This is a genomic window from Tenacibaculum xiamenense, assembly GCF_964513065.1.
GTDB classification, from domain to species: Bacteria; Bacteroidota; Bacteroidia; order Flavobacteriales; family Flavobacteriaceae; genus Polaribacter; species Polaribacter xiamenense.
In genome coordinates this window covers 297370-386758 of the sequence record NZ_CAZEQU010000016.1, presented here as the reverse complement: position 1 = coordinate 386758, position 89389 = coordinate 297370, and the positions used below count along the sequence as shown (strand labels likewise).

77 protein-coding genes and 1 tRNA gene (2 of these 78 running past the window's edge) are annotated in these 89389 nt (G+C 33.3%); 24 read left to right on the top strand and 54 right to left on the bottom strand.

Annotated features, from left to right (window positions below; translation table 11 throughout):
* The 5 genes from ACKTTV_RS08440 to ACKTTV_RS08420 form a co-directional block, all read left to right on the top strand.
* On the top strand, positions 1–6454 hold the end of the coding sequence (locus ACKTTV_RS08440; protein ID WP_408030389.1) for a PKD-like domain-containing protein. It extends 33899 nt beyond the left edge of the window; the window shows 6454 of its 40353 coding nt (coding positions 33900–40353); its start codon lies off the left edge, out of view; its stop codon occupies positions 6452–6454.
* Between the two features lie 147 nt (positions 6455–6601).
* On the top strand, positions 6602–10009 hold the full coding sequence (gene ileS / locus ACKTTV_RS08435; protein WP_408030388.1) for an isoleucine--tRNA ligase: 3408 nt from the start codon (positions 6602–6604) through the stop codon (positions 10007–10009).
* 4 nt (positions 10010–10013) lie between these two features.
* Positions 10014–10391, top strand: a complete 378-nt coding sequence (locus ACKTTV_RS08430; protein WP_408030396.1) for a TraR/DksA family transcriptional regulator — start codon at positions 10014–10016, stop codon at positions 10389–10391.
* 145 nt (positions 10392–10536) lie between these two features.
* On the top strand, positions 10537–11178 hold the full coding sequence (locus tag ACKTTV_RS08425; RefSeq protein WP_408030387.1) for a hypothetical protein: 642 nt from the start codon (positions 10537–10539) through the stop codon (positions 11176–11178).
* Positions 11179–11302: 124 nt separating this feature from the next.
* Complete coding sequence (locus tag ACKTTV_RS08420) at positions 11303–13198, top strand: M61 family metallopeptidase (protein ID WP_408030386.1); 1896 nt, start codon at positions 11303–11305, stop codon at positions 13196–13198.
* Between the two features lie 267 nt (positions 13199–13465).
* Here the strand turns inward: ACKTTV_RS08420 and ACKTTV_RS08415 are convergent, their stop codons facing one another.
* The 3 genes from ACKTTV_RS08415 to ACKTTV_RS08405 all read right to left on the bottom strand — a co-directional run bounded on the left by ACKTTV_RS08415 (position 13466) and on the right by ACKTTV_RS08405 (position 16076).
* A complete protein-coding gene (locus ACKTTV_RS08415) occupies positions 13466–13885 on the bottom strand; it encodes a thiol-disulfide oxidoreductase DCC family protein (RefSeq protein WP_408030385.1) in 420 nt (139 codons plus the stop codon).
* Positions 13886–13888: 3 nt separating this feature from the next.
* Positions 13889–15184 (bottom strand): hypothetical protein, encoded by a 1296-nt coding sequence (locus tag ACKTTV_RS08410; protein WP_408030384.1) that lies wholly within the window; start codon positions 15182–15184, stop codon positions 13889–13891.
* Between the two features lie 76 nt (positions 15185–15260).
* Positions 15261–16076: a helix-turn-helix domain-containing protein gene (locus ACKTTV_RS08405; RefSeq protein ID WP_408030383.1), complete on the bottom strand. Its 816-nt coding sequence runs from the start codon at positions 16074–16076 to the stop codon at positions 15261–15263.
* Between the two features lie 187 nt (positions 16077–16263).
* Here ACKTTV_RS08405 and ACKTTV_RS08400 point away from each other — a divergent pair, with 187 nt between their 5' ends.
* Both ACKTTV_RS08400 and ACKTTV_RS08395 read left to right on the top strand, forming a co-directional pair.
* A complete protein-coding gene (locus ACKTTV_RS08400) occupies positions 16264–16842 on the top strand; it encodes a lipoprotein signal peptidase (RefSeq protein ID WP_408030382.1) in 579 nt (192 codons plus the stop codon).
* A 147-nt stretch (positions 16843–16989) separates the two neighbouring features.
* A complete protein-coding gene (locus ACKTTV_RS08395) occupies positions 16990–17601 on the top strand; it encodes a DUF4230 domain-containing protein (protein ID WP_408030381.1) in 612 nt (203 codons plus the stop codon).
* 8 nt (positions 17602–17609) lie between these two features.
* Here the strand turns inward: ACKTTV_RS08395 and ACKTTV_RS08390 are convergent, their stop codons facing one another.
* From ACKTTV_RS08390 to ACKTTV_RS08370, 5 genes are all read right to left on the bottom strand, one after another.
* Positions 17610–17825, bottom strand: a complete 216-nt coding sequence (locus ACKTTV_RS08390) for a hypothetical protein (protein ID WP_408030380.1) — start codon at positions 17823–17825, stop codon at positions 17610–17612.
* A gap of 4 nt (positions 17826–17829) precedes the next feature.
* Positions 17830–18096 carry a hypothetical protein gene (locus ACKTTV_RS08385; protein ID WP_408030379.1) on the bottom strand — a complete coding sequence of 89 codons (267 nt, stop codon included), beginning with the start codon at positions 18094–18096 and terminating at the stop codon, positions 17830–17832.
* Positions 18097–18253: 157 nt separating this feature from the next.
* The gene (locus ACKTTV_RS08380) at positions 18254–18862 is read right to left on the bottom strand and encodes a hypothetical protein (RefSeq protein ID WP_408030378.1); all 609 of its coding nucleotides are present in this window, start codon (positions 18860–18862) and stop codon (positions 18254–18256) included.
* A gap of 1521 nt (positions 18863–20383) precedes the next feature.
* Positions 20384–22684, bottom strand: a complete 2301-nt coding sequence (locus ACKTTV_RS08375) for a tetratricopeptide repeat protein (protein WP_408030377.1) — start codon at positions 22682–22684, stop codon at positions 20384–20386.
* A gap of 27 nt (positions 22685–22711) precedes the next feature.
* Entirely contained in the window at positions 22712–23449 is a 738-nt protein-coding gene (locus ACKTTV_RS08370; RefSeq protein WP_408030376.1) for a peptidase associated/transthyretin-like domain-containing protein, read from the bottom strand.
* A 297-nt stretch (positions 23450–23746) separates the two neighbouring features.
* Here ACKTTV_RS08370 and ACKTTV_RS08365 point away from each other — a divergent pair, with 297 nt between their 5' ends.
* On the top strand, positions 23747–23962 hold the full coding sequence (locus tag ACKTTV_RS08365; RefSeq protein WP_408030375.1) for a DUF6515 family protein: 216 nt from the start codon (positions 23747–23749) through the stop codon (positions 23960–23962).
* A gap of 98 nt (positions 23963–24060) precedes the next feature.
* Here ACKTTV_RS08365 and ACKTTV_RS08360 read toward each other — a convergent pair whose 3' ends face one another.
* The 9 genes from ACKTTV_RS08360 to pdxA all read right to left on the bottom strand — a co-directional run bounded on the left by ACKTTV_RS08360 (position 24061) and on the right by pdxA (position 31294).
* A complete protein-coding gene (locus ACKTTV_RS08360; protein WP_408030374.1) occupies positions 24061–24474 on the bottom strand; it encodes a DUF6691 family protein in 414 nt (137 codons plus the stop codon).
* Position 24475: 1 nt separating this feature from the next.
* The gene (locus ACKTTV_RS08355; protein ID WP_408030395.1) at positions 24476–25033 is read right to left on the bottom strand and encodes a YeeE/YedE family protein; all 558 of its coding nucleotides are present in this window, start codon (positions 25031–25033) and stop codon (positions 24476–24478) included.
* Entirely contained in the window at positions 25033–26274 is a 1242-nt protein-coding gene (locus ACKTTV_RS08350) for a 3-deoxy-D-manno-octulosonic acid transferase (RefSeq protein ID WP_408030373.1), read from the bottom strand. Before ACKTTV_RS08350 ends, ACKTTV_RS08355 begins: the two co-directional genes overlap by 1 nt.
* Before the next feature lie 78 nt (positions 26275–26352).
* Positions 26353–27693 carry an acetyl-CoA carboxylase biotin carboxylase subunit gene (gene accC / locus ACKTTV_RS08345; RefSeq protein ID WP_408030372.1) on the bottom strand — a complete coding sequence of 447 codons (1341 nt, stop codon included), beginning with the start codon at positions 27691–27693 and terminating at the stop codon, positions 26353–26355.
* Between the two features lie 84 nt (positions 27694–27777).
* Positions 27778–28266: an acetyl-CoA carboxylase biotin carboxyl carrier protein gene (gene accB / locus ACKTTV_RS08340; protein WP_408030371.1), complete on the bottom strand. Its 489-nt coding sequence runs from the start codon at positions 28264–28266 to the stop codon at positions 27778–27780.
* Between the two features lie 25 nt (positions 28267–28291).
* Positions 28292–29287, bottom strand: coding sequence for a beta-ketoacyl-ACP synthase III (locus ACKTTV_RS08335; RefSeq protein ID WP_408030370.1), 996 nt, complete (start codon positions 29285–29287; stop codon positions 28292–28294).
* 155 nt (positions 29288–29442) lie between these two features.
* Positions 29443–29637: a 50S ribosomal protein L32 gene (rpmF, locus tag ACKTTV_RS08330; protein WP_408030369.1), complete on the bottom strand. Its 195-nt coding sequence runs from the start codon at positions 29635–29637 to the stop codon at positions 29443–29445.
* Between the two features lie 8 nt (positions 29638–29645).
* Positions 29646–30185 (bottom strand): YceD family protein, encoded by a 540-nt coding sequence (locus ACKTTV_RS08325; protein ID WP_408030368.1) that lies wholly within the window; start codon positions 30183–30185, stop codon positions 29646–29648.
* Between the two features lie 77 nt (positions 30186–30262).
* Positions 30263–31294 (bottom strand): 4-hydroxythreonine-4-phosphate dehydrogenase PdxA, encoded by a 1032-nt coding sequence (gene pdxA, locus ACKTTV_RS08320; protein ID WP_408030367.1) that lies wholly within the window; start codon positions 31292–31294, stop codon positions 30263–30265.
* Positions 31295–31352: 58 nt separating this feature from the next.
* Here pdxA and ACKTTV_RS08315 point away from each other — a divergent pair, with 58 nt between their 5' ends.
* Both ACKTTV_RS08315 and ACKTTV_RS08310 read left to right on the top strand, forming a co-directional pair.
* Positions 31353–31940, top strand: a complete 588-nt coding sequence (locus ACKTTV_RS08315) for a riboflavin synthase (RefSeq protein WP_408030366.1) — start codon at positions 31353–31355, stop codon at positions 31938–31940.
* Between the two features lie 162 nt (positions 31941–32102).
* Complete coding sequence (locus ACKTTV_RS08310; RefSeq protein WP_408030365.1) at positions 32103–32702, top strand: TetR family transcriptional regulator; 600 nt, start codon at positions 32103–32105, stop codon at positions 32700–32702.
* Here the strand turns inward: ACKTTV_RS08310 and ACKTTV_RS08305 are convergent.
* The 12 genes from ACKTTV_RS08305 to ACKTTV_RS08250 all read right to left on the bottom strand — a co-directional run bounded on the left by ACKTTV_RS08305 (position 32699) and on the right by ACKTTV_RS08250 (position 46971).
* Entirely contained in the window at positions 32699–32941 is a 243-nt protein-coding gene (locus ACKTTV_RS08305) for a CBU_0592 family membrane protein (RefSeq protein WP_408030364.1), read from the bottom strand. The genes ACKTTV_RS08310 and ACKTTV_RS08305 overlap by 4 nt on opposite strands.
* Positions 32942–32993: 52 nt before the next feature.
* A complete protein-coding gene (locus ACKTTV_RS08300; protein WP_408030363.1) occupies positions 32994–33623 on the bottom strand; it encodes an HAD family hydrolase in 630 nt (209 codons plus the stop codon).
* Between the two features lie 8 nt (positions 33624–33631).
* Entirely contained in the window at positions 33632–34936 is a 1305-nt protein-coding gene (locus ACKTTV_RS08295) for an MFS transporter (protein WP_408030362.1), read from the bottom strand.
* 22 nt (positions 34937–34958) lie between these two features.
* Complete coding sequence (locus tag ACKTTV_RS08290; RefSeq protein WP_408030361.1) at positions 34959–35975, bottom strand: UDP-glucose--hexose-1-phosphate uridylyltransferase; 1017 nt, start codon at positions 35973–35975, stop codon at positions 34959–34961.
* 106 nt (positions 35976–36081) lie between these two features.
* Positions 36082–37026, bottom strand: coding sequence for a glycerophosphodiester phosphodiesterase family protein (locus ACKTTV_RS08285; protein WP_408030360.1), 945 nt, complete (start codon positions 37024–37026; stop codon positions 36082–36084).
* Positions 37027–37110: 84 nt separating this feature from the next.
* Entirely contained in the window at positions 37111–38523 is a 1413-nt protein-coding gene (locus ACKTTV_RS08280) for a RagB/SusD family nutrient uptake outer membrane protein (protein ID WP_408030359.1), read from the bottom strand.
* A 10-nt stretch (positions 38524–38533) separates the two neighbouring features.
* Positions 38534–42025, bottom strand: coding sequence for a SusC/RagA family TonB-linked outer membrane protein (locus tag ACKTTV_RS08275; RefSeq protein ID WP_408030358.1), 3492 nt, complete (start codon positions 42023–42025; stop codon positions 38534–38536).
* Positions 42026–42148: 123 nt separating this feature from the next.
* The gene (locus tag ACKTTV_RS08270) at positions 42149–43111 is read right to left on the bottom strand and encodes a FecR family protein (protein ID WP_408030357.1); all 963 of its coding nucleotides are present in this window, start codon (positions 43109–43111) and stop codon (positions 42149–42151) included.
* Positions 43112–43176: 65 nt separating this feature from the next.
* Positions 43177–43737 (bottom strand): RNA polymerase sigma factor, encoded by a 561-nt coding sequence (locus ACKTTV_RS08265; protein WP_408030356.1) that lies wholly within the window; start codon positions 43735–43737, stop codon positions 43177–43179.
* 168 nt (positions 43738–43905) lie between these two features.
* On the bottom strand, positions 43906–45069 hold the full coding sequence (locus ACKTTV_RS08260; RefSeq protein WP_408030355.1) for an FAD-dependent monooxygenase: 1164 nt from the start codon (positions 45067–45069) through the stop codon (positions 43906–43908).
* 164 nt (positions 45070–45233) lie between these two features.
* Positions 45234–45884: a DUF2459 domain-containing protein gene (locus ACKTTV_RS08255; RefSeq protein ID WP_408030354.1), complete on the bottom strand. Its 651-nt coding sequence runs from the start codon at positions 45882–45884 to the stop codon at positions 45234–45236.
* Positions 45885–45951: 67 nt separating this feature from the next.
* Positions 45952–46971 (bottom strand): metal-dependent hydrolase, encoded by a 1020-nt coding sequence (locus ACKTTV_RS08250; RefSeq protein WP_408030353.1) that lies wholly within the window; start codon positions 46969–46971, stop codon positions 45952–45954.
* 328 nt (positions 46972–47299) lie between these two features.
* Here ACKTTV_RS08250 and ACKTTV_RS08245 point away from each other — a divergent pair, with 328 nt between their 5' ends.
* Complete coding sequence (locus ACKTTV_RS08245) at positions 47300–49459, top strand: FG-GAP repeat domain-containing protein (RefSeq protein ID WP_408030352.1); 2160 nt, start codon at positions 47300–47302, stop codon at positions 49457–49459.
* A gap of 184 nt (positions 49460–49643) precedes the next feature.
* Here ACKTTV_RS08245 and ACKTTV_RS08240 read toward each other — a convergent pair whose 3' ends face one another.
* The 14 genes from ACKTTV_RS08240 to ACKTTV_RS08175 all read right to left on the bottom strand — a co-directional run bounded on the left by ACKTTV_RS08240 (position 49644) and on the right by ACKTTV_RS08175 (position 58167).
* Positions 49644–50390, bottom strand: coding sequence for a DJ-1/PfpI family protein (locus tag ACKTTV_RS08240; protein WP_408030351.1), 747 nt, complete (start codon positions 50388–50390; stop codon positions 49644–49646).
* Between the two features lie 71 nt (positions 50391–50461).
* On the bottom strand, positions 50462–51034 hold the full coding sequence (locus ACKTTV_RS08235) for a Crp/Fnr family transcriptional regulator (protein ID WP_408030350.1): 573 nt from the start codon (positions 51032–51034) through the stop codon (positions 50462–50464).
* Positions 51035–51076: 42 nt separating this feature from the next.
* Positions 51077–51451, bottom strand: a complete 375-nt coding sequence (locus ACKTTV_RS08230; RefSeq protein WP_408030349.1) for a hypothetical protein — start codon at positions 51449–51451, stop codon at positions 51077–51079.
* A 93-nt stretch (positions 51452–51544) separates the two neighbouring features.
* Positions 51545–52012, bottom strand: a complete 468-nt coding sequence (locus tag ACKTTV_RS08225; RefSeq protein WP_408030348.1) for a GNAT family N-acetyltransferase — start codon at positions 52010–52012, stop codon at positions 51545–51547.
* A 131-nt stretch (positions 52013–52143) separates the two neighbouring features.
* The gene (locus tag ACKTTV_RS08220; protein ID WP_408030347.1) at positions 52144–52728 is read right to left on the bottom strand and encodes a hypothetical protein; all 585 of its coding nucleotides are present in this window, start codon (positions 52726–52728) and stop codon (positions 52144–52146) included.
* Positions 52729–52796: 68 nt separating this feature from the next.
* The gene (locus tag ACKTTV_RS08215) at positions 52797–53345 is read right to left on the bottom strand and encodes a DUF4738 domain-containing protein (protein WP_408030346.1); all 549 of its coding nucleotides are present in this window, start codon (positions 53343–53345) and stop codon (positions 52797–52799) included.
* A gap of 47 nt (positions 53346–53392) precedes the next feature.
* Positions 53393–53899, bottom strand: a complete 507-nt coding sequence (locus ACKTTV_RS08210; protein WP_408030345.1) for a hypothetical protein — start codon at positions 53897–53899, stop codon at positions 53393–53395.
* A complete protein-coding gene (locus ACKTTV_RS08205; RefSeq protein WP_408030344.1) occupies positions 53896–54405 on the bottom strand; it encodes a TrmH family RNA methyltransferase in 510 nt (169 codons plus the stop codon). Before ACKTTV_RS08205 ends, ACKTTV_RS08210 begins: the two co-directional genes overlap by 4 nt.
* 19 nt (positions 54406–54424) lie before the next feature.
* On the bottom strand, positions 54425–54763 hold the full coding sequence (locus tag ACKTTV_RS08200) for a hypothetical protein (RefSeq protein ID WP_408030343.1): 339 nt from the start codon (positions 54761–54763) through the stop codon (positions 54425–54427).
* A 22-nt stretch (positions 54764–54785) separates the two neighbouring features.
* The gene (locus ACKTTV_RS08195) at positions 54786–55619 is read right to left on the bottom strand and encodes an alpha/beta hydrolase family protein (RefSeq protein WP_408030342.1); all 834 of its coding nucleotides are present in this window, start codon (positions 55617–55619) and stop codon (positions 54786–54788) included.
* Positions 55620–55702: 83 nt separating this feature from the next.
* Positions 55703–56284, bottom strand: a complete 582-nt coding sequence (locus ACKTTV_RS08190) for a hypothetical protein (protein ID WP_408030341.1) — start codon at positions 56282–56284, stop codon at positions 55703–55705.
* Positions 56285–56354: 70 nt separating this feature from the next.
* Positions 56355–56876 (bottom strand): hypothetical protein, encoded by a 522-nt coding sequence (locus tag ACKTTV_RS08185; RefSeq protein ID WP_408030340.1) that lies wholly within the window; start codon positions 56874–56876, stop codon positions 56355–56357.
* Positions 56877–57069: 193 nt separating this feature from the next.
* Positions 57070–57143 (bottom strand) — tRNA-Ile (locus ACKTTV_RS08180).
* Between the two features lie 52 nt (positions 57144–57195).
* Positions 57196–58167, bottom strand: coding sequence for a polyprenyl synthetase family protein (locus tag ACKTTV_RS08175; RefSeq protein WP_408030339.1), 972 nt, complete (start codon positions 58165–58167; stop codon positions 57196–57198).
* A 138-nt stretch (positions 58168–58305) separates the two neighbouring features.
* On the opposite strand from ACKTTV_RS08175, the gene ACKTTV_RS08170 reads away from it, so the two are divergent.
* From ACKTTV_RS08170 to ACKTTV_RS08150, 5 genes are all read left to right on the top strand, one after another.
* Positions 58306–58911, top strand: coding sequence for a TetR/AcrR family transcriptional regulator (locus ACKTTV_RS08170; protein ID WP_408030338.1), 606 nt, complete (start codon positions 58306–58308; stop codon positions 58909–58911).
* Positions 58912–58918: 7 nt separating this feature from the next.
* Positions 58919–60262 (top strand): TolC family protein, encoded by a 1344-nt coding sequence (locus tag ACKTTV_RS08165; protein ID WP_408030337.1) that lies wholly within the window; start codon positions 58919–58921, stop codon positions 60260–60262.
* 7 nt (positions 60263–60269) lie between these two features.
* Complete coding sequence (locus ACKTTV_RS08160; protein WP_408030336.1) at positions 60270–61442, top strand: efflux RND transporter periplasmic adaptor subunit; 1173 nt, start codon at positions 60270–60272, stop codon at positions 61440–61442.
* A gap of 18 nt (positions 61443–61460) precedes the next feature.
* The gene (locus ACKTTV_RS08155; RefSeq protein WP_408030335.1) at positions 61461–64922 is read left to right on the top strand and encodes an efflux RND transporter permease subunit; all 3462 of its coding nucleotides are present in this window, start codon (positions 61461–61463) and stop codon (positions 64920–64922) included.
* A 204-nt stretch (positions 64923–65126) separates the two neighbouring features.
* The gene (locus ACKTTV_RS08150; RefSeq protein ID WP_408030334.1) at positions 65127–66050 is read left to right on the top strand and encodes a hydroxypyruvate isomerase family protein; all 924 of its coding nucleotides are present in this window, start codon (positions 65127–65129) and stop codon (positions 66048–66050) included.
* 58 nt (positions 66051–66108) lie between these two features.
* Here the strand turns inward: ACKTTV_RS08150 and ACKTTV_RS08145 are convergent, their stop codons facing one another.
* Positions 66109–68436 (bottom strand): TonB-dependent receptor domain-containing protein, encoded by a 2328-nt coding sequence (locus ACKTTV_RS08145; RefSeq protein WP_408030333.1) that lies wholly within the window; start codon positions 68434–68436, stop codon positions 66109–66111.
* Positions 68437–68649: 213 nt separating this feature from the next.
* Between ACKTTV_RS08145 and ACKTTV_RS08140 the strand changes: the two genes are divergently transcribed.
* Genes ACKTTV_RS08140 through ACKTTV_RS08130 form a run of 3 tightly spaced genes read left to right on the top strand, consistent with a single transcriptional unit; the run spans position 68650 to position 70959 of the window.
* Positions 68650–69723, top strand: a complete 1074-nt coding sequence (locus ACKTTV_RS08140) for a sensor histidine kinase (protein ID WP_408030332.1) — start codon at positions 68650–68652, stop codon at positions 69721–69723.
* Positions 69724–69734: 11 nt separating this feature from the next.
* Entirely contained in the window at positions 69735–70451 is a 717-nt protein-coding gene (locus ACKTTV_RS08135; protein ID WP_408030331.1) for a LytR/AlgR family response regulator transcription factor, read from the top strand.
* Positions 70452–70482: 31 nt separating this feature from the next.
* Positions 70483–70959 carry a regulatory protein RecX gene (locus ACKTTV_RS08130; protein WP_408030330.1) on the top strand — a complete coding sequence of 159 codons (477 nt, stop codon included), beginning with the start codon at positions 70483–70485 and terminating at the stop codon, positions 70957–70959.
* Between the two features lie 49 nt (positions 70960–71008).
* Here the strand turns inward: ACKTTV_RS08130 and ACKTTV_RS08125 are convergent, their stop codons facing one another.
* Positions 71009–74461 carry a T9SS type A sorting domain-containing protein gene (locus ACKTTV_RS08125; RefSeq protein WP_408030329.1) on the bottom strand — a complete coding sequence of 1151 codons (3453 nt, stop codon included), beginning with the start codon at positions 74459–74461 and terminating at the stop codon, positions 71009–71011.
* Between the two features lie 111 nt (positions 74462–74572).
* Positions 74573–75076 carry a hypothetical protein gene (locus tag ACKTTV_RS08120; RefSeq protein WP_408030328.1) on the bottom strand — a complete coding sequence of 168 codons (504 nt, stop codon included), beginning with the start codon at positions 75074–75076 and terminating at the stop codon, positions 74573–74575.
* 183 nt (positions 75077–75259) lie between these two features.
* Between ACKTTV_RS08120 and ACKTTV_RS08115 the strand changes: the two genes are divergently transcribed.
* From ACKTTV_RS08115 to ACKTTV_RS08100, 4 genes are all read left to right on the top strand, one after another.
* Positions 75260–76216 (top strand): NAD-dependent epimerase/dehydratase family protein, encoded by a 957-nt coding sequence (locus ACKTTV_RS08115; RefSeq protein ID WP_408030327.1) that lies wholly within the window; start codon positions 75260–75262, stop codon positions 76214–76216.
* A 98-nt stretch (positions 76217–76314) separates the two neighbouring features.
* Positions 76315–76905 carry a thioredoxin family protein gene (locus ACKTTV_RS08110; RefSeq protein ID WP_408030326.1) on the top strand — a complete coding sequence of 197 codons (591 nt, stop codon included), beginning with the start codon at positions 76315–76317 and terminating at the stop codon, positions 76903–76905.
* A 68-nt stretch (positions 76906–76973) separates the two neighbouring features.
* Complete coding sequence (locus ACKTTV_RS08105; protein ID WP_408030325.1) at positions 76974–77453, top strand: ABC transporter ATPase; 480 nt, start codon at positions 76974–76976, stop codon at positions 77451–77453.
* 223 nt (positions 77454–77676) lie between these two features.
* Positions 77677–84189, top strand: coding sequence for an Ig-like domain-containing protein (locus tag ACKTTV_RS08100; protein ID WP_408030324.1), 6513 nt, complete (start codon positions 77677–77679; stop codon positions 84187–84189).
* A gap of 167 nt (positions 84190–84356) precedes the next feature.
* On the opposite strand, the gene ACKTTV_RS08095 is transcribed toward ACKTTV_RS08100, so the two are convergent.
* The gene (locus ACKTTV_RS08095; RefSeq protein ID WP_408030323.1) at positions 84357–84893 is read right to left on the bottom strand and encodes a hypothetical protein; all 537 of its coding nucleotides are present in this window, start codon (positions 84891–84893) and stop codon (positions 84357–84359) included.
* 91 nt (positions 84894–84984) lie between these two features.
* Between ACKTTV_RS08095 and ACKTTV_RS08090 the strand changes: the two genes are divergently transcribed.
* Positions 84985–85482: a hypothetical protein gene (locus tag ACKTTV_RS08090; protein ID WP_408030322.1), complete on the top strand. Its 498-nt coding sequence runs from the start codon at positions 84985–84987 to the stop codon at positions 85480–85482.
* A gap of 3 nt (positions 85483–85485) precedes the next feature.
* Here ACKTTV_RS08090 and truB read toward each other — a convergent pair whose 3' ends face one another.
* The 7 genes from truB to ACKTTV_RS08055 all read right to left on the bottom strand — a co-directional run.
* On the bottom strand, positions 85486–86175 hold the full coding sequence (gene truB / locus ACKTTV_RS08085) for a tRNA pseudouridine(55) synthase TruB (RefSeq protein WP_408030321.1): 690 nt from the start codon (positions 86173–86175) through the stop codon (positions 85486–85488).
* Positions 86176–86970, bottom strand: coding sequence for an undecaprenyl-diphosphate phosphatase (locus tag ACKTTV_RS08080; protein WP_408030320.1), 795 nt, complete (start codon positions 86968–86970; stop codon positions 86176–86178).
* A gap of 1 nt (position 86971) precedes the next feature.
* Positions 86972–87214, bottom strand: coding sequence for a DUF3098 domain-containing protein (locus ACKTTV_RS08075; protein ID WP_408030319.1), 243 nt, complete (start codon positions 87212–87214; stop codon positions 86972–86974).
* Positions 87215–87216: 2 nt separating this feature from the next.
* Positions 87217–88095 (bottom strand): cell division protein FtsX, encoded by an 879-nt coding sequence (locus tag ACKTTV_RS08070; RefSeq protein WP_408030318.1) that lies wholly within the window; start codon positions 88093–88095, stop codon positions 87217–87219.
* Positions 88096–88245: 150 nt separating this feature from the next.
* Positions 88246–88659, bottom strand: coding sequence for a methylmalonyl-CoA epimerase (mce, locus tag ACKTTV_RS08065; RefSeq protein WP_408030394.1), 414 nt, complete (start codon positions 88657–88659; stop codon positions 88246–88248).
* 41 nt (positions 88660–88700) lie between these two features.
* Positions 88701–89246, bottom strand: coding sequence for a hypothetical protein (locus ACKTTV_RS08060; RefSeq protein ID WP_408030317.1), 546 nt, complete (start codon positions 89244–89246; stop codon positions 88701–88703).
* Positions 89247–89248: 2 nt separating this feature from the next.
* Positions 89249–89389, bottom strand: the final stretch of a protein-coding gene (locus ACKTTV_RS08055; protein WP_408030316.1) for a hypothetical protein. 531 nt of this gene lie beyond the right edge of the window; only the last 141 of its 672 coding nucleotides appear in the window; its start codon lies off the right edge, out of view; the stop codon is at positions 89249–89251.

Here is an 89389-nt window from a genome sequence, read left to right as displayed (position 1 = left end):
TCCAACCGATCCATGTATCCCTGATGCAACGGATGCAGATAATGATGGTGTTTGTGATACAGTAGATCCAAACCCAACGGATCCATGTATTCCGAACGGGAATGATGAAGATGGCGATGGCGTTTGTGATAGTGTAGATCCAAATCCAACCGATCCATGTATTCCAAATGGAATAGACGCCGATAATGATGGTGTATGTGATAGTATAGACCCTGATCCAGCCGATCCATGTAACCCAAATAATAATGATGAAGATGGTGATGGCTATTGTGATGGAGTAGATCCAAATCCAACAGATCCATGTATTCCAGATGCAACAGATGCCGATGGTGATGGTATTTGTGATACGATTGATCCTGATCCAAACAATCCATGTAATCCAGATAGTGCTGATGAGGATGGCGATGGTTATTGTGATAGTGTAGATCCAAATCCAACGGATCCATGTATTCCAGATGCAACAGATGCTGATGGTGATGGCATTTGTGATACGATCGATCCCGATCCAAACAATCCATGTAATCCAGATAGTGCTGATGAGGATGGCGACGGTTATTGTGATGCAGTAGATCCAAATCCAACGGATCCATGTATTCCAGATGCAACTGATGCAGATGGAGATGGTATCTGTGATACAATAGACCCTGATCCAAATAGTCCATGTGATCCAAACGCTTTAGATAGTGATGGTGATGGGGTATGCGATACGGTAGATCCTGATCCAAATGACCCATGTAGTCCAAACGGATCAGATAGTGATGGCGACGGCGTGTGTGATAGTATCGATCCAAATCCAACGGATCCATGTATACCAAATGGAACAGATGTTGATGGTGATGGCATTTGTGATACGGTAGATCCAGATATTACAGATCCATGTCCGATAGGAGCACCAGATGCGGATGGCGATGGAATCTGTGATGCAGTAGATCCAGACCCAGCAGATCCATGTGTACCAAATGGAACGGATAGTGATGGTGATGGTGTTTGTGACACAGTAGATCCAGATCCAAATGATCCATGTAGTCCTGATAATACGGACGCAGATGGCGACGGCGTATGTGATACAATCGACCCAGACCCAGCGGATCCATGTAATCCAAATAGTAATGATGAAGATAATGATGGTGTTTGTGACACAGTTGATCCTGATGTAACAGACCCATGTAACCCAGATAGTGCAGATGCAGATGGAGATGGTATTTGTGATACAGTAGATCCCGATCCAGCGGATCCATGTAATCCAAATAGTAATGATGAAGATGGAGATGGCGTATGTGATAGTGTAGACCCAGATCCAACCGATCCATGTGTACCAAATAATACGGATGCTGATGGTGATGGCATTTGTGATACAGTAGATCCAGATCCAGCTGATCCATGTAATCCAAATAGTAATGATGAGGATAATGATGGGGTATGTGACACAGTAGATCCCGATCCAACCGATCCATGTATACCAAACAATACGGATGCAGATGGAGATGGAGTTTGTGATACGGTAGATCCAGACCCAGCAGATCCATGTAATCCAAATAGTAATGATGAAGATAACGATGGCGTATGTGATACAGTAGATCCTGATGTAACGGATCCATGTAGTCCAGATAGTGCAGATGCCGATGGTGATGGAATCTGTGATACGATAGATCCTGACCCAGCAGATCCATGTAATCCGAATAGTAATGATGAGGATAATGATGGCGTATGTGATACAGTAGATCCGGACCCAACGGACCCATGTGTACCAGACAATACGGATGCCGATGGTGATGGAGTTTGTGACACAGTAGATCCGGATCCAACAGACCCATGTATACCAAATGCAACAGATATAGATAATGATGGCGTATGTGATACAATTGATCCAGACCCAGCCGATCCATGTAATCCAAATGTAACCGATACTGATGGTGATGGTGTTTGTGATGTGATTGATCCAAACCCAACAGACCCATGTATCCCGAATCCATTTGCAATAGCTACAGGTGATTGTGATGGTGATGGTATTAGTAATGGTTCAGAATATGATGCAGATGGCGATGGAAATGGACCAGATGATTCAGATGGTGATGGTATTCCAGATGTATTAGATATAGATGATGATGGCGATGGTATTCCAACTAGTGAAGAGGTTGGTACTGATCCAACGAATCCAACAGATACTGATGGCGATGGAACACCAGATTATTTAGATACCGATAGTGATAATGATGGAATCTCAGACTTAGTAGAAGGCGGAGGAGATCCTAGTTTAGATGCAGATAATGACGGAGTGATCGATGATCAGACTGATACCGATGGTGATGGACTTCCAGACTCAGTAGATCCAGATAACGGAGGAACTTCATCAACAGGACCAGACAGTGATGGTGATGGACTTCCAGATTATCAAGATTTAGATAGTGATGGCGATGGTATTAATGATGTTGAAGAAGCAGGAGGAACAGATGCAGATGGCGATGGTCAAATAGATACAGGAGATTTAGTAGATGGTAACAATTTACCAGACACTGATGGCGATGGAACTCCAGATGTGGAAGAACCAAACAACCCAGACCTACCAGGAAGTTTAGATTTAGATGGCGATGGTGTGATTGATGATCAAACAGATAGTGACGGAGATGGAATTGCAGATTCAGTAGATGGTTTAGTAGGCTTTGGAGATGCAGAGCAAACCGATACTGATGGTGATGGTATTCCAGATATTCATGACTTGGATTCTGACAATGATGGAATCTTAGACAGTGTAGAACAGGATGGTGATCCAAATAGAGATACTGATGGTGATGGTATTCCAGATCATTTAGACTTAGATAGTGATGGTGACGGAATCTTAGATATTGTAGAAAGTGGACAAGATGCTGCTGCATTAGATACCGATGGAGATGGAATGTTAGATAGCACAGTAGATGCAGATAATGATGGTATTGTAGATACAGCGGATAATGATGATAATGACATCAATGCAGGAGGAAGTACTACACCAACCGATAGTGATGGCGATGGAATGCCAGACTTCCAAGATACCGATAGTGATAACGATGGAATCTCAGACTTAGTAGAAGGCGGAGGTGACCCTAGTTTAGATGCAGATAATGATGGCGTTATTGATGATCAAACTGATAGTGACGGAGATGGACTAGCAGATTCAGTAGATCCAGACAATGGAGGAACAGGATCAAGTACCCCAGATACCGATGGCGATGGACTTCCAGATTATCAAGACTTAGATAGTGATGGCGATGGTATTAATGATGTTGAAGAAGCAGGAGGAACAGATGCAGATGGCGATGGTCAAATAGATACCGGAGATTTAGTAGATGGTAACAATTTACCAGATACTGATGGTGATGGAACTCCAGATGTGGAAGAACCAAACAACCCAGACCTACCAGGAAGTTTAGATTTAGATGGCGATGGTGTGATTGATGATCAAACAGATAGTGACGGAGATGGAATTGCAGATTCAGTAGATGGCTTAGATGGCTTTGGAGATGCAGAGCAAACCGATACCGATGGTGATGGTATTCCAGATATTCATGACTTGGATTCTGACAATGATGGAATCTTAGACAGTGTAGAACAAGATGGTGATCCAAACAGAGATACCGATGGCGATGGTATTCCAGATCATTTAGACTTAGATAGTGATGGTGACGGAATCTTAGATATCGTAGAAAGTGGACAAGACGCTGCTACATTAGATACTGATGGCGATGGAATGTTAGATAGTACAGTAGATGCTGATAACGATGGTATTGTAGATACAGCGGATAATGATGATAATGATATCAATGCAGGAGGAAGTACTACACCAACCGATAGTGATGGTGATGGAATGCCAGACTTCCAAGATACAGATAGTGATAACGATGGAATCTCAGATTTAGTAGAAGGCGGAAGTGATCCAAGTTTAGATGCAGATAATGATGGAGTGATTGATGATCAAACGGATACCGATGGTGATGGACTGGCAGATTCAGTAGATCCAGATAATGGAGGAACAGGATCAAGTACCCCAGATACCGACGGAGATGGACTTCCAGATTATCAAGACTTAGATAGTGATGGCGATGGTATCAATGATGTTGAAGAAGCAGGAGGAACAGATGCAGATGGCGATGGTCAAATAGATACAGGAGATTTAGTGGATGGTAACAATTTACCAGATAGTGATGGTGATGGAACTCCAGATGTGGAAGAACCAAACAATCCAGACCTACCAGGAAGTTTAGATTTAGATGGCGATGGTGTTATTGATGATCAAACTGATAGTGACGGAGATGGTATTGCAGATTCGGTAGATGGCTTAGACGGCTTTGGAGATGCAGAGCAAACGGATACCGATGGTGATGGTATTCCAGATATTCATGACTTGGATTCTGATAATGATGGAATCTTAGATAGCGTGGAACAAGATGGTGATCCAAATAGAGATACCGATGGTGATGGAATTCCAGATCATTTAGATTTAGATAGTGATGGTGACGGAATCTTAGATATTGTAGAAAGTGGACAAGACGCTGCTACATTAGATACCGATGGCGATGGAATGTTAGATAGCACAATAGATGCTGATAACGATGGTATTGTAGATACAGCGGATAATGATGATAATGATATCAATGCAGGAGGAAGCACTACACCAACCGATAGTGATGGCGATGGAATGCCAGACTTCCAAGATACCGATAGTGATAACGATGGAATCTCAGATTTAGTAGAAGGCGGAAGTGATCCTAGTTTAGATGTAGATAATGATGGAGTGATTGATGATCAAACAGATACCGATGGTGATGGACTGGCAGATTCAGTAGATCCAGATAATGGAGGAACAGGATCAAGTACCCCAGATACAGATGGTGATGGACTTCCAGATTATCAAGACTTAGATAGTGATGGTGATGGTATCAATGATGTCGTAGAAGCAGGAGGATCTGATTCTGATTATGATGGTCAAATAGATACCGGAGATTTAGTAGATGGTAACAACTTACCAGATGAAGATGGAGACGGAACTCCAGATGTGGAAGAACCGAACAACTCAGACCTTCCTGGAGATCTTGATGCTGATGGAGATGGTGTTATTGACGATCAGACTGATAGTGATGGTGATGGTATTGCAGATTCAGTAGATGGATTAGTTGGCTTTGGAGATGCTGAGTCAACAGATACTGATGGTGATGGTATTCCTGATATTGACGACTTAGATGATGATAACGACGGAATCTTAGACAGTGTAGAACAAGATGGTGATCCAAACAGAGATACCGATGGTGATGGAATTCCAGATCATTTAGATTTAGATAGTGACGGTGATGGAATCTTAGATATTGAGGAAAGTGGTCAAGATGTAAGCGTAGTAGATGCTGATGGCGATGGAATGTTAGATAGTACGATAGATGCAGATAATGACGGTGTTATAGATACAGCTGATGCTGATGATTCGGACCCTAACTCTGGTGGAAAGACTAACCCAACAGATACTGATGGTGATGGTATTCCTGATTTCCAAGACCTAGATAGTGATAATGACGGAATGTCTGATTTATCAGAAGGAGGAACAGATGCTTCTTTAGATACCGATGGTGATGGCGTTATTGATGATCAAACAGATACTGATGGTGATGGTATTGCAGATTCAGTAGATCCAGACAATGGAGGAAGTTCTGCAACTACCCCAGACACTGACGGTGATGGTGTTTCTGATTATCAGGATTTAGATAGTGATAATGATGGAATGTCCGATTTAATAGAAGGAGGAAGTGATGCTTCTTTAGATAGTGACGGCGATGGTATGATCGATGATACAACAGATGCTGATGGAGACGGAATGATGGATGCAGTAGATCCGGATAACGGAGGAGATTTACCTGATGTGCCTGATACTGATGGCGATGGAAGCCCAGATTATCAAGATATAGATGATGATGGTGATGGTATTTTGACTGCTGAAGAGGATATTAATGGAGATGGAAATTCTGGAGATGATGATACCGATGGTGATGGTATTCCTGATTATTTAGATACTGATGATGACGGAGATGGTATTGATACTATCGATGAGAATGCCGATGGTAATGGTAATGGCGCTCCTGAAGATGCGATGGATTCTGATGGTGATGGTATTCCTGATTATTTAGATCCTGAAACTTTGGAATGTTTAACTGTATTTAATGAGTTTACACCAAATGGAGATGGAGATAACGATACATTTGTTATTGCTTGTATCACAGAAGATAAGTATAAAAATAATCGTTTAGAAATCTATAATCGCTGGGGTAACCTAGTCTATAGTAAAAATAGATACGACAATAGTTGGGATGGAACTTCCGCTGGAAGATTTAATATTCAAGCAGAAGAAAAGCTTCCATCTGGAACATATTACTATGTTCTTGATCTTGGCGATGGAACTGAACCAAAAGTGGGTTGGGTTTATATAAATAGATAATAATATTTTCAAAGAATATTAATTAACCTCTAAACTTTTTGCAGAATTAAAAAAACACCTTTAATTAAAGGTGTTTTTTTAATTGTCAATCACTACAATTACAAGAAAATACGTAATTTCGCACATTCAATAAATATAATGACAAAAATGAGTAAAAAGTTTACTGAGTACAAAGGATTGGATTTACCAAAAGTAGCGGAAGAAATATTAAACTATTGGGAAGAAAACAACATCTTTGAAAAAAGTATTACTAGCCGTGAAGGAAATGAGCCATTTGTGTTTTTTGAAGGACCTCCTTCTGCAAATGGACTACCTGGAATTCACCATGTAATGGCACGTGCCATTAAAGACATTTTTTGCCGTTATAAAACTCAAAAAGGATATCAAGTAAAGCGTAAAGCAGGATGGGATACACATGGTTTACCTGTTGAATTAGGTGTAGAAAAGGAGTTAGGTATTACGAAAGAAGATATCGGAACAAAAATTACCATAGAAGAGTATAATATTGCTTGTAAAAAAGCAGTTATGCGTTATACAGATATTTGGAATGACCTAACTCAGAAAATGGGATATTGGGTAGATATGGAGGATCCTTATATCACCTATAAATCGAAATATATGGAGTCGGTTTGGTGGTTGTTGAAGCAAATTTACGATAAGGACTTGTTGTATAAAGGATATACTATTCAACCATATTCTCCAAAAGCAGGAACGGGTTTAAGTTCTCATGAGTTGAATCAACCTGGAACTTACCAAGATGTTACTGATACAACCATAGTTGCTCAGTTTAAGACAATAAAAGAAACCTTACCTGAATTTTTACAAGTAGAAGGAGATGTTCACTTTTTAGCTTGGACAACAACTCCTTGGACATTACCAAGTAATACTGCGTTAACTGTTGGACCTAAAATTGACTATGTTTTAGTGAAAACATTCAACCAATATACATTTGAGCCAATTCAAGTAGTATTAGCTAAAAACTTAGTTGGAAAGCAATTTGCAGGAAAGAAGTTTAATGAGGTTGAAAATTCAGAGGATTTAGGAGCATATGAAGCAGGTGCAAAACAAATTCCTTATTTCATTGATAGAGAGTTTGTAGGGAAAGACTTGGTTGGAATAAAATATGAGCAACTATTAGATTATGTATTGCCGTATCAAAATCCAGAAAATGCATTTAGAGTAATCTCAGGTGATTTTGTAACTACCGAAGATGGTACAGGTATTGTACATACAGCACCAACTTTTGGGGCGGATGATGCTTTAGTTGCTAAACAAGCGACTCCAGAAATTCCACCGATGTTAGTGTTAGATGAAAACGAAAACCCAGTGCCATTAGTAAACCTCCAAGGAAAATTTAGACCTGAATTAGGTGAACTTGCAGGAAAGTACGTAAAGAATGAATACTATACAGATGGTGAGGCTCCTGAAAAATCGGTAGATGTAGAGATTGCAATTAAATTAAAAACAGAAAATAAAGCATTTAAAGTAGAAAAGTATGTTCACAGTTATCCAAACTGTTGGCGTACCGATAAACCTATTTTATACTACCCATTAGATTCATGGTTTATTAAGGTTACCGATATCAAAGATAGAATGTTCGACCTTAATGAAACAATTAACTGGAAACCGAAATCAACTGGTGAAGGACGTTTTGGAAATTGGTTGAAAAACGCTAACGATTGGAATTTATCTCGATCACGTTTTTGGGGTATTCCTTTACCAATTTGGAGAACAGAAGATGGAACAGAACAAGTTTGCATAGGATCAGTTGCCGAATTGAAAGAAGAAATGCAAAAAGCAATCGAAGCTGGAGTCATGTCTGAAGATATTTTTGCTGATTTTGAAGTTGGAAACATGTCTGAGGATAACTATGATAAAATCGATTTACACAAGAATGTAGTTGATAAGATTGTTTTAGTTTCTTCAACAGGAAAACCAATGCGTAGAGAAAGTGATTTAATTGATGTTTGGTTTGATTCAGGATCAATGCCTTATGCACAATGGCACTACCCTTTTGAAAACAAAGAGTTAATAGATAATAACAAAAGCTATCCAGCTAATTTTATTGCTGAAGGAGTTGACCAAACTCGTGGGTGGTTCTATACCTTACATGCAATTGGTACTATGGTTTTTGATTCTGTCGCTTATAAAAATGTAGTATCTAATGGACTTGTTTTAGATAAGAATGGTCAAAAAATGTCGAAGCGTTTAGGGAACGCCGTAGATCCTTTTAAAACATTAGGAGAATATGGTCCAGATGCTACACGTTGGTATATGATTTCAAATGCAAATCCATGGGATAACTTGAAATTTGATTTAGCTGGAATAGAAGAGGTAAAACGTAAGTTTTTTGGAACACTATACAATACCTACTCTTTCTTTGCTTTATATGCAAACATAGATAACTTTACCTATAGTGAAGCGGATATTCCTCTGAATGAACGTCCAGAGATTGATAGATGGATTTTATCTGAATTAAATACATTAACAAGCAAAGTAGATAAGTTCTATGCCGATTATGAGCCTACGCGTGCTACTAGAGCAATTTCAGACTTTGTACAAGATCATTTAAGTAACTGGTACGTTCGTTTATGTAGAAGAAGATTCTGGAAAGGGGAATATGCTCAAGATAAAATTTCAGCATACCAAACCTTGTACACATGTATGCTAACAGTTGCTAAATTAGGTTCTCCAGTTGCGCCATTCTTTATGGATAGACTTTACAAGGACTTAGTTGCTGCAACAAGTGTAGAAAAAGCAGAAAGTGTACATATAGCTAACTTCCCAGAGTTTAACAAAGATTATGTAAATAAATCTTTAGAACGTAAAATGGAAAACGCGCAAACAATCTCTTCTTTAGTGCTTTCTTTGAGAGCGAAAGAAAAAATCAAAGTTCGTCAACCATTACAGAAAATCATGATTCCTGTACTGGATGAAGTTCAAAAGGAAGAGATTTTGGCAGTATCTGATTTAATTAAATCGGAAGTAAATGTTAAAGAAATTGAGCTTCTGGATGATGCTTCTGGAATTTTAGTGAAGCAAATTAAACCTAATTTCAAGGCTTTAGGTCCTAAGTTTGGTAAAGATATGAAGTTGATAGCCAATGAGATACGTGATTTTTCACAAGAAGATATCGCTACTATTGAAAAAGAAGGGGAGATAAGTGTAAAAGTTAATGATAAATTGATTAAATTAGAATCCGCTGATGTAGAGATTTCATCGAAAGATATCGAAGGTTGGTTGGTTGCAAATGCTGAAGGCTTAACCGTTGCTTTAGATGTTACGATATCAGATGATTTACGTAAGGAAGGAGTTGCAAGAGAATTAATTAACCGAATTCAAAATGCACGTAAAGATTCTGGATTTGAAGTAACAGATAGAATAAAGTTAACCTTTTTAACTTTTGCCGATCTACAAGAATCAATATTAGCGAATGAAAACTATATCAAAACGGAAACTTTAACCAACGAACTCATTTTTGTTGATACGTTGGAGGATGGTGTAGAAATTGAATTCGATACCATCAAAAGTAAAATGTTAATTGAAAAAATATAACATTATGGATGATGTAAAAGTGAGATACTCAGACGGAGATCTACAAGAGTTTAGAGAAATTATTCTCGAAAAAATTAAAAGTGCTGAAAACGACCTTAATTTGTTAAGAGATTCATATAAAAATGGATCTGACAACGGAACTGATGACACGTCACCAACATTTAAGTCGTTTGAAGAAGGAAGTGACACGATGGCTAAGGAAGCTAATATGCAGTTAGCAATTAGACAAGAGAAGTTTATTCGTGATTTAAAAAATGCTTTGATAAGAATTGAAAACAAAACTTATGGTATTTGTAGAGTAACTGGAAAGTTAATCCAAAAGGAAAGACTTAAATTGGTTCCTCATGCTACTTTAAGTATTGAAGCAAAACGTAAACAATAGAATCAAACGATTCGCTGCAAGCGAACTAAATAATGATAGATAGGGCTTTGTAAAAGGAGCCCTATTTTTTTTAGCCTAAAAAATCTTAACAGTCAAGTTATTTCCTTTATTATACCTTTGAATAAGGTTGTTATATTCTATCCAAATGAAATTAATACTTAGTATAGTTAACATATTATGGTTTACGGCTTTTTTTGCCCAAGAAAAGTTGAGTAAGGTTGAAGAAATTACCTCCAAAGAGGTGGTTATTAATAGCAAAGGTTTGGATGATTTAGTAATTAAGAATTCAAAAGATAATTTTTTGAGAGTTTCTTTGGATAATAAAAATTCAGGGGATTACTATATCAGCACCAATAAAATTTCAGGTCAAATAGAAATTAGTTTTAAATCAAATGATTTTGTTAGAGAAGAAATTTTCCGGAAATTTATTACAAATAGAGTTAGTGGAGTAAATGCAGTTGTTGAAGTACCAGTAGGAAAATCTATAACTGTCTATGGAGAAGACCTTGGAGTGAAGTCTAAAAGCTATAAAGGTGATTTAAGCGTCTATATTAAAAGAGGGAATATATACCTTAATAAGATTGAAGGAACCTGTAATATGAGCTTTTTTCAAGGGAATTTGTATACTTCGAATGCTAACTTCAATATGAATATAAATTCAAATAAAGGAAAGGTTCTTCTTAATGGAGAAGAAAGGACATCACCATTTGCTAGAAATGAGATAGGTATACAGATGTTTTTAAAGGTAATTACCATTCATGGTAATATTTTTATCAATAGTAATTAATTAAAAATCAGTTTTTAACTTTTGAAGTGGTTTTCGTACTTATACAATTAACGAAATTTTATAAAAATTAAACGTAACGGATTGTATTTTGCGAGGTCAAACACCTAACAATAAAAGTTAAATAATGAAGAAAACATTACTATCAGCAGCTCTTACTGCAGTATTATTAACTAGTTGTAGTTCAACTAAAAATACTGCTGCTAATGACTTAGCTGTTAAGAACCCAATCCAAACAACCTTAGATTTAACCAAAGTAGAAAATGATAAAGTACCTGTAACTGTAAATCCTGGTCGATTTACTACTGAAAAGGTAGTTTACCGATTACCTCGTGTAGTACAAGGAACTTATTCTGTAAGTGATTTTGGTAAGTACGTTGATAATTTGAAAGCTTTAGATTACAATGGAAACGAATTACAAGTAACAAAAGTCGACACGAATACTTGGGAAATAAGCAATGCGACAAAACTAGATAAAATAACATATTTAGTTAACGATACCTTTGATTTAGAAGTTCAAGGAGGAATTGGAGGTGAGGTACCATTTTCACCAGCAGGGACAAATATTGAACCAACAAATTATGTGTTAAACTTGCACGGGTTTATTGGTTATTTTGATTCTTTAAAAGACAACCAATACAAACTGGATGTAATTTCTGATTCAAAACATAAAAGAACATCAGCATTACAAGTAGTGGATGCAAAACCAAGTGAAGATGGAAATAAAACGACATCGAGATACTTTGGGTCAAGATATTTTGATATTACCGATAATCCAATGTTTTATGGAGAGTTAGATGTAGAAGAGTTTCAAGTTGGTGATATTAAAATTGTATTGAGTGTTTACTCTCCGAATAAAGTACATTCTGCAGAAAAAATAAAGACTGTTGTGCAAAAAATGATGCAAGCACAAAAGACTTATTTAGGTAGTATTAATAGTACTGCTCGTTATGATATCTATTTATATTTATCGGAAGGAACTGAAAAGGCTCCAAAAGGATTTGGCGCGTTAGAACATCATACATCGACAGTGGTTGTATTGCCAGAAGCAATGCCTGACCAAGCTTTAGCAAAAACTATGATTGACGTTGTTTCTCATGAGTTTTTCCATATTGTAACACCTTTGAGTGTACATTCTGAAGATGTACATTATTTCGATTACAACCAACCTACATTTTCGAAGCATTTATGGATGTACGAAGGTATTACAGAGTACTTTGCTACACACTTCCAAGTAAACCAAGGTTTGGTACAAGAAGAGGAATTTTACAATAAAGTTTTAGGTAAAATAGCATCGGCATCTTCAATGAATGATACCATGAGTTTTACTAAAATGAGTGAGAATATTCTTGAAGAGCCATATGCTTCTCAATACATAAATGTGTATCAAAAAGGAGCTTTAATTGGTATGTGTCTTGATATTCTTTTGAGAGAAGAAAGCAATGGTACAAGAGGAATTTTATCTTTAATGAAAGAACTATCATTAAAATATGGGAAAAACAAACCTTTTGAAGATGAAAATCTAATTAGCGAGATTACTAAAATGACCTATCCTTCAGTAGGAGAGTTCTTAAATACACATGTTGTAGGAACAACACCTATTGATTATAACAAGTTCTTCGAGAAAGTTGGTTTACAAGAAAAGGAGACGAAAGTAGAGACCAACTATATTCAAAATAACGGAACTATGATATTGAATCCTGATAAGGCAACTCAAACAGTTAGGTTTACAAATGCTGTAAAAAACAACGGTTTCTGGGCAGATAATGGAGCTTTACCGAATGATGCTATTAAAGAAGTTGACGGAGTAAAGGTTACTAAGGAAACTGCTCAACAAGTATTCATGAAAATGTACATGTGGAAACCAGGAATCGATATAGAAGTTAAGTTAGATAGAGAAGGAAAAGAAGTGGTTATTAAAACAACATTAACTCAGTCATATACTAAAGGAGGAGGATTACAAGAAAATCCAAATGCTTCTGAAAAGCAAAAGCAGTTAAGACAGGCTTGGTTAAAAGGATAAGAAACCAAGTTACAACGTAAGTTCGATGTAAGGAATCTTAAAATTTAAAAAGTGTCAATTCGAGTGAAAATTACTGGATTTTTGTATCGAGAATAGCTTTTTAATGGCGGAAATCAATAGTTCTCGATATAATTTTCACTTCGTTAAAAACCACTTGAACTGACATTGATTTTCTTATTTCGAACTCATATAAGTTATAGTAAAAAGTAAAAGACCAATACGATAGTATTGGTCTTTTTTAGTAGTAGGAAAAAGTTTGGTAAAACATTAGTCTAAAAACCTTGTTTTCAACTCAGGAGTTGGTAAATAGCAGGCTTCCTTTTTGCCAAACCATTTGTAACGATTTTTGGCTATATAGTTATAAACGGTATCTCTAATAAATGACGGAATTACCAAAAAAATAGCTAATAAATTTATAGGGAATTTGAGATTTGAAGCAATCAATAATGCAGCCTTCGATCGAGAGTATATTTTTTTCTCTTTAGTGAATAGCAGAATTGAATCTGTCTTCTCTCTGTCTATATTAAAATGATTAATAATTTTTGTTCCTGTATTCCCTTGTAACGATGTAAATAAAAACTGATTCTTTTTGTCATGTTTAATAACAAACTGGACACTGCTGTTGCATAAGTTGCAAACACCATCAAATAGAATCAATTTTTTATTTTCAGGAATATCTGGTAACATAAACTATCTGTTATAAGGTCTTTCATTTATCCAATGAAAACCTCTATTGGTCAATAAGAATTTTTTCCTGTAGTCTTCATACCTTTTTGCTTTTACAAAAATAGTATCTTTTGTGAAGGTTCCATCAAATTGATAGTTTATAGAATCGAGTTTCGAAAATTTTAAATCAAAAATTTTCGTGCTATCTCTGTAATCTGTTAATGAAATTTTATTCTCAAGAGAATCAACATTTAATTTATACCATTTCCCACGGCCACCTTCAGCATATTTGACTTGAGCGTATTGTTTGCTACTAATCATAAGGTATTTCCATGGTTTAACTTTTAAACTATCTGGAGTGATAGAATCATTCTTCACAGAAAAATCATCTATTTCAAACAATCCTTGCATACGACTTTTCGAGGCTTCACCATAATATTTTTCTTTAGATTCGAGTGTTGAATACGCTCCATAACCTAAAGCATAAATAAGTAAAAAGGCTTTAATTCCGAAGAATATTTTAGAAGTTATATTACCAAATTTGGGTTTAAATATATCCTTTAACACAACCGGCTTTCTAAAGAAGAAGAATTGGAATAATGCTCCAAAGCTATGCGCTAGTAAAAAAGCTGACATTAAAAACAAATGTGTTGAAAGTATTTTTACTGGAACATCGTAAAAATAGTTTACGGCCATAACGTTGGCTGTTGTCATTAATGTTATAATAAGTCCGAAAACTAATGTTCTTCTAAATAAAAGAAGGACAGCAGCAATTTCGGCAATTCCCATAAACATATTATATCCTTTTGAGAAACCTAAAAATGTCCAGGCTAATCCCATAGGTGATGAATCACCATAGTTTTGAGTTAGCCTGTACATTGATGGCTGGGAAAATTGAAGTTGGATTACTTTAACCATACCGTAATTAATGAGCATGAGACCAACATAAAAACGAATGGCTAGTGTAATCCAGTAATATAACTTATCATAGTTTTTCCTTTTTGTATCTAAGATTGACCAAACGATACATGAGACGATAGCTATACAGAATATGGTAAATAGCAGCACATAATCGTACGTTGTATCTCCACTTCCGTTTGGACCTGTTTTAATTTCGTAGCTAATTCCTAAAATTGATTTTCCAACCCAAGGAATAAAATCATAAAGAACTTTCTGAAAAAAGTTTTGAATATATCCATAAAAGGGATAAGCACCGTTATTTTTAAATAGTATAAAAAGTGCGAAGTATGAAAAGAAAAACCTAAAAAGTACTTTTTGGGGTAAAGACCATAAGTTTTCAATGTTTAGTTTGCTTTCCATGGTAGTTAATTGCTTTAGATTCCCCCAAATCTAATCCAAGAAAACTACCTAAAATTGTATATTTCGGACATTAACGTTATTTTAAAGGTTTGAAATACATATCTTTTTCGGTATGTATACTAACATTTTTAAGGAAGGATTTTGGGTTTTCACCAGTAAGTTGCTTAAAGGCTTTGTTGAAAAGAGCTTGGTCGTAAAATCCAAAATCTAAGGCAATATCCGAAAGTTTTGATTTATCTCCATCGTCTTTAATTTTCTTTAAAACATTTCTAAAACGTATGTTTTTTTTTAAGGTCATAGGAGTAACTCCACAATGTAACTTAAACAAACGATACAATTTTTTATAACTACAATTGCATGCTGAAGCTACTTCTTCAATGGATAAATCCTTTTCAGAAATTAGTTGAATGGCTTTACTTATTAAATCTACGTTCTGTTTTTCTTTGAGGAATTGAAGAATAAATTCTTCAAAGATTTCAATCTTATGATTTGTTGAAGAATCAAAAAAATCAGGGAGCTGATTTAGCAGCTGATTAAATTCATGAATTTCAAAAAATTCTTTATTAAAAACTTGAGAAGTTATAAACTGAGCAAGCCCATGAGGTTTAAAAATAATTACAAATTCTCTAATTTTCCCTCTAGTTTTTATAAGCAACGGGGAAGTAAATTTATTTAATCCATAAAACTTATTTGAGCTATCTGAATTTTCAGCAAGGTATAATTGATTATTTACATAGTTTGGAGTAGCTTTTTCAGAGGCAATAACAACATTGTTCTCAGAAGGAAAAGCAAAGTATTCCTCATCTATTAAAGTATAGTCATAATAGAAATGAATATATTTTGCTAAAAGCTCATTTTTAGGTTGGTATATTTCAATTGAAGGATTTTTCATAGCTCAACTGTACTTTTAAGTAATCAACTAATATTGCTAATATAAGAATTGTGCTCTTTTAGAAGAAGTGAAGTAGAATAAGAATTGTTAAAGAACTTGTAATTCTATGTATATAAACAAGATTAAATAAGTTGACCTAAAGTCATTTCATTTCTTTTCTTATTTTTGTTTTCATTAATTCAGAAAAATGACAAAAAAGAATATAGCAATCCTAACGGTTATAGTAGCAATACTTATTGACCAAATTAGTAAGATTTATGTAAAAACACATTTCACTCTTGGAGAAGAAGTAGTTGTTTTTGCTGATTGGTTTAAAATTCATTTTACTGAAAACAATGGAATGGCTTGGGGATTTGAATTTGGTGGAAGAGGAGGTAAGTTGTTTTTAACGCTGTTCCGTTTAATTGCTGTTTCTGGAATTGTCTATTGGTTAACACAAAGTATTAAGAAAAACATTCACTCAGGAGTTATTATAGCAATTTCTCTAATACTGGCAGGAGCTGTTGGTAATATTATCGATTCGGTTTTTTATGGAATCATTTTCGATTCTTCACATGGACAAATAGCAACACTTTTTGCAGACAAGCCTTATGGTGAAATATTCTATGGTAAAGTGGTTGATATGTTGTACTTCCCAATTTACGAAGGAGAAAGTTTTACTTTTTTTAACGCGATTTTTAATGGTGCCGATTCTTGGATAACAATTGGAGTAGCCTTATTGTTTATCTATAACAAATATGCTTTTCCTAAAGAAAGTGAAGCTTAAACAATAGAAGAATTTTATTCTTTTTTATTTCAATGAGCCGAATGTCTTAGTAAGAACATCTTTCCAGTGTATTTACTAAAAGTCTAGTTATGTACGCATAAGTTTTGTAAATTGGTTTCAAAATAATTGTGTTTAACTTATTTGTAAATGAAATTCATAAAATATCTAGCCGTTTTTTTATTGGGCTTTTTGATTGCCAAATTTTGGTATGAGAAAAAAGAAAATCACTACCAAGAAGAGGAAGTCAAAGTCTTTTTAGATGGGATACAAAATATGAGCAAGTTAGTGGTGTCACAAGGGAGCTTCTCGGAGGTATTTAGCTTTTCTGATACCAAAAAGTATTTTTATGATTATTTGTCTTTTGAAAAAAAAGCAATACTTTCTGTGAATGCGAAAGTGGAAGTGGGCTATGATTTATCACAATTAGAGATCCAAATCGATTCCATTGAAAAAAGTATTATCATTAATAAAATTCCGAAAGAAGAACTCGTTATTTCTCCAGATATTAAGTATTTCGATTTACAACAGAGTCAGTTTAATACTTTTTCTAAGCAAGAACTCAATAAGCTTAATGATAAAGCCATTGAAAAGATAAAAACAACAGTTACTGTGTCTGATTTACAAAAAGACGCTAAAAACCGCTTATTTATAGAGTTGTCTAAAATTTATCAATTGTCAATATTGTATGGATGGAAAGTAGTTGATAACACCGATACGAAGTTGATTAGCTCTTTTGATGAAATACTTATTGTGGATTAACTACTCAATTAGCAAATTAAATACGGTTTTGTATCTTGTTTTTTCTTCCAAATCTTTTTGTCTGCCTCATCTTTTTCAAAATTCTTTTTGTACTTTGAATATAAACTACATAAGCTACTATTTTTTGGGTTAATGAGAATGATTTGAATATCTATATGTTCATGTTTATTAGAATTTACTTTTGCCAACTCAGGAATCGTTGTAGACCTTGTAAATCGTCCCATTCCTCTAGAAAATTTCCATGTTGTAGTATTGATTCTTGACCTTGAGAAATAATCCAATTGCGATTGTAACTAAAGCTGAGGTAACAATTCCATCTAGTATCGTTAGAAGATAGATAATAGCGGTTGCTTGTTGTGAAGAATCAGTTGTGTTAGATGTATTGGAAGGTTCTGGTGTGACTAGATACCTTATTGTAATTGATAATAACAATACCGCTCCAATAATTAGTAAAAAATGCTTTCGAGAAGATTTATTTGTTAAAAGTGTTTTCATATCTTGTTATTGAGTCTAACGGTTTGGTTTGTGTAAGAATAGTTGCGTTTTATACGCGACAGATTTTCCGTAGGAAAATCCGAGTATGCAAAATTGTGACTACTTTGATTTAGGCTAAAAACAGCAATTATTTTTACATATTGTGTAACACGTTTTTTTATTTCAATACTCCAAGCTTTACTAAAATAACCATTATAAGAACAAAGATTCCAGCTCCTACAAAAATTAAATATTTTTGGATAAACTTCTTTTTCTTTAATTTTTTTAACTCTGCCTGTAAATACATAGCGTCTGAACTAGCACTTATAGATTGTAGTTTCATTTCACACTGTTCGAGTTTTGTTAAACAAGCATCAGATAATGAGTTTATGTGTTTATCTTTTTCTCCAGTTTTCCAACCATTAGTTTTAATAATTAATAAAAGATAGTTAGAAAAATTTAAAACTTCAATTTTGTCTTCTGGGATTATTGTTTGTATAATTTCGTTTAGTTGATTATTTGTTTTGATAACCTCCTCTTTATTGTCGTCAATGTCAGATAATAACTCTTTCCCTTTTGAGAATAATTCTTTCCTATTTTCAGCTCTTCTTTGTTTAGCTTCTGCTTTTAGTTCAGCTTTTCGTAAGTCATTTTCAAGTTTTTGTTGTTGAACTTTTACACTTACTCTATTAGGTGTTGAATGTCCATCACCAAAAATTTTATTACTGACCCATTTACCAGTATTTTTTCCTAATTCTCTTTTAAAAGCATCTGTTCCTTTTCCCATATTCGATATTTATTTTAGTTAGTGTATAATGTGTTGCAACTATTTATATCCACCCCAATACAACAGTTATCCATATTATGATTCCAGATAACTCAACCGTTTAGGTTTTGTTATCCATTTAATTAATTATTCAAAAAGCCTTGCTAAAAAGTAAAATTGTAACAATAAGAAAAGAGATATTGAAGTATGCGGTTAAAGCATGTATCTCTAAATTTGTAGTATTTGGTTAATTTTTAGTATTGCTTTTTCTTTCTGTAGTAAACTTAATAAAATGAATTGAAATGGTTTTACGGTTTCCCTCAATCGCTATAGTTTAATTTTTGGTTTTGAATTTTAAATGATGAGTTTTTTTTAATTATAAATTTTAAGTGTTGAATTTTAAATTTTGAGTATTAGTGATTGGTTAATTGATAATCGCTCAGTTTGATGACGCAATTATTACGATTGTAATCAGTAAATAGATTTCTCAGTCACTATCGTTTCTTCGATGACACAGTTGGAATTTTCAATTATCTGTGTATTGATATCAATGACTCTATTTAACGTGATTTCGATGTAAGGATTATTAAACTTAAAAAGTGTCAATTCGAGTGAAAATCGTAGGATTTTTGTATCGAGAATAGCTTTTTAATGTCGAAAATCAATTGTTTTCGATACATTTTTCTTGGAAAAACACTCAAACTGACATTGATTTTCTTATATCGAACTCACGTTATTTATTCTTTCATCACCGATCATTAGTAACTTTTCATTGTTTCTATTCCCGAAGTCGTCCTGACGTGGGCAGGAAGCTCTCGACAGTTCTCGAAGTCGTCCTGATGTGGGCAGGAAGGTTTCGGCAGTTCCCGAAGTCGTCCTGACGTGGGCAGGAAGGTTCCGGCAGTTCCCGAAGTCGTCCTGACGTGGGCAGGAAGGTTCCGGCAGTTCCCGAAGTCGTCCTGACATGGGTAGGAAGCTTTCGGCAGTTCTCGAAGTCGGTCCTGACGTGAGCAGGAAGCTCTCGGCAGTTCCCGAAGTTGTCCTGACCTGGTCAGGAGGCTTTTGACAGTTCCCGAAGTCATGCTAGTGAGGCTGGGAAGGGGGGATTCTTTTCAGTTATCAGTGATACGTTTAAATCTTGAGTTTTTAGTGCTGTTGGATTCAGGTCTCGATGTGTTTTTTACTTCGTTAACCTTTACAGAGCCGACATTTTTTTTCTGAACCACTTTTCTTTTTCCATTGATGAAAAAGAAAGAAAAAATCTAGTCTTAACCAGCCTGCACTCAAAACTAATCATCCTCGAACCTAAATTAAAATAACTCGCTATCGCTCAAACAGATTTTAATTTTAACGGTTCTTGCGGTGTTATTTTTGGCTTGCCTGCTTATGACGAGGTATCTTTGATTGCTTTTTGCTAATCAACAAAATTTATCTTTCAAAAATATTTCATATTTCTATCATTATTACCGCGTGGTAAAAATTTTAGTCTTACGCCTCGACCTGACATTAGAAATAATAGAGGAAAAACTTATTGTAGAGGAATTACTCCATTAGCGATTTAAATTCAGGGTTTGTTTTTAGTTCTTCAAAAACAGGTTCGTTTTTGAATATGTTCTTGTTATTGAAACCATGTTTCATGGCTTTTTTAATTTCTACTAAAGCCTGATCTTTCTTATTTTTTAATAAGAGATTAGCTGCAGTTAAAATTAGATAATCAGGATTGTGCTTTTCCTTACTATAATACTTCTGTAAAAGAGCATCTACTTCTTCTGCTTTTTCTCTTCTAATCAAGGACCAAACTTTTAGGTTTTTCTTTTTAAAAAAGTCGAATTTATAATTTGGAACTCCTACAGTATTTACTGGATCGAAATCAATAACTTTATTCATACTATCTTCAAAAGCATCCCAATTAGCATTGTTATAATGGGTTTTTGATAAGGTTAGAAATAAGCCGTAACTCGCTCTTTTTCGATTCCAATCAGATTTTACTTGGGCTAGCAATGGTATTGCTGATGTAAGAGTAGAGGAGGCCATTTCGTTGTTTCCATATTCCATTAAAGAGCTCGCTGTACGAATCTTCATTTGAACACTGGTAAAAAAAAGATCTTGTGATGTTTCTTGTTGAAACATTCCAGTTGCATTGTATTTGTATATTGGTGTTGTTCTAAAAGCCGTTATGGCTTCTCTGTACCCACTAGCATTCGTTTGCATGGTAGCATTAGCCAATCGTATATAAGGAATTTTTTTTGCTTCTGGATCTTTATGATAAAGACTCACAGTATATAACGATTTGTAGATTGAGTAGAGTCGTGAAGAATATTTGTTTTCCCATTTAACCAACTCTTCAAAAGCAAAATTTAGATATTCGTAGGCAGCTTTATAATCAGTTTCTTGTTGTTCAAGTAATATTCCATATTTTCCAAAAACCACAGCTTTTTGAATAGGAGAGAAAGAGTCCGCTTTTTTCGAATGTAGCACCGCTTTTTCGTAATAGTTTTGAGCTTCATCAAGAGAATCAATTTCAAAGAAGTAATCACCGATTGACTCGTATAGATTTATTTTTTGTTCCGAAGTAAAATTTGCATCATCCAATTCAGTCAGCGTCTTGGTAAAGATACTCTCGTAAAAATCTCTTTTTTGATCTAAATGTCTTATTGCAAGAATTTTTAGCATTTTGGCGAGGTTCTGAAGAGTCAAATAATTATGTTCTTGATTGTTCTCAATAAGAATATTAAATGAAGTTTCATGAAATTCAAATACCTCCATCTTATCAGAAACTCTGATGTCATTTAAATATTGAGCTAAATTATGGTAGCATTGTGCCAATTGATATGGGAAACGACCAGCTTCTTTTTTTACCATTTCAATTAAACTGCATTGAATTAAAATAGCCGATCTGAAGTCACCATATAACCAATACGCTCTTGCTAATTCTAGATTAGCGTCAATAAGTTGAAGTTTTAATCCTGTTTGATCTTTTAACAAGTCAATAATCGAATTTAATGCAATAATAGCTTCTTCGAATTGTCCGTTTGACATGAGCAAGTTATAACGGAGGTATGAGGTGTTTAAATTCTGTTGAATTTGAAGTTTTAACTCAGTGTTATTTTTTGTGTCAGTTAGTTCCTGAAGGTTTTTAGCTAAGTTTTCGGAAGCTTTTTTTGAGTTGAGTAATTCTATGGCTTTTTCTATATCTCCATTTTTTACACCTTTTTCATAAGCTTTTACATAGGATTTATCTTGAAAATCAAGATTGTTTTGAATAATATATTTGATTAGTGAGGGAAGCTGGCTTTTGATTTTTGCGTATCGCTTTTTCCAGAAAAGAACTCCCTCTTGAGTATTCTTAAGATGTTTATGATATTTGGATTCCAATCGGAGAAGTTCTTTTCTACTCTCTTCTCCTTTTTTTTGTAACATGCCAAGAACACGTTCGTTTTCTTCACTCAGCGCTTGAAAATTTATGGTTTCTAATTCTGATTTCCAATTTTCTATTTGATTGGAAGTTGCCATGACAACGCGCAAATCTTTTTGTTCTTCAGGAAGTAAATTCTGCAATTCATCCTGATTCACTAATAATAGATTTGGTTTTCGTACTGAAATAGAAGCTCTATTTCCATCCAAATGAGAAAAAATTAGTTTAAACCTTCCTTTACTATCGGTTTGAGTGGGTACAGCTTTTCCTTTCGTTGCTTTAACTTCTGCAAATTTTACATATTCAGTTTTGCCTTTGTTGTAATCACTATTTAAAATGGAAGCTATCCCTTTAATATTGGTTTGCGCATTCACATTGATTAGTGAGAAAAACAAATAGGTGAAGATGAGCAATTCATTAGTTTTCATAGTCGTTTTGAGTTAATAAATAACCAATTATTGCTTAATTTTCTGAAGCATAACAATCATTTCTTGATTGGTTTGTAAAGGAACTTCGTTTTGAGTATAAGGTTCATATCCTTCTTTTAGAGCTCTTACATTTTTATATGGTTCTTGGTGTTCTTCAGGAATGGTTAATACAAACTCGCCAAATTCGTTGGTGATTGCGTTTGCTCCTCGAACTCTAATGGCAACATTATCTATTGGTTTTCCCGTCTCAAAATCTTTTACAATTCCTTCTAGGGTATCAAGTCCTTTTAACTCTACAACAAGAGGTATGTATTTATTTCTTTGTATTGTATAAACAGAATCTGGGTAAACAGCTGCATAAGGTTCTCCTTTAGGATCTTCAAATCTGATTTCAACTTTAGCTTCATTCTTAAAAAAATCAGCTGGAATTTGTTTGAAAATAGCTTCACCTTTAGAGTTGATGGTTTCGTTAATAAGAACATCTCTATAAACTAAAGTAACAATTCCACGGTTTGGAAGCACCTTTTGATTTTTACTTTTTTTTCCATGAACAACTACCGTAATATCTCCAGGGCTATCATCTGTATTGTTAATGGAGTACATAACAATACTAAAAATAGAAATAGTAAAAATCATACTTGTAATAAGAACTATTAATCTAAATGATTGCTTAGTATTTAGTTTGGAGAAGATTTTTAATTGAATAATGCTACGAAACAAAATAAGGAAAACAGTCATTCCTATTCCCGCAAGTCCGGCAATCATGCCCCAATTATTTAGAAAATCCATGTAGTAGTTAAATAAATGTTTAAAGTGAAAATTAACAGCCTTAACATATGAGGTATGAGTTAAATGAATAAAATACCTTGTTTTTATTAAGAGCTCTTAAGTTTTCTTGGTTGTTAATTTTTTACGCAATATATAATTTTAAGGATGGTTTTGAAAAAGAAATTTTAAGGATAAAACCCCTTTTTTGAAGGGGCATTAATGTTTTTAAAAATAGAATAAAACTTTTTGACAAGATCGAGGTCTAAGGAGAAGAAACAAATAAAGAAAGTTAATATGAGAGTTTTACTAATGGTTTTGATGATGTCATTTTGTTTAATATCAACTTCATGTGCAAGAAGAGTTGTGGTAAAGCAACCCAATAAAAAAGTTGTGATAGTAAAAAGACCTGCTAAGTATAAAGTAGTTAGAGTGAATGGAAGGAAGTATTACGTGTGGAATGGACGTTACCATAGAAAAACGTCACGAGGATACGTTGTTGTGAGAGTTTAATTTTGGAAAAGGTTGAAACAAAAATTAGCAATACTTGAAAGGAAGTTGTGATGATTCCAATTGAGTATTGCTAATATAAAACTGAATTTCTTGTATTTTTAACGAGGTAGTTTTTTACTTAAAACTCCATAAAGGAATGCGCCTAATAAGGCTCCTACCAGAACAACAATGATTGGTAATATTCCTTGACCAATAAGAACAAATATTGGAGCTGGACAAGCTCCTGCTAAAGCCCATCCCAGACCAAATATAGTTCCTCCGACTAAAGTTCTGACAAATCCTTTTTGTTTATCTTTTATGATGATTTTTTCACCTACATAATTCTTAATGGTTCCTTTTTTAAATAGAAAGACAAAAATCATAGATGTTATTACTGCTGTTCCGATAATTCCATACATATGAAATGATTGAAACTTAAACATTTCAAATATTCTGTACCATGAAACTGCTTCCGATTTGGTTAATACAATTCCGAAAAATATACCAATCAATAAAAATCTAAATAACTTCATACTAACCAAAAATTAAAGGGAATAAAACCCAAGTCATTAAAAGTCCACCAATGAAAAAGCCAATAACAGCAATTAAGGAAGGTAATTGTAAATTACTTAATCCTGTAATTGCATGGCCTGAAGTACAACCACCTGCATATCTTGTTCCGAACCCAATACATATTCCAGCAATAAGTAATAAGGCAAATCCTTTAAGAGTGAATAAACTTTCAATACTAAATAGCTCGTTAGGAACATAGGTTGCTCCAGCATTGAAGAAACCAAGAGACTCTAATTCTTGTACGGTTGTAGGATTTAAATCAATAGAAGATGCGGACATCCAAGTCTTTGCAATGAATCCACCCATCATTAACCCTAAAAGAAATACGAGAGACCATTTTTTAGATTTCCAATCTTTCTTAAAATAATCACTCACTTTATCAGCACCGGCTATAGTGCATAACGTTTCAAGGTTTGAAGAAACTCCAAAGTTTTCTCCAAAATAAAAAAAGAGAAATAAGACTACAGCAATCAAAACCCCTGATACATACCAAGGCCAAGGCTGAAATAAAAAATCTATCATAAACTATTTTTTATGTATTCTAAAATCTTCTGAGTAGCACCTGTATTGTTCTTTACATAATCCATATTGGTTTTACCCATAGTGCTTCTTAAGTTTTCATTAGTTTTTAAAGAAACAAAATTATTACTTAATTCTTTTTTATCTGTAACAATTGTTACTCCCTTCAATTTTATAAGGTCAATAGCTTCTTGAAACTTATGATATTTATAACCTCCAAAAACAATAGGAATACCATAAGTGGCAGGTTCTAGTATATTATGTAATCCTGTAGCAAGTCCACCACCAACATAGGCTACATCTGCATAGGAATATATTTTGGTTAATATTCCAATAGTATCAACAATAAGAACTTGGAACTCCTTTAATTCAAGGTTGTCCTTTTCTGAAAATAGAACGGTACTTTTTGAAATAGAAGATTTGAGTTCTTGTATTTTATTTGATTGAATGGTATGAGGAGCCAAAATAAACTTTTCGTCACCAGAAGCATGATTATTTATGTAGTTAACAATTAACTCCTCATCTTCTGGCCAGGTACTACCCGCTATGACTGTGTAGGTGTTGTTTTTAAATTCTTCTACAAAATCCAGTTTGTTGTCTTGCTTTAAAATATCATAAACTCGATCAAATCTAGTATCTCCACTTTTAACAACATTGTTAAAACCAATAGAGTGTAATAGATTTTTAGAAGTGTCGTTTTGAACGAAAAAATAATCAAAGGCATATAACTTTTTACGCATATAAGATCCGTACCATTTGAAAAAGGACTGTTTTTCTCTGAAAATACCTGAAATTAAAATGGTTTTAATTTGATGTTTATGTAATTGATCTAAAAGGTTAGGCCAAAATTCATATTTAACAATAAAAGCAATTTCGGGTTTTATTAAAGAAACGAATTTCTTCATGTTTCTATTAGTATCAAAAGGGAGATAGCAGACAACATCAGCATGAGGATAATTCTTCCTGATTTCATATCCAGATGGAGAGAAAAAGGTGACAACAATCTTATAGTTTGAATAATCCTTTTTCAAATTTTCAATAATGGGGCGTGCTTGTTCAAATTCACCTAAAGAAGCAGCATGGAACCATAAAACTTTATCAGAAGAGTTGATAGCACTTAATTTATCAAAGCTTTCTTTCCTACCTGTTACAAATAGTTTTAGCTTTTTGTTAAATAGAGCGATTATGTTGATAACACCATAAACTAATGAAATAATAATATTATAAATAAATCCGGTCATAGCGCGAAGGTAGAGAATAATAAAAAAACCAGTGCTATTGCACTGGTTTTTGTTAAGTATATTTTGTGAAACCTCTAATTAAGACTTCATATCAAAATCTTCCATGAATTTAGTTGTATAGTTTCCTGCAACATAATCAGGATGATCCATTAACTGTCTGTGGAAAGGAATTGTAGTTTTTACACCTTCAATTACATACTCATCTAAAGCTCTTTTCATTTTATTAATTGCTTCTTCTCTTGTTTGAGCAGTAACAATTAACTTCGAGATCATAGAATCGTAGTTAGGTGGAATCATGTATCCTGAATACACGTGTGTATCTATTCTTACACCATGACCTCCTGGAGCATGATAAGAGGTGATTTTTCCTGGAGCAGGTCTAAATCCATTGTGAGGATCTTCTGCATTAATTCTACACTCAATTGAATGTAATTGAGGAGTATAGTTTTTACCAGAAATAGGCACACCTGCAGCTACTAAAATTTGCTCACGGATTAAATCGTAATCAACAACTTCCTCAGTAATTGGATGTTCTACCTGAATACGAGTATTCATTTCCATGAAATAGAAGTTACGGTGTTTGTCTACTAAAAATTCAACAGTACCTGCACCTTCGTATTTAATAAACTCAGCAGCTTTTACAGCAGCTTCTCCCATTTTCTCACGTAATTCGTCAGTCATGAATGGAGAAGGAGTTTCTTCTGTTAATTTTTGGTGACGACGTTGTACAGAACAATCTCTTTCAGATAAGTGACATGCTTTACCAAAAGCATCACCAACAACTTGAATTTCGATATGGCGAGGCTCTTCAATAAGCTTCTCCATGTACATTCCGTCATTTCCGAAAGAAGCTTTCGCTTCCATACGAGCAGAATCCCAAGCGTCGCGTAAATCTTCTTTTTTCCAAACAGCACGCATCCCTTTTCCACCACCACCAGCGGTAGCTTTAAGCATTACAGGGAATCCCATTTCAACTGCGAGCTCTTCAGTTTCTTCGTAAGTATCTAAAATACCTTCTGAACCAGGAATACAAGGAACACCAGCAGCAATCATTGTTGCTTTTGCTGTAGCCTTATCTCCCATTTTTTCTATCATTTCTGAAGTAGCACCGATAAATTTAATATCGTGCTCCTCACATAATTTTGAAAACTTAGCATTTTCAGATAGGAAACCGTATCCTGGATGAATTCCGTCTGCATTTGTAATTTCAGCAGCAGCGATAATTCTGTCCATTTTTAAATAAGACTCACTACTTGGAGCAGGACCGATACATACAGCTTCATCAGCAAAACGTACGTGTAAACTCTCAGCATCAGCTTTAGAGTAAACAGCTACGGTTTTTATTCCCATCTCCTTACAGGTTCTGATTACGCGTAATGCAATCTCACCTCTATTGGCAATTAATATTTTTTTAAACATAATGTAAAGGTTTAGAGTTAGAATGATGAATTTAGAAAGGAGTTTACTCGCAATTCTAAATATTCGTTAATCTAAGATCTATAATTATGATGGGTCAACTAAGAAAAGAGGTTGATCAAACTCTACTGGAGTAGAATCGTCTACCAATACTTTTACAATTTTACCTGATACTTCAGATTCGATTTCATTGAATAATTTCATTGCTTCAATAACACATACAGTGTCACCAGCTTTGATATCGCTACCTACTTCTACGAAAGAAGGCTTATCAGGTGAAGGTTTTCTATAAAAAGTTCCGATAATTGGAGACTTTACAGTTACATATTTTGAGTCATCGTTTGCAGGAGTCTCTTTAGCTGGAGCAGCTGGAGCAGCCTCAGGTTGAGCAGCAACCGGAGCCGCAGCAACAACTTGTGGAGCAGCAACTTGTGGAGCTGCCTGAATAATAGTTGTTTCAGGTGCGTTGCTTCCTGTTTTAATGGTGATCTTAGTGTCTCCCATTTCTAACTTCACTTCGCTTGCACCAGATTTAGCTACAAACTTTATAAGATTTTGAATTTCTTTAATATCCATTTTCCTAAATTTAAGTTGTTTGGTTTTATGAATTATATGCCCATTTTAAATAGATGGCTCCCCAAGTGAAACCACCACCAAATGCAGCAAAAATTAAGTTATCTCCTTTTTTTAACTCTTTTTCATAATCTGCTAATAATAAAGGTAAAGTAGCTGAGGTAGTGTTACCATATCTGTGAATATTCATCATCACTTTCTCAGGCTCTAAACCAACTCTGTTAGCAGTTGCTTCAATAATTCTTTTATTAGCTTGATGTGGCACTAACCACTGAATGTCGTCTTTTGTTAAGTTATTACGCGTAAGCATTTTTTCAGAAACATCAGCCATATTCGAAACGGCAAACTTAAATACAGTTCTACCTTCTTGATGTACAAAATGTTGTCCGTTTTTAACAGTTTCTTCGGAAGAAGGAAGGATTGATCCACCAGCATCAATTTTTAAGAATTCTCTACCAATTCCGTCACTGCGTAAATATTCATCTTGCAATCCTAAATTTTCTGAGTTTGGCTCAAATAAAGCGGCACCAGCGCCATCTCCAAAAATTATACAAGTAGCTCTGTCGGTATAGTCAATGATAGAAGACATTTTATCAGCTCCAATTACTAGTACTTTTTTGTAACGACCGCTTTCAATATATCGAGCAGCAGTTGACATACCATATAAGAAACTAGAACAAGCAGCTTGTAGATCATAAGAAAATGCATTTACTGCTCCAATTTTAGAAGCTGTGTAAGCCGCTGTTGATGCTACAGGCAAGTCAGGAGTGGCAGTAGCAACAATTACCATTTCGATTTCAGCAGCATCAACTCCTGATTTCGCTAGTAAGTCTTCGGCTGCTTTTATTGCCATAAATGAAGTACCAGCTCCCTCTTCTTTTAAAATTCTTCTCTCTTTAATTCCTGTTCTGGTTGTAATCCACTCGTCGTTGGTTTCAACCATAGTTTCAAGCTCTTTATTAGTGAGTGCGTACTCAGGAACATATTTTCCTACCGCTGTGATAGCTGCAGTTATTTTAGTCATAGTTGTTTGTTTTGTTGTAAAACGAGATTTCAAAGAAATGAAATTTATTTCACTTTTTGATATAAAAAAAAACGAAAACTCACTTTTTAGCCCTAAAAACACTAAAAAACCCTCAAAAAGAGGGTTTTTTATATTTGTTTACAAGCCATAAGTGTCTATGCCTCAGCTGATGCTGATTCTAAAACTACTTGCCCTCTGTAATATAACTTTCCTTCATGCCAGTGAGCTCTATGGTATAAATGAGCCTCTCCAGTAGTTGGATCAACCGCTATTTGAGGAATAGAAGCTTTATAATGAGTTCTTCTTTTATCTCTTCTAGTTTTAGATATTTTTCTCTTAGGATGTGCCATTTTATGTCTTATTTATCTGTTAGTAAATCCTTTAATTTATCCCATCTCGGGTCTGTTGAATCCTGCTCTTCAGCAGTATTGTTTTCTTTTATTCTTAATTCTTCTAATCTTTTCAATGCTTCCGATTCCATTGTGCCATCCAATACTTTAGGATGTACTCTTTTGTTGGGAACCGATAGTATGATCAATTCATAGATGTATTGTGATACGTTAATTTGGTATTCTTCATGAGGAATGATTAACACATCATCATTGTCATCATTAAACTCATGTCCAAACTTTACAATCAAATGCAAATCACCTTTTACTTCTTGATCAAATAACTCGTTAGTAACATCGCAGGGTACATTTACCGATCCTTTAACGTTAAAATCGAGCTCTAAAAAGGTGCTTTTCTTTGCTAAATCAATAGTAACTTGAACGTCACAATCATTGAATTCATCAAAATTATAAGCCTCAAAGAACTTTTTACTAATCTGATACTCAAACAAATGACTTCCTTGCTTTAACCCAATGAAGGGTATGTTGAAATCTTTTAAGTCTTTCATTTATAATATCAATTTGAGCGTGCAAAGATATAAAAAATGTTTTTATTATTATATTCTGCAAGTTTTTTTTTGAAAAATTAGACCTTTAATGAGTTTTTTGTAAGGTTTTGATATTCAATTCTATTTCTATGGATATGCAACGAGCTAAAAAGTGCCTCTTGAAAAGATAAATGGTTAGCCTTCTTTTTTCCAGCAATATCAAACCCAGTACCGTGATCAGGTGAAGTTCTCACTTTATTAAGACCAGCTGTGAAATTAACACCATTACCAAAAGATAAGGCTTTGAAAGGAGCTAATCCTTGATCATGATACATAGCCAACACTCCATCAAATTGCTCATAGGTTTTTGACCCAAAGAAACCGTCTGCAGCATATGGACCATAGACTAACTTTCCAGTTTCCTGAATTTCTTTAATAGTTGGGCGAATTATTTCGTCATCTTCAGTGCCTACAACACCATTGTCACCGCAGTGAGGATTCAATCCTAATACAGCAATTTTTGGTTTGCTTATATTAAAGTCTTGTTTAAGTGACGAGTACATAACCTCTACTTTCGACTTAATTAAATCAGGAGTAATTGTTTCTGATACTTTTGAAAGAGGAATATGACCAGTTATTAAGCCTATTCTTAGTTGGTCTGTCATTAATATCATTAAGCTCTCTCCATCTAACTCACTTTCTAAATATTCTGTATGACCTGGAAAATTGAATTCTTCCGATTGTATGTTTTCTTTGTTAATAGGAGCAGTAACCAAAAGATCAACTTTATTTTCTTTTAAAGCTTCAACAGCTGATTGTAATGACATCAATGCGCATTTCCCTCCAACTTCGGTTAATTTACCGATATCAAACTTCACATCTTCCTTCCATGCATTGACAACATTAATTTTGCCGTGAACAACTTTATCAACACTAGGAATACCGTTAATACTATTGTTAAGCTTTAATGTTTTTTTATGAAAAGAAATAACTTTGTTAGACGCAAATAGCACGGGAGTACAAAAGTCAAGCATTCGTTTATCTTCGAAAGTTTTTAAAATAACTTCAATACCTATTCCATTAATGTCTCCAACTGAAATACCAACAATAATTTTGTTTGATTTATCCATAGTTACGTTTTCTAAAGTCGTATTTTTGATGCTAACAAAAGTAATTAAAATTTAGAGAATGTTTACTGGAATAATTGAAACCCTTGGAATTGTAACTAAATTAGAAAAGGAACAAGAAAACTTACATTTAACTGTAAAAAGTGATTTTACAAATGAGCTTAAAATTGACCAAAGTGTTGCTCATAATGGAGTTTGTTTAACCGTGGTAGGCATTGAAGGAGAAGAGTATGTGGTAACAGCGATTAAAGAAACAATTGATAAAACGAATATAGGCGATTTACAGGTAAATGATGTGGTGAATTTAGAGAGAGGAATGAAGTTAGGAGCTAGACTTGATGGGCATATTGTACAAGGCCATGTGGATAGAACGGCGGAGTGTATTCGTATTGAAGATGCAGAAGGAAGTACTGTTTTTACATTCAAATATGATTTTGATGGAAGTAATGTAACCATTGAAAAAGGATCAATTACGGTAAATGGTGTTAGTTTGACCGTGGTAAATTCAAAAAGAGATGAGTTTAGTGTGGCAATCATCCCTTTTACACTAGAACAAACTACCTTTAAATATTTTAAAGTAGGCACTAAGGTGAATTTGGAGTTTGATGTTATCGGAAAGTATGTTGCCAGATTACATGAATTAAAATAGAAAAATACCAACTATAACTTATAGGAAGAGAATTATTTTGTTACACGAAATGATTCTCTTTTTTGTTTATAAGAGTTGTAAGTTTTATAAAAAGTAAGATTATCAATGTATTGTTAATTAATCGTAAACAAAATCATATATTTGGTTAATATACGATAGAGAATGGGAAGAAAACCACTTACAGACATTAGGCAAGAGGAAATAATTAATGCATTTTATAATACAGCAATAAAGTACGGACTTGAAAACGCTTCTATAGGTAAGGTGGCTGAAGAAATGCAGATAAGTAAAGGTCTTGTATTGCATTACTTTAAGAATAAAGAAGAATTAGTACTCGCTTTAAATTCGTTTATCTTAGAAAGATATTTGGAGTTTCTGACGAATAGTTCGAAATATGAAATGACGTCAAAAGAGAATATTGAAGCTTATATTGACTTGCTTTTTAGTAGAGATTGGAGTGATTATATTAATGATGGTGTTTTTTACAGTTTTTATGCCTTAATCTATCAAAATGATAAAGTAAAAGAAAACTTTAAATTTCATCATGAAGAACTTATCAAAGTACTGCGTTTAAAGTTTAGTGAAGCTGTTCTAGGAGGTGTTTTGAAAAATCATGATATAGAAGACTTGACCAGAGTTATTTTTGCTTTGGTTGATGGTGCTTATTATACCCTTGGAGTTTTTGTAAAAAATGAGTCAGAGTATAATAAGCGAGTAAAGGTTTTTTCATCACATGCTAAAAGTTTACTGAAATATCACTAACGAAAGTTCGATATTGTTTTATAGGTTGCTAGTAAAGCAATAACTCCCCATATAGCATTTAAAAAAATAGTAGGGAAGTCACTAGTTGGAATTCCATTAATAACCAGAGCGATAGCGCCTAGTACATTTAGTAGGTGATATGTTGGTCTATCTGATCTAAGTTTATTAGCGCTCAAAAGGGCATAAGCTACTAAATAAATAATAGCTCCAGACCAACCAATTATTGCATAAATACTCATACTAAAATGTAATGATTAAATAATGATAAAGCTAAGTAAATAAACTTTTAAGTTAGTTTTCTTCTTCGAAAGTTTTTAGCAAATCGAATATTTCAGGAAGATTGTTATTGCGTGCTTGAAAGATGTTTATGCCGCATTTATAAGCTTCATTTAAATTAGTAGATGAATCATCAATAAAAAGTGTTTCATTAGCTTTTATTTTAGCATCTTGTAAAACATATTTATAGGTGTCAATATCAGGTTTTCTTTTCCTTATTTCATGTGAGTAATAAGCTTTCTTGAATAACTTATTCAGAGAATACCCATATCGATTATTAAAGTTATTCAGAAACTTTCTTTGGTGAATTGCATTTGTATTACTTAAGAGAAATAAATTATAATTAGGTTTTAATTTTTTTAAAAGATCAACTTTTTCTTCGGTAATATTAAGAATCATTTCGTTCCAAGCTCTTTTAATTCGTAAAAGGTTATTGTTTTGTTTAGAAAGATTGCTTAATTCAATTAGAAAAATTGTTTCTGAAATGTTTCCTCTTTCAAATTCATAAAAGAAAGGATGTTTGTATTCATGTCCAGTGTTATTTACAATATCATTTATTCCGATATGGTTTAATGCCTGTATTGTTTTTGGAACGTCTAAATCCATTAGAACTCCTCCTAAGTCAAATAATATATTTTTAATCATAATATGAGTTACGTTTTTTTCCAGACAAAAAGTGCAAGTAAAGTTGAAATGATGGCTGAGCCAATCCAAAAGAATGTAATGCTGTCGAAATTGTAGACAGTTTCGTTATTAATGATAGTTTTATTGGATTCTATTAAATACCCACTCGCGATATCTTGAATTCCAGCGGCGAGATAACTCATAATTCCTACGACTCCAAGAGCTGCCCCTGAGGCTTTTTTGGAAGTAATATCAATTGCCATTAAACCACCTAAATAACAAATTAACGCACCAATGGCAAGTCCAAAAATAACCATGCTAAGAACATCGATCCACCATATTTGGGGGCATAATAGAAATAAAGAAAGACTTACAGTGTTCATGATTCCATACAAAAGTGCAGGAAAATTTCGATGGCCATTAAAGAATTTGTCTGATATATAGCCTGAAGAAGCTGTACCCAATATACCACAAATGGCACTTATTGCAATTAAAGAATTGGCTTGTGTAAGGGTATAACCTTTTGCTGTTTCAAAATAATATGGTCCCCAGCTATTTACAGCATATCTCGAAATATACATGAAGGCACTTGATAAAGCTAATACCCATACATAAGGGTTTTTAAGAACTGATTTTTGTAGTTTAAAAGTGGAACCCTGATTTTTTTTGAAATCTGTATTAAGAGATTCCAACCCATTGCTTTCTGGAGTGTCATGAAAAAAGAAGGCAACGATTAAAGCTCCTATAATACCTACAAAAGCAGCCGCTCTAAATCCCCATTGCCAACCAAAATATGAGGCAATAATGGCTGTAGATATGTAGGTGATGGCCTCACCAATGTTATGACTCGTACTCCAGAAGCCATAGAAACTACCCCTTTCGCTGTCTTTAAACCAACGAGAAAGACCAACAATACTTGAAGGAGCGCCCATTGATTGAACCCAGCCGTTAACTCCCCAACAAATAGCGAAGAAAAGAAAAGTGCTTGAAAAGCCCATTGCCAAGTTTGCTAAGGCAGATATTAATAAACCTACTGACATAAACCTTTTAATATTACTATGATCTGCTAGGAAACCATTGATAAATTTTCCAAAGGCATAGGAGAAAAACAGGGCAGAGCCGATTATCCCTAACTCAGATTCTGTTAAAAACCCGCCATCTACAATTGGTTTTTTAACTGCATTTAAACTTAATCGGCAAACGTAATAAATACCATATCCTATGGTTGAGGAAATAAATATTTGCCATTTAAGTTTTTTGTAGCGTTTTTGTTGTTCTTCTTTTGGAAGTATTTCTTCAGAAGGTTTTGATTTTTTAAAATATTGTAACATCATTATATGTTGTCTAAAGTCTATTTTATAAAAGTTTTTGCAGCATTTTTGCAGCTTTTTCTGGGGTAATGTCTCTTTGAGGCATTCCGAACATTTCGTAACCAACCATAAATTTTTTTATTGTTGCGGAACGTAGTAAAGGAGGATTGAAAATCATGTGCCAATGCCAACCTTTGTTTTTTTCATTTACTGGTGCTTGATGTATTCCCATGGAATAAGGGAAGTTTGTATTGAAAAGCTTGTCATAAATATTGTTTATTGTCTTTATGGCTTTAGCAAAACTGCTAATTTGATCATTATTGAGAGTTGTAATGTTTTTTGAGCCTTTTTTAGGAATAAGCATAGTTTCAAAGGGCCATACAGCCCAGAAAGGAACCAAAACTACAAAGTCGGGATTTTCATATATAATTCGTTCTTTTAGCTCAATTTCTTGATTTATATATGCTTCTAATAAGGTCTCATTATTGTATTCAGCGTGTTTTTTAAAACGTTTGGTTTTTTTCTTGATAATTGAAGGGATTGTTTGTTGAGCCCAAATTTGCCCATGAGGATGTGGGTTACTACACCCCATCATTTTTCCTTTATTTTCGAAAATTTGAATATTATTAATATTTGGGAGCTGAGATAACTCCTTAAACTCGTAAATCCAACATTTAATAACTTGCTCTATGTTGTCAAGTGTCATTGAAGAAAAGGTAAGAGAGTGGTTGGGGGAGTAGCAAATTACTTTGCAAATACCTGTTTCAGTTTGAGCTTTCAAAAGAACACCTTTTTTATAGGTTTTAGTGTAAGAGTTTAGAGTCAATGCTGAGAAATCATTGGTAAAAACAAACACGTCTTTATAATTAGGATTAATCTTTCCATTTGCTCTTATATTTGTTGGGCATAAGTAGCAATCCTCATCGAAAGTTATTTCTTTTTTTTCTTCTTTCTTTTCGAGCTTTCCTTCCCAAGGTCTTTGAGTTCGATGCGGAGATACTAATACTTCTTCATTAGTTAATATATTTATTCGTGTATGTACGTCTTTCTGTAAATCAATCATAAATTCACTTTAATTTAATGTGAGAATTTTGTGTAGGTGAATTGATGAAACAGCATAACCCATAATTAGATTATGCTATTTCCAATTAAAACAAAGAATACGGGTGTTAATGATGAAGACCCTTCGATCTCAAGAATTCTAATAGTATTTTTGGCCTATCGGTTTGAATTATATTGACATTGTTTTTGATATACCAATCGTAAATAGATATATCTAATGCAGCTTTTTCATCGTCATATCCATCACATAAACTAGCCCATAAAGCATTAACCCATACATTGGTGCCTCTTTTTTGAATTTCTTTGAAGTACTTGTCAAGTTTTAAATTACTGTTGTCAGGTACTATAAATTCAATAGCTAATGGAGGTTGGTCGTTTTGAAGGTAGCTTTCAACCATGTCATTTTTTTCAGTATTAGAAATAGTAATAATTGGCATAAAGCAAACTTTGTCTAAATATTCTCCAAACTCTTGCTGTACTTGATTAAGTGTTTTACGCCCTTTAATAACTACCTGTTTCAAAGTGTTTGTTTTTTTGACAACTTCATAGCATTTGTCAAAAATGTTGTAGCTCTTGTCAAGGTTTATAAGAATTTTGTCTTTTGAAAGAAGTAAAGCTTCCTCAAGTGTAGGTATTTTATGAGGTGTTTCAATGTCTAAACCATCAACCAGTTTAATTTTTTTTATACTGTCTAGAGTAAAATCTTTTACAAGTCCCGATGTTTTTGTCGTTCTATCGAGTGTTTCATCATGCATTAATATGAGGTGTCCATCTTTTGTTTCCCTAATATCAATTTCAACCATATCAACTCCTATATCAATGCAATTTTGAATAGCCTGTAAAGAGTTTTCAGGAGCATTACGCCAATCGCCTCTATGGGCAACAACCATAACTTCTTTACTATTGGAATTTTCGAGGTTATGAATTAATCTATCAATTTTCGAAATAGATTCCTGTTTATTGTTTTTGTCATTTGGTTTTGTTTGTTCTTGCTTTTTACAGCTATGAAAAACCAAACTAAGTGTTAGTATTTGTATAATTAAATATCTCATTTTATTTCACGATTAGGTTAAATAACCAAGCCACGGAAAGAGGCTTGGTTATTCTCTTAATTAATCCAACTTAATCAATAAAGATTAGTAACCAGGGTTTTGACTTATTGATGGATCAGTATCAATTTGACTTTGTGGTATTGGTAAAATCAAGTTGGTCTCATCAATAACAACATTTAAATTATTCGTGCTAAAAAAAGAGTTCATCGTTGATATGGCGTTTCCGTAGCGCTTTAAGTCGAACCATCTGTGACCTTCGCCAATAAGTTCATAACGACGTTCATTTCTAATAGCATCTCTGACTTCTTCCTTAGTTGTGGCAGAAGTATTAGGAAGAGTTGCTCTATTTCTAATTTTATTCAATTCGGAGATTGCGTTTGATGTCTGATCAGTTTCATTGAGCGCTTCGGCATACTTTAATAGAACATCAGAATAACGAATTACAAAATAATCACTGCCACTATCGTTAGGACCCGTAGTAGATACTTCGTATTTATTTGAGTGGTAAAAAGGGTTAATTATGGTATTAACATCTACATAGTCATTCAAACGAGTATCTCCAGCTTCAAAGGAATTTACAAATGCTGTAGACGGTAGGTTATGTCCTTTGGCATTAGCCGTTGTACCTGAAGGTCTGAACTGTGAAGCAGCTGGACTCCCTTCTGAATTACCGTTAATACCACTGGCAAATTGTACTTCAAAAATGACTTCTGAATTTCCTTCATTTGCAACACCGAAAATTTGGTCTGTAGAAGTTGCTAATTGATATACAGAAGAATTCACAACATTCCCCAGATTGATTAACGCTTCAGAAAAGTTTCCAAGTGTCAAGTGCACGTCTCCTAACAAGGCTTGAGCCGCTCCTTTGGCTGGTCTTCCAGATGTTTTTGTTAATGGTAGATTTTGAATTGCCGCATCAAGATCTAACTCTATTTGAATATAAATTTCAGAAGCGGAATTTCTTCCTTGACCGAAAAAGTCAAACGGATTTGTTGTTTCTTGAATAACTAGAGGTACTCCTCCATACAATCGTACAAGATTGAAGTAAATTAATGCTCTAACAAATTGCATTTCGCCAATTCTTGTCTTTTTAAGACTGTTGTCATCATAATTAATGGCTTCAATTCTGTTTAAAACAGTATTGATACGTAAAATAGCTTCGTAAGATTCTCTCCATATATCTCCTACCAAATCATTTCCGGCATTAGTTGAAAAGTCGTCAAGTTGACCAAATCTTCCTCCGTCATTTGCGGCAATTTCTTCGAATGAATCCTCTCCAGAAATTTCACCAACACCTATTAAATCTAGTCCGTAAAGTGAGCTGCTCTGCAGTTTTCCATATACTCCAACAATAGCGCTTTCAATTTCTCCTTCATTCGAATAAAAGTTGTTAGCTGATTTGTCGGTGATAGGTAAGATGTTCAAGCTTTCTTCACAAGATACAAGTAAGAGAGATGAAACTGCTATGATTATATTTAAGATTTTGTTGATTTTCATTTTTACTTTTTTAGAATTTAACATTAACTCCTAAAGCCACAAATCTTGTTAATGGACTTGTGGTTTGAATCCATCCTCTTGTAAGGGTCTGTGTGCTGTTTGTTCTTGTATCTATACCATCGGGGTTGTAACCTCGATAATCAGAAATATTGAAAATATTGTTTCCAGTGAGGTAAACTCGTAATTGATCCATCCCTAAATATGAAATAGTTGTATCAGGTAATGAATAGCCAAGTTGAAGGCTTCTTAAGCGAAAGTAATCGGCATCTAATACAGAAAGGCTAGAGGCTCTTGTAAGTCTACCTGCTGAAGAAAAACTTGAAAAATCTGGTCTTCTAAAAAAGCCATTCGCATTTCTATCATTGAAGTAGTTGTCAAAATAATGTTGAGTTGGAACAAAAAATCCTTCACCACTTTCAGCAAAGTATACCATACGATCAGCTGCTTTTCTTCCTTCAACTCCTGTAAATTGAGCATTTAAGTCGAAACCTTTATAATTCAAGCTAACCCCAAATCCGTAGGTGAAATCTGGATTGTAATCTCCTAAAATAACACGATCGTCAGGAGTAATTTGACCATCTCCATTGGCATCTCTAACAATGTAATCTCCTACCTCTGTTCCTGACAAAGGTGTGATAGCTTCATTATCTATTTCTGCCTGATTTGTATATACCCCAATAATATCATAAGCATAGAATTGAGCAATACTTTCACCAACTCTTGTTAGGAAACTCATACCTCCATTGCCTACAATTATTTGTTCTTGACCAGGGGCTAGTGCTAATACTTTGTTTTCGTTGGTACTTATGTTTGCATTGAAATTCATGTTTACATTTCCAAGAGAAAAACCAATTCCTTTTAACTCGAGTTCAAATCCTTTATTTTCAAGTTCTCCGATGTTTTGAAGAGAGTTTGAAAAACCAGATTGTTGAGGTACTGGAACTTGAAGTAAAAGGTTGTCAGTTTTGGCTTGATAATACTCGGCACTTACTTGTATTTTACTATCTAAAAACCTCAAGTCTACCCCGAAATTCAAAGAAGTGTTGGTTTCCCATGATAAATCAGGGTTTGGTGATGTAGCAGTATACGAACCCGAAAGCAATGTTTCATCAATGACATAATTGTCTGGTGAAACTAAAGCAATAGAACCAAAGTTTCCAATTTGATTATTTCCTGTTTGTCCCCAACTGGCTCTTAGTTTAGCATAGTTTAAAAAGCCTTCAGTAGGGAAAAAGTCTTCGTTACTGATTACCCATCCCGCAGAAAGTGAAGCAAAGTTACCGTATTTGGTATTCGCACCGAACCTTGAGGAACCATCATAGCGTATTGAAGCTGATAATGAATATTTATTGTCGAATTGATATTGTAAACGAGCGAAGTAAGATTCTAAAGCCCATTTACTTCTTGTTGAAATAGCTAACGGATTGATTGCTCCGGAGATATTTCTGATATTGTCATCCGCAAAATTGTTTCCTTCTATTCTTGTATTGAAGGTGTTTTCTTCTTGGTAAGAATATCCTAGTAGCGCATTTACATCGTGTTTACCAAAAGTGTTTTTGTAGTTTAATGTGTTTTCTGTAATGTAATTGTCTCTTGTAAAATTATTTTCAAAAGCCTGAGTGAAGTTGCTTTCTACAGGAGTTCTATAATTTCCTATATTGGAAGGAGCGAAAAATTCTGAGAAAATAGTATTGAAGTCACCACTAAACGACGTTTTAAATGTGAGTCCTTTAAAAATGTCAGCCTCTAAATATGTACTTCCGAATACTCTAAATCTTCTTTCAAAAAAATCAGTAAGCTCTGTCTGAGCAATAGTGTTTTCAGATATAGGACCATCCCAGTTATCGTTGTTATCGTTAATTTGATTGGCAATAGCATAAGAACCATCACTATTATAAATGGGATAGTAAGGCTGCATTAAAATGGTTGAGAAACTTGGGTCGGGTTGTCTTCCTGCACCCAAGCCGTAATTTGACCACCCAGCTTCACCTGTTGGGTTAGAGTTTGCTAAGGAAACATTTGACGTAACTCCAACCCTTACTTTATCCGTTATCTTTGAGTTGATTTTTATGTTGTTCGTATATCTTTGATAATCTGAACTGATAACAATGTTTTCTTGGTCTAGATAACCAAAAGAGATTGAGTAATTTGTTTTTTTTGTTCCACCGCTTAAATTAATATGGTGATTCATTTGAGTAGCAGGTCTAAAAACAGCATCCTGCCAATTTGTATTAACTAAACCCGATTCACCATTAATGTAAGATTGTAAAAAAGGTTGAATTCTACTACGTTTTCCTCCTCCGTTAGCATCTCTTACAGCATTACTATCATTGATGTTTCGTCCAGGATCTCCTGAAAGATATCCGAAGTTTCTAGCATCATTATCAAATAGTGCGTAGTCATATGCGTCAACTAGTTTAAAATTGTCGATTCTGTTTTGAATACCAAGATAAGTGTCGAAAGTAACTTTTAATTTTCCTGTCTTTCCTTTTTTAGTAGTAATTAGTACTACTCCATTAGAAGCTCTTGAACCATAGATAGCGGCTGATGCGGCATCTTTTAAAATGTTGATCGATTCAATATCTTGATTGTTTATCGAGCTAAAAGAAGAGCCTTCTGTCAGAGGAATTCCATCCACTACTATTAAAGGATTTGCGCCAGCTGTTAAGGTACTTAAACCTCTAATTTGAATTACTGAATTATCTCCTGGGTTTTTTGTGTTTCCAACAATTTGGACTCCAGCTATATTTCCAGCAATTGCTTGTTCAAAGTTCGCGGTGGAAAAATTGTTTAAACTCTTACTGTCTATTTTTGAAACGGAACCATTAAACTTCTCTTTGGTAGTGCTTCCATAACCGACAACAACAACCTCATTTAATTGTGAGCTATCTTCCTGTAATACAATTTCAAAAGAAGATTTATTAGAAATTGTGATTTCTTGTGTTTTATATCCTAAATAAGAAGCAGTAATAATGGTCGCGTCATCAGGAACTTGTAATGTAAAGTTTCCATCAAAATCAGTAGTGGTTCCAATAAGGGTACCTTTGACAATAATGTTTACACCAGGTAATGGCGTTCCAGTTTGGTCTTTAACATTTCCTGAGATCTTTTTTAAAACAGGTTCTTTTATAATTACTTTCTTTTCTTTCTTTGATACAACTTTAACCGATATATTATTGTTTATCCTCATAAAACTGAGGCTGGCTTCTTTCGAAAGCTTTTCCAAAACATCTTGAACGCTAATGTTTTTATGGTGAATGCTTATGCTACTTTTGTTATATTTAAGAGTGTTGTCATACACAAAAGTGAAGTCAGTTTGTTGTTCAATCAGTTTGAAAAAAGCTAAAGGATTGGCTTTGTGCAATGAAATTGATACCTTTGTGTTTTTCAACGATTGACTATTAATATTGATAGCTACTGTTGGACTAGCTAATAAAAAAATGGCAAGATATATTGATAGTTTAGAGGCCATCTTTATAAAATATTGATATTTTGAATTCATAAAATATGGTTTGATAGTTATTTTTTGTTGCTGTTAAACCTTTTCGCAGTCTGTTGTTACTCGCCAAAGTATTGTAAACAGGCTGCTTTTATTTTGTTCGTATGTTACATAGGCATATATATTTTAGTTGGTACAGTTTCCATTAATTGTTACGTTTTTATCGTTATTAAATTTGTAGGTAATGTTTGGCTTTATAAAAGAAATATTATCTAGTATGTTTTGTAAACTTTCATTTTTAAATACACCAGTAAAGTGGCAGTTTTTGATTTGATCATTTTCAAATTTAAATTGAACACCAAACCATTTTTCTAATTTTATTGAAGCTTCAGCTAGTGATGTGTTCTCAAATCGAAGTACTCCTTCTTTCCATTCAATATATTTTGAAATATCTACTTTTTTAATATTAAGTTCTCCGCTTGTTTTGCTAAAAGAGGCTTGTTCCGAAGGTGTTAGATTTGAGGTAAGTTTGTTTTTATTGTACAAAGCAACTTTTCCTGTGGCAAGTGTTACTTCGATGTTTTTTGATTCTTTATATGCTTGAATATTGAATGATGTTCCGAGAACTTTAGTGGATAAATCACCTGTTTTAATAATGAATGGTTTATCAGGGTTGTGGGCTACATCAAAAAAAGCTTCTCCTTCAAGCTCTATTTCACGTGTTGAACCAGAAAATTTCTTAGGATAAATTATACGACTGTCTGAATTTAATTTGACAATGGTTCCATCTGAAAGTGTAAGTGTAAACTTTTGTCCATATTGTGTTTCTTTTACATCATTTTGAGCTATTTCAATTTGTTGCTCATTATGAGTATTATTCAGAAAATATAGAGACGCTAATGAAAATAGAATGGCAATAGACGCTGCTGCTTTCAGTATTTTGAAGGTTAAAACTCGTTTTTTTCTTCGAGCTATTGAAGATTTAATATCACTTTTAATACGATTGCGATGCTGATCGTCTTCGAAAACTTTATTTTCGTTTTGTTTAAGTAGCTTGTTTTCAAATTCATGAAATACTTTCTCTTCCTCCTTGGTTAATGTTCCTTGGAGTTGTTTTTCAATTAATTTTTTAAATTGTTCTGTATGCATATTCATTACGTTACATATATGAATACCGAAACAGAATGTTTTTTCACAAACTTTTTAAAAAAAAATTAAAAAATAAATAAAAGAGTAATAGAAATTAGAGACTCCATAGTCTTTCTAGCAATTGAAAGTTGGTTTTCCACAGTTCTTTTTGAAATTCCAAGAGACTCAGCAATTTCTATTGTTGTAAGTCCTTCAAATAAACTCAAACTAAAAACCTGTTGACATCTTGGAGACAAGTTTTTTAAGGCAGAATTGATTTTAAAAATTCTTTCTTCTACGTTGTGTTTGTCTTCTATTTTTGAAGTTGTTTCAAGTTCAGAAATAACATCAATGTGTATATTTTTAAACTTATGATCTCTGAAATGATTATAGACTTTGAATCTTACAGCTTGATGTAGAAACGCCTTTATGTTTGTTGTTTCAATTTTTTCTCTTCTTTTCCAATAATCTATCCATACTTCTTGAACAATGTCTTTAGCAATTTCCTCATCTAATAAGAGTGATTTGGCGAATACATATAGCGGTTCCCACAACAAATCAAACAACCTTTCAAACGCAAAACTGTTTGAGTTTTTAATTTGTCTCGCTAAAAAATTGATATTCCCCTTATGTGTTTTAGATGACATGATGTCAACAAATTAACGAAAAAAAATGACATGTAAGATGAGATTAAATTGAAGTTTTTAACATTTAATGTTAAGAGATGGTAAAAAAGCAATGCTCAGGTTTAGGATAATCAAGAGATTTTTTGATTTTCTAAAAACTGATTTTTTTAAACTTTTTATTGTATAAATCTATTTCATATTCATTTCAATTTTACCTAAATAGTCAATATTATTTATTTTGTTAAACCTTTTTTGATAGATGCTTTTGGGTAGCATCCTTAGAGTTAGATATAATAGTTTTTTTTGTAAATTATTTTTAGTCAATGCCATTTTCCCTAATTGCCATGAATTTTTTACAATATATTTCACCTTATTTAAACGTACATTTTGATAGAGTGAAAAAGCTTCTTCATTGTTAGGTTTGTTCTTTAAACAAATGCCCAGCGTATAGGCATCTTCAATAGCTTGGCAGGCTCCTTGTGCTAAGTTAGGAGTTGTGGCATGTATTGAGTCACCTATGAAAACGATATTTTTTTGATACCATTTCTTATAACTAGGTTGAATGTCTGAAAGTTCATTTTGTAAAATACTTTCATTTTTTGTTTTTTGGAGCATTTTTAAGACAAGCGGAGAAAAGCTTTTATAGGTTTCTAAAAGATGTTTTTTTATGGTTATTTCGGAAGGTTTCGAGAAGTTTGTTTTATCTTGAATAGCCAACCAAAATAGTTGATGGTTGTTAATGGGTAAAAATAAAAAACGAAGGGAGTCTCCAAAAAGCTCGAAGTAATTGTGCTGTAAATAAGAATCTATTTCAAAGTCCGTAATTCCTCTCCATATAATTTGATCAGTATGTCTAATATTAATTTTAGGGAATATAGATTTTCTAATTGTAGAATTAATACCATCAGAAACTATTAAAGTAGTAAAGTTTTCAGTCGATTTATCTGTGAATTCCACTTTTACCTGATCAGAGTTTTTTACGGATTTAACATGTTTACCTAATTTATAAGAATCAGGATTTAACTTGTTTGTAATTGTGTCGATAAGTGTGGCTCTATGTATACAATAGACTTCCTCTGGAAAAGGAATGGTTTTTAGGGTTTGTAAACTTTGAGTTGCAAGGATTGTTTTTTTTAATAAATGCCCTTTTGATCTTAGTTCATCTCCGATGTGTAGCTTGTCAAAAATTTTGAGTGCATTTGATGAAATTCCAATGCCAGCACCAACTTCTTTAAAAGCATTTGATTTTTCATAAAGTTGAAAAGGGATATTCTGATTCTTTAAAGTAAGGGCGGTTGTAAGTCCTCCAATTCCTCCTCCAACAATTCCTATTTTGTTTTTTGGTTGATGCATAATTTCGTAGCGTTATAAATAGTCTTATAACTTTTGGTTAAGGTTAGCTGGTAAATAAACTTTAAAAATTGATAAATAGTATTGACTTGTATAAGTTAATGACAAGTAAAATTAAGTGTTTGTTTTAGTAAATAGAAATTCAGGAGTAGGTAGTTGTTTTTGATTTATTGTTTGTATTTATTCATTAATCCGAAATCGAAAGGTGTCCAAAGACAAGCTTTTAAACCACTTTCTTTAAAAGCAGAATTCACCCAACTATTGCATGTTTTAAAGCAAGAGTAGCTTCCTTTTGCTCTGTAAAAGTCATCTCGAAAAGAATAACCTTTATCTTCTAATATAATTTTCGAACCTAATGTATCCTTTTGAAACGAGTTGAGTAGGTAGGAATTTAGTTTGTTTAATTCAGAGGAACTAATTTTTATAGCGATCCAATCGGGTTGAATACTTCGATAACGAGTTATATGTACTAGTGTTGAGCTTTCTAAAAATAAAGCTTTAAAGGCATTACTAAAAGTTAAATCGCTCCAATTAGGAGTGTTCAAGTAAAAGTTTTCTTCACCCCAACCGAAAGCGAGATAGCGTTCGTAGTTTTTATGGCGAATGCCTTTGAGTAATTTGTTATTGATATTTTCTTTTGGAATCACAACATCTAAATGAACACCATTTGTATTAAGGTAAATGGTTTTATCTGATACTTGGTTTTTAATTTCTCGATCTACCGTAATGAATGTTAGTATCAATGAAACCAAAACATAGAGAATTGGTATAGCTAAAACATAGAACAAGTATTTTACGATTTTCTTTAGCAATTTCATTTTAAAATATTTATGCTTAGTTAAATATACTTATTTCTTTAGAACTAGTAGATTGCTTCGTTTACTGTTATTTTACCCCCGAAATTCTATCAATGTAAGCTTTTACATAAGTCTTGTCTACGGGTTTTCTATAGCTTATTTGTTTGATGCCTAAATCTCCATTTTCCAAGGGAGTTATAGTATATTTAAATACATATTCTCCATTTTTATTGCCTTGCCAGCCATTAAATTTCCCAAACCTTAAATCATTCATTAATATACCGTCATCCATGGTTTCTACAGAATAATACCCTTTGGTCACTTTTATAAGAGTTCGTACTTCGGTATTGTCAAGATAAGGTTCGAGTAATTGTTTATTAGCCGGTTCAAAGGCAAAATCAATTTTATTGTCTTTATCAAAAAGGGAATAAAACCCAGTATAATAACCTTTGGAAGTTTTTGCTGAACAACTCCAAAGAATAATATTAAAAGGAGTTGTTTTTGTAATCATTTCTTCTAATTGAATTCCTTGTTTTTCTAGTTGCTCTTTAAATATTGAGCTTGCTTTACTTTGTAAAAATAATCCAGCAAATAAATAAGAAGTACTTAAAATAATACCTAACCAATTCAGTCTACTTCGCCAAGGATTTGTTTTGTTAAGAAAAAGGATAATGATCAAAAGTAGGAGAAAAGGAACAGTGTAAAAAGGATCTACCACAGATACATTGTATAAAGCATAGCCATAAGAGGTAAATGGCCATAGCAATTGTGTTCCCCACGTGGTGCAAGTGTCTAATAAAATATGAGTGAGGAAGCAAAATGAAAATACAAGAAATAAGTCTTTAAAGGAGAGTTTTTCCCATTTAAAAACTTTCCAGGAGGCATAGGCGAAAAACCAACCTCCGAAGATCACAAATAATAACGAGTGACTGAAACTACGGTGGAAAATCAACTCTCCTACATCACTGAATAAAGGACTTGCCAATACATCTAAATCAGGAATAGTTCCAGCTATGGCTCCAAAGAGTAAGGCTTTGTTGCCAATTTTACGACCAACAACGGCTTCAGCGGTTGCTGCTCCTAGTACGATTTGTGTTAGAGAATCCATTCCAATATTGGGGTTTGATCTATTCGGGTAAAAGGCAAAGATAATCCCTTGTTATACTCATGGTACAATTTTATAATAACTATTTTTTCATATGTTGTTATAGCGTTAATTAATATTTGCTGGATTTCTTTTATGCTTTAGATTTAGTGTTTTATGGAAAGAAACCGCTCCGCTTATTACATTTTTTTACAATTCAGTCTTTTATTTTTTCAATTTCGAAGAGTAATCAAAAATAAATCAGTCAATATAGTAGCTACATAACTTTTGATTATTAAGGCGAACTTCGAAAAGCCTATGTTAAATAGAGTAGAATTAAAAAATAATTAAAATGAATAAAATTAAAAATATTAAAGTTAGAGGGGGCAATTTGTTGGCTTTTAAAGAGCTAACGAAAAATAGACTTTTGTTTTTATCATGTTTGTTGACAACCTCATTTTTATCTCTTTTTGGTCAATCAAATCAATTTTCTGGAGATTTCAATGGTGATGGGAATTATGATATCGGTGTTTATCTTGTTGAAGAGGGAAATTTCATTATAAAATATGGCACTGGAGTAGGTTCTTTTAGCGGACAAACAGTTTTCTCTTGGGGATCATTTCCAAATGGTAAAGTATTTACAGGTGATTTTAATGGAGATGGTAAGTGGGACATTGGTCTGTATAACCCTAATGGGTTAGGTAATTGGTATATTCAATATAATACGGGGTCGGGTACATTTGGGAATCAAACTTCTTTTAATTGGGGACCATTTGGACTTGATGGTAATAATGGAGTTCCGTATACCGGTGATTTTAATGGGGATGGTAAGTGGGATATCGGTTTGTATAACCCGAATTTAAAAGGGGAATGGTTTATCAAGTACGGAAGTGGATCGGGGAGTTTTGATAACCAAACAGTTTTCGCATGGGGAGTTTTCCCAAATGGTAAGGTATTTACAGGTGATTTTAATGGAGACAGTAAGTGGGATATTGGCTTGTATAATCCTAATGGATTAGGTAATTGGTATATTTTATATAACACTGGTGGAGGTGCATTTGGTAATCAAACTGCTTTTAACTGGGGAGTTTTTAGTAATAATAATCCGTTTACAGGTGATTTTAATAACGATGGGAAAGGTGATATTGGGTTTTATAATCCAAATAATATGTATAACTGGTACATTCAATATGGTCATGGTACTGGAGGGTTTGGTAATCAAACAGCTTGGCATGGAGGTGACCCTAAAAAAGATTGGAATCCTTGTTGTAGTAATAATGATTTTGTTTTAAGTCCGAATTCTGGATATTTTTTAGAACAGTCTAATTCTACCGAAAATTTGAGGAAAGCTATGTGTATTTCAAAAACAAGCCCAAAATCGGCTCCTGAATATTCAGGTGATTCATTAGTAGCATATCAATGGATTTCTAATAAATTATATCCTGGAAGTAATGGTGATATACGAAGCTTTTATAAGGCTGTAAATATTAGTTGGGGTTCAGTGATATGGCCGAGCTATGATAAAACTTCTTGTAACTGTGGAAGTAAAGAGATTTTCGAAAGTGTGAAGAAAGAATTACAAAAGGAAATTCAGGCTGTTGCTGATATTGGAGCTTTGTTTACTAGTTTAAGTACTTATTATATAAATCCTTTATTTATTTCTAAAGGCAATGTTGTTTCCAGTGTGGTTGCTAATGTGAATTTACCAGGAACTACCAATGCGACTATAAGTACAGGAGAGGTTGTTGAAAAAACCATATTTAGCTTTGCTCAGAGTGCTTTTGAAATAGGACTTGGTGATGAGAATCCATATGCTCCTTTAGTATTATCTGCTTTATTTAATCTTTCACGTACAAGTAATGGAGGAAATATAAGTGATAAATTGGATGTGGCTATAGCGAATATTGAAACTAAATTAAAAGATACTTTTAAAGAAACCATTACTCAAATAAGTACTTTGAGAGACTTGATAATGAATGATTATTCTGTTTATATGAAGTTAGGACTTTATTCAGCAGGTATCAGCGAAGATCAACTAACAAAAATGGTGAAAAGTTCTTCCAAAGCTTATGAAAGGCAATTGTATACAGATCTTATTCCATTAGCTTGTAATATTGTTTTTTATGACCCTGGAGATACTCATCTTGGAGGAGGCGGTCATACTTACGGATTACCTTCGACCAATTATGCCAAGCCATCTAAAACTGTAAATCAAATAGTTTATAAACATAATGCAGGTTGGCCTTGGAATTCTTCTTCTTACTTTACTACTAACACGCAATTGTTAACTTCTTATGTGATTTTTAATGATGGAGATGCTATTACAGGAATATTAGATGCTAACCGTGAGATGAGCTTACCTTTTTATCAGGCAGTATTTGATAAACTAGGATTTACATATGATGAGCTTTTAGCGCTGCCAGGTATGGTTACTTACTATCAATGTTCACTTTGTCAGACCGATGATGGATGTAATACAAAATGTAGATCGGCTTCTTCCAGAGGAGATTAAGAGTTTGATTTACAAGTATAGTATTGGTGCAAATAGTTTTAACTACTTGCACCAATATTATTAAGAATTGAATGGGGGAATTTGATGTTTTGGTATGCTTTTTTGAATTGTCAATAGGTGTTTTTTTACTATGTTTTGTTTCTACCTACTTTAAGATTTCAGTTTTTTTGATAAATGGTCGTTCTTAATTCTTCCAATTTTGAAGTCGGTCGAGATAGAGATAGCTTTCTACAAATTTTCTATGCTTTTGACTTGTCATCTTTTCTAATAATTTTAAGGCAGAAATATAACTTGCCAAGTTTCCATTAGACGAGCTGAACTTTCCGTCTTCCACAAAGGAAACCAGACTGTCGTTTTGTACTTTTAATTTGGGGTAATCCTTTTGTAATTGTTCTCCTCCGCCAATCCAAGTAACGATTTTGTGACCATCAGCAATTCGTGATTTTCCAATTAGTTGAGCTCCGGCACAATTACTTACGATGTATTTTGCTTCGTGATTTCTTTGTCTTATAAACTGAATAATCTTTTCGTTGTTTACTTGAGTATGTATGTCATAGGCACTTGGCACAAATAAAGCAGTTAACTCAGGACAGTTTTCAAAAGTATTATCAGGAACAAATTTCATTCCCTCTTCAGTTACGATTGGCTCTTCAGTTTCCGCGATAGTGATAACATTGAAAAGTTGATTGCCGTCTTTGTCTAGCTTTGCAAAAACGTCTGATGTAGCAACTACTTCTCCCTGTAAAACGCCATGGTACATTAAAAGACCAATTGTAGGAAGTTCTTTTTTGAATGGTTTTATGTGTTTAGCTTTAATGCTTTTTTCACTTTTGATATTGCTTAAATTCTCATTTTTTTGATTTTCGTTTGAGCTTTTGAGATTACAACTTATGGTTGTTAGAGTAACAATAAGTATAAGTATTTTATTCATTTTTAAACTGGTTTTGAACAAAGGTCTATACTTTTTGAGTGAAAAAACTTAATCAAGATTAAGAAACGAACTCATTTTATTTTGGCTCTTACTTTACTTACAAATTCTGGAGACATTCCTAAATAGGAGGCAATCATATATTGAGGAACTCGTCGGGAAAATTCAGGGTTTTTGGATATAAATAAACGAAATTGCTCCTCTCCCTTAAGGCTATAGATATATTCAATCCTTTTTTGAGTGGCGATGTAAGTTTTTTCCATTATTTTTCGAAACAACCGCTCGATTTTTGGAACTTTTTTGCACAAATCATCAAATGTTTCTTGTGGTAGTTCAAGCAATTCGGTATCCTCAATTGCCTGAATATTTAAGGTTGAAGGTTTATTGTTTATCAAGCTTTCATAATCGGTAGTCCACCAATTATCAATAGCAAAGTGTATAATTTGTTCATTTCCTTTATTATCTATGTAAAATAATCGGACACATCCTTTCGTGATGAAGTATCTCGATTTGCAATATCGTCCAGCTTTGAGTAAAAAGCTCTTTTTACTTATTGTTTTTGGTTTTAGGTAAGAATAAAAGGTTTCAATTTCTGTTTCAGTTAGAGAAACATATCTTTTTATGTATTCAGTCAAATTTTGGTTCATTGATTTCTCAATTTTTCAATTTTTGCTTTATTTGTAGAAAATTTACCCTTCAGTACGGTTAACATTCCCTTTGAATTTATAGATTCTTTTTGCTACTTTCCTGTTACCGCCTCCAATTTCAATATCAGCTCTATTTTGAGATATTCCACCTCCTAATTTATGTTGATTTGAGTTCTCGTATATTTCTTCAATTTCAACGTCGACAGCATTTTTAATTCTTTCAGCAATGGCTAGTTCTTGACTGATTTTTGCATTTAGTTCGTTCATTTCAGCTTCAGCTCGTTTTCTGTTCAATTCAACCTGAATTTTTAAAATATTACCTTCTTCTACAATAGCTTCGGAAATTTCTTGAGATTTTTTAATATTATCATAGATCATTGATTCGATCGAGAGTGAGTTTTTTACCGTTTTTTTCATGTTATAGTTTTTATCTTCTGTTGGTTTTTTAGTTAGGGTAGTACAATGACTTATATCTGAGTCAGTGTTTTAGGTAATATTGTTAGTAGTTTGTTATTTTTCCATTTCATAGCGATCCAAAGATTCGGAATAGAATTTAGGCTTTATGTTTGTTGTTTTAAAACCGTATTTTTCGAAAAATGGAGCAATATCTTGTGTTGTAGCTAGAGCTATCTTCTTATCTGGATAATTTTGAGAAATAGACTTGAATCTATATTCTAGTAACTTTTTACCATAACCCAATTTTTGAAATTTTCGGTTCACCATTCCCCATGAAAGAAATATTTCGTTAGAGTTTTTTACAAGTAAGTATCCTGCACAACCTAGAACATTATCGTCGTCTTCTAGGACAAAGTAATATTCTTTTTCAGAAACGTCGTGAGCTAATAATCCTTTTTCCTGGGCAATTAGCCATTCTTCAAAAAGAGGAACCTCGTCCATTGCGAAAAATTCAGGAGTATTACTCTTAATTATTTCCATGCAGGCAGCGCGGTCTTTTTTCTTATAAGGTCTTATATTCATTCTATTTGCAAATAAGTTTATACACGATTTTTATAGAAAAAAGACATGAGTCTTTTTTCGTTGTGCCCTAAAGATAATTGATAAGGTTTAATTGAGAGTGAAAACTTAGTTGGAATTAGCAATACATTATATTAGCCCTTACTTATTATTTCAGTTAGATATACAATTCCAAATATCCATCCTAAATACATAATTGTGTAACTCAATGAATAGATCATGGAAATGCCTAAATTACCTTTGGTTTCTAAAGATTTAGAAAAAACAAGCTTTAGCGCTCTGAAAAATATCCAGTAGAGCATTCCTAAAATTATGAAAATTGAAATCCAGAAAAAAGCTTCCAGTAGAATCAGAAATAGGAACATCAAAATTGTCATTCCAATCCACATTAAAACCGATAGTATTAATTCACCAATTCCATTTCCAACTTCAATACTTGGCAACTCGGGTACGGTTCCAGATTGAGGAATTAAATCACCAGTTTTAAATTCTCTAAATTTTGGAAAATTGTTTTTTATGGTAATTCCATTATAAAGACCATAAGTCATAAATAGGAAAAGAGCGGCTCCGATTATAGATAGAGATAAGTATAGATTCGAATTTACTGTTCTGTTATAGTTTATACCTGTCAAATAAACAGTCAAAATTGTAATTCCAATAACAAGCAATGAAACTATAAAAACAGACTTTCCTTTTAAATATGTTTGTTTTGTTTTCAATTACTTTTTTTGTTAGTGGTTAGCTATTGGTATAACGCGTATTTTGTTGAAATTTAAGCAAGCGGATTTTATAATCCAATATCTTCATAATTCCATGATTGAATTTTATTCTTTTGTTCAGTTTTATAGAAAACTCCAAAGTTGTTTCCAATTACCCAATCAGTGTCAGGGACATTCAATTCTCCTTTAAAAAAAAGTCTATTTGAACGTATCCCATCGTATTCAATATTGGTCAAAATAGCCAATTTATAAAATTCTGGATTTAAACTGTCTTTGAAAGGCTTTTTAGTTAATTTTCTATATAAAACAGTATCATTAAGTCTCGTAAGTATAATTTCTGTTGCCCAGTTATGATAAACCTCTTTATAGTTTTTATTAGTCTTAATGATTGAACTATCATTTAAGGAGTAAGTTGTAAGTTCTAGTTGATATAGTTCATTCTCAATCTTGATTTCTCGATTTTTAGAGATTGTATCATAGTCTGTTTGCCAGTAAGAAATAATAGTGTCCGTTTTTAGTTGCGATTGAGATTTGGAATCTGGTCGTGTTTTCTCGGATTTTTTTCTTGAGCAACTCGATGAGAATATTATCAATATTGAAATGAATAGATGTTTCATTACTAGTTTTTTTATTTCAATGATGTTTAGATATTGTCGTTTTTTTATTAATCAAAAGCATCACCGATTTTTTCAAATTCCTTCTTAATCCAATACCAACTTTCTCCTTTTCCTTTACTTTTATATAAATTCCAAAGTAGCTCAGTAAAGTTATTAGCTACAATCTCTGATAGTCCTTCTTCTCCATGTGTGTCGAGAAAACTGTCGTAGCAGTTTCCGTTTTTGTTATCCGTTAAATCGATGCTAATGTATTGGGATAGTTCTTCACTTTTCGCAATTAAAAACCAGTTATTGGTGATGTCTCCTTCTAGTTCTTCCCAGATAACATCATCTTTTGGGTAAAGATACTCATTAGTAGATATAAAATTTTCTTTTCCTATAATTTCAATCCCAAATGGTTCGTTTTCAAATAGATTAATACCGTTTGTTAGTTTAAAGAATAAGTCTAAGTCTTTAGGTATTTTCCTTTTAATTATTAATTTGGGATTTGGTTTAAAAACTTTACAATTATCGTCTTTGGATATTAATTTTATAATCTCCTTTAAGTCTTTCATTTTTTCTCTCTTTGTTTTATCGCTTCGTACATTACAATTCCAGTGGTGGTGGATAGGTTAAAACTTTCAACTTTTCCTTTCATATCTATGGTTAAACAATATTCGCACATTCTTGCTGCGGTTTCACTTAATCCTTTTGATTCTTCACCAAACCAAATAGCAAGTTTTGGGGCTACTAAATTCGATTCAGTGAGTTTTACCTGTTTTTTACAAATATTATGAGGAGAAGTTCCTACAGAAATAAATCCATTTTTATTTAGAAAATCGAAGCACGTTTCAGTTTCGGTGAATACTTTTATGTTTGTCCATTTTACCGCCCCGTTTGAATGTTTTAATAATGATTTTCTTTTTCGTAGCTCTTCAAGATTATCTTCAAGTCTTTTTTGCCCGTCGATTACGAATAGTTTATCTACTCCAAGTCCATGTATGTTTCTTATAACACTACCGATGTTTATGATAAAATTCGGATTTTCTAAAACTGCAATAAGTTCAAAATTTTCAGTCAATTTTCAATTGTTTTCGAAGTTATTTTCTTCTAATCATGTATGAGTTAAAGGACTTTGTCGCACTCATCTGTTGTTGCCAAAAAAGAATAGGAATTATTACACTTATTGTTCCGATTGCTCCAAAATAAATCCACAAGAAAATTGTCACTAAAATACCTATTCCAACTCCGATAAGAATAATTGTATTATTAGGCTCCGCTTTTATGTCATTCACATGTTTTTTTTCCATTTTTCCACAATTTTGACAATTTACGTTAAATTCATCTCCTTTTTCCATTTGTAAATCAGGTCGAGTAGAAGCACTTGATTTTATTTTAATATCCTTTTTACAAGATTTGCAATGTGCGTATAAGTTCATTTTTCAATTTAGTTTTTGTTTGTTATTTTATCTCATTCAGAAGTACTTTCCAAATTGTAGTTTTAAACTTGTTTTTAAACACTCCAAAATGGCCAATTTTTTTAACTCCAAAATCAATGGGTTTTAAATGAGTTGACTTGACTTTTGAATTTCGATACTGATTAGTCATCCATTCTACCGCTTTTTGAGGAGCAAAACTATCGTCTTCGATACTAAATGCGCTAATATCAATTTTAATTTTATCATAGTATTTTAACATTATCGACTCATCACTTTGTATATAATCTGGGTTTTTACACCAATTTTTCCATTGACTAGCTACATTTTTAGGTAGATTTTCCATTCCACTCAGCTTTTTTGAGTTGAGGTATCCAAATAAGTTTAAAAGGATAGGGAACAAAATATACCAGTTAAACCACATTTTTATTCTACCAATTCCTTTCCAAAATTTCCAGTATCCAGACTGTGCAGCAACAAGTATTATTTTATTAAATTTAGTTGAAGATTTAGCTAGCCCAATAAGTTGACCACCGATACTGTGTCCAAGAATTACTTTTTTCGAATTGGGGTAGTTTTTTATAGCATATTGGAGAACATGTTCTAGGTCGCTCTTTCCCCAATCGGCAGCATTGGTGTTTAATTCCTTAATTGGTTTTGTCAATGAACGACCAATACCATTATAATCAAATGTGAGAACTGAAACTCCGTTTTCAGACAAATACCTAGAAAATTTTTGATAATACTCCTGCTTCACACCCGTTGCTGAGGCGATAATAAGTATAGTGTCATCTTTTACGGTTTCATAAAGAAATGCAGATAGTGTTTCTGAATTTGTTTGTATTTTGATTTGTTTCATTTCTTCTCTTTAATAATTGCCAACATTTTGGCTAAACTACGTTTTAATGCATTTTAGGTTTTGTTGTTGCCTTTATTCAATCATTATATTAGTTCTCCTAGTATGTTTTGATCTGTGTTTTCAGATTTCAATAGTTTGTATTCAAACATTCTTTCATTTCGTATCTGTTTAAATTCGTCAATCGAAAAAGTGAAAGCCTGATTTTTAAAAATACAAGGCAATTTATCTAATCTCTTCTTTATCTCTTTTCTTTTAAAATCCTTCGGAATTTTCCATTCTGTTTTGCCTTCAAGTTTAATTTTAACATATGTTAGTCCAAGTTTGTCCAATACTTCTAAAGTAGCTCTATAATCATTAATCTTTTCAATTAGTAGGTCCTGTCTACCACCTCTCAAACCAATTTTAAAGCCATACATCCATGTTTCTAGGTCAAGAGCACTTCCCGGCTGCATGAATTCATTTGAATTTTTGTCTACAATTAGTCCGTTATATGCTCCCACTAATATATTATCAGGATTGGGGTTCAATTCTTTAAAAGGGACATACCAAACAGCTTCTCTTTCGATGATATTTGCTGAATCAACGACAAAGCTATTGTATACTTCATTTTCACGAATAAAAGACTCGGTAATCGATATTGCTTCCTTTTTATCTGTCATTTTCATAATGCACCACAACGCTTTGGCTAAACTGTGTTTTAATGCGCTTTAGGCTTTGTTACTTTGTTGTTTTTATTCAATGGTTGTACAGTGTTTTTAATTCAATTTTTAAGTTCTCATTTTTCAAATAGGGTGGTTTTTTATTCAAACCATAAAAGATGTTGTCCGATTCTTTAGTCCAAATACGCAGGTAGTCGCCACTCTTAAATTCAATTTTGCAACCACTTTGAATCGTTTCAAATTCATTCGTGAACTCCTCCAAATATACATTTATCACATTCCCGAAGTTGGATAGTGCATTCGAACTTATGAATTCAACTTCTTTCCATTTATATCTATTATCTTCAATGTTACTTTCTAATATCCCTTTATCTGTAAATCCATCTTTTCTAATAATCAAAGATTCAGCGTTTCCATCACAATCAAAAGTAAATTTTTGTCCATTTGAAAAAATAAGTTTTAATGTTCCCATTGATTCTTCATTTAACTTACCTTCAAAAAAGTATTGTTCTTGAAATGCAGAGTCAATGGTGAGACCTATAAATGATGACAAGTAATCTATATTATCATTATGTGTTTTTGTTTGTTTTTGTCTCATCTTCTCTGATACTGTATAACTAGTTATATCCAAACAAATATAACATTTACACAATTTATACTTCCTGATAACCGAATCTTTTGGGTATCGTTAATAATAATAGGGATTGATATTTAGAAAGTTAAAAAATATGAGTGTAAAGAATAGATAGAAACAAAAAAGCATCAACTAGATGTTGATGCTTTGCCAAAGGTGGTCCCACATGGGCTCGAACCATGGACCCCCTGATTATGAGTCAGGTGCTCTAACCAACTGAGCTATAGGACCTGTTGTTTTGGGTTTGCAAATATATAAACTTTTTTAGAATAACAAACAGTTTTTACACATTTCTATTCATTAAATTCAGTCCAAAATTGCGTAGTGCCTCCTTGGCTTCATCGCTAATAGAAAGCTTGTCAATATACTCAAATGATTTATTTGTGTAGCTTTCAATAAGTTGCTTTGTGAAGTCAGGAATATTGTTGCGTTCAAAGATAGCGGAAACCTGGCTAACTTTTTTCTCAATATTTTTTTCTTCGTTATTATAAAAAGAAATTAAATCTTCTTTATCTGAATCATTAGCAACTTCCAAAGACTTTAAATACAAATAGGTCTTTTTATTCTCAATAATATCACCACCAACTTGCTTTCCGAACGTTTCTGGATCACCAAAAGTATCTAAATAATCATCTTGTAACTGAAAAGCAATCCCTAAGTTCATACCATAATCGTATAAATGTTGCGCTTGTTCTTCATCAGCCTCGGCTACAATAGCACCCATTTTTAAAGCAGCACCAACTAAAACCGATGTTTTTAAAGTAATCATTTTGATATACTCTTCAATAGTAACATCATTTCTAGTTTCAAAATCTACATCTAATTGCTGACCATCACATACTTCCAATGCCGTTTTACTAAATAACTGAGCTAATCTTCTAAAAATAGTCGGCTCGTAATTTTCAAAATACTGATAAGCCAAAATTAACATGGCATCTCCCGAAAGAATTCCTGTGTTAATATCCCATTTTTCATGCACCGTTTGCTTTCCTCTTCTTAAAGGAGCATCATCCATAATATCGTCATGAACTAAGGTGAAATTATGAAAAACTTCAACAGCTAAGGCCGCAGGAAGTGCTTTTTTAAAGTTTCCAGAAAAAATATCAGCTGCAATTAAAGTAAGAATTGGTCGAATACGTTTTCCGCCTAATTGTAAAATATAATCTACAGGTTCGTAAAGGTTTTTAGGTTCTCTTTTAAAGTCTTGCTCGGCTAGATATGCCAAGAAGTCTGAGTGATACTTTAGTAAATCCAAATTTCAAATTTTTGGTAAAAATAAGCTAAACAAAAAGTATAAGCATAACGCTATGTTAAAAAATCGCTAAAACTATGGAAACTTTTTTTGTTTCTAAAGTTTCCTGATGTACATTTGCATTCGAAAAGATGGATAAAAATGGAGGATAAAATTTTAGAAAAATCGGGGGAGATGTTCTTAAACTATGGTTTTAAGAGCGTGACAATGGACGATATAGCTTCTGAAATGGGCATATCAAAAAAGACTTTGTATAAGTATTTTTCCAATAAAGCTGCTTTGGTTGATGCGGCAACGGTTTCTGTTCAAGAGTCAATAGATAAAGCAATTTTATTTATCAAGTCTCAGAATTACAATGCTATTGAAGAAGAATTTACGGTAAAAGCAATTTTTAATGAAATGTTTAAAAATGCTAAAAATTCACCAATGTTTCAGTTGAAGAAGTACTATCCTGAAACGTATGAAAAGCTTATGGAAAGAGAGGTTTGCATTTTTCGAGATTGTAATTTAGATAATCTTGAGAAAGGAATAGAACAAGGACTATATAGAAGTGAAATAAAAAAGGAATTAATCAGCGGATTCTATTTTACCTTAATCTTCGGGATTTTTGAAGGAGATAATGGTTTAGATATGCAAGAAATAATAAAAGCAGAATATGAAGTTTTGGAATATCATGTAAGAGCAATTGCCACTGAAAAAGGGCTTAAAGAGTTAGAAAAACAATTGAAAATCATAAATCAAAAATAGGGAAACAATGAGAAAATACATATACGGTGTATTTGTATTCTTTTTTACGAGTGTATTACTCGCACAAGAAAAAGAGATGCATTTATCAATGCAAGAAGCAATTGATTATGCGATAAAAAATAATTACGATAATAAAGTAGCTGCTAAAAATATTGATGCTGCGAAGCAAAGAAAATGGGAAACAACCACCATTGGATTGCCTCAAATTAATGGTAAATTAGATTATCAAAATTGGTTAAAACAACAGGTGTCATTTTTGCCAGCTGAATTAGCTGGAGGTGAACCAGGGACTTTTGTTCCGGTAACTTTTGTGCCAAAACAAACCATGAACGCTTCGGTTACTTTAACTCAGCTAATTTTTGATGGTTCATATTTAGTAGGATTACAATCAGCTAAAACCTATTTGAAAATATCGGAACAAGCAAAAGAGAAAACGGAATTGGCTACAAGGGAAGCAGTAATTAATGCATATGGGAATGTCTTAGTTACTGAAAAAACTATTTCTATTTTAGAGAAAAATCGTGATGTTCTAAAAAAGAACTTAAATGAAACCGAGAAAATCTATGAGAATGGTTTAACCGAGCAAGAAAATGTTGAGCAGTTACAAATCACTTTAGGGAATGTGGAGAATAACTTGAACAACGCAAAAAGAATGAAGTTCATTGCTTATAAAATGTTGAACATTGCTCTTGGAAATTCTATTGAGAAGAAATTAGTTTTAACCGATACGTTAGATAATTTGGTACTTTCAAATACTGATTTAAGTCTGTTATCTCAGAAGTTTAATGTTGAGAATCATATTGATTTTAAAATGGCTGAAAACGATCGTGAGAGTAAGCGATTGTTGATGAAGTTAGAACAAAGTAAAGCTTTGCCTAGTTTATCTGCTTTTGTGAATTACGGTGCAAATACGAACTCAAACACGTTCACCTTCTTCAATACAAGTCAACGTTGGTTCGATTACTCGTTACTAGGAGTAAGTTTGAATGTTCCAATTTTTAGTAGTTTGGGAAGACATTCGAAAACAGCACGAGCAAGAATTGAACTAGAGAATTCAGAAATCAGAAAAGAAGAGGTTCGTCAAAAACTAAACCTACAAGCTGAATCAGCTAAAAGTGAATATCAATTAAGTATTGAGAATTACGAAACAGCAAAAAAGAATTTAGGATTGGCTGAACGTATTGAAAAGAAACAACAAGTGAAGTTTTTCGAAGGAATATCAACTAGTTTCGATTTACTTCAAGCTCAAAATCAACTGTATTCACAACAAAATAGTTACGTGCAATCCATGCTAAATGTGATTGCCAAAAAAGCAAAATTAGAAAACGCATTAAACTTACCAATAAAATAATCAACTAATGAGAAGGATTGTATCATATATAGTTATTGCTTCAGTTTTAGCTTCATGTGGAAGCAAAGAGCAATCAGTAGAGTCTGTAATAGGTACACAGGATTTACAACAAATTAGAACAAAAAAAGATCAGTTAAGCGAAAAACAACAAGAATTAGCAGCCCAAATCAAGTTGTTAAATGATGAAATCGCTAAGTTAGATACGAGTAAAAAGGTTCCGTTAATTACAACTTTTACAGCAGAAGAAAGCGTTTTTACACATTATTTAGACCTTCAAGGTAACGTTCAAACGAAGAAAAATGTGTTGGTGTATCCAGAAATGCCAGGACAATTAGTAAGAATTTACGTAAAAGAGGGGCAGCGCGTTGTTAAAGGACAGGCTTTAGCTAAAATTGATGATGGAGGTTTAGGACAACAGTTGGCGCAAGTAGAAGCACAAGTAGGTTTAGCGAAAACAACCTATGATCGTCAAAAAAGATTATGGGATCAAAAAATTGGATCTGAGATTCAATACTTACAAACAAAAACAAACTATGAAGCTTTAACCAGATCAGCAAATCAATTAAAGCAGCAATTAGGGAAAAGTGTTATTAAAGCACCTTTCACAGGAATTGTTGATGATGTAATTAAAGAACAAGGTACAGTGGTAGCTCCTGGGCAAGGTTCAGAAGTTTTCAGAGTTGTAAACTTAAGTGATATGTACATTGAAACTGATGTGCCAGAAAGTTATATAAGTTCAATTAAAAAAGGTAAAGAGGTTCAGGTTGAATTTCCAATTTTAGGTAAAACAGTAACATCAAAAGTTCGTCAGGCAGGAAACTTTATTAATCCAGCAAATAGAACGTTTAAAGTTGAGGTGGGAGTTTCAAATAAAGATAGAACTATCAAGCCGAACTTAACTGCTAAACTTAGAATTAACGATTACACAAACCCAAAATCAATCTTAATTCCTCAAAGCATTATTTCAGAAAATGCAAAAGGACAACAGTATGTATATGTTGTAAAAGATGTAAAGGATAAAGTAGGAAAGGCACAACAAGTGATTATTTCTACTGGGAAAACGCAAGGAGATATTATTGAAGTGTTATCAGGATTGGAGGTTGGTGCTCAAATTGTACAAGAAGGTGCTCGTAGCGTAAAAGATAACCAAGAGGTGAAGATATTAGAGGTTGCCAAATAATCATAAAATTGAAGACTAATGACTGAAAAGCAAAAAAAACAAGTAGATAAAGAATTTGGCTTATCTTCTTGGGCAATTGGTAATAAAACGACCATATATGTCTTAATTACATTGATTTTCATTCTTGGGATATCGGCTTTTATTAGCATGCCAAGAGAGAATTTCCCTGAGATTAGAGAAACCAAAATTTATATAAGTTCCATTTATCCTGGAAACACAGCTGAGGATATTGAGAAACTAATTACAGATCCTTTAGAGGATAAATTGAAAACCGTGAGTAATGTGGTGAAGGTAACTTCAACATCACAAGAAGATTACTCGATGGTAATTGTTGAGTTTGATGAGAAAATTTCTGTTGATCAAGCAAAGCAAAAAGTAAAAGATGAAATCGATCAAGAGGTTTCTGGTGAAGATTGGCCAACGTTTAACGGAGCTAAAGTAGAGCCTAATGTTTTTGAATTGAGTCTTTCAGAAGAAATGCCGATTCTTAACATTAATATTTCTGGTGATTATCCAGTAGATAAATTGAAGGAATATGGAGAATACTTAGAAGACGAAATTGAGAATTTATCTGAGATAAAAAAGGTAGACATTCGTGGAGCAGAGGAGAAAGAGGTTGAAATTGCAGTAGATATTTATAAAATGATGGCTGCAAAAGTAAGTTTCCAAGATGTAATTGATGCTGTAAGCCGTGGAAACTTAACTATGTCAGCAGGTAACTTAATTGCTAGTGGGCAAAGACGTACTATTCGTATTTTAGGAGAAATTGAAGATCCACAACAATTGCAAGATTTCGTAGTAAAATCTGAAAGAGGAAATTCGATCTATTTAAAAGATATCGCAATCGTTACTTTTAAAGACAAAGATAAAACTACGTATGCGCGTGAATTTGGTGCTCCAGTGGTTATGCTTGATGTGAAGAAGCGTTCAGGAATGAACATGGTGGAAGCTGCTGAGAAAATTCAAGTAATTGTTGAAGAAACGAAAGCGAACGTATTTCCAACGAATTTAAAGGTTACTGTAGCTAACGACCAATCTTCAAAAACAATTGGTCAGGTTGATGATTTAGTAAACAATATCATTTTTGGAGTTATTCTAGTGGTATTGGTTCTAATGTTCTTCTTAGGATTTAAAAATGCCTTATTCGTAGGGTTTGCAATTCCTATGTCAATGTTCATGTCGTTGATGATTCTAGATTGGTTGGGATACACAATGAATACCATGATTCTTTTCGGACTTATTATGGGGTTAGGAATGTTGGTAGATAACGGGATTGTAGTTGTTGAGAATGTATACCGTTTGATGGATGAAGGAATGTCTAGAATTGAGGCGGCAAAGAAAGGGATTGGAGAAATTGCATTTCCAATTATTATTTCAACATTAACTACAGTTGCGGCATTCGTTCCTTTAGGAATGTGGCCTGGAACAATGGGGCAGTTTATGATTTATTTCCCGATTACCTTATCGGTAGTACTAGGATCTTCTCTTTTTGTGGCTATCTTTTTTAACTCTGTGATGGTATCTCAATTTATGAGTACTGAAGATAAGAGCATGCCATTAAAAAGAATCATAACCTTATCGTCAATTGTTGGAGGTTTAGGATTGCTAATTGTAATTTTTGGAGGAGCTTATAGAGCTTTAGGAACAATCATGTTATTTACAGCGGTTATGCTATGGGTTTACCGAACGGCATTAAGACCGATGGCAAATGCCTTTCAAAATAAAATATTGCCTCGTTGGGAGCGTTTTTACGAGCGAGTATTAAGAGCTGTTTTAAAGGGATATAGACCAATAGTAATTGCAGTACTAACCGTATTTTTATTATTCTTTGCGTTTGGTGGATTTGGAGCTTCTATTGGAAGCCAAAGAACCAAAGTAGAGTTTTTCCCGGATAACACTCCGAACCAGATTATTGTATATATCGAATACCCTCAAGGAACCGATATTGAAAAAACAAATACGATAATGAAAGATTTAGAAGAGCGTGTGTATGCTGTTCTAAATTCTCCAGAGTATGTTGATAATGGATATAACTTCTTAGTAGAAAGCGCCGTTTCTCAAGTAGGAGCAGGTTCTGGAAACCCTCAAACAGATGGAGGTTCTACAGCTGAAATGCCACATAGAGGTAAAATAACAGCTTCTATGAGAGAGTATAAGTTCAGAAGAGGAGCAGATAGTAAAGAACTTCAAAAGAAAGTGACCGAAGCTTTAAAAGGTATTTATCCTGGTTTATCAATTTCTGTTGAAAAAGATGCTGTTGGACCTCCAGCAGGATATCCAATTAATATAGAGTTAGAAGGTAAGGATTACGATGAATTAATCGTTACTGCAGAGAAAATGCGCGATTATTTAAATACCAAGAGCATTCCAGGTATTGATGAGTTGAAGATTGATGTAAATAAATCAAAGCCAGCAATGTTGGTAAATGTTGATAGAAAGAAGGCTGGGGAGCTAGGTGTAAGTTCAGCACAAGTTGGTCAACAATTACGTAATTCTATCTTCGGATCAAAAGCAGGTGTTTATAAAGAAGATGGTGAGGATTATGATATCTATGTTCGTTTCAATAAGGATAATCGTTATAATACAAGTGCTATTTTCAATCAGAAAATTACCTTCAGGGACCCATCGAATGGTCAAGTAAAGACAATTCCAGTATCAGCGGTTTCTGAGCAAAAGAATACTTCAGGATTCAGTGCGATTAAGCATAAGCAAGCAAAACGTATCGTTACTGTGTATTCAGCACTAGCTCCTGGTTACACCGATGCTGCGGCTATTGTGGGTAAAATTCAAAATGAAATGAAATCATTTACTGAAAAACCATCAACCGTAAAAATCGATTATACAGGACAGATTGAAGAACAGGAGAAACAGATGAAGTTCTTGATGGGAGCATTTTTTGCTGGGTTAGGTTTAATTTTCTTTATTCTTATTTTCCAATTCAACTCAGTGTCAAAACCAGCGATAATTATGTTGGCAATCTTCTTGAGTTTGATAGGAGTATTTGGAGGGCTAATTATTACTGCGAAACCTTTCGTAATTATGATGACCATGATGGGAATTATCTCTCTTGCAGGTATTGTTGTAAATAACGGAGTGGTATTGTTAGATTATACCCAATTATTAATCGATCGTAAAAAAGTGGAGCATAACATTGCTGAAAATGATTATGTGAATGTAAATATTTTAAGTGAAGCAATTATTAGAGGAGGTAAGGCTCGTTTACGTCCAGTATTATTAACTGCAATTACCACAATTTTAGGATTAATTCCTTTAGCGACTGGGTTGAATATTAATTTCTATACGCTAGTTTCTGAATTTAACCCACATATTTACGTGGGAGGTGATAATGTTATTTTCTGGGGACCATTAGCTTGGACAGTAATCTACGGATTATTCATAGCTACCTTCTTAACATTAATTGTAGTACCAATTTTATTCTATTTAGTAACTAAGTTTAAAATGTGGTTACGAAGTCTTTAATTAAATTTATTTGTTAACAGAAAAAGCTAAAACAGTAATGTTTTAGCTTTTTTGTTTTTAATAGTTAGCCATTTGATATCATCTAATAGTGATCATGATTGTGTGTAATGTGTTGTTATTTAGTTTTTTGTGTACATTTATAAAAGCGTTTTCTTCTTTTGGAAGAAAATGGGGACTAACATAAATCAACAAAACAACTAACATATGAATCGAAGAAAGTTTGTTAAGAATGGGGCTGCTTTGGGAACACTTTTAACTTTTAGTAGTGATTTACTTGCGAATACCAAATTGGAGAAAAAAGCTGGTAATGAGAATAAATTTCGTTTAAATTATGCACCTCATGATGGTATGTTTAAAGAACATGCAGGAAGTTCTATTATTGACCAGCTAAAGTTTATGCATAACAAAGGCTTTCAAGCTTTTGAAGATAACGAAATGAGAAATCGTCCAGTTTCTGAACAAGAGAATATTGCCAAAACAATGTCTAAACTAGGGATGGATATGGGAGTGTTTGTGGCTCATAAGATTTATTGGAAAGAACCTAATTTAGCAAGTGGAGATAAAACTTTCAGAGAAGAGTTTTTAAAGGATATTAAAAGTTCGGTTGAGGTTGCCAAAAGAGTCCATGCAAAATGGATGACGGTAGTGCCTGGTCATGTGGATTTAAGAAAAAACATGAACTACCAAATGGCAAATGTCATTGAAACACTAAAACAGGCTTCTGAGATATTAGAACCTCATGGTTTGGTAATGGTACTAGAGCCTCTTAATTTCAGAGATCACCCTGGAATGTTTCTTTCTGAGTCTCCCCAAGCTTATGAAATATGTAAGTCGGTAAATAGTCCAGCTTGTAAAATTCTTTTTGATATTTATCACCAACAAATTCAAGAGGGGAATCTTTTACCAAATATAGAAGCTTGTTGGGATGAAATAGCATATTTTCAAATTGGAGATAACCCTGGGAGAAAAGAACCTACTACTGGTGAAATTAATTATAAAAACATTTTTAAACACATTCATAATAGAAAATTTGAAGGTATTTTGGGAATGGAACATGGTAATTCAATAAAAGGAAAGAAAGGAGAGCAATTATTAATTGAAGCTTATCGATCAGTAGATAACTTCTAGTAACTGAATCTCCTTTCATACAGAATGGTTATAGTGATTTTAGCTGGTTTTAAAAATTTTAATCTGGTAAGCGATCTCTGTCTTTTTTAGTTCTATTAAATCGGTAGGTAAAAGTAACAGTAGTGTTTCTTCCCATTCTTCTAAAGCTAGTATTAGAGGTGTAATTTTCACCAGTAATCAATCTTTTTGCAATTCTTGAATCGAAAATATTGTTCATATTTAAGCTTAAAGATGCCTTGTCGTTCCAAAAGTCTTTACTAAAGCCAATATTAGCAAAGTAGATAGATTCATTAAAGGTTTGTCCACTTTCACGAGCTCCTTGATAATTTATACTTGCTTGCACACTGAATTTTGGAAATCTAAAGCGAGAATTTAATCGAGAAGACCATGCGTTATCATTTACATCGTATAATCCTTTTTGTTGGTAGGTAAAATAATTGAATTCACTTGATAATCGTAACCATTTAAAAGGAGAGTATCGTAAGGCAAGTTCAGCTCCAGCTCTGTTTTCTGTACCTGAGTTTACAGGCATTGAAACTAATGCTCCATCAGATTCTATGAATATTTGCGTTTCAAATAAATTGGTAGTTCTCTGAAAATAGATCGATGGATTTACGGTAAACTTATACCATCTTTTTAAGGTTCCAAGCTCAAAAGAATTGGTATACATTGGATTTAAATCTGGATTTCCTATTCGGTAGTTTCTACGGTCAGAGTACCCTCCAAATGGATTTAACTGCCAGAATCTTGGACGACGTATTCTTCTACTATAGCTTAACTGTAAATTAGTCGCTTCCGTAAAATTGTAAGTTAAGTGAACAGTTGGAAATAAGTCGGTATATTTTTTATCTGTAGTAAAAAATCCTTTTGTATCAGTACTTCCAGTATCTGAGTGTTCAGCTCTTAACCCTAATAAATATTGAAACTTATGTTCTCTATTTCCATATTGAATGTATGCACCATAGATACCTTCATTGTATTTTAACAGGTTGTCAAATCTGTCAATAACGTTACCATTATCCCAAACCGTATAGTCGCTATCAATATTTCTAACTTCTCCTTTAAGACCTACTTCAACATATGATTTTGGAGTAATAGGTATTTTGAAGTCAGACTGGAAAAGAAAATCTTTACTACTTTCAATATCACGAGACGCTAAATTTCCAGTAGTTACTTCGGTAGGGAAAGTTTGACTTTCTTCAATAAACTCATTTTCGTCATCATTCCAAAATTCGTACTGAAGATTTACGGTAAGTTTTTGTCCCTTTTTATCGAATGTTTTGATGTAATTTAACTCTAATTGATTGGCTTTTTGGGGCTCTCTGTAACTTTCACGATTAAATAAACTTTCGGTTAACTCCCTGTTTTTATCCAAACTATTAAAGTAATAATCGGTATTTCGATAACTTACATTGCCTCTATGATAATAGCTTAATGTTAAGGTGTTAAAATCATTAATGTAATAATCACTTCCAAAATAGATGTTTAAAACCTTGTAGGTAGATTCAGTTTCTGTAGTTCTTTCTAAAAAAGACTCAATTTCATTATTGTTAAAGTCGGTTCTGAATAATGAGCTGTTTCCGTTAAAAGAAATATGGCGGTATCTAAAATTAGAGAACAAATTGAACTTTTCCTTTTTGTAATTCACATTATAATTGATACCATGATTATCAGGAATTCCCGAGGTTAATTGAAGAGAGCTGCCAAAGCCTCCAACTTTATTCTTTTTCAAAATAATGTTAATGATACCAGCGGTACCTTCTGCATCATATTTTGCGGATGGATTTGTAATTACTTCTATTTTTTCAATACTTTCTGAAGGAATTTGTTCTAGTCCGTTATTATTGGTTAACACTGATGGTTTTCCGTTAATAAGGATTCGGACACTTGGATTTCCTCGTAAACTGACACTTCCTTCGGCATCGACATTTACCGAGGGAACATTGTTTAAAATATCGTTTACGTTACCACCTTTCGATAGTAAATCTTTTCCTACATTAAATACACGCTTATCCAATTTATATTCAGTGGTTGATTTTTCTGCAATAACTTGAACCTCTTCTAAAGCTTCTGCATCTTCCTCTAAAAAGATGGTTGGGAGGCTCATGCTTTTTGTGAAGTTTACATTTTTATTTATGCAATTTTTGAATCCAATAAACTCTACTTTTAGATTATAGGTTCCTGGTTTAAGAGATAAGGAGAATTCACCATTTTTATTGGTTGATTCGCCAGTAATAATTTCATTGCTCAAAGGGTTGGTAAGAATTACTGTAGCATATTCTAATGGAATATTTCCCGCTTTTTCAAGAACTTTTCCTTTAATAGATATCTGTGCAATGCTCACAAAGGTGGTAAGAAATAATAAAGTAAATAGTTTGTTTTTCATTCTGTAATAAATTAACTGCTGTTTGAGGAGCAAATATGAGTGGACTTACTGGGCACTTTTGAGAGAGTAGATGAATGTATTGGAATAATCGACGTATTCAAAAAATTGGCAAGAATCCTATATTCAGGGGGTAGAACATAGGTTTTAGACGAAAAAAAAGGAAGTTCGTCTTTTTTAACAAAAATTGAGGGTTGAGTTTCTATTTTTGTTGTTATGAATAAATTTAACGAAGTTATTTCCTTTTTTCAGAAGAATAGAATAGCAAGGCATATATTATTTTGGTTATGTGTAGTAATGGTGACTGTTCCTAAAGGTTTACTTGAACATCATGAGTCTGTTTTTAAGCTTTCCGTGTACAATACCAGTTTTTTGGTGAGTCAGATTTTGGCGTCTTGTTACTTTGCCTATTTCGTTATTCCTAAATTTATTTTAACGAGAAAGTATGTCGTAGCTGCTTTACTATCGTTTTTAGGATTGTATTTTTTTAGTGCGCTGGCAAGAATAGTAATGGTTCATATAGCTGAACCGATTGCACGTGAAGGAGTTTTTGTACAAGAAACGATAGTTCAAATTTTAAGTGATTTAGAGAAATTGTTTATTCATTATATGCCTCATGTTTATTCTGCGGTTTTGGTTTTTTTATTTGTTAAATATTTTTCGGATTATCGAAAGGTGAAGGAAAAGGATCTAAAATTCCAAAAAGAGAAAAGTGAAAATGAATTGAAGATGTTAAAAGCTCAATTGAATCCACATTTCTTGTTTAATACTTTAAACAATATCTATACACTGGCTCTTAGTAATTCTCCAAAAACGGCGGCCTCAATAGGAAAGTTGTCGGAAATTTTAGATCATGTTTTATATAAGTGTAATGATAAGTATGTAGCTTTATCAGATGAAATTGAGCTTTTAGAAAATTACATAGAGCTAGAAAAGTTGAGGTATGATGAACGTCTTAAAGTTACCTTTGAAAAGGAGTTAAATAGCAATCCCAAAATACCACCATTAATTTTGCTATCATTAGTGGAAAATGCTTTTAAACATGGAGCTGGAGAAGACAGTGGGTCTCCTGAGATTAACATAAAAGTGGTTAGTAATGGAAATGAATTATTTTTTTTAGTTGCAAATACTGTTTCGGTTGACTATGTCGTAAAAAAGGAAAGTATTGGTTTATCTAATATTCGTAAACAATTGGATTTGGTATATCTTGATTTTTACGATTTAAATGTAGAAGTGAAAGACAACTGGTTCAATGTTGAGTTGAAAATAAATCAATTAGAAATTAAATAATTTGAATTGATATGAAAGTAAGATGTTTAATAGTAGATGATGAGCCTCTAGCGGTTCAATTAATTCAAAAACATATTGAAAGAATCGAGAGTTTAGAGGTTTCCGAAACCTGCAATAATGCCTTGAAGGCTTTCGAAATTTTAAATACCCAAGAAATAGATTTAATGTTTTTGGATATAAAAATGCCTAATATAACAGGATTAGACTTTTTAAAAACAATAAAGAATCCACCTAAAACTATATTTACCACGGCCTATAGAGATTATGCAATTGAAAGTTACGACTTGGAGGTAGTGGATTATTTATTAAAACCGATCACTTTTGAACGTTTTTTTAAATCTGTAGATAGGTTTCTAAGAGAGGGTAGAAAAGGAGTATCTGAGATAGAAGTCAAGCCAGAGGAGAAAGCGTTTAAGTTTTTTAAATCAGGTAATAAACACCATAAAGTTTTTTTGGATGATATTTTATATGTTGAGAGTTTGAAGGATTATGTTAGAATTCACCTTGTAAATGACAGACGCATTGTAGTAAAGTATAAAATAGGTGACTTAGAAGAAGATTTGAAGGTGCACGATTTTTTACGAATTCATAGGTCATATATTATTAACAAGAAAAGGATATCAGCATTTACATTGAACGAGATTGAAATAGATTCTATAGAAGTTCCTATTGGAGCAAGTTATAAGGAAGAGGTAGTCTCTTTTTTGAATACTGTAAAGGAGCTTTAAATCACATCTAAATTAATATTTATATACTAGAATGAAGAAGGTTTTTACAGTAGAAGAGATAAAGAGAAAGATGGAGCAATACTGTGTATATCAGGATCGATGTCATAAAGAAGTAGAGACAAAATTAAAAGAGTATCAACTAATTCCTCAAGCTCGAGAATTAATATTGTTGCATTTATTTGAGCATAACTTCTTAAATGAAGAGCGTTTTTCCAAGAGTTTTGCGAGGGGAAAGTTTAGAATAAAGAAATGGGGAAAGGAAAGAATCGTAAGGGAGCTTAAACTAAGAGATATAACTTCTGCAAATATTAAAATAGCTTTAAAAGAAATAGAAGAGGAAGACTATATAGGCACTTTAAATGAACTAGTGGAAAAGAAGAATCTTTTAATAAAAGAAAGTAACCTTTATAAACGAAAGAAGAAGTTGTTTGATTACCTTAAATATCGAGGATATGAAACGGAATTAGTTATGGAGGTTATTAATGTTATAATGAAAAAACCTCTTTAATATAAAATTACATTAAAGAGGTTTTATAATGGTTAAGCAAAAACTTGGCTTAGTTCAAAACCAATTTCTTAGTTGCTACTTTATTATTTGTTTTTAAATTAAGTAAATAAATACCTTTTGTAAAATTACTTAAGTCAATGTTGAAGTTATTGTCTGAAATATTCTTCTTGGTAAGAATAGTTTTACCAGTAATGTCATAGATAGAGAAGTCCATGTTTGCTCCTTCCGATTTCCATCTAACGTTGAAAATACCTTCTGAAGGATTTGGTGAAACTAATACATTATCTAATAATTGGATATCTCCACTAGATAAAGTACCCTCAATAACTAAATCATCGATTACAGCACCTTCTTCACTAGTGTTGGTGTCAGCATGGAATGCAAATCTAAATACAATTTCAGTTTCACTCTGTAGACTAGCAAGATCATAACTGTAATCATGGTTTGTTGCGTTTGTTCCTCCTAGAGAGTTAACATCTTCTCCTTCTCCTGTCCATTGTTTACCAGGTAGAGGATTGTTTTGAGGTGTTGTTGTTCTGTTGCTATTATACCAGTTAGGGTCATTGGCAGTTCCCAAGATGTCCCAAGATAAACCTTTGTCTGTTGAATATTCCACTACCATGTAATCAAACTCTTGTTCAATATCAAATCCCATTTTAAACCTTAAAATTGGGTTAATAACATTAGATAGGTTATAATATTTTGTATATAGATATCCCGTAGTATTATCAGGGTGATTACCTGTAAGTTTTGTAGAATACGCTTTAGAACCACTTGGAGTTTGTAATAATGTTTTATTTACAGAACCAAGTTCCCACATACTGTTTTCTGTTAACAACATATCGTTGTCATTTTCAAATGAGTTAACTGTTGTGGGAGTTTCGTTCAATTCATTGACTAAAAACGAAGCTTCTGAGCTATTATTGCTGCTAAAAGCATCATCGGTTATTTCTACAGTAATATTTAGTGAGTGCTTCCCTAAAGATAAATTTTCAGAAGGAAGAGTCACTTCTGTAGTTTGTTCAGAACTTAGTGAACCAGTCCAGTTTTCAGTTATTAAATTACCGTTATCATAGCTATATTTTATAGTAGCATTGGTGATAACATCCGTACCTTGGTTTTTAATAATTAGTTTTGGAGTTATGGATTTTGATGTAGTTACCGTTCCATCCAAAGGTGCTTGAATTGAGATTAGCTTAACGTCATTTTGAGGTAATTGTCTAGGGATATCACTAACGAAAATACCTCTACCATAGGTGGCAGCATAAAGTTTAGCTTCCTCAATATTAATTTCTAGATCTCTTACTTGCGTATTAGGTAATCCATTGTCAAATGTTTGCCACTCTGTTAGGTCATCATTGATATAGTAAACACCTAAGTTCGTTCCTAAATAAACAGTATTGTTTCCACTTCTTTCATAATGTTTTATTACATGTTTACTTTCTGAAGGAAGATTTCCTGTAATGTCTGTAAATACTCTATTTGAGTCTTTGATATTGGTACACTTGTATACTCTTGACGGGGTCGAAGGAGCAACGGGATTCGGTGTTGTTGTAACCCAAATGGTATTAGAGTCAGTATTACTTATTTCAATTGAACTAACAATACCTCCTCCAAAAAAGAAAGGAATAAATGTAAAAGTGTTCCCTTTATCCAAGCTTATATAAAGGTTAGAGTCTCTTGATGTTAAGATAAAGTTGTCGTCATTAGGGTCAATCTCGATATTATCAAGATCTCCACCAAATGAAAAGTCAGAAACCTTTTCCCAAGATCTATTATTTAATTTGTAAAATTTACCAAAACCTGCAAATAGTTCCCCTGAACTATTCATAGCCATTGGTGTAATCCATTCTCCACCGTTATCATTAGGACCAGTTTCATCGCTTGGTGCGGCAACCGAATATGAAAGTGTTTTCCCTCCATCTTGAGAAACGAATAATGTATTACCGTATTGCATAAAACCATAAAATATCCCAGGATTATTGATGTCTACTGTGCCTTCCATTCCATCTCCCCCATGATAGTTATACCATTTATCATCTGTTAAACCGAATCCTCCATTGTCTTGCAAACCACCAGCAATTGTATGAAGTTTTTGCTGAGAAATGGAGATTTTGTAAAACTGACTTATGGCAATATTCTTTGTTAAATCTGTAAAAGTTACTCCTTCATTAGTAGAAACAAAAATACCTCCGTCAGTTCCAGCAAAAAACTTACCATCTATAAATCTTAAGAAGTGTATATCTGCATGTGTATAACTAGGACCATCAAATACATTCCAAGAATTGATTCTTCCAAATGAGTTTCCTCCATTAATAGATTTCCATATATCTAAAACACCAACATAAACGATATCGGCATTTGTAGAAGAAACTGTTAAGGCAAGGTCAAACCAAGCTTGAGTACTATCAAAAATATCTCTAGTTTCAGCTGTTTTAGTGAAGCTCTCTCCACTATCAGTTGATTTATAGATTCCGTTGAAAGCATAATTAGAACTCCTAGTTTTTGCACTAACAATATAAATATAATTGGCATTGGCAATAGTAACATCCATCGTCATTCTACCCGATCCAGTTAATCCAGGGATTGTTTTTTCAACAAAATTTTCCCCTCCATCGGTAGATTTATAGAACTTTTCACTTGATAACGCATACCATGTGTTTGAGTCACCTGGTTTCATTTTAAGATCAATTATATTTCCGCTTAACTTAGTGGTCCAATTGGTTCCACCATCGGTTGTTTTTTGTACTCCAGTACTGGTCGCAACTAAGACAGTTTCAGGGCTGTTAGGATTGATGTATATTTCATTAGCTGAATTTGGTGTCCCAGGAACATCCCCTGTATTTTGCCATGTAGAACCACCATCAACTGACTTCCAAATACCAACGCAATAAGAGTCATCGGCGTCATCATCTCCTGTTGAAATATAAATAATATCCGAATTTGTAGGGTGAATAGCAATACCTGAAACACCAATTTGAGGTAAATAGTCAGTTAAAGGTGTCCAGTTCAAGCCAGCGTCACTAGACTTCCATAAGCCTCCAGCTGGTGAACCAACATAATAGACATCGGAATTATTAGGATCGACAGCTATGGCGTTTACTCGCCCTTGTCCCGTTCGTTTGAAGGTTCTAGAACCAAAAGTATTTGAGTTATCATAAGGTCCCAAAGGTTGCCAATTACCATTATTATTAGGAGATCTATTACTCATGTTTCTTTTTGCTCTCCATGCGTTCCATAAGTCTTCAGGAGGAGCAACAGTTCCATCTGATCTCAAATATTTAGATAGATTGTCCTCCCATCTCTTAAATGGTTTGTAACCACTTCCTTTTTTATCCTTATCAATTGCTTCAAAGTATTGTTCAGCAGTTTCTAACATGTTTTTAAAGGAGTTGGAAGATCTCTGTTGGTCATTTTTCATCCACGGGGTGTTAGATTGAACTTGTCCGTAGAAAGAAAAAGGTGCAACTAGCAGTAGTAAAAAAGTAATTGTTTTCTTCATTCTGTGTAAATATATAATCCAAAAACCAATTGTAAAATAATACAAGCGACTAGGTTTTTGGAAGGTTTTCCTAAGTATAGTAACAGGTTAAATTAAATTAACCCGACTAAATTAACGCATTTTATTGAAAATACTGTCCAATTTAACAGAATTATCAAATGATTTCTTGCGGAAAGTATGTTCAATTTTTGAATTTAAACTGTTAAATGTGGAAAACACATTCTTTACCTGTAGGTCTATTTCTCTTACTGTAATAGCTGGTATATAGGTCATATCAGCCAATCTTAAAACTTCATTTTGGAAAACGTTAATTCTGGCTTTAAAAGCTGGAACCTTTAATTCTTCAATGTCAATACTATCTTTTGCCAGTTTCGTAAGTTGTTTCAGTTCTAAAGCATTGTTTAAAGCTTCACGAGAAGAGATTTCTTTATAAATTTTTAAAAAGTCTTTTAAGTCCGAATATTCTTTCCATGATTGAATATTTTTTAAAGAGAGACTATCAAGAGTTTTCAAGGTATGTTTTTTTATAACATCCATTTCTGAGTTTGTAATTGCTTCTTGCTCAGAGCTCTCTTTTTTTTGAGATGTACAAGAACTTAACAAAACAATTATCATAAAACCCAAAAACTTTCGAAAATATACCTTATTCCTCATGGATGTAAAAATACGGCTTTCAAAATGTATACCAAATCTCTTAGAAAATTTTATGCTTTTATTAATACTGAAAAAAGCACATTTTTCTTTTGTGAAATCTTAAATTTAATACTTTTGTAGGGGCGTATTTTTGAATAATTAATAATGAATAAAATATTAATCATAGGTGCTTGCGGGCAAATAGGGACAGCGTTAACTGAAAAATTGAGAGAAGACTATGGAAATGAAAATGTTATAGCTTCTGATATAAGAGAAGGAGGGAAAGAAATGATGGAATCAGGTCCTTTTGAAATTGTTGATGCGACGAGTAAAGAGCGGATTTTAGAAGTTGTCAAGAAGCATGAAGTAAAGCAAGTGTATTTAATGGCAGCTATGCTTTCGGCTACTGCTGAAAAATACCCTCAGAAAGGATGGGAGCTAAATATGACGTCATTGTTGGCTGTTCTAGACTTAGCGAAAGAAAAATATATTGATAAAGTTTTTTGGCCAAGTTCAATGGCTGTGTTTGGAAGTACTTCTCCGAAAATTAATACTCCTCAGCAAACAATAATGGAACCAACTACTGTTTATGGTATAAGTAAGGTAGCCGGTGAGCATTGGTGCAACTATTATCACGAAAAATATGGTGTTGATGTTAGGAGTATTCGTTACCCAGGTATTATTAGTTGGAAATCTTTACCAGGAGGTGGAACAACAGATTATGCAGTGGATATTTACTTTGAAGCTTTAAAAAAAGGTAGTTTTGAGTGTTTTTTATCTGAAGATACAAGATTACCTATGATGTATATGGAGGATGCTATTGATGCAACAGTAAATATTATGAAAGCCAATCCTGAGTGCGTTAAAACAAGAACTTCTTATAATCTTGCAGCTATTAGCTTTACACCCAAAGAAATTGCACAGGAAATAAAGAATTATATCCCAGATTTTGAAATTACTTATAAGCCTGATTTCAGACAGGATATTGCAGATTCTTGGCCTAGAATAATTGATGATTCAGCAGCGCGAAAAGATTGGGGATGGGAGCATGCCTATGATTTGACATCAATGACAAAAGATATTATCACAAATTTAAAAAAGCACGAAGAATTACTTTCGTAAGAACTATTTAAGTTCCACGTCTAAGTTTATGCAATTGTAACATTAGTAACTGATAAAAGTATTTTTGATAGGTACTTTTGTGTAAAAAGATAGAATAGATGAAAAACATAATAGAGAATAGTTTACAAAAGGCAATATCTTATAACGAATATAGATCTTTAGTTAGTAGTCTTATAAAGGAAGGCAAATCGACTGGGGAAGTACAGTCAGAAGATTTGTTAAATTATAGTATCTTAAACGATAAGAGAATGAATCGTTTAGATAAAACTATAAAGATTTCAGATGATGCCAAGATTAAAGTGCAAGATTCAGAAAAAGAACAAACATGGTTAGTACTAACAGAAGGGTGGTGCGGAGATGCAGCACAGAACATTCCAGTCATCCATAAACTTGCAGAAGAGAATTCTAAAATTAATTTGAAGTTTGTATTAAGAGACGAGAATCCAGAGTTGATGGATGAGTTTTTAACTAATGGGGGGAGGGCTATTCCAAAGCTTATTGCATTAGATAAAGATAAAAATGTAATTGGCACTTGGGGACCTCGTCCGAGCGAGGCTACATCGATGGTGAAAGATTATAAAGAAAAAAATGGAAAATTAGATGCAGAATTCAAAAAAGATTTGCAAATTTGGTACAACAAAAATAAAGGTAGAAATACCGAAGAGGATTTATTATCGTTATTCAACTAATTAAAATTAAAAGTTACACTACCGTTTGATGATTCTGTCATCAAACGGTTTTTTTATATCATAATAAAATGTTTGTAGAGCATAATACATTGTCAAATGAAGCTAGAGTATGGGTATATCCAGCAAGTAGAAAGTTTTACCCTCAAGAAATCGAAGAATTGAAAACTAAGCTAGAAGATTTTGTCTCATCTTGGAAAAATTCGAAAGAAGAATTCAAAGCATCTTTCGATATAAAATACGATCGTTTTATTATTTTTTATGCTGAGGATAATATTTCTCTAACAAATGCTGATATAGATGAACAAGTGTCTTTCGTATTAACTCTTCAGAATGAGTATGAACTTGATTTACTTGACAAGATGAACGTTTCTTTTAAACAGGGAGAGTTCGTTCAATACAAAGAAATAAAAGCATTTAAAAAGATGCTAAAAGAAAAATCAGTTTCGTCCAAAACTATTGTTTTTGATAATTTAGTACAGTCGAAATATGACCTGGAATACCATTGGGAGGTTCCCATAACAGAAAGTTGGTATAACCGATTTTTATAAGGGCTATAATAAATAAAAATGCCGCTTGAAATTTAGTTTATTATAGTTTTCAATTTTAAAATTCTTTGTAGTCTTTAAAGTCTTCCATTGCTTAAAAAGTTTTTTTTAAATTTTTAGGTGCTAAGTTTGTTTTTTTTCGGTAAGAATGAAAATTTACTTTTTGTTAAACGAGAGTGACTTTTTCGTTTATATTTGTGGTTGAATATTGTAAAAAATTGATACTATGAAGAATAAGATACTATTTCTTACCTTGTTTTTATGTGGTTATTTGTTAAAAGCACAAAATTTAGAAGCAACGGTCAATGTTGTTGATCAAAATTGTAACCTCGGAGAGATTAGTGTAAATGCTTCTGGAGGTCAAGGGAATTATGTCTATGCTATAGTCTTACCTGATGAAGTTCCATTAGCAAGTTCATTTTCATTAACAAATGTGTTCAATGTGTCTTCTGGCGGATATGATGTTTATGTTAGGGATAACAATGGAAATGTTGGCTATACTGAGCTTAAAAAAAGAGTAACAGTTAATATGGTGCCAACGTTAAGTTTTTGGACTACAGTAAATCAACCAATTTGTAGTGGAGAAACAGGAGGTTTTACAATTGAAGCCTCAGGAGGTTCTGGAAACTATGAATATAATGTACAAGATTATAGTACAGGAACTACAGTTCAGTCTTTTTCAAATAATAACTTTTTGTCTAATTTAAATGCAGGTTCTTATAACGTTTCCGTTAGAGATTCTGATGGATGTATGGTTACAGAAGTGGTAGCAATAAGTGCTCCATCTTTGGTGAGTTTTAATTTAACTAAAGATGATAACTCATGTGATACCACTACTGGAGGAAGTATTACAGTAGTTCCTTCAGGAGGAACAGGAAGTTATAATTATACATTAATAAATCCGGTTTCAGGATTAGATATTATTACAGAGACAGGAACAGGTTTATTTACATTCACAAATTTAGATGCTGGGGCTTATGAAGTAGCAGTGTCTGACAGTAATGGCTGCATGGCAACAGGACAATCAATAGTTTTATTGCCAGAGTTAGATTTTGTAGTAACTGAAACGAAAAGTTTAGATTGTAGTTTAAATCCAAATGCAGAAATAAATATAGGTGTTATCTCAGGCTCAGAAGCCTATGAATACAGAGTGTTAAATAGTTTGGGAGGTGTTGTTGTCGCTCAAAGGGTTATTACAGGAAATAATGCAACTTTTGAGCTGTCTATGGCTGATACTTATACTGTTGAAGTATTTGATACAGGAGCTACGCCTAACTGTTTAAAGGCTGTTGATGTTGAAGTGTTTCCGGTAATTGAACCAAGCTTTAGTTTAGAGGTAAGTGAAAATAATATATGTAATGGAAGCGAAACCGGAGAGATTCGAATAATAGAAAATAATAACAGTATTAACCCGCTTACTTATGCTATATCGGTAGTGAGTGGAGGTCCATATGTAGGCTATTTAAATACAAATACTTTAACATATTCAAATGTTCCAGCTGGAGTTTATACAATAGCTGCGACTGGAACTAATGGATGTACAAATACCCGTAATGTGACAGTCGGTGAAAATACAGCAATAGATATTTCAGGGGCGGTTACAATAACAGAGTTTGGGTGTGTTAATGGAAATAACACTGATAATGCAGTAATAACAATTGATTCCGCTTCAATCGTTGGAGGAACAGGGACTTATGTAAGTTATGAGTTTGAGTATACTCCTTTAAGTGGCTTAAGAGAGTCGCAAGTTAGTTCAAATCCGGTATTCAGTACCTCGAACGAGTCAGGAGGAACTGTTTCAATAACTGTTTACGACAATAATAACTGTTCGGCAACGGTTAATGTGTCAATTACTCCGTTTAATGCAATGACGGCACCATTTGTTGTTATAGATAAAAATATTGATTGTGCAGCTGGAGAAGATATTTCTATTAACTTCTCATCAGTTTCTCCGTTACCAAATGTTGAATATAGTGTTACAGGAATAAACGGAACAGTATTCCCTAAAGTAACTCAAACAACTCTTTTATCAAATCCAGAACAATTTACAGGTTTAGGAGCGGGGAGTTACGAGATAGAGGTTTTTAATCCGTTAAATGGATGTAGACTAACTACAACGCATGAAGTAGTTGAGCCAGTATTTAGTTTAGATATAGATAAAACTTCAGATGTAAGTTGTGTAGGGTCTTCAACCGGAGCATTTAGTTTTAACTTCAGTACATTAAGTCCCTATACCAACACTTACCATTATGAAGTTTTTGATTCAACGACAAGTGTAAGTACAGGAATAACTGGAACAGGAGTAACGGGAGTAACTAATGTGTCGAGTTTATTTGCAGGAAGTTATTATGTACTTGTAACACAAACGGGAACTCCATTTTGTACGATTACCTCTCCAATAATAACAATAAATGAACCAACTCAAGTATTAGATTTAACTACGGAGGTAGTACCAATAAGTTGTAATGGATTAAACGACGGAAGTATTTCGATCAATGGAGTGCATGGTTGGGGAAGCTATGAATATGAGTTAGAAGGCTTATCAGGAGGGTTATTAATAAGCTACAGTAGTGATAATGTATTTGCTAATCTAGCAGCGGATACGTACACTATAAGGGTTAGAGACACTGAAGGGTGTGTTGTTACGGACCAAATTACAATAGAGGAGCCTTTAGCTTTAAGTAGTGCTGCTTCTCTTACTCAGAATTACAGTTGCTCAGCAAAAGGAGAGATCACTTTTGTGCCAGCAATAGGAGGTGTCCCTCCATATGAATATGGAGTTAACGAAGTATATTCGCAAGATTTAATAAAAGGAAATTTAACAGAAGGGATTTACAGTTTAACAGTTCGCGATGCTAATGGTTGTGTTACACATGTAAGTACAATAACTATTGATTCATTAGCAGAAATACCAGAATTGAGTAACGAAGTGTCGTATAATTGTGATGGTACCGGTAATGTTACTGTTCATCCAGTGAATCCTAATTTTACATATCAACTGAATGGAGGCACATTACAAACCTCAAACACATTTAGCGTTATACCTGTAGGTGATCATGTAATAACGGTTCATACAACCCCTGAATGTTCCAAGGATATTGCATTTAGTGTTTTAGAAAATAGAAGGTTCTCTGCTGAAATTGTTAATAGTTCAGATGTAAAATGTATGATAGGAAGTGATGGAGAAATTACTTTAAATGTTGAGAATTATAATACTACATTCCAGTACTCAATAGATTCTGGTAGTACTTGGGTTACGGCGGCTGAAACCCCTTTGACGATAAGTGGTTTGTCGGTTGGTAATTATAATGTGCAGGTTAGGTCTAGCGATATTTCTTTAGCTTCTTGTGTTGTTGATTTAGGAGATGTGATCATTAACCAACCTCCACTTTTAGAAGTTTTTCCTACTTGGTCAATGCAAGCAACTTGTGAGTTAGGAGCGATGGTTGAAGTTATTGCTACTGGAGGAGTACCAACATATCTTTACAGTATGGATGGAACAACATGGCAAATTTCATCGACATTTGTTGATGTTGCCCCAGGAAGTCATGACTTTTATGTAAAAGACAGTAATGATTGTATAGGAATTGGTACAATACAGATTGATAGTCCACAACAAATAGAATACAATGTAATTCCTACTGCCTGTTTTGATGGGAGTAATGGAGAGTTGTCAGTAACCGTAATAGATGGAAATGGCGATTATGAGTTTTATTTAAATGGAAGTACTCTAGGAAGCCCTTCACAAGGAAATCCAAATACATATACTTTTAGAGATTTAGCACCAGGTACATATGCAATACACGTGAAAGACGGTTTCGGTTGCTCTTCCGTAACAACTAGTTACACGATTTTTCCTAAGCTTGAGTTTGTGACAGAAATAACAAATTCGACAGGAGTTAATGATGGGCAAATAGTTATAAACGCGTCAGGAGGAACACCTCCGTACTCATATAGTATAGATGGTGGGGGAACCTATATTAATTCTAATGTTTTTAGTGGTTTAGCTGAAGAAAGTTATGCCGTTGTAGTTAAAGATTCTAATCATTGTACAAATATGCGAACTGCTACTGTTGCAAGTCAAAATATAGATACTGATGGTGATGGAGTATTAGATGTACAGGATTTAGATGATGATAATGATGGGATTTTAGATGATCAAGAGCATAGAGGTGAATTGCATAAAGATACCGATGCTGATGGCGTTCCAGATCATTTGGATTTAGATAGTGATGGAGATGGCGTTTTTGATATAGAAGAGAGTGGACAAGATGTTGCTTTAGTTGATGTTGATAAAAATGGTAGGCTTGATAGTACTGTAGATAACGATAATGATGGTGTTATGGAATCGGCTGATGCAAATGATAATAATGCTGAATCAGGAGGAAATACTGTATCGTTTGATACAGATGGAGATGGAATTTCTGATTTCCAAGATTTGGATAGTGATAATGATGGGATTTCCGATTTCATAGAAGGAGGCGGAACCCCTGGTCTAGATATAAATAGCGATGGAGTTATAGATGATCAAACTGATACTGATGGTGATGGATTGGCAGATTCTGTAGATCCGGACAATGGAGGTTCCTTGTTGAATACGCCGGACACAGATGGAGATGGAATTCCAAATTATTTGGATTTAGATAGTGATGGAGATGGTCTTAATGATGTAGATGAAGCTGGAGGTGTAGATGCTAATGGAGACGGGCAAATCGATACGGATTATTTAATAAATAGTACTTGGGACGTTTTAAATCCTAATAACCCTAATTTACCTGGTGATTTAGATACAAATAATGATGGTGTTATTGATGATCAAGCCGATAGTGATGGTGATGGAATTGCGGATTCAGTAGATGGGTTATGGGGATTTGGAGATCAGAATACAAATGCACCTGACACTTTGGATGATGTGGCTCAGGTGAATCAAAATGAAGCAATTGTGATTAATATCTTGGAAAATGATAGCAATATACCTGTTCTGGGAACATTAGTTCTAACAACTCCTTCTAATGGTATTGTTTCGATAAATAATAATGGAACTGTTGAGGATTTAAGAGATGATGCAATATACTATACACCAAATACAGGGTTTGTTGGAGAAGATACTTTTCAATATGAAATATGCGATACAAATAGTTCCATTTGTAGTAATGCTATGGTTACAATTACTGTAATTTCTGTGAATGCAACGTATGCCAATAACGATATGTTTGAAGGTTATTCAAATAGTATTATATCTGGAAACGTATTACTGAATGACGAAGATCCTGAGGGAGATGTTCAAACTGTGAAAGTAACACCAGTTACAGATGTAAGTAATGGAACCTTACTTTTAAATACTGATGGGGTATTTGAATACACCCCGAATGCTGATTTTATAGGGCAAGATAGTTTTACGTATGAGCTGTGTGATAGTGGAGTACCTGAAGCCTGTGATATGGCTACAGTAACTATTACAGTAAATGCTGTTAATATTACCCATGCTAATAATGATGAATTTTCTGGTTATTCAAATAGTATCATTTCTGGGAATGTGTCATTGAATGACGAAGATCCTGAGGGAGATGCTCAAACCGTTAATATAACACCAGTTGTAGATGTAAGTAATGGAACGTTGCTTTTAAATGCTGATGGGGCATTTGAATACACCCCGAATACCGATTTTATAGGGCAAGATACTTTTACATATGAACTGTGTGATAGCGGAACCCCTGAAGCCTGCGATACAGCTACTGTAACTATTATCATTCATGAGGTTAGTGATCCTTTATCCGCATCTATTGAAGTAGAATCAATCCAATGTTCGGGAGGTTGTGGTGAAATAAGAGTTACTGCAAGTGGAGGTTTAGATTCATATAGTTATGAGTTAGAAAATACTTTAGGTACTGTGTTAGGTAATAATACTACGGGAATCTTTGCAATATGTAACTCAGGTAGTTATTTGGTAACGGTTTCTGATGGCGTTTCTACCTATAAAACTCAAGTTGTAGATATTGAAGAACCTTTACCTGTAATTATTAATTCAGTTGTTTTAACGTCTTCTGGAAATGAGCCTAGTGGTACAATAGAAGTAAATGCAACTGGTGGTTCTGGAGGGTATGAGTTTAAATTAGATAATGGTACTTACTCAACTTCAAGTAGATTTGTAGATTTACCGGAAGGAACTTATATTATTGTTGCGCGCGACTCTAATAATTGTACTTCTATAGAGTTCTCGGTTACCTTAAATTCTGTAGATATAGATAATTCAATTATTAGGAGTTCGAACGTATTAGAGGTTGGTTATAAAGATGCTATAGAGTATCAGTGGATTAATTTTGATACTGGTGATAGAATTTCAGGAGCTACAAGTAGTACTTACGAGCCAACTGAAGACGGTCAATATCACGTGGAAATGATTGTTGCAAGTGAAAGAACTATTGTCACAAAATATGATGCTACCAAAGTTTATACTACAGAGAAAGTGTATTCACCAATTATCGATTTCAAATTAGAAACACTAGGTGTCGATGATTTAGAAAAAGAAGTTTTTAAAGTCTATCCGAATCCAGTGGAAGAGTATTTAAAAATACCTTCAAAACTGTATAATAAGGAGTATAAAATTTACTCTCTGTTAGGTAAAGAGGTGGATAATGGAGTTTTGAAAAATAAAGAGTTAGTTATGAGCCAACTTTCATCAGGAGTCTACTTTTTAAAAGTAGAAAATTATAAAGTAGCGAAATTTGTAAAAAAATAATAAATAACTAATAAATAGATCTTTTAAAGAGGCTAATTTTTAATTAGCCTCTTTTTATTCTTTATAAGGTAAATAAGCAAAGGTTAGCCTTATGGGTAAGCGTTTTTACTTTTAAAGCGTATTCCTGTAGAATGTTCCTTGGACTAGCTATAAAAAAAATATTATTATTAAAAGAAACTAAAACCGATTCCTAAGGAAACACTGTCAAGATTTCCATTTCGAAAACCTGCGATTTTTTTTCTATGGAAGTCTATTCTAACTATTCCGTTCCAACGATTATCACTTAAGCCAAGGATACCAATACCAACTTTGTAGTAGTTTCCATTAGAAAACCTTTTTGAGGGGCGAAACATTTGTCCATAGCTCCCTTCTATAAACCATGCATCACTGTCATTCACAACAAAGTTGTATCGCAAACTTCCATACATAGGAATAGAGTTAATAGCATAAGAAAAATGATGGTCATAACCAATATTTACACTCGAAGCCCATCTTTTATCAAATTGATAACCAATTCCAGTTCTTATTAAAACAGATTTAGGTTCTATAAATGTTTCGTCATCGTTGCCATCAAACCACTCATGATCTTGGTTTATCCCAAAAGTTGTACTTATTGATCCTGTAAAGAAAGGATGTCCTTTTTGTGTTTGGCTAAATGTATGAATAGCAAATAGTAAAGTAGCTGTTAGTAGGAGGTTTTTCATTTTATATTAAGTTTTCATCAGAATTAACAAAAACTGTTCCATTAATTGTAACGACCTGATTTTTTTGAAACTAATAATATAAAGGCTATACATGAGAAGGAGAAAGGAGATTTATATAACGCAACCAGTATTAAGAAATAATCGAAATTTATTTAGGAAAAAGCATCTTTTTGAAAGAAAGAGAGAAGATACATTAAAAAGCTCGGATGGGAAGTTGGTGTTTAAAAAAGCCTCTGAAGAAAAACTTCGAACGATCAGAGAAAAAATGAGTAAAGAGCGTTTTTTTTACAGGGTATTAGAGTGTGTTTTGGTGTTGATGGCTACTTTGGTGTTTGCTATTGCTGTATACTCGGTAGTTTCAAATGAAAAGGAAAGACAAAAGATACTAAAGGAAAAAGAGAAAAAGGCGTATGTGAAATTGAATATGCCTAAATACAATTTTTACATAAATGATGGAAATAAATGGTTAAGAAAAGGGCATTACAGGAACGCTCAATATCAGTTTAAAAAGGCTTTAGAGTTATTTCCAGAGGATCAACTTGCAAAAGAAAAACTTCGTATTGTTAATCTGAAAAGAAAGATTAAATAAGGGTTAATCTATTAATGAAGAAACAAATTCATCAATGGATTGAGCATTATTAACTGAAAAATCTCCAATTTTTGTTCGTCTTAAACTTGACAAATGGGCTCCAGAATTTAAAGCGATACCGAAATCATGGGCTAAAGACCTTATGTAGGTTCCTTTGCTACAAACAACTCTAAATTCAACCTTTGGAAATTCTATGTTCGTTATTTCAAATTCTTTGATTTCAATTTCTCTTGATTTTATCTCAGTTGTTTTTCCTGCTCTAGCCAGTTCATATAAACGTTTACCATCTTTTTTAATAGCAGAAAAAATTGGTGGTTTTTGCTGAATCTTTCCTATGAACTTTGAAGTTGTTTCCTGAATTAATTCAGGAGTTATATGTTCAACAGAGAAGGTCTCGTTTATCTCCGTTTCTAGGTCATAACTTGGTGTTGTAGATCCAATAGTGAATGTACCTGTATATTCCTTTATTTGACCTTGGTAGGTTTCAATACTCTTAGTTTGTTTACCCGTGCAAATAATAAGTAAACCAGTAGCTAGAGGATCTAATGTTCCAGCGTGACCTACTTTTATTTTTTTGATATTAAAGTGTTTTCTAATATGCCAACGAAGTTTGTTAACCACTTGAAAAGAAGTCCACTCCAACGGTTTGTCAATTAATAAAACCTTTCCGTCCTTAAAATCTTCTACTGTCATCTAAAAAAATAATGAATATACTATAGCAATAACTCCTACAACTGCGCAATAAATAGAAAAATAAGAAAGCTTACTTCTCTTTACCAAAGCTATCATCCATTGACAAGCTACGAGTCCAGAAACAAAAGCAGCAATGAAACCAGCTGATAAAGGAAGTATTTCCGAGCTTTGAAAGTTAATATCTCCTCCAAGAATATCTTTAGCAACTTTACCCAAAATTAGTGGTACAACCATTAAGAAAGAAAATCGTGCAGCTTTCGTTCGATCCACTCCTAATAAAACCGAAGTTGAAATAGTAGCACCTGAACGAGAAATACCAGGAAGCATTGCAATCGCTTGAGAAATTCCTATAACTACAGAATTACTAAATGAAACTTTTTTGTTGGTATTTTTAGCTCTATCGGCTAACAAAAGTAGTAAAGCAGTTACTAGAAGCATACAACCTACTAAAAGAATTTTTCCACCAAAAAAACTTTCAAGCTCTTCTTCAAAAGCCAAACCTATAATTACTGCGGGAATCATTGATAAAACTATCTTAGCTGAAAATTTTGTTTGATCATTCCACTTAAATTGAAACAATCCTGATAAAATTTCAAAGACCTCTTTCCTAAAAATTACTAAAGTACTTAAGGCTGTTGCAGCGTGAAGTACCACTGTAAAAGTTAAACTTTCTTCAGGAACAGAAGTATCTCCAAAAATAGCCTTTGCTATTTCCAAATGTCCACTTGATGATACAGGCAAAAACTCTGTTAGTCCTTGAATAATACCAAGGATAATTGCTTCTATTAAATCCATCTTATTTTTTTGGGTTGGCTAAAATAGCATAAATTTCTATACCAAAACCAATAAGTACTAATGTTGGAGCCAAACGAATTCTTCTCCAGCTATAAAGTTCAGGGTTAAATACATTTGGATCATCACTTCCTCCACCTGCCATCAATATGAAGCCAAGAGCAATTACAGCTAAACCAATGAGCATTATAATATAATTTCTCTTTCCGAAAAGAAAGTTGCTTTCCGTTTCTTTATTATTCTCCATGTTTAATAATATAAATCGTTCGTTTGTAAGTTTAAAAAGCGCTGAGTTGCGAAGAAGGTGCTAATCCAAGTAATAACAAATGCACTTAGTAATACTCCTCCTGCTATATAAGTTAAAGATAAGTAATCCTTTAATAAAGCTAAAGTTGGTACATATTTATCAATATAATAAATGATGATAAATAAGCCAATAAGTGAGATAAACGCTCCTAAAATACCTAGTTTAATACTTTGCCAAATAAAAGGTTTTCTAATAAAGCGTTTGGTGGCACCTACCATTTGCATGGTTTTTATATTAAAACGTTTCGAGTAGATAGCAAGCCTGATTGAACTATTGATTAAAATAATTGCTACTAATCCAAAGAATCCACTTAAAACTAGTAACCAAAAACTCATTCTCTTGATGTTTTTAGTTAATAGGTTTACCAAAGGTTTGTCGTAATTAACTTCGGCAATCAAATTGTTTTTTTGATAAGCCTTTTCTATTTCACTCATTTTTTCAGGAGTAACAAAATCGGCATTCAAATAAACATCGATTCCGTTTTTGAGAGGGTTATCTCCAAGAAACTGTAAAAAATCTTCACCTAAATCTTTCTTATAAGCTTTTGCAGCTTCGTTCTTTGTAATGTAAATAATATGCTTAGTGTATTCCTCCTTTTTTATTGAAGCTTGTAAACCTTCCAATTGTTTTTTAGAAACATCATCTTTTAAAAACAAAGTCATGACAACTTTTTCTTTAAAGTGATTGGCAACATTTGTAGATTTTAACAATACCAACCCAAGCATACCAATCATAAAAAGTACCAAAGCGATACTTACAACAACAGATACATATGAAGATTGCAATCGACGTTTTTGAAAAGAATCAAAAGATGTACTCATTTTAGATGGCTATTTTAACTCCGCAAGATATAAAATCAATAATCAAATATCAATCATTAATCGGACAATTATTCCTTAATTAACAACCTTTCAGTAAAGCGAAAATTACTTCATTAAATTAAATGAATAATTTATTAATTTATTGTTCGCTTATTTAGAATCAGAAGGAATTTCCTGACAAAGTTCAATTAAAACACCGTTAGTTGTTTTAGGATGTAAAAATGCAACTAACTTGTTGTCTGCCCCTTTTTTAGGTGTTTCGTTTAAAACTGTAAAACCCTCTTCTTTTAAACGAGTTATTTCAGCTTCGATATTGTCAACGGCGAAAGCAATATGATGAATACCTTCACCCTTTCTATCTATAAATTTAGCTATTGGACTGTCTGCTTTAGTAGCTTCCAATAATTCAATTTTGTTAGGACCCGATTTAAAAAATGAAGTTTTAACTCCTTCACTGGCTACTTCTTCAATTTTATAATGAGGCGCTCCAAAAAGAGAGGCAAAAAGTTGGTTCGACTTTTCTAAATCCTTTACCGCAATTCCAATGTGTTCTATTTTGTTCAAATTCATGAGATAAAAATAGGAATTTTGGAACTATCGATTTGTTATAAATTTTCTAAATCTATTTCATTGGCCATAATTATAATGACATCTGATTTGTTTACCAAAGAAAGAATTTGACCGGTAATGCCTTTAAGTTGTTCATGTTGATGACAAAAATTCCAAAGATCATGTATAAAAACAGTGAAATCTTCATTGGCATCGTATTTGAATTCATTTGTTTGGTAGAGCAAACCTAAAAGTTGATTGATAAGTTTTTTAGCATTTTCGAGTTTTTCATTGAATGCCGTGAAAACTTCCCATAAATCCTGTTGTGCTTGGGTTAGTAAAGTAGCAGTTAAAAACAAATGTTCCTTTTTTTTGCTTCCTCCGGCTGATGGTATGAATGCACTCAGTTCCGACCTTTTTACTGAAAATTTTGAAGATTCCGGTAGATTTAAGTTTTTTAAAACGTCTTCTGTAGTGGTCAGCCAATTTGAAAAGTTCCGAATACTTTGGGTACTTTTCTTCTGTATTTGATCAGCAATTGGAGAAATCTCATTCAATTGCAAGCTAATGTCAGAGGTTATTTTTGTGATCGACTTTCTCATGATTATTCAGGAAGTAATTTTGATTCTATTTCTCCATTATCATTTTCTGAAGTATACCATTCCATACCTTCTTCATTCAAGGTCATTTTTATTTGAATAATATTTTCAGGTTTAATTTCATTGAGTTTGTGTGCTTCAACGAT

Bases quoted from the DNA above. Each gene is read 5' to 3' on its own strand.
- ACKTTV_RS08105 (WP_408030325.1), top strand. From the start codon at position 76,974: ATGTTTGTAGAGCATAATACATTGTCAAATGAAGCTAGAGTATGGGTA.
- pdxA (WP_408030367.1), bottom strand. From the start codon at position 31,294: ATGGATAAATCAAACAAAATTATTGTTGGTATTTCAGTTGGAGACATT.
- ACKTTV_RS08390 (WP_408030380.1), bottom strand. From the start codon at position 17,825: ATGGGACGATTTACAAGGTCTACAACGATTCCTGAGTTGGCAAAAGTA.
- ACKTTV_RS08135 (WP_408030331.1), top strand. From the start codon at position 69,735: ATGAAAGTAAGATGTTTAATAGTAGATGATGAGCCTCTAGCGGTTCAA.
- ACKTTV_RS08235 (WP_408030350.1), bottom strand. From the start codon at position 51,034: ATGAACCAAAATTTGACTGAATACATAAAAAGATATGTTTCTCTAACT.
- ACKTTV_RS08385 (WP_408030379.1), bottom strand. From the start codon at position 18,096: ATGAAAACACTTTTAACAAATAAATCTTCTCGAAAGCATTTTTTACTA.
- ACKTTV_RS08280 (WP_408030359.1), bottom strand. From the start codon at position 38,523: ATGAAAATCAACAAAATCTTAAATATAATCATAGCAGTTTCATCTCTC.
- ACKTTV_RS08405 (WP_408030383.1), bottom strand. From the start codon at position 16,076: ATGAAAAATCCTTCAATTGAAATATACCAACCTAAAAATGAGCTTTTA.
- ACKTTV_RS08080 (WP_408030320.1), bottom strand. From the start codon at position 86,970: ATGGATTTAATAGAAGCAATTATCCTTGGTATTATTCAAGGACTAACA.
- rpmF (WP_408030369.1), bottom strand. From the start codon at position 29,637: ATGGCACATCCTAAGAGAAAAATATCTAAAACTAGAAGAGATAAAAGA.
- ACKTTV_RS08225 (WP_408030348.1), bottom strand. From the start codon at position 52,012: ATGAATATAAGACCTTATAAGAAAAAAGACCGCGCTGCCTGCATGGAA.
- ACKTTV_RS08115 (WP_408030327.1), top strand. From the start codon at position 75,260: ATGAATAAAATATTAATCATAGGTGCTTGCGGGCAAATAGGGACAGCG.
- ACKTTV_RS08195 (WP_408030342.1), bottom strand. From the start codon at position 55,619: ATGAAACAAATCAAAATACAAACAAATTCAGAAACACTATCTGCATTT.
- ACKTTV_RS08295 (WP_408030362.1), bottom strand. From the start codon at position 34,936: ATGATGTTACAATATTTTAAAAAATCAAAACCTTCTGAAGAAATACTT.
- ACKTTV_RS08420 (WP_408030386.1), top strand. From the start codon at position 11,303: ATGAAGAAAACATTACTATCAGCAGCTCTTACTGCAGTATTATTAACT.
- ACKTTV_RS08170 (WP_408030338.1), top strand. From the start codon at position 58,306: ATGGAGGATAAAATTTTAGAAAAATCGGGGGAGATGTTCTTAAACTAT.
- ACKTTV_RS08335 (WP_408030370.1), bottom strand. From the start codon at position 29,287: ATGACTAAAATAACTGCAGCTATCACAGCGGTAGGAAAATATGTTCCT.
- ACKTTV_RS08325 (WP_408030368.1), bottom strand. From the start codon at position 30,185: ATGAAAGACTTAAAAGATTTCAACATACCCTTCATTGGGTTAAAGCAA.
- ACKTTV_RS08260 (WP_408030355.1), bottom strand. From the start codon at position 45,069: ATGCATCAACCAAAAAACAAAATAGGAATTGTTGGAGGAGGAATTGGA.
- ACKTTV_RS08415 (WP_408030385.1), bottom strand. From the start codon at position 13,885: ATGTTACCAGATATTCCTGAAAATAAAAAATTGATTCTATTTGATGGT.
- ACKTTV_RS08150 (WP_408030334.1), top strand. From the start codon at position 65,127: ATGAATCGAAGAAAGTTTGTTAAGAATGGGGCTGCTTTGGGAACACTT.
- ACKTTV_RS08145 (WP_408030333.1), bottom strand. From the start codon at position 68,436: ATGAAAAACAAACTATTTACTTTATTATTTCTTACCACCTTTGTGAGC.
- ACKTTV_RS08365 (WP_408030375.1), top strand. From the start codon at position 23,747: ATGAGAGTTTTACTAATGGTTTTGATGATGTCATTTTGTTTAATATCA.
- accB (WP_408030371.1), bottom strand. From the start codon at position 28,266: ATGGATATTAAAGAAATTCAAAATCTTATAAAGTTTGTAGCTAAATCT.
- ACKTTV_RS08265 (WP_408030356.1), bottom strand. From the start codon at position 43,737: ATGTCATCTAAAACACATAAGGGGAATATCAATTTTTTAGCGAGACAA.
- ACKTTV_RS08305 (WP_408030364.1), bottom strand. From the start codon at position 32,941: ATGAGTATTTATGCAATAATTGGTTGGTCTGGAGCTATTATTTATTTA.
- ACKTTV_RS08360 (WP_408030374.1), bottom strand. From the start codon at position 24,474: ATGAAGTTATTTAGATTTTTATTGATTGGTATATTTTTCGGAATTGTA.
- ACKTTV_RS08130 (WP_408030330.1), top strand. From the start codon at position 70,483: ATGAAGAAGGTTTTTACAGTAGAAGAGATAAAGAGAAAGATGGAGCAA.
- ACKTTV_RS08165 (WP_408030337.1), top strand. From the start codon at position 58,919: ATGAGAAAATACATATACGGTGTATTTGTATTCTTTTTTACGAGTGTA.
- ACKTTV_RS08375 (WP_408030377.1), bottom strand. From the start codon at position 22,684: ATGAAAACTAATGAATTGCTCATCTTCACCTATTTGTTTTTCTCACTA.
- ACKTTV_RS08275 (WP_408030358.1), bottom strand. From the start codon at position 42,025: ATGAATTCAAAATATCAATATTTTATAAAGATGGCCTCTAAACTATCA.
- ACKTTV_RS08155 (WP_408030335.1), top strand. From the start codon at position 61,461: ATGACTGAAAAGCAAAAAAAACAAGTAGATAAAGAATTTGGCTTATCT.
- ACKTTV_RS08140 (WP_408030332.1), top strand. From the start codon at position 68,650: ATGAATAAATTTAACGAAGTTATTTCCTTTTTTCAGAAGAATAGAATA.
- ACKTTV_RS08075 (WP_408030319.1), bottom strand. From the start codon at position 87,214: ATGGAGAATAATAAAGAAACGGAAAGCAACTTTCTTTTCGGAAAGAGA.
- ACKTTV_RS08200 (WP_408030343.1), bottom strand. From the start codon at position 54,763: ATGAACTTATACGCACATTGCAAATCTTGTAAAAAGGATATTAAAATA.
- accC (WP_408030372.1), bottom strand. From the start codon at position 27,693: ATGTTTAAAAAAATATTAATTGCCAATAGAGGTGAGATTGCATTACGC.
- ACKTTV_RS08290 (WP_408030361.1), bottom strand. From the start codon at position 35,975: ATGATTGATTTACAGAAAGACGTACATACACGAATAAATATATTAACT.
- truB (WP_408030321.1), bottom strand. From the start codon at position 86,175: ATGACAGTAGAAGATTTTAAGGACGGAAAGGTTTTATTAATTGACAAA.
- ACKTTV_RS08160 (WP_408030336.1), top strand. From the start codon at position 60,270: ATGAGAAGGATTGTATCATATATAGTTATTGCTTCAGTTTTAGCTTCA.
- ACKTTV_RS08125 (WP_408030329.1), bottom strand. From the start codon at position 74,461: ATGAAGAAAACAATTACTTTTTTACTACTGCTAGTTGCACCTTTTTCT.
- ACKTTV_RS08315 (WP_408030366.1), top strand. From the start codon at position 31,353: ATGTTTACTGGAATAATTGAAACCCTTGGAATTGTAACTAAATTAGAA.
- ACKTTV_RS08245 (WP_408030352.1), top strand. From the start codon at position 47,300: ATGAATAAAATTAAAAATATTAAAGTTAGAGGGGGCAATTTGTTGGCT.
- ACKTTV_RS08090 (WP_408030322.1), top strand. From the start codon at position 84,985: ATGAGAAGGAGAAAGGAGATTTATATAACGCAACCAGTATTAAGAAAT.
- ACKTTV_RS08250 (WP_408030353.1), bottom strand. From the start codon at position 46,971: ATGGATTCTCTAACACAAATCGTACTAGGAGCAGCAACCGCTGAAGCC.
- ACKTTV_RS08230 (WP_408030349.1), bottom strand. From the start codon at position 51,451: ATGAAAAAAACGGTAAAAAACTCACTCTCGATCGAATCAATGATCTAT.
- ACKTTV_RS08120 (WP_408030328.1), bottom strand. From the start codon at position 75,076: ATGATAATTGTTTTGTTAAGTTCTTGTACATCTCAAAAAAAAGAGAGC.
- ACKTTV_RS08100 (WP_408030324.1), top strand. From the start codon at position 77,677: ATGAAGAATAAGATACTATTTCTTACCTTGTTTTTATGTGGTTATTTG.
- ACKTTV_RS08425 (WP_408030387.1), top strand. From the start codon at position 10,537: ATGAAATTAATACTTAGTATAGTTAACATATTATGGTTTACGGCTTTT.
- ACKTTV_RS08300 (WP_408030363.1), bottom strand. From the start codon at position 33,623: ATGATTAAAAATATATTATTTGACTTAGGAGGAGTTCTAATGGATTTA.
- ACKTTV_RS08070 (WP_408030318.1), bottom strand. From the start codon at position 88,095: ATGAGTACATCTTTTGATTCTTTTCAAAAACGTCGATTGCAATCTTCA.
- ACKTTV_RS08095 (WP_408030323.1), bottom strand. From the start codon at position 84,893: ATGAAAAACCTCCTACTAACAGCTACTTTACTATTTGCTATTCATACA.
- ACKTTV_RS08270 (WP_408030357.1), bottom strand. From the start codon at position 43,111: ATGCATACAGAACAATTTAAAAAATTAATTGAAAAACAACTCCAAGGA.
- ACKTTV_RS08310 (WP_408030365.1), top strand. From the start codon at position 32,103: ATGGGAAGAAAACCACTTACAGACATTAGGCAAGAGGAAATAATTAAT.
- ACKTTV_RS08215 (WP_408030346.1), bottom strand. From the start codon at position 53,345: ATGAAACATCTATTCATTTCAATATTGATAATATTCTCATCGAGTTGC.
- ileS (WP_408030388.1), top strand. From the start codon at position 6,602: ATGAGTAAAAAGTTTACTGAGTACAAAGGATTGGATTTACCAAAAGTA.
- ACKTTV_RS08395 (WP_408030381.1), top strand. From the start codon at position 16,990: ATGAAATTCATAAAATATCTAGCCGTTTTTTTATTGGGCTTTTTGATT.
- ACKTTV_RS08400 (WP_408030382.1), top strand. From the start codon at position 16,264: ATGACAAAAAAGAATATAGCAATCCTAACGGTTATAGTAGCAATACTT.
- ACKTTV_RS08240 (WP_408030351.1), bottom strand. From the start codon at position 50,390: ATGAATAAAATACTTATACTTATTGTTACTCTAACAACCATAAGTTGT.
- ACKTTV_RS08370 (WP_408030376.1), bottom strand. From the start codon at position 23,449: ATGATTGCCGGACTTGCGGGAATAGGAATGACTGTTTTCCTTATTTTG.
- ACKTTV_RS08185 (WP_408030340.1), bottom strand. From the start codon at position 56,876: ATGAGACAAAAACAAACAAAAACACATAATGATAATATAGATTACTTG.
- ACKTTV_RS08190 (WP_408030341.1), bottom strand. From the start codon at position 56,284: ATGAAAATGACAGATAAAAAGGAAGCAATATCGATTACCGAGTCTTTT.
- ACKTTV_RS08350 (WP_408030373.1), bottom strand. From the start codon at position 26,274: ATGACCGGATTTATTTATAATATTATTATTTCATTAGTTTATGGTGTT.
- ACKTTV_RS08430 (WP_408030396.1), top strand. From the start codon at position 10,014: ATGGATGATGTAAAAGTGAGATACTCAGACGGAGATCTACAAGAGTTT.
- ACKTTV_RS08110 (WP_408030326.1), top strand. From the start codon at position 76,315: ATGAAAAACATAATAGAGAATAGTTTACAAAAGGCAATATCTTATAAC.
- ACKTTV_RS08410 (WP_408030384.1), bottom strand. From the start codon at position 15,184: ATGGAAAGCAAACTAAACATTGAAAACTTATGGTCTTTACCCCAAAAA.
- ACKTTV_RS08285 (WP_408030360.1), bottom strand. From the start codon at position 37,026: ATGAGATATTTAATTATACAAATACTAACACTTAGTTTGGTTTTTCAT.
- ACKTTV_RS08060 (WP_408030317.1), bottom strand. From the start codon at position 89,246: ATGAGAAAGTCGATCACAAAAATAACCTCTGACATTAGCTTGCAATTG.
- ACKTTV_RS08210 (WP_408030345.1), bottom strand. From the start codon at position 53,899: ATGAAAGACTTAAAGGAGATTATAAAATTAATATCCAAAGACGATAAT.
- ACKTTV_RS08255 (WP_408030354.1), bottom strand. From the start codon at position 45,884: ATGAAATTGCTAAAGAAAATCGTAAAATACTTGTTCTATGTTTTAGCT.
- ACKTTV_RS08380 (WP_408030378.1), bottom strand. From the start codon at position 18,862: ATGGGAAAAGGAACAGATGCTTTTAAAAGAGAATTAGGAAAAAATACT.